Annotated in this window: 101 protein-coding genes and 5 pseudogenes; 46 read left to right on the top strand and 60 right to left on the bottom strand. The window is 58.5% G+C overall.

The genetic code is table 11. The annotated features are described in order from the left end of the window. Positions 1–621, top strand: a pseudogene (locus QSK43_RS20095) (membrane-bound PQQ-dependent dehydrogenase, glucose/quinate/shikimate family); the annotation flags it as partial. A gap of 380 nt (positions 622–1,001) precedes the next feature. Further along, entirely contained in the window at positions 1,002–1,565 is a 564-nt protein-coding gene (locus QSK43_RS20090; RefSeq protein WP_332304939.1) for a DUF3391 domain-containing protein, read from the top strand. 220 nt (positions 1,566–1,785) lie between these two features. Here QSK43_RS20090 and QSK43_RS20085 read toward each other — a convergent pair whose 3' ends face one another. Then, the gene (locus QSK43_RS20085; protein ID WP_332304938.1) at positions 1,786–2,154 is read right to left on the bottom strand and encodes a transcriptional regulator; all 369 of its coding nucleotides are present in this window, start codon (positions 2,152–2,154) and stop codon (positions 1,786–1,788) included. A gap of 93 nt (positions 2,155–2,247) precedes the next feature. Between QSK43_RS20085 and QSK43_RS20080 the strand changes: the two genes are divergently transcribed. From QSK43_RS20080 to QSK43_RS20005, 16 genes and pseudogenes are all read left to right on the top strand, one after another. After that, positions 2,248–2,787 carry a hypothetical protein gene (locus tag QSK43_RS20080; protein WP_332304937.1) on the top strand — a complete coding sequence of 180 codons (540 nt, stop codon included), beginning with the start codon at positions 2,248–2,250 and terminating at the stop codon, positions 2,785–2,787. 1 nt (position 2,788) lies between these two features. Then, a complete protein-coding gene (locus QSK43_RS20075; RefSeq protein ID WP_332304936.1) occupies positions 2,789–3,463 on the top strand; it encodes a lytic transglycosylase domain-containing protein in 675 nt (224 codons plus the stop codon). Next, on the top strand, positions 3,460–3,759 hold the full coding sequence (locus QSK43_RS20070; RefSeq protein WP_332304935.1) for a TrbC/VirB2 family protein: 300 nt from the start codon (positions 3,460–3,462) through the stop codon (positions 3,757–3,759). The genes QSK43_RS20075 and QSK43_RS20070 overlap by 4 nt, the downstream gene beginning before the upstream one ends. 2 nt (positions 3,760–3,761) lie before the next feature. After that, complete coding sequence (locus QSK43_RS20065) at positions 3,762–4,103, top strand: type IV secretion system protein VirB3 (RefSeq protein WP_332304934.1); 342 nt, start codon at positions 3,762–3,764, stop codon at positions 4,101–4,103. Beyond that, positions 4,096–6,477 (top strand): VirB4 family type IV secretion/conjugal transfer ATPase, encoded by a 2,382-nt coding sequence (locus QSK43_RS20060; protein ID WP_332304933.1) that lies wholly within the window; start codon positions 4,096–4,098, stop codon positions 6,475–6,477. The genes QSK43_RS20065 and QSK43_RS20060 overlap by 8 nt, the downstream gene beginning before the upstream one ends. Further along, the gene (gene virB5, locus QSK43_RS20055; RefSeq protein WP_332304932.1) at positions 6,477–7,175 is read left to right on the top strand and encodes a P-type DNA transfer protein VirB5; all 699 of its coding nucleotides are present in this window, start codon (positions 6,477–6,479) and stop codon (positions 7,173–7,175) included. The genes QSK43_RS20060 and virB5 overlap by 1 nt, the downstream gene beginning before the upstream one ends. Beyond that, on the top strand, positions 7,172–7,405 hold the full coding sequence (locus QSK43_RS20050; protein WP_332304931.1) for an EexN family lipoprotein: 234 nt from the start codon (positions 7,172–7,174) through the stop codon (positions 7,403–7,405). The genes virB5 and QSK43_RS20050 overlap by 4 nt, the downstream gene beginning before the upstream one ends. A gap of 3 nt (positions 7,406–7,408) precedes the next feature. Next, positions 7,409–8,344, top strand: a complete 936-nt coding sequence (locus QSK43_RS20045) for a type IV secretion system protein (RefSeq protein ID WP_332304930.1) — start codon at positions 7,409–7,411, stop codon at positions 8,342–8,344. 34 nt (positions 8,345–8,378) lie between these two features. Then, positions 8,379–8,645: a hypothetical protein gene (locus QSK43_RS20040; protein WP_332304929.1), complete on the top strand. Its 267-nt coding sequence runs from the start codon at positions 8,379–8,381 to the stop codon at positions 8,643–8,645. Between the two features lie 3 nt (positions 8,646–8,648). Next, positions 8,649–9,320: a virB8 family protein gene (locus tag QSK43_RS20035; protein ID WP_332304928.1), complete on the top strand. Its 672-nt coding sequence runs from the start codon at positions 8,649–8,651 to the stop codon at positions 9,318–9,320. Continuing rightward, on the top strand, positions 9,317–10,171 hold the full coding sequence (gene virB9 / locus QSK43_RS20030) for a P-type conjugative transfer protein VirB9 (protein ID WP_442967863.1): 855 nt from the start codon (positions 9,317–9,319) through the stop codon (positions 10,169–10,171). Before QSK43_RS20035 ends, virB9 begins: the two co-directional genes overlap by 4 nt. A gap of 14 nt (positions 10,172–10,185) precedes the next feature. Beyond that, positions 10,186–11,358 (top strand): type IV secretion system protein VirB10, encoded by a 1,173-nt coding sequence (gene virB10, locus QSK43_RS20025; RefSeq protein WP_332304926.1) that lies wholly within the window; start codon positions 10,186–10,188, stop codon positions 11,356–11,358. 8 nt (positions 11,359–11,366) lie between these two features. Then, positions 11,367–12,362: a P-type DNA transfer ATPase VirB11 gene (gene virB11 / locus QSK43_RS20020; RefSeq protein ID WP_332304925.1), complete on the top strand. Its 996-nt coding sequence runs from the start codon at positions 11,367–11,369 to the stop codon at positions 12,360–12,362. 690 nt (positions 12,363–13,052) lie between these two features. Then, a pseudogene (locus QSK43_RS20015) lies at positions 13,053–13,241 on the top strand (zincin-like metallopeptidase domain-containing protein); the annotation flags it as partial. 842 nt (positions 13,242–14,083) lie between these two features. Then, on the top strand, positions 14,084–14,395 hold the full coding sequence (locus QSK43_RS20010) for a DUF736 domain-containing protein (protein WP_332304924.1): 312 nt from the start codon (positions 14,084–14,086) through the stop codon (positions 14,393–14,395). A 318-nt stretch (positions 14,396–14,713) separates the two neighbouring features. After that, complete coding sequence (locus tag QSK43_RS20005; RefSeq protein WP_332304923.1) at positions 14,714–14,887, top strand: hypothetical protein; 174 nt, start codon at positions 14,714–14,716, stop codon at positions 14,885–14,887. Positions 14,888–14,937: 50 nt separating this feature from the next. Here QSK43_RS20005 and arsK read toward each other — a convergent pair whose 3' ends face one another. The 7 genes and pseudogenes from arsK to QSK43_RS19970 all read right to left on the bottom strand — a co-directional run bounded on the left by arsK (position 14,938) and on the right by QSK43_RS19970 (position 19,644). Next, positions 14,938–16,149: an arsenite efflux MFS transporter ArsK gene (gene arsK / locus QSK43_RS20000; RefSeq protein WP_332304922.1), complete on the bottom strand. Its 1,212-nt coding sequence runs from the start codon at positions 16,147–16,149 to the stop codon at positions 14,938–14,940. Next, positions 16,146–16,889 carry an arsenical resistance protein ArsH gene (arsH, locus tag QSK43_RS19995; RefSeq protein WP_332304921.1) on the bottom strand — a complete coding sequence of 248 codons (744 nt, stop codon included), beginning with the start codon at positions 16,887–16,889 and terminating at the stop codon, positions 16,146–16,148. The genes arsK and arsH overlap by 4 nt, the downstream gene beginning before the upstream one ends. Next, the gene (arsC, locus tag QSK43_RS19990) at positions 16,846–17,274 is read right to left on the bottom strand and encodes an arsenate reductase (glutaredoxin) (RefSeq protein WP_332304949.1); all 429 of its coding nucleotides are present in this window, start codon (positions 17,272–17,274) and stop codon (positions 16,846–16,848) included. The genes arsH and arsC overlap by 44 nt, the downstream gene beginning before the upstream one ends. Next, the gene (arsB, locus tag QSK43_RS19985) at positions 17,271–18,344 is read right to left on the bottom strand and encodes an ACR3 family arsenite efflux transporter (protein ID WP_332304920.1); all 1,074 of its coding nucleotides are present in this window, start codon (positions 18,342–18,344) and stop codon (positions 17,271–17,273) included. Before arsB ends, arsC begins: the two co-directional genes overlap by 4 nt. A 5-nt stretch (positions 18,345–18,349) precedes the next feature. Further along, positions 18,350–18,739 (bottom strand): annotated as a pseudogene (arsN2, locus tag QSK43_RS19980) (arsenic resistance N-acetyltransferase ArsN2); the annotation flags it as partial. 42 nt (positions 18,740–18,781) lie between these two features. Further along, positions 18,782–19,291: pseudogene (locus QSK43_RS19975) on the bottom strand (arsenate reductase ArsC); the annotation flags it as partial. Continuing rightward, entirely contained in the window at positions 19,288–19,644 is a 357-nt protein-coding gene (locus tag QSK43_RS19970) for an ArsR/SmtB family transcription factor (RefSeq protein WP_332304919.1), read from the bottom strand. The gene QSK43_RS19970 and the pseudogene QSK43_RS19975, both read right to left, overlap by 4 nt. Positions 19,645–19,686: 42 nt before the next feature. Here QSK43_RS19970 and QSK43_RS19965 point away from each other — a divergent pair, with 42 nt between their 5' ends. Next, positions 19,687–20,205 (top strand): DUF6428 family protein, encoded by a 519-nt coding sequence (locus QSK43_RS19965; protein WP_332304918.1) that lies wholly within the window; start codon positions 19,687–19,689, stop codon positions 20,203–20,205. A 223-nt stretch (positions 20,206–20,428) separates the two neighbouring features. On the opposite strand, the gene QSK43_RS19960 is transcribed toward QSK43_RS19965, so the two are convergent. Continuing rightward, complete coding sequence (locus tag QSK43_RS19960) at positions 20,429–21,055, bottom strand: TetR/AcrR family transcriptional regulator (protein ID WP_332304917.1); 627 nt, start codon at positions 21,053–21,055, stop codon at positions 20,429–20,431. Positions 21,056–21,223: 168 nt separating this feature from the next. On the opposite strand from QSK43_RS19960, the gene QSK43_RS19955 reads away from it, so the two are divergent. Genes QSK43_RS19955 through QSK43_RS19945 form a run of 3 tightly spaced genes read left to right on the top strand, consistent with a single transcriptional unit; the run spans position 21,224 to position 23,952 of the window. Continuing rightward, entirely contained in the window at positions 21,224–23,362 is a 2,139-nt protein-coding gene (locus QSK43_RS19955) for a prolyl oligopeptidase family serine peptidase (RefSeq protein ID WP_332304916.1), read from the top strand. Between the two features lie 22 nt (positions 23,363–23,384). Beyond that, positions 23,385–23,669, top strand: coding sequence for a hypothetical protein (locus QSK43_RS19950; RefSeq protein WP_332304915.1), 285 nt, complete (start codon positions 23,385–23,387; stop codon positions 23,667–23,669). 37 nt (positions 23,670–23,706) lie between these two features. Continuing rightward, positions 23,707–23,952: a hypothetical protein gene (locus tag QSK43_RS19945; RefSeq protein WP_332304914.1), complete on the top strand. Its 246-nt coding sequence runs from the start codon at positions 23,707–23,709 to the stop codon at positions 23,950–23,952. 427 nt (positions 23,953–24,379) lie between these two features. On the opposite strand, the gene QSK43_RS19940 is transcribed toward QSK43_RS19945, so the two are convergent. Beyond that, positions 24,380–24,799 (bottom strand): SMI1/KNR4 family protein, encoded by a 420-nt coding sequence (locus QSK43_RS19940; RefSeq protein ID WP_332304913.1) that lies wholly within the window; start codon positions 24,797–24,799, stop codon positions 24,380–24,382. 371 nt (positions 24,800–25,170) lie between these two features. Then, complete coding sequence (locus QSK43_RS19935; protein ID WP_332304912.1) at positions 25,171–26,073, bottom strand: DMT family transporter; 903 nt, start codon at positions 26,071–26,073, stop codon at positions 25,171–25,173. A gap of 97 nt (positions 26,074–26,170) precedes the next feature. On the opposite strand from QSK43_RS19935, the gene QSK43_RS19930 reads away from it, so the two are divergent. Further along, complete coding sequence (locus tag QSK43_RS19930) at positions 26,171–26,959, top strand: AraC family transcriptional regulator (RefSeq protein WP_332304911.1); 789 nt, start codon at positions 26,171–26,173, stop codon at positions 26,957–26,959. Here the strand turns inward: QSK43_RS19930 and QSK43_RS19925 are convergent. The 6 genes from QSK43_RS19925 to QSK43_RS19900 form a co-directional block, all read right to left on the bottom strand. After that, the gene (locus tag QSK43_RS19925) at positions 26,946–27,392 is read right to left on the bottom strand and encodes a hypothetical protein (RefSeq protein WP_332304952.1); all 447 of its coding nucleotides are present in this window, start codon (positions 27,390–27,392) and stop codon (positions 26,946–26,948) included. The genes QSK43_RS19930 and QSK43_RS19925 overlap by 14 nt on opposite strands. A gap of 255 nt (positions 27,393–27,647) precedes the next feature. Next, entirely contained in the window at positions 27,648–27,926 is a 279-nt protein-coding gene (locus tag QSK43_RS19920) for an HU family DNA-binding protein (protein ID WP_332304910.1), read from the bottom strand. A gap of 32 nt (positions 27,927–27,958) precedes the next feature. Continuing rightward, complete coding sequence (locus QSK43_RS19915; protein WP_332304909.1) at positions 27,959–28,270, bottom strand: WGR domain-containing protein; 312 nt, start codon at positions 28,268–28,270, stop codon at positions 27,959–27,961. Positions 28,271–29,084: 814 nt separating this feature from the next. Further along, positions 29,085–31,004 carry a Ti-type conjugative transfer system protein TraG gene (gene traG / locus QSK43_RS19910; RefSeq protein WP_332304908.1) on the bottom strand — a complete coding sequence of 640 codons (1,920 nt, stop codon included), beginning with the start codon at positions 31,002–31,004 and terminating at the stop codon, positions 29,085–29,087. Then, a complete protein-coding gene (locus QSK43_RS19905; protein WP_332304907.1) occupies positions 31,001–31,234 on the bottom strand; it encodes a conjugal transfer protein TraD in 234 nt (77 codons plus the stop codon). The genes traG and QSK43_RS19905 overlap by 4 nt, the downstream gene beginning before the upstream one ends. After that, positions 31,224–31,511 carry a TraC family protein gene (locus tag QSK43_RS19900; protein WP_332304906.1) on the bottom strand — a complete coding sequence of 96 codons (288 nt, stop codon included), beginning with the start codon at positions 31,509–31,511 and terminating at the stop codon, positions 31,224–31,226. Before QSK43_RS19900 ends, QSK43_RS19905 begins: the two co-directional genes overlap by 11 nt. 221 nt (positions 31,512–31,732) lie before the next feature. On the opposite strand from QSK43_RS19900, the gene traA reads away from it, so the two are divergent. Beyond that, positions 31,733–36,349 (top strand): Ti-type conjugative transfer relaxase TraA, encoded by a 4,617-nt coding sequence (gene traA, locus QSK43_RS19895; protein ID WP_332304905.1) that lies wholly within the window; start codon positions 31,733–31,735, stop codon positions 36,347–36,349. 191 nt (positions 36,350–36,540) lie between these two features. Here the strand turns inward: traA and rctB are convergent, their stop codons facing one another. Together rctB and QSK43_RS19890 are read right to left on the bottom strand one after the other, a co-directional pair. After that, on the bottom strand, positions 36,541–36,891 hold the full coding sequence (rctB, locus tag QSK43_RS27210; RefSeq protein ID WP_442967862.1) for an SMa0974 family conjugal transfer regulator: 351 nt from the start codon (positions 36,889–36,891) through the stop codon (positions 36,541–36,543). 557 nt (positions 36,892–37,448) lie between these two features. Then, positions 37,449–38,378 carry a LysR family transcriptional regulator gene (locus QSK43_RS19890; protein ID WP_332304904.1) on the bottom strand — a complete coding sequence of 310 codons (930 nt, stop codon included), beginning with the start codon at positions 38,376–38,378 and terminating at the stop codon, positions 37,449–37,451. Between the two features lie 243 nt (positions 38,379–38,621). Between QSK43_RS19890 and QSK43_RS19885 the strand changes: the two genes are divergently transcribed. After that, positions 38,622–39,536 carry a nucleotidyltransferase and HEPN domain-containing protein gene (locus QSK43_RS19885; RefSeq protein ID WP_332304903.1) on the top strand — a complete coding sequence of 305 codons (915 nt, stop codon included), beginning with the start codon at positions 38,622–38,624 and terminating at the stop codon, positions 39,534–39,536. 436 nt (positions 39,537–39,972) lie between these two features. On the opposite strand, the pseudogene QSK43_RS19880 reads toward QSK43_RS19885, so the two are convergent. The 5 genes and pseudogenes from QSK43_RS19880 to QSK43_RS19860 all read right to left on the bottom strand — a co-directional run. Further along, a pseudogene (locus QSK43_RS19880) lies at positions 39,973–40,509 on the bottom strand (IS5 family transposase); the annotation flags it as partial. Positions 40,510–40,529: 20 nt separating this feature from the next. After that, positions 40,530–41,018 (bottom strand): hypothetical protein, encoded by a 489-nt coding sequence (locus QSK43_RS19875; protein ID WP_332304902.1) that lies wholly within the window; start codon positions 41,016–41,018, stop codon positions 40,530–40,532. A gap of 119 nt (positions 41,019–41,137) precedes the next feature. Beyond that, on the bottom strand, positions 41,138–41,848 hold the full coding sequence (locus tag QSK43_RS19870; protein WP_332304901.1) for an autoinducer binding domain-containing protein: 711 nt from the start codon (positions 41,846–41,848) through the stop codon (positions 41,138–41,140). A 7-nt stretch (positions 41,849–41,855) separates the two neighbouring features. Further along, a complete protein-coding gene (locus QSK43_RS19865) occupies positions 41,856–42,608 on the bottom strand; it encodes an acyl-homoserine-lactone synthase (RefSeq protein WP_332304900.1) in 753 nt (250 codons plus the stop codon). A 156-nt stretch (positions 42,609–42,764) separates the two neighbouring features. Next, positions 42,765–43,484 carry a helix-turn-helix transcriptional regulator gene (locus QSK43_RS19860; RefSeq protein WP_332304899.1) on the bottom strand — a complete coding sequence of 240 codons (720 nt, stop codon included), beginning with the start codon at positions 43,482–43,484 and terminating at the stop codon, positions 42,765–42,767. An 811-nt stretch (positions 43,485–44,295) separates the two neighbouring features. Between QSK43_RS19860 and QSK43_RS19855 the strand changes: the two genes are divergently transcribed. Together QSK43_RS19855 and QSK43_RS19850 are read left to right on the top strand one after the other, a co-directional pair. Beyond that, positions 44,296–45,030: a response regulator transcription factor gene (locus tag QSK43_RS19855; RefSeq protein ID WP_332304898.1), complete on the top strand. Its 735-nt coding sequence runs from the start codon at positions 44,296–44,298 to the stop codon at positions 45,028–45,030. Continuing rightward, positions 45,020–46,417: an amidohydrolase family protein gene (locus QSK43_RS19850; RefSeq protein ID WP_332304897.1), complete on the top strand. Its 1,398-nt coding sequence runs from the start codon at positions 45,020–45,022 to the stop codon at positions 46,415–46,417. The genes QSK43_RS19855 and QSK43_RS19850 overlap by 11 nt, the downstream gene beginning before the upstream one ends. Positions 46,418–46,420: 3 nt before the next feature. Here QSK43_RS19850 and QSK43_RS19845 read toward each other — a convergent pair whose 3' ends face one another. From QSK43_RS19845 to QSK43_RS19790, 12 genes are all read right to left on the bottom strand, one after another. Next, complete coding sequence (locus tag QSK43_RS19845; RefSeq protein ID WP_332304947.1) at positions 46,421–47,755, bottom strand: MmgE/PrpD family protein; 1,335 nt, start codon at positions 47,753–47,755, stop codon at positions 46,421–46,423. Beyond that, on the bottom strand, positions 47,752–48,870 hold the full coding sequence (locus tag QSK43_RS19840; RefSeq protein WP_332304896.1) for an ornithine cyclodeaminase: 1,119 nt from the start codon (positions 48,868–48,870) through the stop codon (positions 47,752–47,754). Before QSK43_RS19840 ends, QSK43_RS19845 begins: the two co-directional genes overlap by 4 nt. Positions 48,871–48,971: 101 nt before the next feature. Next, on the bottom strand, positions 48,972–50,369 hold the full coding sequence (locus QSK43_RS19835; RefSeq protein ID WP_332304895.1) for an MmgE/PrpD family protein: 1,398 nt from the start codon (positions 50,367–50,369) through the stop codon (positions 48,972–48,974). Positions 50,370–50,382: 13 nt separating this feature from the next. Further along, positions 50,383–51,339 carry a carbon-nitrogen hydrolase family protein gene (locus QSK43_RS19830; protein WP_332304894.1) on the bottom strand — a complete coding sequence of 319 codons (957 nt, stop codon included), beginning with the start codon at positions 51,337–51,339 and terminating at the stop codon, positions 50,383–50,385. Next, entirely contained in the window at positions 51,336–51,986 is a 651-nt protein-coding gene (locus tag QSK43_RS19825; RefSeq protein WP_332304893.1) for an RraA family protein, read from the bottom strand. Before QSK43_RS19825 ends, QSK43_RS19830 begins: the two co-directional genes overlap by 4 nt. A 32-nt stretch (positions 51,987–52,018) precedes the next feature. Continuing rightward, positions 52,019–52,885, bottom strand: coding sequence for a TauD/TfdA dioxygenase family protein (locus tag QSK43_RS19820; protein ID WP_332304892.1), 867 nt, complete (start codon positions 52,883–52,885; stop codon positions 52,019–52,021). Positions 52,886–52,994: 109 nt separating this feature from the next. Continuing rightward, positions 52,995–54,074, bottom strand: coding sequence for an ABC transporter ATP-binding protein (locus tag QSK43_RS19815; RefSeq protein WP_332304891.1), 1,080 nt, complete (start codon positions 54,072–54,074; stop codon positions 52,995–52,997). Further along, entirely contained in the window at positions 54,071–54,874 is an 804-nt protein-coding gene (locus QSK43_RS19810; protein ID WP_332304890.1) for an ABC transporter permease, read from the bottom strand. The genes QSK43_RS19815 and QSK43_RS19810 overlap by 4 nt, the downstream gene beginning before the upstream one ends. Positions 54,875–54,883: 9 nt before the next feature. Next, entirely contained in the window at positions 54,884–55,768 is an 885-nt protein-coding gene (locus QSK43_RS19805; protein ID WP_332304889.1) for an ABC transporter permease, read from the bottom strand. Between the two features lie 9 nt (positions 55,769–55,777). After that, on the bottom strand, positions 55,778–56,818 hold the full coding sequence (locus QSK43_RS19800; protein ID WP_332304888.1) for an ABC transporter substrate-binding protein: 1,041 nt from the start codon (positions 56,816–56,818) through the stop codon (positions 55,778–55,780). Positions 56,819–56,894: 76 nt separating this feature from the next. Further along, positions 56,895–57,284, bottom strand: a complete 390-nt coding sequence (locus QSK43_RS19795) for a hypothetical protein (protein WP_332304887.1) — start codon at positions 57,282–57,284, stop codon at positions 56,895–56,897. 453 nt (positions 57,285–57,737) lie between these two features. Beyond that, the gene (locus tag QSK43_RS19790; protein WP_332304886.1) at positions 57,738–57,938 is read right to left on the bottom strand and encodes a hypothetical protein; all 201 of its coding nucleotides are present in this window, start codon (positions 57,936–57,938) and stop codon (positions 57,738–57,740) included. A gap of 364 nt (positions 57,939–58,302) precedes the next feature. On the opposite strand from QSK43_RS19790, the gene QSK43_RS19785 reads away from it, so the two are divergent. Together QSK43_RS19785 and QSK43_RS19780 are read left to right on the top strand one after the other, a co-directional pair. Beyond that, a complete protein-coding gene (locus QSK43_RS19785) occupies positions 58,303–59,439 on the top strand; it encodes a GGDEF domain-containing protein (protein WP_332304885.1) in 1,137 nt (378 codons plus the stop codon). A 116-nt stretch (positions 59,440–59,555) separates the two neighbouring features. Beyond that, positions 59,556–60,590 (top strand): IS110 family transposase, encoded by a 1,035-nt coding sequence (locus QSK43_RS19780; protein WP_332304884.1) that lies wholly within the window; start codon positions 59,556–59,558, stop codon positions 60,588–60,590. Between the two features lie 361 nt (positions 60,591–60,951). Here the strand turns inward: QSK43_RS19780 and QSK43_RS19775 are convergent, their stop codons facing one another. The 11 genes from QSK43_RS19775 to QSK43_RS19725 all read right to left on the bottom strand — a co-directional run bounded on the left by QSK43_RS19775 (position 60,952) and on the right by QSK43_RS19725 (position 70,697). Further along, entirely contained in the window at positions 60,952–61,164 is a 213-nt protein-coding gene (locus QSK43_RS19775; RefSeq protein WP_332304951.1) for a hypothetical protein, read from the bottom strand. A gap of 147 nt (positions 61,165–61,311) precedes the next feature. Further along, positions 61,312–62,223, bottom strand: a complete 912-nt coding sequence (locus tag QSK43_RS19770; RefSeq protein WP_332304883.1) for an ABC transporter permease — start codon at positions 62,221–62,223, stop codon at positions 61,312–61,314. Next, the gene (locus tag QSK43_RS19765) at positions 62,220–63,332 is read right to left on the bottom strand and encodes an ABC transporter permease (protein WP_332304882.1); all 1,113 of its coding nucleotides are present in this window, start codon (positions 63,330–63,332) and stop codon (positions 62,220–62,222) included. The genes QSK43_RS19770 and QSK43_RS19765 overlap by 4 nt, the downstream gene beginning before the upstream one ends. Next, positions 63,329–64,852, bottom strand: a complete 1,524-nt coding sequence (locus QSK43_RS19760) for an ABC transporter ATP-binding protein (protein WP_332304881.1) — start codon at positions 64,850–64,852, stop codon at positions 63,329–63,331. The genes QSK43_RS19765 and QSK43_RS19760 overlap by 4 nt, the downstream gene beginning before the upstream one ends. Before the next feature lie 3 nt (positions 64,853–64,855). Beyond that, the gene (locus QSK43_RS19755; RefSeq protein WP_332304880.1) at positions 64,856–65,953 is read right to left on the bottom strand and encodes a BMP family ABC transporter substrate-binding protein; all 1,098 of its coding nucleotides are present in this window, start codon (positions 65,951–65,953) and stop codon (positions 64,856–64,858) included. Positions 65,954–65,976: 23 nt separating this feature from the next. Continuing rightward, on the bottom strand, positions 65,977–67,356 hold the full coding sequence (locus QSK43_RS19750; RefSeq protein ID WP_332304879.1) for an amidohydrolase: 1,380 nt from the start codon (positions 67,354–67,356) through the stop codon (positions 65,977–65,979). A gap of 1 nt (position 67,357) precedes the next feature. Next, positions 67,358–68,011, bottom strand: coding sequence for a glutathione S-transferase family protein (locus QSK43_RS19745; protein WP_332304878.1), 654 nt, complete (start codon positions 68,009–68,011; stop codon positions 67,358–67,360). After that, positions 68,008–68,853 carry an aromatic ring-hydroxylating dioxygenase subunit alpha gene (locus QSK43_RS19740; RefSeq protein ID WP_332304877.1) on the bottom strand — a complete coding sequence of 282 codons (846 nt, stop codon included), beginning with the start codon at positions 68,851–68,853 and terminating at the stop codon, positions 68,008–68,010. The genes QSK43_RS19745 and QSK43_RS19740 overlap by 4 nt, the downstream gene beginning before the upstream one ends. After that, entirely contained in the window at positions 68,850–69,503 is a 654-nt protein-coding gene (locus QSK43_RS19735) for a Rieske 2Fe-2S domain-containing protein (RefSeq protein ID WP_332304876.1), read from the bottom strand. Before QSK43_RS19735 ends, QSK43_RS19740 begins: the two co-directional genes overlap by 4 nt. 164 nt (positions 69,504–69,667) lie before the next feature. Beyond that, positions 69,668–69,937 carry an acylphosphatase gene (locus QSK43_RS19730; protein ID WP_332304875.1) on the bottom strand — a complete coding sequence of 90 codons (270 nt, stop codon included), beginning with the start codon at positions 69,935–69,937 and terminating at the stop codon, positions 69,668–69,670. A gap of 454 nt (positions 69,938–70,391) precedes the next feature. After that, positions 70,392–70,697 carry a hypothetical protein gene (locus QSK43_RS19725; protein ID WP_332304946.1) on the bottom strand — a complete coding sequence of 102 codons (306 nt, stop codon included), beginning with the start codon at positions 70,695–70,697 and terminating at the stop codon, positions 70,392–70,394. Positions 70,698–70,996: 299 nt separating this feature from the next. Here QSK43_RS19725 and QSK43_RS19720 point away from each other — a divergent pair, with 299 nt between their 5' ends. Together QSK43_RS19720 and QSK43_RS19715 are read left to right on the top strand one after the other, a co-directional pair. Further along, the gene (locus tag QSK43_RS19720; protein ID WP_332304874.1) at positions 70,997–72,394 is read left to right on the top strand and encodes a cache domain-containing protein; all 1,398 of its coding nucleotides are present in this window, start codon (positions 70,997–70,999) and stop codon (positions 72,392–72,394) included. Next, positions 72,391–73,023, top strand: coding sequence for a response regulator transcription factor (locus QSK43_RS19715; protein ID WP_332304873.1), 633 nt, complete (start codon positions 72,391–72,393; stop codon positions 73,021–73,023). The genes QSK43_RS19720 and QSK43_RS19715 overlap by 4 nt, the downstream gene beginning before the upstream one ends. Before the next feature lie 59 nt (positions 73,024–73,082). Here the strand turns inward: QSK43_RS19715 and QSK43_RS19710 are convergent, their stop codons facing one another. From QSK43_RS19710 to QSK43_RS19700, 3 genes are all read right to left on the bottom strand, one after another. Continuing rightward, a complete protein-coding gene (locus tag QSK43_RS19710) occupies positions 73,083–74,195 on the bottom strand; it encodes a TRAP transporter substrate-binding protein (RefSeq protein WP_332304872.1) in 1,113 nt (370 codons plus the stop codon). Positions 74,196–74,276: 81 nt separating this feature from the next. After that, the gene (locus tag QSK43_RS19705) at positions 74,277–75,782 is read right to left on the bottom strand and encodes a TRAP transporter large permease (protein ID WP_332304871.1); all 1,506 of its coding nucleotides are present in this window, start codon (positions 75,780–75,782) and stop codon (positions 74,277–74,279) included. An 18-nt stretch (positions 75,783–75,800) separates the two neighbouring features. Then, positions 75,801–76,349 (bottom strand): TRAP transporter small permease subunit, encoded by a 549-nt coding sequence (locus QSK43_RS19700; RefSeq protein ID WP_332304870.1) that lies wholly within the window; start codon positions 76,347–76,349, stop codon positions 75,801–75,803. An 891-nt stretch (positions 76,350–77,240) separates the two neighbouring features. Between QSK43_RS19700 and QSK43_RS19695 the strand changes: the two genes are divergently transcribed. From QSK43_RS19695 to vapC, 6 genes are all read left to right on the top strand, one after another. After that, positions 77,241–78,395 carry an efflux RND transporter periplasmic adaptor subunit gene (locus QSK43_RS19695; RefSeq protein WP_332304869.1) on the top strand — a complete coding sequence of 385 codons (1,155 nt, stop codon included), beginning with the start codon at positions 77,241–77,243 and terminating at the stop codon, positions 78,393–78,395. Positions 78,396–78,398: 3 nt separating this feature from the next. Further along, positions 78,399–81,539 carry an efflux RND transporter permease subunit gene (locus QSK43_RS19690; protein ID WP_332304868.1) on the top strand — a complete coding sequence of 1,047 codons (3,141 nt, stop codon included), beginning with the start codon at positions 78,399–78,401 and terminating at the stop codon, positions 81,537–81,539. 150 nt (positions 81,540–81,689) lie between these two features. Then, positions 81,690–82,313, top strand: a complete 624-nt coding sequence (locus QSK43_RS19685) for a TetR/AcrR family transcriptional regulator (protein WP_332304867.1) — start codon at positions 81,690–81,692, stop codon at positions 82,311–82,313. Positions 82,314–82,889: 576 nt separating this feature from the next. Further along, complete coding sequence (locus tag QSK43_RS19680; protein ID WP_332304866.1) at positions 82,890–83,294, top strand: hypothetical protein; 405 nt, start codon at positions 82,890–82,892, stop codon at positions 83,292–83,294. A gap of 694 nt (positions 83,295–83,988) precedes the next feature. Next, positions 83,989–84,219, top strand: a complete 231-nt coding sequence (gene vapB, locus QSK43_RS19675) for a type II toxin-antitoxin system VapB family antitoxin (protein ID WP_332304865.1) — start codon at positions 83,989–83,991, stop codon at positions 84,217–84,219. Further along, positions 84,219–84,620 (top strand): type II toxin-antitoxin system tRNA(fMet)-specific endonuclease VapC, encoded by a 402-nt coding sequence (gene vapC, locus QSK43_RS19670; RefSeq protein ID WP_332304864.1) that lies wholly within the window; start codon positions 84,219–84,221, stop codon positions 84,618–84,620. Before vapB ends, vapC begins: the two co-directional genes overlap by 1 nt. Positions 84,621–85,433: 813 nt before the next feature. Here vapC and QSK43_RS19665 read toward each other — a convergent pair. From QSK43_RS19665 to QSK43_RS19645, 5 genes are all read right to left on the bottom strand, one after another. Next, positions 85,434–86,219, bottom strand: a complete 786-nt coding sequence (locus QSK43_RS19665) for an SDR family oxidoreductase (protein ID WP_332304863.1) — start codon at positions 86,217–86,219, stop codon at positions 85,434–85,436. A gap of 29 nt (positions 86,220–86,248) precedes the next feature. Beyond that, a complete protein-coding gene (locus QSK43_RS19660) occupies positions 86,249–87,202 on the bottom strand; it encodes a sugar-binding transcriptional regulator (protein ID WP_045020319.1) in 954 nt (317 codons plus the stop codon). 20 nt (positions 87,203–87,222) lie between these two features. Beyond that, entirely contained in the window at positions 87,223–88,692 is a 1,470-nt protein-coding gene (locus QSK43_RS19655; RefSeq protein WP_332304862.1) for an FGGY family carbohydrate kinase, read from the bottom strand. 143 nt (positions 88,693–88,835) lie between these two features. Beyond that, positions 88,836–89,792: a transketolase family protein gene (locus QSK43_RS19650; protein WP_332304861.1), complete on the bottom strand. Its 957-nt coding sequence runs from the start codon at positions 89,790–89,792 to the stop codon at positions 88,836–88,838. Next, positions 89,792–90,601 carry a transketolase gene (locus QSK43_RS19645; RefSeq protein WP_332304860.1) on the bottom strand — a complete coding sequence of 270 codons (810 nt, stop codon included), beginning with the start codon at positions 90,599–90,601 and terminating at the stop codon, positions 89,792–89,794. The genes QSK43_RS19650 and QSK43_RS19645 overlap by 1 nt, the downstream gene beginning before the upstream one ends. A 230-nt stretch (positions 90,602–90,831) precedes the next feature. Here QSK43_RS19645 and QSK43_RS19640 point away from each other — a divergent pair, with 230 nt between their 5' ends. The 4 genes from QSK43_RS19640 to QSK43_RS19625 all read left to right on the top strand — a co-directional run bounded on the left by QSK43_RS19640 (position 90,832) and on the right by QSK43_RS19625 (position 95,271). Next, entirely contained in the window at positions 90,832–91,812 is a 981-nt protein-coding gene (locus QSK43_RS19640) for an ABC transporter permease (RefSeq protein WP_332304859.1), read from the top strand. A 127-nt stretch (positions 91,813–91,939) separates the two neighbouring features. Further along, the gene (locus QSK43_RS19635) at positions 91,940–92,869 is read left to right on the top strand and encodes a sugar ABC transporter substrate-binding protein (protein WP_045020314.1); all 930 of its coding nucleotides are present in this window, start codon (positions 91,940–91,942) and stop codon (positions 92,867–92,869) included. Between the two features lie 120 nt (positions 92,870–92,989). Continuing rightward, complete coding sequence (locus tag QSK43_RS19630) at positions 92,990–94,468, top strand: sugar ABC transporter ATP-binding protein (RefSeq protein ID WP_332304858.1); 1,479 nt, start codon at positions 92,990–92,992, stop codon at positions 94,466–94,468. Between the two features lie 14 nt (positions 94,469–94,482). Further along, entirely contained in the window at positions 94,483–95,271 is a 789-nt protein-coding gene (locus QSK43_RS19625) for an SDR family oxidoreductase (RefSeq protein WP_332304857.1), read from the top strand. 274 nt (positions 95,272–95,545) lie between these two features. Here the strand turns inward: QSK43_RS19625 and QSK43_RS19620 are convergent, their stop codons facing one another. Then, on the bottom strand, positions 95,546–96,172 hold the full coding sequence (locus QSK43_RS19620; protein WP_332304856.1) for a hypothetical protein: 627 nt from the start codon (positions 96,170–96,172) through the stop codon (positions 95,546–95,548). Positions 96,173–96,442: 270 nt separating this feature from the next. Here QSK43_RS19620 and QSK43_RS19615 point away from each other — a divergent pair, with 270 nt between their 5' ends. The 3 genes from QSK43_RS19615 to QSK43_RS19605 all read left to right on the top strand — a co-directional run bounded on the left by QSK43_RS19615 (position 96,443) and on the right by QSK43_RS19605 (position 99,110). Beyond that, positions 96,443–97,831: a sensor histidine kinase gene (locus tag QSK43_RS19615; RefSeq protein ID WP_332304945.1), complete on the top strand. Its 1,389-nt coding sequence runs from the start codon at positions 96,443–96,445 to the stop codon at positions 97,829–97,831. A 1-nt stretch (position 97,832) separates the two neighbouring features. Continuing rightward, entirely contained in the window at positions 97,833–98,474 is a 642-nt protein-coding gene (locus QSK43_RS19610; protein WP_332304855.1) for a response regulator transcription factor, read from the top strand. 123 nt (positions 98,475–98,597) lie between these two features. After that, the gene (locus QSK43_RS19605) at positions 98,598–99,110 is read left to right on the top strand and encodes a hypothetical protein (RefSeq protein WP_332304854.1); all 513 of its coding nucleotides are present in this window, start codon (positions 98,598–98,600) and stop codon (positions 99,108–99,110) included. A gap of 144 nt (positions 99,111–99,254) precedes the next feature. Here the strand turns inward: QSK43_RS19605 and QSK43_RS19600 are convergent, their stop codons facing one another. The 3 genes from QSK43_RS19600 to QSK43_RS19590 form a co-directional block, all read right to left on the bottom strand. Continuing rightward, a complete protein-coding gene (locus tag QSK43_RS19600) occupies positions 99,255–100,292 on the bottom strand; it encodes an aldo/keto reductase (protein WP_332304853.1) in 1,038 nt (345 codons plus the stop codon). A gap of 31 nt (positions 100,293–100,323) precedes the next feature. After that, complete coding sequence (locus QSK43_RS19595; RefSeq protein WP_332304852.1) at positions 100,324–101,466, bottom strand: SGNH/GDSL hydrolase family protein; 1,143 nt, start codon at positions 101,464–101,466, stop codon at positions 100,324–100,326. 142 nt (positions 101,467–101,608) lie between these two features. Then, positions 101,609–101,773 carry a hypothetical protein gene (locus tag QSK43_RS19590; protein WP_332304851.1) on the bottom strand — a complete coding sequence of 55 codons (165 nt, stop codon included), beginning with the start codon at positions 101,771–101,773 and terminating at the stop codon, positions 101,609–101,611. Between the two features lie 291 nt (positions 101,774–102,064). Here QSK43_RS19590 and QSK43_RS19585 point away from each other — a divergent pair, with 291 nt between their 5' ends. Both QSK43_RS19585 and QSK43_RS19580 read left to right on the top strand, forming a co-directional pair. Beyond that, positions 102,065–102,970, top strand: a complete 906-nt coding sequence (locus tag QSK43_RS19585; RefSeq protein WP_332304850.1) for a LysR family transcriptional regulator — start codon at positions 102,065–102,067, stop codon at positions 102,968–102,970. Positions 102,971–103,309: 339 nt separating this feature from the next. After that, entirely contained in the window at positions 103,310–104,221 is a 912-nt protein-coding gene (locus QSK43_RS19580; RefSeq protein ID WP_332304849.1) for an alpha/beta fold hydrolase, read from the top strand. A 392-nt stretch (positions 104,222–104,613) separates the two neighbouring features. Here the strand turns inward: QSK43_RS19580 and QSK43_RS19575 are convergent, their stop codons facing one another. Further along, on the bottom strand, positions 104,614–105,180 hold the full coding sequence (locus QSK43_RS19575; RefSeq protein ID WP_332304848.1) for a DUF1003 domain-containing protein: 567 nt from the start codon (positions 105,178–105,180) through the stop codon (positions 104,614–104,616). Between the last annotated feature and the right edge of the window lie 265 nt (positions 105,181–105,445).

The following is a 105,445-nucleotide window of genomic DNA, read 5'->3' as shown; positions in this document are numbered from 1 at the left end:
GTGTTCAACTGGGGTTCCGTCGCGGTTGATCCGGTCAACAAGTGGCTGATCGGCACGCCGCAATATCTCGCCTATCTATACCAGCTCTATCCGCGTCCAGCCGGTCAGCTCGACAAGCGGATGTTTGGCGGAGACAATTCGGGCGGTGAGTCCAAGCCCGGCAACGAAAATCTCGGCGGCCCCTATGCCGTGTCGATCCAGCACTTCCGTTCGGCACTCAACGCGCCGTGCAACGCTCCCGCCTGGGGCGTTCGCGTCGGCGTCGACCTGACGACCGGCAAGACCGCCTGGAAGTACAGGAACGGTACCGTCGCCGGACAGAAGTTCGCCGGCGTGAAGTTTCCGATCCCGTTCGAAATGGGCATGCTTGCCCATGGCGGCACGCTGACAACCGCTGGCGGCGTGGCGTTTACGGCTGCAGCCCTCGACGACGCGATCCGGGGCTACGACATGCAGACCGGTGAAGTGTTGTGGAAAATGGCGCTTCCGGCCGGTGGCCAGGCAACGCCGATGACCTATCGCGGCAAGGACGGCAAGCAGTATATCGTCGTTGCTGCCGGCGGCCACGGTTCGCTTGGCACAACGCCAGGCGATTCTGTCATCGCCTATACGCTCGACTGAGCGGCAGGATCGAGGGCAGACGAAAGCGTACCGGCTGTCCGGTGCGCTTTCTCTCGATTTGGCTTCGGCTGTTATCTGGAAGCTGGCTTGCTCGCCGGTGATCGCTTTGTTTCAGAGGTTCAGGTGAAGGCCCGGAACCTTTCGTATTTCCCGGCGATGAGGCGACGTCGTCGCGGATTTCGTCCGCCAGGCTTCGACAATCTGGTAGGTCAGCGCCCCCTGCTGAACCGCTTTTCGGGGCCCGGGGCAGGTGACCCGAGTGCCACACGTGCCGTAACCTCGGGCCTTACCTGCTGCAAGTTGCACCCGCGCATTCGGATCTTGATAACACATTCGCGTCACGGTGGGTCCCATCAACGGCTGAAACCTTGGGGGCAAGGATGAAAAAGAGGATATGGCTGCATCAGGTTCGTGTCGGCATGTACGTTGAGGAACTTGAGGGCGCGGTTCTCCCCACCTCCCATTTCGGGCCGGTTGCGTCTCCCGGCGACATCGATCTCCTGATGAACAGCCACGCGATCAGTGTCGTGATCGATACGCAGAAGGGACTGGATGTCGATGGTGATCCCGGGGAGCCCGGCCTTGATCTGGCCGGCTTTGAGGCTGCTCTCTCTTCGAAGTTCAGCGCCAGACAAATCCGGCACGCACGGAAAGCCATCCAGGATGCTCGACCTAGTGTGCGTGATGTTCTTGTGGAGGCTCGGCTACGAGGTACGTTTCATCTGGATGCGGCTGACAAAGCCGTAGAGCGGATCATGCTGGAGGCAATGACCAATTCCGGCGCGATGATCGCAGTGGCAAAACTCAAGAGGAAGGACGAGGCAACGTTCCTGCATTCCCTCGCAGTCAGTGCTCTCATGGTCACCTTCGGACGAAACCTCGGGTTCGACGAGGAGGCCGTACGACTTCTCGGTTTAGGGGATATGGACCTTGGGACTTCATGAGCCTCTCCAATTGAGGCCTGCAGAGTGTAGCAGTTCGTCCGTGGCACGTGATCCCAGCTCGAGGAGTTCCTTCCAAACGTGTGGATGCTCCGTGCTGACTGGTGCATACGAAAACATTGAGGCGAGAGCCTTGCGGCCAACTGCCCAACTGCCAAACGACGTGCGTTAGCAACCAGCCCACGGGAATCCGAATGTCTGAAACATGGGTAAGTTTTTCTGGCTAGCGCTGCCTCTTGTCGCCTGTTGCAGCAACGTGAAGCGCATCAAACACCTGTGAAGAAAACTCAAACTGTCGGGCTGTCCCTCGCCCCATTGAGTTCCTTCCAAGCGTCTCCGTAAGGATTCCACGCTGGACCAGGAGATCAATGGTTTCGACCACCCCACCACGCGTCATTCCGGTGATCTCGATTATATTTGAAAGGGTTAGCTTCTGATGCGCCTGATGCATCAGATAGAGAATATTCACCATCCCGATCTGTTTGATGCGGGACTGCGCTGATTCACCGTCGATCGGCTTCTCCAGGATTTCACGCACCGCGAAAACGGATAACGCCTGGCTTTGCCATCGCTCGCTTAAACTGCTTGCCATCGGTTTAACTATCTATTATTTGAACAGTAAAAGGATTGAAACGAGTCGCCGTTCAGTTGCAGCGGACATTGAGGAAACCGGAGGGTAGGTGGCATGAAGGGCCTTTTCTTTCGAACTATCATGGCAGCGTCAGGGTTCGCGTCACTGTATACCATTTCGGAGCGAAGCGCTCGTGCCGACGACTGGGGGTGCCAGGTTATCCTGTGCTTATCCAATCCGGGCGGTCCGACGCAATATGGTGAATGCAGGCGGCCGGTCGAAAAGCTCTGGAGCTGGCTGGCAAAAGGGCATTCGTTTCCAACCTGCACGGGCGTCGGCTTTCAAAGCTCCCGCCCTCGCTACGAACCATACTACTGCAATGCCGGCTACCGCCTGTCTGCTGGCTATGGTCCAAAGGGACGTGACGCGACGTGCACTTCTACATCGACGCAGGCCGTGAGCGATAGTTTCTGCCAGCGAGATAGAGACGGTGGCGGTTCAAACTACGGCTCGGTTACATCGCCCCGCTGGGAAAAGGAAAACGGTCGCTATCGGTGCATGGCCTACACCGTGGCCCGTCCCTTGGTGCGCGTAAAACCTCGGTACATCGATGTGACGATCGACGGGGTCGGTCAGCAAAGGGTGTGGTTCTGACATGCCCGTTGCCTTCCTCGATCTCGCGCAAGCCTGCGCACCCGTCATCGCCTCCGATACTCTTGCAGGCGTCGTCAGCCTCGAAAGTCGATTCGCATCATTCAACATCCGGATCAACAGCGGCGCGCCCCTGGAGCGGCAGCCAGCCACGAAGGCCGAGGCAATCAAAGTCGCCACATCATTGGCGGCTGAACGGCAAGACATCCAGATGGGCCTTGGTGGAATCGGAACCGAAGAACTTCGCAGATTCAAACTCTCGATATCCGACGCATTCGATCCGTGCCTCAACCTTAAGGCTACAGCGACGCTACTCGACGGCTACTATCGCCTTGCTCTGAAAGAATGGGCCGATTCTGGAAGGGACGAACAGGGCGTGTTGCGATCTTATTACGGACGTGATGATCCGTCTGTCGGCGCCATGGTCAACTATGACGATCAGGTTCGGCGCGAAATGAATCGGCTTAGGCCCATTCTGGCGCGATTAACGATTGGCGACGCGGGGGAGGGGCGGCGGTCCGACGTTTCCCAGGCAGACGTCGTTGCGGAAGTGGTGGCGGAGAACTCCCCAGAGAAAACAGCCTCTGTTTCTGTCGCACCAGGATGGGACGTCTTCAAGACCCGACGCGGTTCATCCCTCCTTGTGTTTCAGGGCAATCAAATGGAGCAAAGTGAATGACCGTGAATTCCCGTATCCGACCTATCGTTGTCTCCTCCCTGATGGCCGCTGCGATTGTGATGACTATGGTTGAGCCAGCTTTTGCGCAAGCCGCCGGCATCGAAACCGTCCTGCAGAACATCGTCGACATGTTGACGGGAAACATTGCCAAGCTGCTGGCTGTAATTGCGGTGATCGTCATCTGCATCGCCTGGATGTTTGGCTACATGGACCTGAGGCGGGCCGGCTTCTGGATCATCGGCATTGGCGGCATCTTCGGCGCCACTGAACTCGTCAACACCATCGTCGGGAGCTGAAGATGGCGGGGGAGCGAGCGGTTCTGGAAGAAGACACGCTTTTCATCGCGTGCACGCGTCCGGCAATGATCGCTGGCGTGACGATGGAGGCGATGGGCTTCAACATCATGCTTACGACGGTCCTCTACATCGTTGCCGGGTCGATCGCCTATGCGCTGGTTGGCGTCGTCTTCCATCTCATCTTCCGCGCCCTGGTGAAGCACGATCACAACATGTTCCGCATCCTGCTGGCCTGGGTCGAAACCCGCGGCCGCTCGCGCAACAGTGCCTATTGGGGCGGGGCAACACTTTCACCTCTGAGACTGGCACGCCGCTTCGACGAAAGGGATATTGGAATTGCCTGACATCGCCACCCTTAGATCACGCGAACTCACGCCAGAGGCTTTTATTCCTTACGTGCGGCACATCGACGAGACGACAATCGCGCTCGACTCCCGGACACTGATGGTCATGCTCGCGCTCGGGGGCGTGTCTTTCGAAACCGCTAATCTGCTCGACCTCAACGCGCTCCATCGCGACCTCAACACGCTTTATCGAAATGTAGCCGATGAGCGGCTGGCGCTCTGGACACATCTCATTCGCCGCAGGGACAGCGACTATCCGGGCGGAACGTTTGCAACGCCATTCTCTGCCTCGCTCAACGAGAAATACCGGGAACGCATGGTCCGGGAAGACCTTTTCCGCAACGATCTCTATCTGACTGTTCTTTGGTCGCCAGCGCGTGACCCGGCGAACAAGGCAGGGAAGCTGCTGTCGCGCCTCCGGCGCGCCAAGCGAGCCGGTCTGGAGCTTGATGAGGAGGCCCTGAAGCAGCTTCAGGACAAGGTCGTTGATGTGGTCGCCGGCCTGAAGCGGTTCGAACCGCGTGTGCTCTCCCTTTACGAGCAGGACGGCATGCTTTTCTCGGAACCAAGTGAGGTGCTGCACCAGATCGTCGGCGGCAGGCGCGAAAGGGTGCCGCTCACGGAAGGCCTTATCGCGTCGACGATCTACTCGGACCGCGTTATCATCGGTCGTGAGGCGATCGAGATCCGGCATGAGGCGGAAAGCCGGTTTGCCGGCATGCTGAGCTTCAAGGAATATCCAGCCCGCACCAGGACCGGCATGTTGGACGGCATCCTGACCAGTTCCTTTGAACTCATCCTCTCGCAATCCTTCTGCTTTGTGTCCAAGGCGGACGCCCGCGTCATCATGGGGCGTAAGCAAAACCAGCTGGTGAGCAGCGGCGACAAGGCGGCTTCGCAGATCGATGAACTCGATGATGCGATGGACGACCTGGAGTCCAGCCGCTTCGTGATCGGCGAGCATCACCTGACGCTATCCGTTTTCGCCGGAACAATGAAAGAGCTGACCGACAATCTCGCGAAGGCGCGCGCCAGCCTGACCAACGGCGGTGCTGTTGTTGCGCGGGAGGATCTTGGCCTCGAAGCGGCCTGGTGGGCGCAACTTCCGGGCAATTTTCGCTATCGGGCGCGATCGGGTGCGATCACCTCCAGGAATTTCGCGGGATTGTCACCATTCCACTCCTATCCGATCGGACAGAAGGACGGGAATGAATGGGGACAGGCTGTTGCTCTGCTCAAGACGGCTTCGGGGTCGCCCTATTACTTCAACCTCCACTATGGTGATCTCGGCAACACATTCATGTGCGGTCCATCGGGAGCCGGCAAGACCGTCATCGTCAATTTTATGCTGTCACAGCTGGAAAAGCATGATCCGCACGTTGTTTTCTTCGACAAGGATCGCGGCGCAGATCTCTATGTCCGCGCCACCGGCGGCTGCTATCTGCCGCTGAAGAACGGCGTCCCCACCGGCTGCGCCCCCTTAAAGGCTCTCGACCTGACGCCGGAGAACAAGGTGTTCCTGGCGCGCTGGGTCGGCGGGCTCGTAGGTTCAGTGTCGCGGGAACTGACCGTCACAGAGCTTCACGACATATCTGGCGCGATCGATGGACTTGCCGACCTGCCCGTTGACAGGCGGACGATAGGGGCGTTGCGGACTTTCCTCAACAACACGGATCCGGAAGGGATCGCAGCCAGGCTCCGCCGGTGGGAGAGGGGAGGGCCACTCGGCTGGGTATTCGACAATGTCGTCGAGGATATCGGCTTTGGCGATTTTGGCGGGTCAGGCAAGCTCATCGGCTACGACATGACCGACTTCCTCGACAACGAGGAAATTCGCACGCCGCTGATGGCGTACCTTTTCCACCGTGTCGAGCAACTGATCGACGGCCGCCGGATCATCATCGTCATCGATGAATTCTGGAAGGCGCTCCAGGACGAGGGGTTCCGTGATCTTGCGCAGAACAAGCTGAAGACCATCCGCAAACAGAATGGATTGATGCTGTTTGCGACGCAAAGCCCACGCGACGCGCTGAATTCGCCGATCGCGCACACAATCATCGAGCAGTGCCCAACACAGATCTTCCTGCCCAACTCGCGCGGCAACCATGCCGACTATGTCGAAGGTTTCAAGCTCACCGAGCGCGAATACGAGCTCATCGCTCGCGAGCTTTCCGTCGAGAGCCGGCGGTTCGTATTGAAGCAGGGACACAACAGCGTCGTCGCTGAGCTCGATCTCAACGGCTTCGATGACGAACTCGCCATCCTCTCCGGCCGGACCGCCAATGTCGAACTTCTCGACGCAATCCGCGCGGAGGTTGGAGATGATGCCGAGAACTGGTTTCCCATTTTCCAACAGCGAAGGAGTGCAAGCTGATGACTTCCTATCGACTTCATGGCGTATTGCTCACTGCAGTGCTCATACTTTCCACCGAAGGCGCGGCAGGGCAGGGGATTCCGGTCAACGATCAGGCCGCTATCGCCAAACAGATCGAGAGCATCGCGCAGCTCAAGTCGCAACTCGATGCGCTGAACACTCAGATCGGGAAGGCAGAGCAGCTTTACGGCTCCCTCAACAAGCTGACCGATATGGCGGATGTCGCCAGCGTTCTCAACGATCCGGCGATCCGCAAGGCCCTCCCGTCCGATTTCGCCGCCGTCGAGGGTCTGCTTAAAGGCAATGGCACCGGAGTGTCTGGCGCTTCCGCCTCGAAATTTCTGGAAGGAAACTCAACCTACCGCACTGACGCCGATGATTTCTACGCGAAAGAACTGTCGCGGATCCAGGACAGGAATGCCGGGCAAATGAGCCTTGGCCAGCAGATCTTTGACGCCGCCACTAAGCGCATAGACGGGATCGATCAGCTCCGTGAAAAAATATCCACTGCGGGCGATGCCAAGGAGGTCGCCGATTTGCAGGCCCGACTGCAGGCCGAACAGGCATTCCTCCAGACTGACGCCCTGCGGATGGAGGGGTTAAGGATGGTCCAGCAAGCGCAGAATCAGGTTGACGAACAGCGCAAGGCGGAAGATTGGCGCCAACGCATGGACGCTATGAAGGCGGCGCTGCAGTGAGGCGGATCCCAATCCTCGTTGTCCTGATGCTGCTGGCCGCATGTTCGCAGGAGTCCGAGCGGACATACACTGTCGATGAATTCGTCGCTGACGAAGCGCTGCTGAGCCGTACTATCTCCGAGTGCCGTAACAATCCGGGTGAGCTGCGCAACACGCCCAACTGCCGGAACGCAGAAGCGGCTGACGGAAAGCTACGCCTCCAGAATATGCGCAAAGCGCTGGGAGGCTGATCCATGTATCAGGTGTTTGAGTTTATCGACGGGCAGTTCAAGCAGCCACTGGAGACGTTTGTCTCCGACGGAACCTCGAACGTCGCCGAGTGGGTCACCGGCCCGTTGACGGCGGCTGTTACTCTCTACGTGGTTCTCTATGGCTATCTGGTCCTGCGCGGATCCGTGCAGGAGCCCGTTCTCGACTTCGCCTTTCGTGCGATAAAGCTCGCGATCATCGTCATGCTGGTCCGGAACGCAGGCGACTATCAAACCTATGTCACCAACATCTTCTTCGACGTGTTGCCGCGCGAGATCGCGCAGGCGCTGAATTCGGGTACGGCGCCGAGCGCCAGCACCTTCGACAGTCTGCTCGACAGGGGTCAGTCTTCCGCGACCGATATCTGGACTCGCGCGTCCTGGCCGATCGATATCGTCACAGGTGTTGGTGGCATGATGGTGATCGGCGTCAGCTTCCTCGTCGCGGGGATCGGTTATGTGGTTTCCCTCTATGCGCGGCTGGCGCTGGCGATCGTCCTGGCGATCGGGCCGATTTTCATCGCCCTCGCCATGTTCCAGTCGACGCGGCGTTTTACCGAGTCCTGGATCGGGCAGCTCGTGAACTTCGTCATCCTGCAGGTGCTCGTTGTTGCCGTCGGCTCACTGCTGATCTCCTGCATCGACTCGACTTTCACCGCGATAGACAGCTACAGCGACATTCTCATGCGTCCGATCGCTCTTTGCGCCATCGGGGTTGCTGCCCTTTACGTTTTTTACCAGTTGCCCGGTATCGCGTCAGCTCTGGCGTCTGGCGGTGCGTCGCTGGTCTACGGTTATACGACCGCACGCGATGCACATGAAGGCATGCTGGCCCGGGGAGCCTCCTACACCGGCCGGATGATTGGTCGCGGTGCTGGGTTTGCCCGCCGCGCCTTCGGATCAAGAAATGCCGGCGTATGACACCCAGTCCAGAACAATAAGTAAGATCTGCTGAATGATTAAGCCTGCCCTGTTGCTCGTCTTCTCAGCCACACTTGTCGGCTGCGCTTCGATGACCTACCCATTGCCGGAATGCGACGGCTATTCGCGCCGCCCGTTGAACCGCTCGATGTGGGACTGGGAGGGCGACAGCAAACTGAAACAGCTGCAATCCAGCGCGAGTTCGTCGACGTCCGTCACACCCTTCGCCGAAGAGGCCAGCAAGACCGCCGCTTTTACGCATCTGGACATCGACGGTTCCTACCGCCGCTGTGAGGGATGAGACATGGTGACGACAGATAATCTCAAGAGCTACTTCGACAAAGCACGTCGTTTTGAGCAGGACCGGTTGATCCAGGTCGAACGTTCGAACAGGATTGCCTGGTCGATCGCCATCGCCTCAGGCATTGTCGCCGGTGTAGCCGTCTTCGCGGTCGCTGGCCTCACTCCCCTCAAGACGGTTGAGCCCTTTGTGGTGCGCGTCGACAATTCGACCGGCATCGTCGATGTCGTGTCGGCGCTGAAATCGACGGCTGGCACCTACGATGAGGCGGTGACGAAATATTTCGCAGCAAAATACGTCCGGGCCCGCGAGGGCTACGTCTGGAGCGAAGCACAGGAGAATTTCCGCACCATCGCCCTCCTGTCGACCCAACCAGAACAGACGCGGTTCGCGGGAATGTACCGGGGCAGCAACCCCGAATCGCCGCAGAACATCTACGGGCGCGCCGCTACGGCGAGAATTGAGATCGCTTCGATTTCAATCATAAATCAGAATGTCGTCTCCGTGCGCTACATGCGCACCATCACGCGCGGCGAGGAAGTGCGGACAACCCACTGGGTTGCGACCCTGACCTATTCCTACGTCAACGCGCCCATGTCCTCGACGGACCGGCTCGTGAACCCACTCGGTTTTGCCGTCAGCGAGTATCGTGCAGATCCGGAGGAGGTGAGATGATGCGCACCTCGCCAATTCTTGCGCTCATCCTGATTGTTTCAATGTCGCCAGCGCTTGCGCTTGAGATTCCAAGAGGTGCCAGCCAGGACAGTCGTGTCCGGTTTGTGAACTACCAGCCATACAACATCACGAAGGTCGTCGGCACATTACGGTCGTCTGTACAGATCGAATTCGCAGCGGACGAAGAAATCGCCCATGTTGCGCTCGGCAACAGCGTTGCCTGGGAAGTTGCGCCAGCCGGCAACATCCTGTTCCTGAAGCCGCGCGAGAACCAGCCGGTGACGAATGTATCCGTGGTGACGACGCGCAGGGATGGATCGACCCGTAGCTACCAGATGGAACTGACGGTGCGCGACGGCTCTGTGGAGGCTGGTCAAAACACCTACTTCTACGTGAAGTTCAGATATCCAGGAGATGAAGCCGAGCTTCGCCGCCAGCAGGCAGCGTCGAGGGCTCTCGCGACCCAGGCGAAGGACGCCGATAATGTGCTGGCGCTCCACGAAGCGTATGGCCCTCGAAACTGGCGCTATTCGGCTCAGGGCTCGCAGGCACTGGAGCCGCATAGCGTTTACGACAATGGCAGGATCACGACGTTCGCCTTTGTGGGCAACCAGGAAATGCCAGCGATTTACATGGAGAACTCTGACGGCTCGGAAAGTCTTGTTCCGAAATCCGTCGATGGAAATCTGGTGATGGCGCATGCAATCAGCCGCAAGTTCATCCTGCGCCGGGGCGAGGATGTACTCTGTGTCTTCAACGAAGCTTACGACCGCGTCGGCATCGATCCTGACACCAACACGACGTCTCCTTCGGTGGAACGCGTCGTGAAGATCGACGTCACCAGGCAATAGGGAAGGGAACAGTCATGGCTCAGGAAGACGAGACGCGTATCCCCGGAGAGCGTGCGGAAACGGTCACCGGCCGCCGGATCGACAACAATCCGATTTTGAAACGTGGCGCGATAGCCGTTGCGATCGTCGCATTCGTCGGATTTGCCTTTTGGTCGACAACGGGGAACAAAGCGAAGGATGAAAATGTTCAGCCTGAGCGCGTGGTCATTCGCCAGACAAATCCGTTTGAAGCAGCTAAGGAAAAGAACGAGCCAGCACAGGCGGTCCCGGAAGTGAGGTTGCCGCCCCCCGTTGTTGAACCGGTCGTGGAAGAGAATGACAAACTCCTCGATTCCGCCCGCCGCGCGCCCGTGATGGCCTTCAGCGGTGGGAAGAAAAATGCGAACGAGCGTCGGGAGACCGATAATCCGGACAATTCAGACAGCAGCAATTTCGTACCGCTCGACAACAATATGATGGCTCAGAACCAACAGGCCAGCGATCAACAGCGCTTCGATGGTCTGCTGCGGCCGACCCGACTTGAGGGCTCCCGCGCTGGCACGCTTGGAAATCGCAACTTCATCGTTGCGATGGGAACATCGATCCCCTGCGTGCTGGAAACGGCGCTGGCATCCGACCAGCCAGGTTTTGCCAGTTGCGTGATCAATCGCGACGTTCTTTCGGATAACGGTCGGGTCGTGCTGATGGAAAAAGGCACTCAGATTGTCGGCGAATATCGCGGCGGTCTTCAGCGCGGACAAAAACGGCTCTTCGTCCTCTGGAATCGGGCGAAAACTCCAATGGGCGTTATCGTGACGCTCGCCTCTCCGGCGACCGACGCGCTTGGTCGTGCTGGTGTCGATGGCCATGTCGACACTCATTGGTGGGAGCGTTTTGGAAGCGCGCTTCTGCTTTCTGTTGTTGGGGACGCAACCAGCTATGCCACCAGTCAGCTGCAGGATGGCGATGTTGAGGCGCAGAATACCACAAGCGCTGGCCAGCAGGCAGCCGCAATCGCGGTCGAGCAGTCCATCAACATCCCGCCGACTCTAAACAAGCATCAGGGTGAACTGGTATCGATCTTTGTTGCCCGCGATCTCGACTTTTCCGGAATCTACCGTCTTCGGGTGACGGAACCCAGAAACCGTATTTTCGATCGCACCGTGCTGGAGGATTTCTCGCCGCGTTCGACGCTCGTAACGAAGTAGGAGAGGAAATGGCGGAGGGGCAGGATTCGGCTGTTGTCAGAGAGCTGTTGAAGCCGTTTTGGACATATCTCCAGGACCCGTCTCTCTTTGAAGTAATTGTGAATCGGCCTGGGCAGGTGCTGACGGAAGGTTCGGGCGGCTGGCGGACCCATGATACGCCGGAACTGACCTTCGAAAAGCTCATGCGCCTCGCCCGGGCCATCGCGAGTTTTTCGCATCAGTCGATCGATGAGACCCGTCCGGTCTTGTCAGCAACGCTTCCTGGCGACGAGCGGATCCAGATCGTCATCCCTCCGGCTACTGCGAAGGAGACAGTCAGCATAACGATCCGAAAGCCGTCTTCCGTAGATTTCAGCCTCGATGAGCTTGAGAGAAAAGGATTCTTCACGGCGACGCGTGCTGCTACTGACACCTCGTCCCGGCAGGAGGATGAACTGAGCGAAAGCTATCGTGCTGGCCGATTCAAGGATTTCCTGCGGCAAGCAGTCATTGCGCGTAAGAACATTGTCATTTCGGGTGCAACAGGTTCGGCCAAAACCACGCTTTCGAAAGCGTTGATCAAACATATCCCAGAGAATGAGAGGATCATCTCGATTGAGGACACTCCGGAACTTGTCATCCCACAGCCCAATCACGTGCGTTTGTTCTATTCGAAGGGAGAGCAGGGGCTATCAAGGGCGGGACCGAAAGATCTGCTGGAGTCCTGCGTTCGGATGAGGCCCGACCGAATCCTGCTCCAGGAGCTTCGAGACGGAACTGCCTTTTACTTCATTCGTAACGTCAATTCGGGCCATCCCGGTTCAATAACCACCGTTCACGCCAATTCCGCAGCACTTGCCTTCGAGCAACTGGCGTTGTTGGTGAAAGAATCTGAAGGCGGAAAGGGTCTTGATCGCGCCGATATTCTGGTTCTCCTCAAAACGGCCGTCGATGTCATAGCACAGTGCAAACGTCATAATGGAGCATTTCGCCTGGCAGAAGTATATTTCAAAGTGCCGGCTTAAGCTCTGGTTCAGGCAGAACCGAGCGGGTTTAAGCGACATGTTTTTGGCTGTCTTCAGGCCCGGGGCTGACTGCTGGTTCCACGATGATGATCGGGAGGCTGCCAGTGGGAGCAGCATGCGCGCGCGTTGTTCCCGAGAGCGCTCGAAACCGGAAGCATGTACTACACGGTGGCGGCGAGCCACCGGTGATGTCCTGCCCCTGCAATGGCTGGGAAAGCTGCGGCAGGAATGGCGGATCGGCGGGGCTGGCGCGGGTCTTGCATAGTCTCCTCTCCACTTCGGCATCCGAGGTTTGCCCCCTGGCCGTTCCGTCCTTCGGTTTCATTGCGGTCTGAACCGGCGCCGTTCGGTTCAAGGCCGCTGTCGCGCCGCGGGGCGGCCGGTCATGCCCCTCTCGACAAAGCAGGCATGCGGGCTTCGCAAGAGCTTGTCACCCCTGCATGACCGCACGCCTGCTTCGCTCGATCTGGCTTGTCCGGACCCTGAACCGCCCGGATTGCGCCGGTTCCTTTCGACCGCACCGAAGGACGGAACGGCCAAGGGGCCGACGCTTCGGCGAAGAGACAAGGAAACACCATGGCAAAGCCCGCAACCCAGTCCCGCCAATCAACCCGCCCATCCGCCCGCGTCGTGCCGCTGTGCAAAGGCGCCACTCTCGAAAATGGTCCGCCTCACATGCCCCGATGAGCGGCGGACCTCGGGATTGTCCCCGAACTGGAGCCACGTCCTGATCATGAAGGTTACCTGGCCTCCTGGCTGTCACTGCTCGCCAACGACAAGCGGGTGATCTTTCAGGCTGCCGCCCATGCGCAGCGTGCCGTCAATTATCTGCACAGCCTGCAGCCGGTAGCAGCTGAACACAGGAAGGCTGAGCGATGAGCCCGAATTCTCCCTACCGGTTGCTCCGATCACCGTTACGCGTCATTTGACCGCTTGGCGGCAGGCGGAAACGCCTGCCGCCGCTTATCAAGCGGCGGCGCTTCCCGCCGGTTCAGGTAAAGCACCTCTTTTGTGATGGTCGATCTGATCTCTTGGGTGGGTTCGCGACCGGACGGCCGGGAAGCTCCGCCTACCGATGGAGCAGCGATCATTGATCTGGCATCGCGCGTGTGTAATTCCAAACAGCATTTATGGCTCTCGGGTCCGGTTGGAGCGGTTCCACATTGAACGAGGCAGGAAGCAGGGTGGCTGGTAGCAACGCAATGTCCTGCACTTCGGTATCGCCGGGATCGGCTTAGTTGGCAGATCAGCCTGCAGTTTGCCGACGAACGGTGCGAGACAGCGACGACGCGATGCTGCATCTGCCCGGAAGGCGGCAGGCCATCGGTCGACCGCAAGAGTGGGCAGGTCGAAGCTTTGTCGTTACCAGTGGTGAAATCTGCCGATAACGATCAGCGCCACTACGCGGTCCATCGAGGTTTAGAGATCCGGCGCGGCCAACGCGACCTCGATTTGACATGTCTGATCGAGAACCGGCTGCGCCTCGACCGTTTTCCCGCAACGGCCGTTCCCAGCCTTTTTCCGCCGCGCGCCAGCGCGCTTTGCATCGCGAAGCAAAAAACCTGTGACCGTCCGCCCTCCACTGTGTTCCGGCCCTTGCCCACCCCGTTGCGCTCACGCAACGGGGACCCCGGAGGGTGCGGTCCGATCGTCCCCGATCAATTCGACAGTCATCGAGGACGCGATGGTCGCGGCCCGATCAACCCGAAAGGATCACGACAATGGCAGTCATCGGCGAATTCACCACCAACGGCAACACCATCCTCGGCCACGTACGCACTCTGACGGTCTCCATGAAGGCCCTCCTGAACCCGATCGAACGCACCTCCCGCGACGCCCCCGACTTCCGTATCATGTCCGGAGCGGCCGAAGTCGGCGCCGCCTGGAGCCAGCTTTCCGGCGACGGAGAGCCCTACATCTCGGTCAAGCTCGACGACCCGAGCTTTCCGGCCCCGATCAACGCGGCACTTTGGCCGACCGAGAAGGAAGGCGACTATACGCTGGTCTGGAACCGCCCGAAGCGCGACGCCTGATCCAGGACGGAGCCCCGCCGGAAACGGCGGGGATTTTCCTTGCTGAAATCAAGAAGGAGCCGGGCATCGAGCCCGCTTCCTTCTTCCGGTCACGATACGGAGAGGTGGGGTCTGCTCAGAGTGACCAATCGTGCCGTGAGCAAATGCCGGCCTCAAGGACTTCGCGTGGCCCCCCCCGATTTTGCTTCCGCTCCGGTTCCCTTCGCTCCAACAAACCGGCACCACTTGCCGCCTCTGGCGGTCGCGGGCGCGATCCTTGACCCCGTCATTTCCTCACGCCCCGCAGCGTCATCTTTCTCAAACGTCAAGAAGATGACGATGCTGCTGGAACAACACATCGAAGAACTGCCCGCCGAGCTTCGGAGCTGCTATTTCACGAAGACCGAACGCGCTATGGCTGAGGCCGAGCTTGCCGCCCTCGTCGCCAAGGCCCAGGCCGAGAACGATCAGTTCGCGAGCGACATCGCACTCTATCTCGCTGACCTCGAATGAGGTCGCGATGATCCGGGAGGGCCAACCCTCCCAATTTCAAACTTCTCAGGCTACGCCTCAACCAAGCTGTCAGCTCGCTGGTGATGCGTCAGCCGACCGATTCCAAGGAACGCCAGAACCGCGAGCGCGCCGAGCCCCGTCGTGATCGCGAGCGACCAGGTCGCACCGATATTGGCCATGGCAAACGCTAGGGCGAACGGTGCGGTCGCAGAGACGATCAGCCTCGCGGCCATGACCTTGCCCTGAAGCTTGCCGTATCCCTCGCTGCCAAACAGCATCAAGGGCAAAGTGCCGGTGACAATGCTGAACAGGCCGTTGCCCAGACCGAACACGATGGCAAAAGCCATCGCTCCAATCACAGAAGGCGCCGTGACGATCAAGATCAACACGCCGCCGGGGATCAGCGCGGCGGCGATCGTCGCCAGAACCAGTGGCGGCAGATTGCCGCCGAGCACCATATTGGTGAAGCGGCTTAACACCTGCGACGGACCGAACAGCGTGCCGACGATGGCGGCCGTGGCGCCCAGACCGAGGCCCGACAACAGCGGCACCATATGGACCAAAACTGCTGCGCTGACGAGCGACTGCAACGAGAAGCCAGCGACCATCAGTATGAAGCCAACGCGCCTGCCGTTCGGGCCGAGAACCCCTTCGACAACGTGCACTGATCCGCTCTGTTCCCGGCGACGTCCCTTGGCAAGACCGTGGGATAGCCAGGCATGAAGAGGCAGACAGATCAGGAGATTGAGCCCGGCGAACACAAGATAGATGTTCTGCCACGAGAGGTGGGCATGCAGCGCCGTGGTAATCGGCCAGAAGATTGTCGAAGCGAACCCCGCAATCAGCGTCAGATAGGTGATGCTGCGTTGAGCGGTCTGCGGCCGGATTTGCACCAGCAGCGCGAAGGCTGCGCCATACTGCACCAGGTTCGCGGCTATCTCGATCACGATCAACGCTATGACGAACGCAATCTTGCCGGGAGCAAAGGCGCAAGCAACAAGCGCTGCGGCGGCGATCGCCGAGCCGGCTGTCATGACGCGGCCCGCGCCAAAGTGGTCGATTGCCCTTCCGAGCCATGGTGCGCTCAGTCCGCCCAGGAGAAGTGCCGCCGAAAGCGCGCCGAAGATCCATTCCGACGACCAGTTCAGATCCCGCGCCATGTCTGGCGCGAGAATGCTGAAGCTATAATACAGGGTCCCGTAGCCGACGATCTGCGTGAGGCCCAGGGCAAGAATGGCGGCAATTGGAGGACGTTCGGTCATATGGATTTGAGGCTCACGCGCTGTTCGAGTTTTTCGGCCTCCTCCTTCCGCTCACTGTAGCGATCGGTGAGATAGGAAGACGCATCCCTTGTCAGAAGGGTGAACTTCACCAGTTCCTCGCAGACATCGACGACGCGATCGTAATAGGAAGATGGCTTCATCCGCCCGTCCGCATCGAACTCCTGGAAGGCTTTGGCCACCGACGACTGGTTCGGAATGGTGATCATCCGCATCCAGCGGCCGAGAACGCGAAGCTGATTGATGGCATTGAACGATTGCGATCCGCCAGACACCTGCATGACCGCCAAAGTCTTGCCCTGCGTCGGCCGGACCGATCCGACCGACAGGGGAATCCAATCGATCTGCGCCTTCATGATCCCGGTCATCGCCCCATGACGTTCCGGGCTCACCCACGCCCGGCCTTCCGACCAGGCCGATAGCTCGCGCAATTCCTGCACCTTCGGATGGCTCACCGGCTCGGCGTCAGGCAGAGGCAGATCGTCCGGATTGAAGATCCGAACCTCGCAGCCGAAGTGCTCGAGCAGCCGACCAGCCTCGAACGCCAGGAACCGGCTATAGGAGATGGTCCGCAGGGAGCCGTAGAGGATCAGGATACGCGGCTTGTGGGTCGAGAACGCTGGATGCAGCGCGTTCATGTCGGGCTGGCGCAGATGCTCCAGCGATGCTGCGGGCAGATCAGGCAATGCGCTTGCCCTCGCTGTCGAGTACCTGTTCACCATCCTCCTTGGTGAAGGCGCCTTTGTGTGTCTCGGGAAGGATTTCCAGGACAACCTCCGACGGACGCGCGAGCCTTGTGCCAAGCGGCGTAACGACGAACGGCCGGTTGATCAGGATCGGGTCCTTCAGCATGGCGTCGAGCAGCTGATCGTCGGACAAGGACATGTCGTCCAGGCCCAGTTCGGCATAGGGCGTGCCCTTCTCGCGGATCGCCTCGCGGACTGTCAGGCCGGCGTCTGTAATCAGCTTCACAAGCTGGTCGCGTGAGGGCGGGTTCTTCAGGTACTCAATCACCGTGGGTTCGATACCGGCGTTCTGGATCATCGCCAGCGTGTTGCGCGACGTGCCGCAATCCGGATTGTGATAGATGGTGGCGTCCATGGTCAGACCCTTTCAATGGCTGCGGGTTTGGAATGGGAGGCTGCCTGCACGGCGGCGCCGCGTTCGTACCAACCCTTGCTGCGGTTGACGATCCAGACGACTGACAGCATCACCGGAACCTCGATTAGGACGCCGACGACGGTCGCGAGTGCGGCGCCGGAGTTGAAGCCGAACAGGCTGATTGCTGCGGCGACCGCCAGTTCGAAGAAGTTGGAAGCGCCGATCAAGGCCGACGGGCCGGCGACGCAATGTTGCTCACCCGATATCCGGTTGAGCAGATAGGCGAGACCGGAGTTGAAGTAGACCTGGATCAGGATTGGCACCGCCAGCAAGGCGATGATGGTCGGCTGGGCGATGATCTGCTCGCCCTGGAAGCCAAACAGCAGCACCAGCGTGGCGAGGAGTGCGACCAAAGACAGAGGTTGCAAGGTCTTCAACAGACGGTCGAGGGATGCCGATGATCCCGACGCGAGCAGGCTGCGGCGCAGGATCTGCGCGGCAATCACCGGCAAAATGATGTAGAGCACGACCGAGAACACCAAAGTCGCCCACGGCACGGTGATTGCGGATAGGCCCAGCAGCAGGCCGACGATCGGCGCGAATGCGACCACCATGATGGCGTCATTCAGTGCGACCTGGGACAGCGTGAAGAGAGGCTCGCCCTTGGTCAGGTTAGACCAGACGAACACCATCGCCGTGCAAGGTGCCGCGGCAAGGATGATCAGTCCGGCGATATAGGAATCGATCTGCACCTCCGGCAGCATCGGCCGAAACAGATAGCCGATGAACAGCCAACCGAGCAGCGCCATCGAGAAGGGCTTGATCGCCCAGTTGATGAACAGGGTAACGCCAATACCGCGCCAATGCCTGCCGACCTGGCTCAGAGCCGCAAAGTCGATCTTGATCAGCATCGGGATGATCATCAGCCAGATCAGCACCGCCACGGGAATGTTGAGCTTGGCGATTTCAGCCGCGCCGATCACCTGGAAGACATCCGGCATCAGGTGGCCGAGGGCAATGCCGGCGAGGATGCACAAAAACACCCACACGGTCAGATAGCGTTCAAAAGCGGACATCGTTGTTATCCCTGCAGTGGTTTGGCGAGCAGTGCTGCCGAAGCCGGACAGAGACTGGCCGCCTGACGGGTCTGCAAGATCGCGGCCGGCGCCGTCGTACGGTCTATCGGCCTGAAGCCGAGGGTTTCGAAGAAGGGAGCGGCGTTCGTGGTTAGAAGGTAGCCGGTGCGTGCGCCCTCCGAATAAGCCCGTCGCAGGAGGAGGTCGGTAGCCCGGCGGCCAAGGCCCTTGTGACGGTTGGCAGGCGTGATCACTACAGACCGCAGCAGCGCATTGTCGCCATACAGCTCATATCCACCGTAGCCCACCGTGTCGACGCCACGGGCAATCCGGAAGAATGTTCGCCCTGCGTCATCAAGATCATCCGTTGGAAGGTCGGCGTTTTCGAGCGCGCTGCGGAGCTCGTCTTCATGGCCGGTGATCGGGAGGAGCGCCAGCGAGGTAGCGCCTTCCGTCGCGCCGATCTCACGAAGCTTGGTTTCGAGCGCCAGCTTGTTGATCGAGGTGATCGGCAAATTGATGAAGAGCATGATGCGGTTCTTGAGGTAGCGTGCGGCCAAGGCGAAGGCGCGGCCAACGTCTACGTCGGAACCGTCGACGGCAGCAGGATCCTCGACGCCCCAATGAGCGGTCATCGGATGGCCGAGCCAGACCGGGCACGCTTCGCCGGCCGCGTTGTCGCAAACAGTGAAGATGAAGTCCATCTGCGGAGCGCCGGCCTCGGCGAAGGCGTCCCAGCTTTTCGAGCTGAACCCTGTCGCGGGATAGCCGAGCGCCTCCAAAGTTTTCAGCGCCCAGGGATGGACCTGTCCCTTGGGGTGACTGCCAGCCGAGAAAGCACGGAACCGGCCTTTTCCCTCGGCGTTGAGGATGGATTCCGCCAGGATCGAGCGTGCGGAATTGCCCGTGCAGAGAAAGAGCACATTATAAACGCGGTCAGCAGTCATTGCAGGTTCTCCTTGGCTGTCGGAGCGCAGCAGGCGGCAACCTCGGCGGCCGGCGAGCAGATTTCAGGATGTCCGGAGCAGCAGTCTTCCATCAGGAAGCGCACCAGTCCGCCCAGAGCTTCATAATTGGCGGTGTAGATGATCGAGCGGGATTGTCGCTGCGCGGCGATCAGCCCGGAATGCTCGAGCTCCTTCAGATGGAAGGAGATATTCGATGGTGAGACCTCGACTTTCTCGGCCAACGCACCGGCGGCCATCCCATCAGGGCCAGCGACCACGAGGATGCGCACGATCTGCAGACGGGTCTCCTGAGAGAGAGCGGCGAAGGCGCCGAGGGCTTGACGTTGGTCCATACTTCAATCATCCTTGAATCATTGAAACGAGGGTTACCGCAAATGAACGCCATCGACAACAGCAAAATGCAGACGAACGATATCAGCCTCGGCGAACTCATGAGCATTCTCTCAGGCACCACAGACTCTCCATTGATCTTTTACTATGACGGTCAGCCAGTGAAGCCCGGCTACCATGTTACCGAGGTCAAGGCCGGGCAGTTTTCTGCTCTCGACTGCGGTGCCAATCCCGAAGCTTGGGCGGAGATCTTCATCCAGCTATGGGATATCGAAGAGGGTGATCGCACCCACATGCCAGCGGGCAAATTCCACGCGATCATCCGCAAGGTCACGGAGCATGTGAAGCTTGATGATACGGCTAAACTGACCTTCGAGGTCAGCGACGGCATTCGGCCTATGCAGCTCTATTGCGCCGCCATGCCAACGCTTGGTGCCGGCGCTGTCCATGTCGAGCTCTCGCCGCGACCCGCCAGTTGCAAGCCGCGCGATCGCTGGCTGGCCGAGCAGGAGACTTCATCATGCTGCGGTCCCTCGACGACAAAGAGCGCCTGCTGCGGCTGATGCCGCCAATTTTTCGTTGACTGTCAGGATAACGCGCGGAGCTGCGTAACGCCGTCTACCAGGACGAGCGCCAGTGGATCCTCAACGAGCTTGCAGCGGCGGAAGCGCAGCTTGCGGAGGAAGAGGCCGCATACAACGCGCAGCTGAAGGCCGAGCGGCCCCAGTAGGGCGGTCATCGCCGTTTTACCGGTCTAAGCCGCCTCTCGATTGCAGGCTGACCCGTTTACTTCGGCCTAAGCGTAACGGGATCACAGAACGGCAGGGTGCTTGCACGTCGTATCGCCTGGGCTAGTCGGTCGTTCGTCTCCGCGACGGTCGGCGTCTGTCCGTATCTCACCGCGCCACGGCTGACGGTCTCGTCAACGACCCGCATCGCCGCGGCGACCGTTGCGGCACATAGCATTACGTCGAAATCATGCGGCGAGAGATTGAGCCGGCTGGCAATCACCTCAGCCATCGTGTCTTCGGTGTTCCGCGTCGACATGTGCCAGGGGCCGAGAAGCGCTGGTTCCTCGTCTAGGCGAGCGATGAGATGGATGAGAAGACCGGTATCTATCAGTTCCTGGCTGTCGATCTTGCTCATATCGTAGGTGATCTCAAGGAACCGTTCCACCGAGATGTCGCTCGGCCAGCTGCGAAATCGGGCCGCGAGGCGTTGCGACGCGAGCGCAAAGAGTGGCTCAACGCAGCTTTCCTTGGTGCGGAAGTAGCGCCAAAGCGTCCGCTTTGAGATGCCTGCCGCATTGGCGATCTCGTCGCCAGTCGTGTCCGCGACGCCTTTTTGCAGGAACAAGTGGGCGGCACATCTCGCCACTTCGATATGCGCGTCTTCCGGGATCGTCCTGCTCATCCATGCTCCTAAGGGACTCGTTCGTGGCGAATGTAAACGACATTCAGTGCCGCATCCATATCGCTAACTGTCTAACTGCTTTCATTTAGCAAGCCATAATAATGACACTTAGTGCCATTATCCGTTTTTCGCCCGAGGATAACCGTCACTTTTTAACCGGAGTCACCAATGCGAACACCCGTCGCTTTCGTCGCCCTCTTGCTCACGTGTCTAGACGGCAATTCTGCTGATCAGCTGGAGGGAAACGTGCCGAAAATGATCTATCCGGAGACAAAGCGCATCGACGTGACCGAGCAGTATTTTGGTCAGACGATCGTGGATCTGTATCGCTGGTTGGAAAACAGCAACCCTGAAGACGGCGCAGTTCGGTCATGGATTGAGGCGCAGAACGCCGTTACGCGATCCTATCTCGACGCGCTTCCCGGACGCGACCACTTCCACAAGCGGATGACGGAACTGCTCGATTATGATCGCTACACCGTCCCGCGAAAGCGTGGAGACCGCTATTTCTTTAATGTCATCAAGGGGAATGAGAACCAGCCGTCCGTATATGTCCGGGAAGGCGTCTTTGGTGACAGTCGCGTGCTCATCGATCCCAATAGCTGGTCGGAGGACGGCGCCGACGCGGTGGGAATATGGAACGCGTCCGATGACGGGCGCCTGCTGGCCTTTGGCACGCAGACGGATGGCAGCGACTGGCGGACCATCAGGGTGCTTAACGTCGACAACGGCCAGGTACTGGACGACGTCGTTGAGTGGGCGCGCTTCACGCGCATTGCCTGGGCGCCCGATGGATCAGGCTTCTTTTATTCACGGGTTCCGAAGCCGGTGGATGGAACGCCCGCTGCGGTCGTTGCCAACCACGCCGTCTATTTCCACAGGCTGGGGACGGAGCAAGCAGAAGATCGTCTCATCTACGCCACCCCTGAACGCCCTGACCTGTTAAACGGCGCCGACAGGATTTCGGGCGGACGCTACCTCACCATCTCTTCGACGCCCGGTACGAACGAAAGCTCCCTGACCGTCATCGATCTCGCGTCTGAGGACTGGGAGCCGCGCACGGTCGTCGCCGACATGGATTCCGCGTGGTACGTCATCGGCAATGATGAACAAACCCTGTTCCTCGCCACTACACAAGAGGCCGGGCGCGCGCGCATCGTCTCGCTCGATCTCACCGACAAGAATCCGAAGCCAAAGGAGATCATAGCCGAGGCTGCCGATGGCGCAGTCCTGGACAGCGCTGTTCTTGCAGGTGGCAAACTGCTCGTGAACTACCAGATCGACGTCAAGGCGGAGCTGCGACGCTTCACGCTCGATGGAAAGCCAGACGGCACTGTGAAGCTGCCGGGGGTCGGAAGCGCCCGATTTCTGGAAGGTGATGCCCGGGAGGCCTTCTTCGTCTTTACCAGCTACAACGCACCGATAGCTATCTATCACTACGATACCGCCTCTGGGGTGGTGACCCCCTGGGCGGAGCCGAATGCACCGGTCGACCTGGACAAGATCCTTGTTGAGCAACGCTTCTATCGTTCGAAGGACAACACCGAAGTGCCGATGTTCATCATCCGGCGCAAGGATGTCACCGCGCCGGCTCCGACACTGCTCTACGGTTATGGCGGGTTCGGCATCAGCCAGATTCCCATCTACAATCCCATGCAAATTGCCTGGGTGGAACAGGGCGGCGTGCTGGCGGTCGCCAACATTCGCGGGGGCGGAGAATATGGCCGGACCTGGCATCGCGCTGCCCAGCTCGACAAAAAGCAGAACTCGTTCGACGACTTCATCGCCGCCGCCGAATTCTTGAAGCACGAGGGCATCACAACGCCAAAGGGGCTTGCCATCCAGGGCGAATCCGCCGGCGGCATGCTTGTCGGCGCTGTTACGAACCAGCGCCCCGACCTTTTCGACGTCGCGCTGCCAGGTGTCGGGGTCATGGACATGCTGCGCTACGAAAAATTCACCGGTGGTGCGCTCTGGACAGGCGAATACGGGAAACCTGCCGACGAGAAGTCCTTGCGCAACCTCCTGACCTACTCGCCTTATCACACGATTAGACATGGCAAGGAGTATCCCGCGATCCTTGCCACCACGGCGGACGCGGACGACCGCGTTGTTCCCGCTCACACCTTCAAATACATCGCGGCCCTGCAGGCCGCCGACGTCGGCCGCAAACCGCGGCTGGTGCGCATCGAAACCCGTGCTGGCCACGGCAGCGGCCTGCCGATCGACAAGGCCGTCACGCAGAACGCCGACATATTTTCATTCGCCGCCTACTGGACGGGACTGAAAATCACAGCGGGGAAGTGACCGATTAACAGGAGAATGAACGATGACGAAATCCCAGACGCCGATGTTTAAAGCCGTGACAACAATCTGCGGAGGCGGCCTCATAGCCCTGATGCTGGCTGGATGCACATCCGCTCAGGATCAACATTACGAAGACAGGCAAGCATGCTACGGGTCGCGGCACTATAGCGGGTGTATGAACCAGCAACAGTACCATCGCGATCGCGAACAACTGATGAACCAGGAAAGAGCCCTGATCAGTGCGCAGCAGGCCCGTGAAAACCTCAGGATGCTCCGTGAGATCAGACGGAAGCGCGGGGAATACTGAGCGCACCGAATTGCGATAAACGACGAGGAAACATCACGTGCCGATCAATCAACTGCCGGACAAGTACGGCACGACCGAGGGTGCGCGTCGGCTTGCGCTCGAAACGGTGATCCGGGCGCTGGTGGACAACGCGAGCGTAGCCGATCCGGGCCTGAGGAAACGCATCACCACGGATGTCGAGGCCTACATAGTGCGCCTCGATCCACAATCGGAGCTGGAATTCGACTTTGCCGAACGGGCAAGAAGCTTCGCTGCGAACCTTTTAAAACCGTCCGACTCGTGATCAAGCGACTAAGAGAGCTGGCAGGCTCTCTTAGAGTTCAGGTGCGGCGAAATGCATCACATCTGAGAGGAGGGCTTCCCGTTCCGTTATACGTGGGTCCTTCTCGCCCCAATCTCAATGCCAGAGGGGAAAGCGAGCCTCGCGTTCCGCCGGTTTCAGCCCACGCATGGTGCTGGAAACGGCGGTCCCAGGATGTTGATCGCCTGCCGGGCGTGAGCCGCATCGGCGATTGGGCCAGAAGCGGCCTTGATCCTTGACTGTCAGGATAGCGGGCCGAATTGCGAAATGCCGTGCACCAAGACGAGTGCCACGAGATTTCGGCCGAGCTGGCAAGCGCCGAGGCGAGCCTTGCCGAGGAGGAGGCAGCGTTTGAAGCGCTGATGGCCGTGGAGCCGCCGCATTGAGGGCGGCTTAGCGCCAGAGGCGGTCAGTTGCCGCCAATGAAGCTATCCACGACCCAATCTGCCAGATCAAGCCAGCGGCCTTCGAACATCCCATCATGCGACCAGAGCTGCACGGAGCCGTCCGGCAACAGACAGTAGTAGTCGCCGTTGTCATGACAGATAGGCAACCAATCAGCCGCGACACCAGCTTGGCGAGCAGAATGGATGGCGACCAGAAGATTGCCGCGTCCGATCTCGTCATCACGTAGATAGAGTAATTCCTTGCTAAGCGCGATGTTTCCGGCGTTCTGGACAAGGTATTTGTAGTCGGGAGGCAGAACGAGGCCCCTTTTGGCTTCCACATACCGTATGGCGTCGTCGTCCGGGAGAGGAATGAGTGTCTTGTATCCATCCGCCTGCGCCTGAAGTAATTGAACGACGTCCTCAATCTTGCTTGTTGGCATTGAAGCTCCACGGTGTTGCGATACGTACGACACATCTAGGGAGTTTCTTGTCCCGAGCAATAGATCGGGCTTGGGACGTCCCCCTTTGGCTGGAAGCCGTCATTGCGCTTGACTGTCAGGATAACGCGCCGAGCTGCGTAATGCCGTCTATAACGACGAACGCGAATGGATCCTTAGCTTGCTGATGCCGAGCGTCGGTTGCCGAGGAGGAGGCTGCAAACGATGCGATGGTTTCTGCAGAGGCGTCCTTATGGGGCGGCTTCCGCTTTGCACCAAAGGAGACGTGCGCTTGTCGTTGGCAATTTCGATAAAGCGAACGTTGGGTGCCGAAAAGATACCGCATGTCTCCATTGAAAGAACTTGGTTGGCTTCTATTCAGCCAATGCCTTCACGCTCAACTGCGTCCTCGTCGCTTTCCGTTGGACGAGGATGATCCCCACGATGGTCATACCACCGCCAACGAGATGGTAGACATGCAAGGTCTCTCCGAGAAAGACAGCGGCGACGATGGCGGTCAAGATAGGGATGAGGTTCATGAAGATTGCCGTCCGGGCTGCCCCCAAATGCTTAACCGCTGACATCCATACGAATGGGGCAAGGATGGAGCCAGGAATCGCCGCATAAAGGACCATGGCCGTGTTTGACACGTTAAAAGTCGACGGTGCTGACATTAGGTAGGTTGGAATAAGGAACACCAGCGCAGCGCAGATCTGGACGTAGATGGACGTCCACATGGCCAGCGGAATAGCCCAGCGCTTGAGAAGAATTCCATAACAGGCATAAGCCAGCACTGCGATCAGCATGATCGCATCTCCACGGCCCGCGCCTTGCGATAGGAGGCGCGATGGATCGCCCTGACCCAGCACAACGAAGATTCCGAAAAGGGAAACAAGGCCGCCAAGCATCGCAAGGCTGGATGGTTTGTCACCCAGGAAGACGATGCTTAGGATCAGGGTCAGCAGTGGAACAAGCGACAGCATGATCGCTATGTTAGTTGCCGAGGTGAACGCAGCCGCATAATAGCCGAGCCCCTGACATGCGGCCATGCCGAGCAGGCCCAGAACGATCAGTTTCGGAAGGTAGGCCGCAACGGTTCTGCGGTGACGCCAAAAATCTCGCCCGACGATAGGCGTCAAGATGAGCAGGGCAATAAACCAGCGCTCGAAGGCGATGGCGCCTGGCGCAATCGCGCCTGCTGCGAGTTTGCTGACGATCGTGTTTCCAACCCAGATTAACACCGCGAGCAGAGCGAATAGGAGATATTTGATAGGCACAAGAAGCCTCCTTGTTGAGAAAGGCTTTTGCTACCAAATGTCCGATTATCAATATATAGCAATAAAAGGACATCCAACAGTCGCGATAGGACGGTTCATGAAAACTGAAATCCAGCCCGGAGAGACACCGGCACCGCTCTCATTCAGGACGGAAAACTACGGGGCCGGATCTGTCCTTAAAGAAAGACGACAGCCTTGGTGCAAGGTGGGTTACGCAGTGAAGGGCGTGGTTGAAGCGAAAGTGGAGGGTAGACGGTTTCTCTGTCCGCCGCACTATGCCACGTGGATTCCTGCCGATGCCTTGCACGCATGCCATAATCGCGAGAACGTTAAATTCGTGTCGATCTATATCGACCGCGTTCTTTGCATCAATATGCCGGAAAGACCCTGCACGCTTGCGCTCAGCCCTTTAATCAAGGCTATCCTCGCCGACTTCGCCGATCGTGGGATCACGGTACCCGAGACTGATGCCGATCGGCGACTTGCCTTCGTTCTGGTCGACCAGTTGCTTAAGGCTCCAAGGCGGGAGAGCTTTCTACCCATATCGGACGATGAACTGCTCCGTCCCGTCATCGATGCACTTCGGGCAAATGCCAGCGATCGGAAGTCTCTCGCAGAATGGGCGCGGTCGCTCGGCACTACGGAAAAAACCTTGTCGAGGCGGTTTCAGGGACAGCTTGGGATATCGTTCAACGAATGGCGGCAGAGGTTGAAGCTGGTCGCTTCACTTTCGCTTATCGAAGATGGTAAATCGGTTCAATCGATCGCGAACGAACTGGGCTACAGCAGCGCGTCGGCGTTTATTGCCATGTTCAGAAGACAGACGGGAACGAGCCCGACGCATTTGGCGTCCATGGCGACCAGCCAGAGTGTCATCCAATCCTGAAGGTTGACGCAAAGTAGTTGTCCGCTTCGAGCCCAGAAGCGGCCTTGATCCTTGACCGTCTGGATAACGCGCCGAGATGAACCATTGCCATCCAGATGAGCTCCGCCAGATTGCCGCGGAGCCGGAGCTGGCTCTGGCCGAACTGGCGGTCATCATGGCTGAGCAGGACGGTTCCATCGGCGCCGTGCCGCCCTTCTGAGGGCGGCATCCAGCCTTCATGCAGGCACCATCGTCCGATTGCCATGAATCGCAACGCTTTCGCCGTCTCCTTATCGAGGACAGTCATCGACCATCCGGGATCGTGCATCCCGTGCAGCCACGCTGCAACCTTTCGCCGCCGCGGGCGGCTCCTCGCGGTCCAAAATCCCGGTATCGAAAAGGTCCCCCACTGCCATTCCGGCCAGCCGGTGCAGCCTGCCTTTCCGGTCTGCATCTTCTCCCTGCGATAACAGCAAATCGACAAGGAGAAACCGCATGAAACGTCTCCCACAACTCCTCACCGCCACCGGTCGTCGGCTCCGAATCTTCGCCAAGGTGATCTGTCATTTCTTCCAGGGCGGTAAGCTCGCCCTGAAGCTCGCGATCAAAATCCCGTTCATCGAGATCGGGATCAGCTTCGAGCTGGGCAGGCCGCGCCGGGAGCCGCTTCGGCGGCTCCCCTTGATCATGCCGCTTGCGTTGGTGCGGCTTACTTGTTCAGGGTATCTTTCAGAGCCTTCGCGGGCTGGAACGTCAGCTTCTTCGCAGCGGCAACCTTGATGGTGGCGCCAGTGGCCGGATTGCGAGCCTCACGCTCCGGTGTATCCTTGATCTTGAACTTGCCGAATCCGGGGATCGACGTTTCCGCGCCGGACGCGGCTGCCGCCGTGATCGATGCGAAGACGGTTTCGACGATCGTTTTCGCCTGAGCCTTGGTCAGGTTCTGTTCGGTTGCGATCTTGTCGGCGATTTCATTGGTCGTGGTCATTATGATTTCCTCGTTAAAGACGGAAAACCTTTTCAGCCGATCCGGACATTGTCATGCGGCGATGTTGGCCCAATGGCGCTTCTGCCGGAGTTTCCACAGCTTCTTGCCGGTTGATAGCCTCTTTTTCGTTTCTGCAGCACAAGTTCGAGAAAGCGCGATATCGCATCCTTCTCCGTGCCGAAAACCTCGGTCATCTCCCCGCCCGCCTTCCCGATCCGTCCCCAGTTTCGCACCACGGCTGTTTCTCCAAACAGGGTTGGCCGGATCGCAAGCGTGTAATATCGGGCCAGGTTCCTGCTGGCGTCGATCCTTTGACAATGGATTTGGTAGTGGTGAATGCCCATGCCGCATGATCGGTGATGTTCACGCTGCGGTCCAACGACACTTATGAATCGAAGAACCGCTTCCGATTCATTTCGGTGATGGATGCCAGGTACCGATCCGGCAGTGTCGGGGCGAACCGGCATTCGCCGGCCGGGTGCTACTCGCTTGGCCTCACGGAGCCCGTAGCCTGTCTCCGCCTGCGGTGACACCCTCCTTTCGCAGGCCGGTTCCTCCCGCACACGGTCGCGCCACTGGCGCGGGTCTTTTCTTCTCTCTGCCTCTCAATTCTGTACCCGCCGCTCCGGCGTCGAGGACATTGCGGCACCTCCAATTTGCTGCCGCCGTCTGCGACGGCTCTCCCAAATCAGTTCCTCCGTTCGCCGCCTCCGGCGGTCGCGATGCGATCCTGGACCCCTCGCGCCTACGGTGCGGCCTCCTTGCGTCAGAAACGAAGGAGACATGTCCATGACTGAGCGCAAGATTAAATACATCGATGGTGGCAGCCCGGAATACTGGCGTCAGCGCAGCGAAGGATTTCGACTGATACGCGAAGCCGAGCTCGCCCGTGAGCGGATCAAACGGGCTTCGACCGATATTTCCGGCGCCCGTGACGAGGATGGTGATGTCATCCCCCTCGATAACCTCGGTCCCTCGTCTTCCATCCATGATCGTCCTCGGCTTGGCGAAGGTTGCGCTTTACACCGCGTGGTGTCTTTGCTTTTACATCCTCCGATGATTGAGGCGCGAAAGGCGGCCGACGCGGCACTGGCGCTCATAGAGCAACGAAATGGCCGACAGAAGCCGAATACGACCCGCAAGAAAACGCGTGAGCCGTCAAGGTCTCGGCTTGGCAAACCTGTTAGGTTTGGCCTGCGTGTCCATGTCCTTTCGCCTGAAATAGATTGCCCGTCCGCAACGGATCGGACTGTGCCCCTGGACGATGATGATCTGCTCATCCTTTCGCATCGACTGCGTGATCTCGTGCGGCATAATCAGCGGGCGGCGCTGGAAATTGATGCTTTCGGATTTCCGCGATGCGCTGTTCTTCATACCCCACCCGAGATTGCGAGAACTGCCTTTCACTTCGACAGTCATTTCTCCGCATTGGGCTGAGACATTGCGGGCCGTGTCGAGCGCCTTGATCGCAGCGTAGCTCGCGAAGGCGCAGCCGTCGATCCACGATACCGCACCATCTTTTCCGAAATGCCGTTCCAACTGCCCGACGGACTGATACATCAGCATCATGCTGACGCCGTACTTGCGACCGCGGTCGCGCGCCTCTTCCAGCACGCGCATGTAGCCAAGCAGATCGACCTCGTCCAATACGAACAGCGCCCGACGCTTAAATGCACCATCGGCCTCGATCATCGCATTGATCAGCGAGCCGATGATCACCCGGCCGATACCGGGATAGGATCGCAGGATCGACGCCGGAATGTTGAGGAATACATCTTTCTTTCCGCCAGCGATCTCGCTCGATTTGAACGTGTTGCCGCAAACGAGCGCCGCGTAATTGTCGAGCGACAGCCATTGCGTATCCTTTGAGGCTGTCGAATAGACGCCTGAGAACGTCTGCTCGGTCATATTAACGAAGACGCCGAGCGTTTCGCGGATAAAGGCGGACGCTGAGTGTTCCTGTACGTCGCGCAGCATGGCGAGCACTGATGTCTCAGGCTCGGAAACGATCTGGCGCAGGCTACGCAAATTCCGCCGGCCGGCGAACTCCGGCGACAGCATGACATGGGCCAACAGCCCGGTCAGGAGGTTGTGCGCCTGGTTCTGGAAATAGGAGCCGGTTGAGCTCTCGAAGCGCACGCTTTCCGAGAGCAACATGTGCGCGATGCCGACGATGTCCTCTTCCTTTTTTAGCGAATGCTCGATGCCGTCGAGTACGTTGAATCCCATGACCGGATTTGTCGGATCGAGCACAACGACCTCCCGGTCGAGCTTCTCTCCGCGGTGGTCAACGACCATCGGGGCCACCTCGGTGGACGGATCGAGGCAGATCAGCGGGCCTGTATATCTGAGCGCCGTCGGCACGACATTGCTTGTGGTCTTGAAGCCACCGGAGCCCGCGAAGAAGAGCATGTGGGTCGAATCGAAGTCCTGGGCGTAAGTAAGCAGAGGCGCTTTGCCGCCGCGTCCCCAGGTGGCCGGATCGTTCGGATCGAACGGCAGCTCATGAACGAGTTCCTTGTCAACCCTATACCGCTCACCGACGACGATTTCGCCGTCATCGGGAAACAGCCGTGCCGCCGCCGACATCGACAGCCAGTCGGCATCTCCGAATGTTCCGCGCTTGGCGCGTGTCACCTGTTCGGGCACGACGCTGGAGATGCGGGCCGCAACCGCGACCGCCGTGAAACCCACCGCTGCGCCAATGACCGCAATCATATCGACGAAGGATAGTGCCTGATCCCAGGTCAACACGCCGTGCTCCACGGACGGCTCAAGGCGCCCGAACTCCCGCAGTCCATAAAAGCCGGCCACCAGGAGAAAGCAGAGAAAGCTTACCAACGCCACCAGCCTTCGCCGATGGAGGGGCAGCGCCCAGACCGCCAGCAGTCCGGCCAGAGGCCCGAACAAAAGGACCGGCAAAGGTGACGCCCGCAGGAACCAGTATTGCGTTTTGCCGGTCATGCCGGCGGCCAGTTCAGGCCAACGCCAGTTGGCGACATAAAAGGTAAAACCGGTGACGACGATTGGCACGATGATAAGCAGCTGGCTCGGATGCGGTTTCGCCTTTCCCGTCATTCAGCCGCCTCTGCAAAGCCTTCGAACCCGCCGTTGGGCGCCGCAACTCTGAAGGCGAGCTCCCCGATATCGCACAGGCGCCGATGCTCCGCCGTCCCGGGCACGACCCGCGTCATTTCGAGAAGTCCGCCAAGCAGGAAAGCCCGATCCGCGTTCGACAGGCCCGCGCGGACGACGATGCCGCCGAGCAAGAACTTCTCTCTTGCTTCCTTCTTTCGATCAGCCGTCATGAGGAACCTCCGTTTCCGCTCCAGTCCCACCATTTGCCTGTCCACGCGACGAAGCAGGTGAGCCACCAGATCCTTTCTTCCCGCCTTTGCGAAATCGCGCCGCGATCTCTTCGAAGATGCGATCCACCTCCTCGTCAGCGATCTCCATCTCCGCCAATCCCGACTTCGTCGCCGCGCGCGCGAAGCGATCGGCTGATTTTACTATTAAAGTTTTCCTGCGTTCGCGAAGCTTCTCGATTTGAGCATCAATATCCACTAACGCTGTCCTGCTGGCCATGGTGACGTCCTTTCATTCAGTGAGAAATTTCTATTCCGTCATTTAACTGACTAGAAAACAGTAGTCAAACACGCTACCGTGCACAAGCCCCCAAGCGTCGATATTGGAAATCCCAGCTGGGCCGTCTTCAGGAAAAGCGGCATCGGTCCTTCGGTCCGATCGGTTTGAGGGCGCAATATACGTCGCTGATGCGACGTGCCTGAGGGAAGCGGAGACCAGTCGTGGCGATCATGTTCGTCAGAGCGCAGGTGATCGGAAGGGGAGGGGGACGGAGCATCGTCTCGGCCGCCGCCTATCGCCACCGCGCCCGGATGATGGACGAACAGGCGGAAACCTCCTTCAGCTATCGCGGCGGCGCGGCCGAGCTGGTGCATGAGGAACTGGCGGTGCCGGATAAGATTCCCCCTTGGCTGAAGACGGCCATTGACGGCAAGTCGGTTTCCGCTGCCAGCGAGGTGCTGTGGAATGCGGTTGACGTCTTCGAGACTCGGGCGGACGCCCAGCTGGCGCGCGAACTCATCATCGCCCTGCCGGAAGAACTGACGCGGGCCGAGAACATCGCTCTGGTCCGTGAGTTCGTCGCGGACAATTTCACCTCAAAGGGCATGGTCGCCGACTGGGTGTTTCATGACAAGGACGGCAATCCGCACATCCATTTGATGAAGACACTGAGGCCGCTGACGGAGGAAGGGTTCGGGCCGAAGAAGGTGGCTGTGATGGGCGAGGATGGCGAGCCCTTGCGTGTCGTTACTCCGGACCGGCCGAACGGAAAGATCGTCTACAAGCTTTGGGCCGGTGACAGGGAAACGATGAAGTCATGGAAGATCGCCTGGGCGGAGACAGTCAACCGGCATCTGGCGCTTGCCGGCCATGAGATCCGTCTCGATGGCCGCTCCTATGCCGAGCAGGGCCTCGACGGCATCGCGCAGAAACATCTTGGGCCGGAAAAGGCCGCGCTCGCCCGCAAGGGTGTCGAGATGTATTTCGCGCCGGCCGATCTCGCGCGTCGGCAGGAGATGGCCGACCGGCTGCTTGCAGATCCGGATCTACTTCTGAAGCAACTCGGCAACGAGCGCGCCACCTTCGACGAGCGTGACATCGCCAAGGCGCTGCACCGCTATGTCGACGATCCCGCCGATTTCGCCAACATACGCGCCAGGCTGATGGCCTCCAATGATCTCGTGCTGTTGAAGCCGCAGCAGCCTGAGCTGCAGACCGGCAAGATGGCCGAACCTGCGGTCTTCACCACACGCGATATCTTGCGCACCGAATACGACATGGCGCAGTCGGCTGAAATCCTCTCCCGGCGCAAGGGCTTCGGCATCGCCGCGGCAAAGATTGCTGCGGCTGTCCAATCCATAGAAAGCGCTAATCCGGAAAATCCGCTCAAGCTCGATCGCGAACAGGTGGAGGCCGTTCATCACATCGCTGGCGACAATGGTATCGCGGCTGTGGTCGGGCTGGCTGGTGCAGGCAAGTCGACGCTGCTTGCCGCGGCGCGGGTCGCCTGGGAAAGTCAAAACCACCGCGTCCTCGGGGCAGCGCTTGCCGGCAAGGCCGCCGAAGGGCTGGAGGACAGTTCCGGCATCAGATCGCGCACGCTCGCCTCCTGGGAACTGGCCTGGGAGAACGGACGCGATCTGCTCGACCGGCGGGATATCATTGTCATCGATGAAGCCGGCATGGTCTCGTCGCAGCAGATGGCGCGTGTGCTCAGGCGCGCCGAGGAGGCCGGAGCCAAGGTGGTTCTGGTCGGCGATGCAATGCAGCTTCAGCCGATCCAGGCTGGCGCAGCTTTCCGGGCAATTTCCGAACGGATCGGTTCTGCGGAACTTGCCGGTGTCCGGCGCCAGCGTGAAGAGTGGGCGCGAGAGGCATCCCGTCTTTTCGCCCGGGGCAAGGTCGAGGAGGGACTGGATGCCTATGCGCAGCGGGGGCGTATTGTCGAGGCGGAGAGCCGGGCTGAAGCTGTGGAGCGCATCGTTGCCGACTGGACGAGCGCTCGCCGCGACCTCATCCAGCAAGATGCCGATAAAGAACACCCGGTCCGCTTGCGTGGTGACGAACTGCTCGTTCTCGCCCATACCAATGACGACGTGAGGCGGCTCAATGAAGCGCTGCGCAACGTCATGAAAGATGAAGGCGCGCTGACCATCTCTCGTGAATTCCAGACGGAGCGAGGCGTGCGGGAGTTCGCCGTCGGCGACCGGATCATCCTCCTCGAAAACGCCCGGTTCATCGAACCACGTGCGCGGAAGATTGGACCCCAATATGTCAAGAACGGCATGCTCGGCACGGTCGTCTCCACCGGTGATACGCGTGGCCCGCTGCTGTCGGTCCGTCTCGATAATGGCCGCGATGTCGTCATCAGCGAAGACAGCTATCGCAATGTCGATCACGGTTATGCCGCGACCATCCACAAGTCCCAAGGCGCGACAGTCGACAGGACCTTCGTGCTCGCGACCGGCATGATGGATCAGCATCTGACCTATGTGTCGATGACCCGCCATCGCGACCGGGCCGATCTCTATGCCGCTCGCGAGGACTTTGAGCCGAAGCCGGAATGGGGAAACAGATTCCGGGCCGATCATGCCGCTGGCGTCACAGGCGAGCTGGTCGGAACCGGCAATGCGAAGTTCCGGCCGCAGGATGAGGATGCCGATAAAAGCCCCTATGCCGATGTGAAGACCGAGGACGGAACCGTGCTTCGGCTCTGGGGCGTGAGCCTGCCGAAGGCCCTGGAGGAGGGCGGCGTGTCGAAAGGCGACACGGTGACGCTGCGCAAGGACGGCGTCGAACGGGTGACGGTGACGGTGCCCGTCATCGACGAGAAAACCCGAGAGAAGAGGTTCGAGGAACGGACAGTCGATCGAAACGTCTGGACTGCCAAACAGATCGAAATGGCAGAGGTTCGCCAGCAGCGCATCGCGCAGGAGAGCCATCGGCCGGAACTGTTCAAGCAGTTGGTGGAGCGTCTTGGCCGCTCCGGCGCCAAAACGACGACGCTCGATTTCGAGAGCGAGGCCGGCTACCAGGCGCACGCCCGCGATTTTGCCCGACGCCGCGGTATCGACTTGGCTGCCGGGATCGCGGCCGGAATGGAGGAGGGGGCGGGGCGGCGGTTGGCGTGGCTGGCGCAGAAGCGCGAGCAAGTGGCGAAGTTGTGGGAGCGGGCGAGCGTGGCGCTCGGCTTCGCGATCGAGAGCGAGAAGCGTGTTTCCTATAGTGAGGAACGCGCCGAAACCCGGACGGCAAAAATTCCGACGGATCGACAATATCTGATCCCGCCGACAACATTGTTTTCCCGCAGCGTCGAAGAGGATGCCCGCCGCGCGCAGCTTCGCTCAGATCGATGGAAGGAACGAGATGCCATCCTTCGGCCAGTGTTGCAAAAGATCTATCGCGATCCTGAAGGCGCGCTTGCCAGACTGAACGCGCTTGCGTCTGACACTCGGATCGAGCCCCGCAAGCTTGCCGACGATCTTGCGGCCGCGCCGCGGCGTCTCGGCCGCCTGCGTGGATCGGAGCTTTTGGTCGGCGGCCGTGCGTCCCGTACCGAGCGCGACGCGGCGGTATCGGCATTGTCCGAATTGCTGCCGCTGGCCCGCGCCCATGCCACAGAATTCCGCCGCCAGGTCGAACGCTTCGGCATCCGCGAGGAACAACGGCGCGCCCACATGTCGCTCTCGGTTCCTGCGTTGTCCAAGCCGACAATGGCACGGCTTGTCGAAATCGAAGCCGTACGCGAGTGCGGTGGCAAGGATGCCTACAAGACGGCCTTCGCCTACGCGGCGGAGGATCGCCTTCTGGTTCAGGAGGTGAGGGCGACCAACGACGCTCTCACCGCTCGCTTCGGCTGGTCTGCCTTCACCGACAAGGCCGACACTATTGCCGAGCGCAACATGATCGAGCGCATGCCGGAAGACCTCGACCTTGATCGGCGCGAAAAGCTCACGCGTCTTTTTGCCGTCGTACGCCGCTTTGCAGAAGAACAGCATCTTGCCGAAAGGAAAGATCGCTCCAGGATCGTTGCCGGTGCCAGCGTCGAGCCGGGGAAAGAGACGGTGCCGGTGTTGCCAATGCTTGCAGCTGTAACGGAGTTTGAAACCCCGATCGACCAGGAGGCGCGGGAGAGGGCGCGCGCGGTTCCTCACTACGGTCAGAATCGCGCCGCCCTTGCTGGCGCTGCGGCGCGTATCTGGTGCGATCCGGCAGGTGCTGTTGGAAAGATCGAGGAGCTTGTCCAAAAAGGCTTTGCCGGTGAGCGGATCGCTGCGGCCATCAGCAATGATCCCGCAGCATATGGTGCGTTGCGAGGCTCTGGCCGTATCATGGACAAATTGCTCGCTGTCGGCCGGGAGCGGAAGGAGGCCCTGCAAGCCGTCGCGGAGGCGGCAAGCCGCGTTCGGTCGTTGGGGACCTCATTTAGCACGGCGCTTGATGCAGAGAGGGGGGCGATCACTGAGGAGCGCCGGCGCATGAGCATCGCCATCCCGGGATTGTCGCCTTCCGCCGAAGTTGCGCTGAGAGATCTATCGGCGGCGATGAAGAAAAAGAAGGGCTCGCTCGATGTCGCTATGGGCTCGCTCGATCCCGCCATTCGTAAGGAGTTTGCAGAGGTCAGTCGGGCGCTCGACGAGCGTTTTGGCAGGAACGCGATCCTTCGTGGAGAGAAGGACGTCGCCAATCGCGTCTCACGGGCGCAGCGTCGCGCTTTCGAGGCGATGCAGGAGCGCCTTAAGGTTCTGCAACGGGCGGTACGGACAGAGAGCAGCGAGAAGATTATTGCTGAACGTCAGCGTCACACGATCGAGCGAGGCCGAATTTTTACTCGATAAAAAACGGCATGGCGGAACGGACCCGTTGAGGGAAAAAATGAAACGTCGGTTGATGGCATCAGGATTGGGGCGGCCCGCAGGGGCGCACGACGAGGTGTGGGCCAATGCAATATTGCGTGGTGCTGGCCCATTTGGTTTCGATCGCTACGTTCTGCAAATCTCCTGTATTGATCCGTAGGAGCCAGTGGCCTTCATTCTCTCATGTGCGTTGTAGCGGTTCGAGGGAATTGCCCGAAGCGGGGCTCTCGTGCTGGTAGCCATGTCATTGATCTTGCAGCGCCGGGTGCTATCTCCCACAAGCGACCCTCGATCAACGTTTGAATGCCGTAGAACGTGAGCAGTTCTCCGGCGGAGACCCTTACGATGAGACCATCGTCAGCGACTGTGATGATTGCACACCCATTTTCGAAATTCAGTTGCCTGCCGTTGTCCCTGTCGATGATCGACAAGCAGAGATCTATGCTCTGCGTGCAGATTTTATTCGCTACGGTCGGCGCAGCTTCTAGCTCAATGAAGGCCTCTGAGACATTTTGATACCTCATTCATCATCCCTCAGAAGTGTCTTCCTTCCGCATTGTCCAGTATACAGCATACGCGACGACCAGCGGTGGTATGGAGGACAGCATGCAGTTGGTCCTGATGATGGGAAATACCCACAACGGCACTCCCTCATATGAGGGATATTCACGTGATCGGCATGCCCCGCAGCTACAACGGGCGGCGGGCGGCATAGGATTTATCAGGATCGCTGGGAACGGGAGTTTCTGCCGACTTTTCAGAACGGGTTCTTGCTTCGGCCTCAATACTTCGCAGACCTGTGTCCAGTTCATGGCCGGGCAAAAAGTAGACAGGAAGTGCGTATAGGCCGGTGGGTGGTAACATCGCTGCCACCGCGGTTGCGCGGGGCTTGACGGTCAACACCCGCGTCACAAGCTCTTCGATGTCGCCGGTCTGGAGGTCACCGATCCCTGCAATGTCGCGCGATGAGTTACGACAACAGACCTGCTGTTTGCTGTATTGCACAGGACTAAGAGGCATGTACCAGGGTGTGCTCGACGATTCGGCAAACGGGGAACCCCGCGAGCCTGCCCATGCTGTGTCAGGACGTCCAATTGCGGTATTGCTTACGAGCGGGCGCTTTCGCAATAGTGGATGCGAGCTGGCGGCCGATCTCGATGATGTCATCACGATTGGCGGTCGGGTCCTGGTTGCTCCAGGCCAACCCAAGGCCGATGCGCAGATCGATCTCCTCCACTGCCTTCAAACGGAAGTTCCTGTTCGGCAGGTTTGCCGCCCATTCCGGTACGAAGCCGACACCGACGCCTGCGGAAACGAGCGCTATCAGTGAAAGTGTGTCGTCGCAGGTATAGACGATCCGGTCGGAAAGTTCATGCTCGCGGAATGTCTTCAGAAAATACCGCTCCGTGTAGGACAGGTTCGAACGCGAGAAGGAAATGATCTTCTGGCGCTGCAGGTCATCCAAGGTGACGGTCTCTGCCTCAGCCAGAATATTGTCTCGGGAGACGGCGAGTAAATACCGCTCCTCTGTTATCGCCTGCCATCGCAATGCGCCGTTGTTGTCCAGCGGCCGGACGAAACCGATATTGACCTGGCCCCGCTCGATATCTCGTACGATGGATTCGGTTGTGCCGTTGCGGATATGAATGCGGATATCTGGATAACGTCGGCCAATTCGGGCAAGAAAATCAGGCAGAACACCGAAGGTTGCCGGGTGGATTGTGCCGATGGTGATCTTGCTGGCAGCTTTGCCGGCAACCGCCTGTGTGATCGCACAACTTTCGTCGACATCGCGAAGCAGTTGAACGCAACGCTCGTAAAAAACCGATCCTGCGGGAGTAAGCTGAACCCGGCGGGTGGAACGAATGAGAAGGGGAACGCCAAGTTCCTTCTCGATCGCCTGGACCTGGGCAGTAACCGCAGGCTGGGCGAGATTGAGCCGGATTGAGGCGCGCCCGAAATGCAGTTCTTCTGCGACGGCAACGAATGTGCTCATTTGACGCAGATCCATTTCAGTTCCTTCCGCCGGAGGCGCGATCAAGGTCGAGACAGGCCTCAAATTACGAAGAGGATAGAGTGGTCGGTCCCGTCGGTCCAGATGAAACATTGATAGGGCGTGGCGATTAATGGTTGATGAGGGCGGTCGCGCCCCGCATAATGTCGAGTAGATCGATTGGGGCTACAACAATGTGGAGTAGCAATAGCGAGCCGATCACGGCTAGAATATCTGCCCAGAAGAAGCGATGGTGAGGCCATGAAAACGGATATCGGACATCTTCCGCAGGCAAAGCAGCTCGAACTGGAAAGGGTCGTCCGGATCATCCACGAAGAGTTTGCCGGCATTGTCGATCGTTCGAAGTCGGATGCCAAGAAGGACGGGCGGATTTACAAGATCATCCTGTTCGGTTCCTACGCCCGCGGCACATGGGTCGACGAGCCGCACACGTCAAAGGGTTATCGCTCGGATTTCGATATTCTCGTCATCGTCAGCAACAAGGAACTGGCCGACCCCAAATACTGGGACAAGGCGACCGACCGACTGATGTGGGACAGGGAGATCGAGACACCTGTCGGTCTGATCGTGCATGGCGCCCGCGAGATCAGCAACTTCCTGCATGACGGGCAATACTTCTTCGTCGATCTCGCCCGCGAAGGTGTTGTCCTTTACGAATTCGATGACCGGCCTTTGGCCGAACCGAAACAACTCAGCCCTGCCGATGCACTCAGGGTGGCGGAGGAGCATTTTGAGAGGCATTTCCCGGATGCTCGCGATTTTGCTGATGTCGCAAAGTTCCTCATCGCAAAAGGTAACCTCCATCTGGCCGCCTTCCAACTTCATCAGGCAGTTGAAACAGCATACTCTTGCTACCTCCTGACGCTGACCAACTACAGCCCGCCCTCGCACAATCTGAAATTCCTGCGCGGGCTTTCCGAGGATCGCGACCGTCGGCTGGTCGATATCTGGCCGCGCGACCAGCAGCGTTTCACCGCCTGGTACAACATTCTCAACGAGGCCTATGTCAAGGCGCGTTATTCGAAGCAGTTCGAGATCAGCGAAGAGGCACTTGCCTGGCTTCAAGAGCGGACCGCGGAACTTCACGGCCTGATCGAGACGCTCTGCCGCGAGCATATCGAAAGGCTGCACCAGACCGTGGAAAACGGGAGTTGAAGGCTGGGCTGTTTCGTCTGAACATCATGGGAATGTCCGGATTAGTGTGCGAGCGACCTGATCAGTACGCTGGCTGGCGTATTTCTTGCGAAGAATACAGCCCGGAGCCGCGCTTGCTTGCGCAGTGTGGCTGATTTAGGGCCGTCCTCTGACTGTCCGGCCTCCGGCACAAAAGCGAAGAAGCTGATGTTCGCAGAAGCCCATCGACCGTGATGATTGAGATGGAGCTGCCATCCAGACACCAAGGCAAGTAATACGCTACACTCAGACGTAGGGGCTGGCATCTGCTTGCAGTTGCATGCGATGCCTAGCTAGATTACGTCTTCAACGCTGTAGCTTTTACTTCGCGACTTACATTGAGTGGGTGAGTTGGACGCGGCCCTCAATTTTGACCCAACGATTTCAACTCGCAGCAGTGCAGGGGCCGTCAAAAGCGACGGATCGCGTCGGTGTCATAAGCCTTGTCCGCAAGAAGCGTCGCACCGGGCCGCAATCCGCTCAGCAACTTTTCCGCCATGGGGGCGTCGGCAGCTTGGCCTGCAGTCAACTCCAGACGAACTGGCCGCCCGTCGGCATCCACGAGCGCATGGATTTTGGTGGTCAGGCCGCCACGGGAACGTCCCATGCCAGGATCGGCAGAGCCCCCCTTTTTAGCGGTGGCACCGTGCTGGTGAACGCGAACGCAGGAGCTGTCGATCATCACGATGTCACCCGCATAACGCTTTGACACGGCATCAAGAAGTTGATCCCCGACACCTGCCTTTCGCCAGCGAGAGAAGCGATTGTAGAGCGTCGTTTGCGGACCATAGCGCTCCGGCACATCGCGCCAGGACGAACCCGTCCTAAACCGCCAAAGGATACCATTGATCACCCGGCGGTCATCAACGCGTTTCACTCCACGGCTGTTGGTTGGAAGCAGCGGCTCGATGACGGCCCATTCTTCGTCGCTCAGTTCGTGACGGCGCACGACGATCTCCCTTCAATGGGAGTGAATCATAATCCGCTCGCACATGAACCCTGCTTACGGGGACAAGTCACGCGAAGCGGCCACACATGAAAGGCTGGCGCATCGTGCCGGCAATAAGTCATTAAGTTTTCGTCCGTGCGCCCCAGCCGGGGCGTCAGGAAGTGTGCCGGCGTTGCGGGTGTACCAGGTGCGCTATTTAGCGCAACCTTGCCGGCAATGTCGGTGGTCAAGGTGCCTTTCGTGACATATTTGTGCGTGGCCGTGTCGATGATGTAGGGTACGCCATCAAGGCCCGATCGAATGTCGGCGTAGAGCAGGGGAGCGCCGGCGCAGATCGAGGTATCAACGACGACCGTGACCAGTGTGCTACCCTCGCCAAGCTTGAGGCTTTTGGCTTTCGCCTGCGCCGCCTTGTCCGCTTCATCCGGCGAGGAAAACGGAAGTGACGCGCCCTTAGAGCAAGAGCGCTGTACGAATGTCTGTGTTCTGCGAGACGCCACCGACTGAATTACCATGAATTAGGGGCAAGTCGTCCTACTCTTCATTGCCCACGCCAGCGACAGCTATTTCCCATAAATGCGATGCCTTCCACTATTGAAGATTTTATCTCAGTGGTTTGCCTGAAGCCCAAACCTTAGATCAATCCCAATTTTGTGGCCAATGCGGTCGTCTGCGGGAGGGTGACGGTCTTAAGTTTCCGTCGAACGTTTTTCATATGAAAATTGACCGTATGGTGCGTCATGTTCTCGATCAGCGCTATCTCTTGGGTCGTTTTCCCTTCGGCGGCCCATTTGAGCACCATTGACTGCCGCGCCGTCAGTTCGATGGCCGGTGCTCCGCTCGATGCCGCCTCGGTTGCCTCCATGCACATGCGGAGTAACGCCAAAGCGTTTGCAGTCAAAACAGGATGCAGTTGGTATTTGCGGGGCAACGTTACGTCGCCGGTGAAAAGTGAGAGGGTGAACAAATCGCTGAATGGCGCCATCACGGGCATACATATGCCGGCCCTGATGCCCGCATCGTCGGCACTGGAATAGAATGTCTGGTGGGGTCCGCGTGCGACTTTTCCCTCATGCTCAAAATCAAAGACGAATGGCGCCATTATTTCACGGGCACGGGTTAGGATTGGGTCGTTCCTGTCGAAACGCTCCTGCCGATATTTGCCCAACCACCCCTCGGGAGCATTGGACAAGATGGCGTTTCCCAACCCGGGGTGACGGACAATCACCACATGGTAAAAGTCAAACCCGAGCTCGCGGGTCAGATGATCAAGCAGTTCGGCTGTCGCCCGACTGGTTTTCATCATGGACGTCGTGTCAATCAATTTGCGTAGCCAGATTTTCATCCACGTCTTATCCCACCGTTCTTAAGCAGCACCTCTGCCATCGGACATCATTGCAGGTCGCGAAGTCCTCGGTTTTCCTAAGTCTGTTGATTTGGCCTACGCCGTGGGACACTTGTACTGCAGCCGCTCCCGCAGCCTCGGGCAAAAACCGCGTGTACAAGGGCTGTGCAACTCTAAGGACTGATCGCATTTGCTTAAGAGTTTCGTCTGAAACGGCGAACACTCCGCAACACACCGGGAGTCGGCCGTAACCGTCGGCACGTCCAACCTCTTCTACGATCAATCCCGCTCGCCGGTATACTCTTTCCATTGGCGGCTCGTAGTTTGACACGAGGGTTTCGATGCCATGCGCGAAGGCGCATTCGAACAAGGCCAGCAAAAGCAGCCCAAACGCCTTTGATCGGCTGAGCGTCGGTTGAGACTTTCTGAGAAGATCGACATCAAGGCACATTCGTGTGCCTTCCCATGTGCCTGGAGAGATCAGATCCTTTGCCGGCAATGTTCGCCTGAACACATCACGCAGCAATGTCGGCCCCGTCGTCGGCATGAGCCGTACCGTACCATAGAGATGGTGCGCGTCCTTGTCGCACCAGACCAGGTAGACGGCGCCTAACACGTCATAAGCGTCCCGTTCAAGACCGTGATGCACATCGACCTGCCAGCCAAGACAATCGTGAAAAACCCGTTTCCGCAATCGGAACGACTGTTCCAGCAGGCCTGCGTACCGATAATATTGATAGGGCTGGATAAGAAGGAACACGAGCCAATCTCCGATCATCTGCCGGAACAGGATGCACGTAAATCCCGGGTTGCCCATTGCTACAGATGGGCACAATCAATTGAGGTATTGCGTCGAAAGTTGAAGGTCTTAGGCTGTTGTGCCACGAGGGTGAAAGGCCGGATCCGTGCTGCTACATCAGATGTTGATCAGCCTGAACTTCATCGCCTGGACCGCGGCGGATGAAATAGTTGCGCATCCGAGCTTTAACCGGCCCGACTTGAGGTAGCTCCTTGCCGTATGCTCGGAAATACCAAGAATGAGTGCAATATCCTTGTGGTCTTTTCCGCGTGCCACCCACGACAGGCACTCCCGCTCACGTGCGCTGAGGCCTGGAACAGGGTCTTCTCCTCCATGAATCTCTGTGATCGCTTTCATATGGATCTGATATGCGAGTTCGATCCAGTCTGACCGGTTGTCTGCTACAACTCTGTCCCAGTATTTCGCGGTGCGTGCCGCGCTGACAGACAAAATCGCGCGCCGGCCGACCCTGTCGGTAATGGGAATCGAATAACCGAACTCTCCGACGCCATGTTGCCAGGCGTCATCAAAGAACGCTGCAATTTCGGGCGTCATTTCGAATTCCCGCCAGTCGAACGGGAGCTGCCGCAAAAAGCCCTGTTGCACAACAGGATCGACCTGGACATATCGCTTCAGGAAATACCGTGCGATCCATTCCGGACTGTAAGTTGATTGAACAAACGGTGCATCAAGGTCGCTGATCACAGTTGCTGTGAGATGGTAGGTGACGAAATCTACGTCGTAAATTTCCTGAACAGATACAAGAGCCTCATAGACTGTGGCGGCATCTGTGATTGTCCCGATAGCTTTAGCGAGATTCGCAGATACTGTTTTCATGCGGTTACCCTTTCCGATGTGTGGGGAGGTTTCACAGCGCAGACGAGAAGCACCACGTCCCCCGTCGGCGCTCAACGACAACGTGCCAGCGTTTCAGACGGCCGGACCTGCTCATTATTTTCCCGCTCGTCTTTCGGTTGAAGCTGGGGCAGGCTGTACCGTGTCTAGACTTATTGTTCGGCTATAGGCTCGACGTACGGGGAACGATCGCTTCAAAACCGACACCTTGCCAACATTTTTCTAGCTTTGGTCAGCTTCCGCTCGGTCCCGATAGCATGCCCGTCAGGAGTCACGCCGAGCGACCGTCTTGGTCTGGCAGCAGCATTTTTCCGTTGCGGGCTATGTAGCTTCCAACCAGACCGCAGCGATGGCGTGGTAGCCAAGATGCCTGTTGCCCGTTGGTGGGGGCATCTACTTCGGCAACACAAATAGCCGTTGCGCACGGGCGTCTATCGCTGTTTGGATGATGCGGTGATAATTCAAAGATAACGACGCCACGCTTCCGATCTCGCTGCCAAGCGTCGGATACCAAGCCGTCCCTAGTCTTTTCGCTCTTCGATTTGGTCAAATGTCCGTCCCTGCAATGATCGTCCTGCGAGTAGCCAATCTGTGTCGGCGGCCACCGTCTCCCCTGATAACAAAGATAAATTTTGAACACGCCACAACGCGTCACTTTTGGCGACTACTACTTCTAGTAGTCGATTTCACAGCGAAATTGAGGGAAATTGATATATCGGTCGTAGGGAATATGGTTCAACGCATGTGACAATTGCCCGCGTCCAGGGGCTGCTGCCGACGCAAAGGAAATTTAATGAAAAAACTGATCCTGATCGGTTCGGTTGATGCGGACTTCTTCCTCCTCCTTTCACATATTCTCGAAGTTGAGGGTTATGAGGTTCGGATGGCCAGAGGTGTCGAAGAAATATCCCATCTGGCCGACGATCACCAGGTCATGGCTATACTGCTTGACTGCCGACCGGATCCCTTTCCTGCGGTGGAGGTGTGTGCCAGGATCAAGGGAAATCATCGCACGGCGGGCGTTCCCGTGCTCGCAATCATTGGTGCGGGTGCCGAGGGGCAATATGTCGATATGCAGCGCGCCGGCGCCGAAGAATGTTTCGTCCGGCCGTTTGCACCGGTCAAGCTGCTTGAATACCTGCGCAAGTCTGCGCTCAGCCGGACACCTACTCGAGCGCAAACAGGTCAGTTATCCTATGGCGGAATCGAGATTGATTTCGAGCATCATCGCGTTTCAAGAAACGGTCAAACCTTTCATCTGGGACCACTGGAATTTGCTGTCTTGTCCTGCCTGATGGAGCGACCGACCGAGATTTGCCGGCGTGCAGAACTGATAACTGCAGTGTGGCCCGGCCGGCATCATGTCGAAGAGCGCACCCTGAACGTTCATATAGGCCGATTGCGAAAGAGACTGAATCAGAACGGGCAACCTGATCTTATCCGCACCGTCCGGGGTGTCGGCTACATTCTGGAATCGACTGCGCGTGACGCTTCAGACGGTTCTGGAGACGATAGCAATGCCTCATAATCGGCTCGACAGGATCATACGCGGCGCTTCCGTGATAACGGGAGATGGGACCACATTTCATGAAAATGCATCCATCGGTATCGGAGACGGCAGAATTGTTTTCGTCCAGCCGGGAAATATATCCGTCGATCCTGATGGGGTCGACGTCATCGACGCTCACGGCCACACAATTATCCCGGGCGCTATCAATGCGCATGCCCATGGCTGCGTCTGCGGGCCATCCATGCCGAGCGGGTCGTCTTCTGTCGATAGGGACGTGATCGTCTGGAACAGGAACAGGCATCTCCTCGAGGGGACCACGACATTATTGAATGTATGCGGTTTGGCCTTGCCTGATGAGGCGTTTGCGGGCGATCCACATCCGCTTGATGTCCATATTTCCACAGCGCACACCCCTTCCAATATCGAAGCGGCACTGGCAATCGATGGCGCCGGTCTTTCCGAACGGCATCGCAACGCATTCATCGATGATGCTTTGTCTCAAGGAGCAAAAGCCCTTGGCGAGGTTGGCGGGGGCCAGACACTGGGAGGCGGTGCACAGGAATATCGGTTCATTCCCGAGGCGATGAAACGGGTGACGGGCCGGGACGTATCACCTCTGGTTTCACGCCAGTTGCGAAATGCCGTGGTTGGCCGATACCTCAAAGTCGAGGATGGAGTTTCCGATCGCGAACTGCAGTTGATACTCAACGAATGCGGTCTGTCCGATGTCTGCAGCGCGCGAACCGTCCGTCAGGTCATTCTCGCTTCCGTAATGCCACCGGTCGATCTCGCACTAAAAGGCTTTGAGGAAGTGGCGCGAGAAGCCGCGCGTGTGGGCTTCCCGGCGATTTTTCACAATTCTGCGCCGTCGGCCCAACGTTTGATCGAAGTCGCTGAGAAATACCCACACGCAAACATTGTCGCGGGTCATTCGAATCATCCGATGTTTCTGCCGGATGAATCGGTATCGTTCGCGCGCGAGCTGCGAAGTCGTGGCGTCACCATCGATGTCTCAACGCTCGACAGCATCCAGACCCGTTGGCGGAATAATCCGGCGAATTTCGACGCTCTGATCGAGGCCGGATGCGTCGATACAATCTCGACTGACTATGCCGGCGGCCATTGGGACAGCATCCTCGTGGCAATCCATCGCATTGTTCACAAAAAGCAGATGTCACCGGCTGCAGCTGTTGCATTGGCGACCGGGAACGTCGCACGCGCCTTTCCTCAATTGGCAAGCGATCGCGGTTTGATCGAGAAGGGCAGGCGCGCGGATCTCGTGATCGTCGATCGCGCCAATCTGGGTCGCGTCCGTCACGTCATCATCCATGGCAAGGTGGTGGTCTGGAATGGAACGATCAAAAGCAATGGTTCGGGCGCTTCTACGGCGAAGCGAAGCGATTAACAATCACAGGTCGCCCGAAATCTCTCGCAGGAACGGCAGAGGATCACCATACTTGAGCTGGTCAATCGCCCTGTCGAAAACCTCCTCACGCGCTGCACTCATTTTGCCCCTGCACACCTGATGGAACTTCTCCTTAAGGTCGTCCCAAAGCATCGGTCTGCCCGCGTCGCCAAGTGGCATCACGGTGGTGGACGTTATTTCGCCCGAACGAGTGGTCAATGCCACTCGCGCCAACGTTTCTGCCGGAAATTTTTCGTCGATCTGTTCATCGACCGCCAGGGTAACGGCGCCGGCAAGGGAACAGATTTCCCGGTCATCGAGAAGTCGCTCATCGATGGGCGCGAGCGCAGAGGCGCCACGGCGGACGGCCGCTGCCAGACAAAAAGGCAAACTGTATTGAGCCTCCACGAGAGTTTTCGGTATGACTTTGTTTTGCAGCCGCTGAGCCCACTGGAATGTGTGGACCTCGATTGACAGCACGTCTTTCGGCTGGAGTCTTCGGCTTTGCATGAGGTCCAGCGTTGCATCGATGGCGGGATGGATATAGCGGCAACAGGAATACGGCTTGAAATAGGTCCCCAGGATTTCCCAGGTCAGACCAAGCCCGTTCTCGATACGATCCCTGTCAAAATGGGAAGCGTGATCGAGAATATCTTCTGGACCTGTAAACCCCGTTTCGGCCAATTCGAGTGCGGTGAGGCCAGTGAGGACGCTCCATGGGATTCCTTCTTTCGCATGATTCCCGGTGAGCTTCGAATAGCCGGAACTTCCGTTTGCCGCCTGATTGGGGGCCCATACACCGTTGATCGCCAAGGCTTGGGCGAGATGATCACTGCGTGAGCGATTGATACTGCCGGCTGCAACGACAGCGCCGTAGCCGGCCCAGAGACCGCTTTGGCGACTTTTTATATTTTCAGGATTTTGTGCGGCGGCGATCCGGATAGCGATCTCGTAGCCGGCGACGATCGCAGCGACGAATTCTTCTGGGTCGATTGCACTGTCCGCGGAGGCGGCCAGAACAGCAGGGATCACCGCAGCACCTGGATGTCCTCGCGCTGCACGATGACCGTCATCGAAATCAAGGGCGCACACAGAAGCCGAGTTGGCAAAGGCGGCGCCGATGGTCGATAACCGGTGGCCCGAAAACAAGATAGGGGCGTGTCCGGGACCAAAAATTCGGGTTGCAACCAGTCTGGCGCTGATCGACCCGGTGGCATATTTGCCGGCGAGTGCGCAGGTCGTTGCGTCGAACAGGCAGGACAGTGCCTTGTTCCTCACCGCCACAGGCACGGCATGGAAAACACGGTCGGAAATGCATTCGGCGAGAAGCGTCGTCATATACACGGGGGCATCTCTCCGTTGGTCGCTTCTGCAACCGTCGCTCCGCCGGCGTTATCATTTGTGACGCCCGACAGAGCCTCATAGACATGGGCGGCCACATAAAGGTCCAGCATAGGCAAACCGACACAGGTGATATGGACAGGTTTTTCCTGTCCGATTTCCGAAGGATCCAGAATCGCCGTAATTGAACGGATGCCGAGCAGGGATCCCAATTGCTCCAGCGTCGTCCCTTTTCGTGAGAAGTGAAGCGCAAGACTTTGCGAGCCGCGACGCGACACCATCTCCACGTCGTCACACAGAACGCTACCGCACCGCAGCGCCCGTTTCAGATGTCCCGCGGGTGTTTCATCTCCACCCAGATGAAGCACGGGAGCGTCGCCTATCTCACTGGCCTCGAAGACCGGAGCTTTCGCGTTTGATGCAGTAATCACAAAATCGCATCGACGGAGATCGCTGTTGTCCTGAACAGGTATGATGTCGAAGGTTGCCGTTTCTCCCAGCGATCTTGCGAGCCGTATGGCTGAGTCAACTGTTCGGCTACGGACGAAGACCTCGCGGATCTTCTCCCCGTGGCATCTGTCGAGCGCCACAACGATTTTCTCGGCAATTGGTCCGGCGCCGAACAGGAAGACAGACATATCTCGACGGGGCGCGAGCAGTCGCTCAACAACAAGCGTCGCATAACTCGCCGTCCGGGCGGCGGAGATGTCGGTTCCATCGAGCAGGCAAAGAGGAAGTAGGGTAAATTTGTCCATGAGGACAATCGTGGACCGTGACCGTGGAAGACCGAGCTGGCGATTGAGGGCGTTTGCGCCGACGATTTTCACTGCCCCGTAGCGGCTGTTGACGCTTGAAAGGCAGGACAACTTCCAGCCAAGGCGCTCCTCCAGCGATACTGCGTCCTTGATCATGGGATGCCTGTCAATCTCCCCGGGAGTGATGGAGAGCACGGATTTCGTGCCGTACGCGGAACCGCGCGCAATGTCGTCCCATGCTTTGCCGGCGACCTCATGGACGATCTTGCCATCGAGGAAAGCCTCGTTTCCGGCGATCTCTGTCGCGGAGTAACACGGTATGTCTGACAGGCTTGGACTGATAATTCCTCCACTCATGCGAGCTCCTCCTCGAACATCCGAACGAGATGATTTCAGCAGGAATCGGCGGGAAATAAAGCCAAGATTAGCTATCTTTTATGCAACAATATTCATTCCGGTTACATAGGACTGTCCACGGACTGAGGCACGCCTCCTGATGCGCGGATCGTATCCAGCAGAAACCCCAGGTCGTCTTTCAACTCAAGCTGCCTGAGGAACTGCAGCATTTCCAGTTTTCCGTTCCCACGCAAACGCCCCGCTGACAGGCGCAAAAACTTCTTCTCCAGGAACGAAGGCGCGAGGGGATTGGCAGCATCGCCCTTTGCAACCTCGACATTGGCCTCCACGACGCGGCCGTCGAGCAGGTGAAGACGAACCTTTGCCCCGTGATGGTGGCTCAATCGATCCGTGGATCCGAGAGGAAAGAGCCGGATTTTTGCCGTCAGCTCGCGCACTGTTTGATCCAGAAAACGGGAAGGCTTGAACCATTCCGGACCGGCCGCATGCCCGAGCACGCCCATGGCGATTGAAAAAGGTGCGCTGAACTGGGCCGCCCAGATGTCGCGGGGTTGGGGATCATTGAACGGGGGACTACACACGATCTCTGGAGCGAAGACCTCGATTTGCCCGACGTCATGACCGGTTGTCCCGTCAACGGCCCCTAGGGCGAATGCCTCAACAGCAGCTTCGACGCTGCTTTGGATGATCCTGCAGCAGCTGAACGCCTTGAAGCCGACGTCTTGTATTTCGTAACGAATACCGGGCCCGATTTTCAGCTGCGACAGGTCGACGCCGTCGGCTCCCGCCATCCGCCAGAAACCGGTGTCTCCTTCGAAAACGTCAAGTGGCCCTTCAAATCCGGCACGAGCAAGTAGGGCTGCGTTGACGCCGCCCATTGCTGCGGTCGCAAAATTGTTTTTCGCCATTGTCGGTGTGGCCCCATAAACGGTCTTCATGACCGACGCCACAGGTGCATTGACAGCCGCGATTGCCAGGGCTTGGGCCGCTTGCTTATGATCGAGTTTCAGCAGTTTCGCCGACGCGGCGGCTGCGCCGAATATTTGCCAGGTGCCATGGCCATGGACGGTCTTGCGCGGTGTGTTGTGGCGGAGCGACATGCCGATGCGGCATCCCACCTCGTATCCGGCGACGATTGCAGCAATCAGGTCGCGCCCTGTGGAGCGCGACCGGTTAGCAACCGCGAGAGCGGCAGCAACCACTGTCGCCCCAGGATGCCCCTTCCAGTAGATGTCATCGAGGTCAAGGGCGTTGGCCAGAGTCGCGTACTGAAATGCGTGCCAGGAGGGATTCGGTCGGGGAGGGTTAGCGGAGCCTCCAGCCATATCCGCCGAAAGCCGTTCCAGACCCGGAGCGACCGGAGTTTGGTGACCGCCGAAAAAGCACCCGACCGAGTCCATCAGGCAGAGCTTTGCTTTCTCTACCACGTCCGGCGGAAGATTCTCAAAACACGTATTCACGAGGCATTCGGCAAGCGTCTGCGTTGCGGGGGTAGTCATGGCGCCCTCTCGACTATTCACAGGAGGCAGGCAGGTCTGTCCTGCTGCGGCAAGTCGAACATAACCCGTCGCAGGCAGCATTTTCGACTACTAGATGTTGAGCTGTTGGTGCCAGCGTTTCAGCAAGACCTGCCCGGGATGCTGCGCTTGGAAACTGCTGACGATGGCGCTCCATCGGAATAAGCCGGCGCACATCATTTATTCGTTGGCTGTCCAGCCGTGCCGTCGCAATGCCCGTTCCATCCGAGGCGCGGGCGATGACCTGTCCCCACGGATCGCAAACCAGCGAGTTGCCGAAACACTGCCGGGTCTCGCCGCCGGCGGCAACGTAACTGCCCCATTGGCCGCACGCGGCGAAATAGACCTGGAACTCGATGGCGCGCGCCCTGCACAGGACCTCCCAATGATCCTTTCCGGTCTGCATCGTGAAGGCAGCCGGCAGAATGACCAGGTCGACTTTGTTCTCGGCAAGTTGATCGAACAGGCGGGAAAACCGGAGATCGTAGCAGATGGCGGCTCCGATCCGGAAGCCGCCAGCCTCGTAGACAAACAGGTCGTGCCCCGGTGCGACTGTGGCCGACTCGCGATAGGCCTTGCCGTCGGGAGCCACGATGTCGAAAAGATGAATCTTGCGATAGCGGCCGACTTCCCTGCCTTCGGGATCGAATACAACGGTGGTGTTGTATATTCGCTCTTCCCCGTGAACACGCTCGAGCATGCTGCCAGCATGGAGCCATAATCCGTGCCGGCAAGCAAATTCCTGCGCAATCCGGTAAGCTGCACCACCGGGCATGTAGTCTGCCGCCGCCAGCTTTTCCACGGCGGTGCCGCCTGACCAATCGAAATGTTCGGGCAGGACGATCAGGTCTGGTGCATCCTCCCTTACGGCTTTCAGCATGAGTGCCTCCGCCTGACGAAGATTGGCTTCGCGATCCGGCTGCGAGTTCATTTGAATGAGGGAAATTTTCATTGGGAATGCCCTTCTTTGAAATCGAAGATTGAATGCCCGGTTTCCAGATGTGCGCGCACTCGGACCGATCGTTGCTGGCGCTTTAGCGCCATCTCTCCAAGACTGCGCATTCGCTCACGTTCTGCGACAAAGATTCCGGAGTTGTCGGCGAGAACCGCGAAACCCGGCAGAACAGCCGTACCTCCACAGGCGACAGGCACATTTATTGATCCTCCTGTCTGCAATGTGCGGCTTGTCGTCTTTGCAGAAACTCCGCGGCACCAGACAGGCAGGCCCAACGCCAGAATTTCCTCGACGTCCGTGCATGGTCCGTCCACAACGATCGCGGCAGCACCACGTGCCTTTGCCGCTGTCGCGACGCCGCCGCCGACACAGGCGATATCGTCACCGTCGATCCTTGCGATGACGAGAACATCTCCCGGCCGGACAAGATCGATCGCCTTGTAAATGACGACGCCGTCGCGGCCGGGCGCCGCGACGGTCAATGCCTGCCCAATGACCTTCGCAGGAAGGACCGGACGAATGCCTGTGTTGAGAAAGCCGAAATGCTCGGTATGTCCGATCGTTGCAGTTTCAACATCCTGCAGCAGGACACAAAGGTCCGTTGGAAGGGGAACCCCTCCCTTTTCTATCCGGTACTCTTGCATGATTAAGGTCGCTTTTCTGGAGTCTGAGAGGATCAGACCGGACGTTCGCCGGAGGTCGTGGTCCGGTGCATGATCCGGATCGAATTGGGATCAAAGGAATCGCGGCGATGCATTGTGCAGCGATTGTCCCACATCATGATATCGCCTTTCGTCCATTTCTGGACAAATACCTCGCTTGTTTCGGTCGTGTGCTGCCAAAGACGCTTCAGCAGTTCATCGCTTTCATCCAAGGGCATTCCGACGATCCATGCACCTTCTGCCGTTCCGCCAAGATAAAGCGCCTTTCGACCGGTCTCTGCGTGGGTACGCACCAACGGGTGGGCAATACCGTCCCACTCCCGAAAGTCTTTGCTGGCCGGCGCCACTTTGCCAAGCCGCAGCTTCCCGGTTTTGTCATAGACATTCTGAAAGAATATCTGCCGGCCGTTGATTGCTTTGCGAACGTCTTCCGGCAAGGCGTCATAGGCCCGATAGGTAGAAAGAAAATAGGTATCTCCTCCTTCGGCTGGCACCTCGACAGCACGCAGAATTGCACCTGCCGGCGGCCGCTCGTAAAACCATGTATCCGTATGCCAGGTCGCCTCGCTGTTGCCCATCGCGCCTGACGGCTTTCCGTCCTTCATTGTATTGGCGATGACAAGGATCTCCTTGTGCGTCGGGTGCCCGCCCTCCTGCAACTGTTTGGGATGGATGACAAACTCGCCGAAATGACGGGAGAAAGCGACCTGCTGCTCGTCGCTGATGTTAGCGGCCTTGAAACGAAGAACGCCGTAGTGCAACCAGTATTTGCGAACTTCCTCGATGTCCCTGTCATCATAGTTGTTGAAGTCGAAGCCGACGATGTCGGCACAAACGTTGCTGCCGTCCTGTACGGCCGATATTCTTTGAGTGTTGAGCATTTCCTGTTCCTTCCTTGGAAATTTCCATCTCTGCAAGGGAAGAGTAGCGTTACTGACCTTCGTATCTCCAATATCAATTTCAGTTCATTGATACGAATACGCGATCAATTTAATCTTCAAGCAGCTGTACAGCCTTGGGATCAATTGAGAGACGGACTGGTTGACCGACCTTCAGATCAGGCAGTCGTGTTGATCGTACAAGTGATTTGAGAACGGCCCCGTTTGCGAGGGTGACAAAGCAATCGCGATATGCTCCGAGGTTGACGATCCTCGTCACGGTTCCAGCTAGCGCATTGACCGGGGAGGACAACTCCTTTCCCTCGGGCGCGAGGCGGACGGCTTCTGGTCGCAGGCAACAGTACCGGGCCGCGCTAGGGTTTTCTGGTGGCTCGACGACCAGTTCAAGACCGCCCTCGACAACAGCGGTCATCGATCCCTCCTCCCGTCTCAGGGATACAATTGGAAGCAGATTTGATTTCCCGATGAAGTCCGCTACAAAACGCGACCGCGGATTATCATAAATGTCGTCCGGCTTGCCTTCCTGCGCCACGAAACCACCATGCATCACCACGATGCGATCCGACATCGCCATCGCCTCGTCCTGATCATGCGTGACATAGATGAAGGTCATTCCAAGCTCTTCCTGTATTTCTTTGAGCTCGATGCGCATTGCCTCCCGCAATTTGAGATCGAGATTGGACAGAGGCTCATCCAGAAGAAGGAGTGACGGCTTCGGCGCGATCGCTCGGGCGAGCGCTGTCCGTTGCTGCTGACCGCCGGACAACTCCTTGGGATAACGATGTTCAAAGCCCTCAAGATGCACGCGTCTCAATGCGGACCGTACTTCAGTCTCGGTTTTGGTGCGCGGGCAGCCCTTCATTTTGAGGCCGAAGGCAACGTTTTCGGCAACCGTCATGTGAGGGAACAAGGCATAATTCTGAAAAACCAGCCCGATCCCACGCTTTTCCGGAGGAACGCCCAGCTGGCTTCGCCCTCTGATGCGTATGTCTCCGCTGGAGGGATCGGAGAAGCCGGCGATCATGTTCAGGGTCGTTGTCTTACCACAGCCGGACGGGCCCAGAATGCTGACGAATTCACCCGCTGGGATGGAAAGATCGATGTTATCAACAACGCGATTGGTACCATAATCCTTGCTAATCGCGATCAGTTCGATGTCCATTGTGCTCATTTGCTTCCACCGTGTATCTGTGTCGAGAACCCGCCAATCCGTTCGAAAAGGAATACGGCGGCGAGAATGAAGAGAAGAGAGGTGACGTTGACTGCCGCCAGAACCGGATCGAGACTGTATTCGAGGTGATTGATCACGGTGATAGGAAGTGTCGTTTCACCCGGCCGGACAAGAAAGACCGAGAGGGGAATATTGTTGAAAGAGAGAATGAACGCGAAGGTCATTCCAGAGAACAGGCCAGGCTTGATCAAGGGAAGCAGGATGTAGCGAACTCTTTGCATCTTGGTTGCGCCCAGGATGCGTGCCGCTAGGTCCAGCCGCTTGTCGAAATTGAACATTGCTCCTGCGATCATCCGCACGACAAAAGGCAGCGTGAGGATGACGTGGGCCATGATCAGGCCGGGCGTCCCGAGAAGGCTATAAAAACCGGTTGACGAAAGAAAGAGAACGATTGCGACCCCTTTGACGATCTGCGGAACAGAAAGCGGAGACAGCAAAAAAGACATGATCACGGCATGGCCCGGGCATTTTTCATAAGCGACCGCAAAGGCTGCCAGGAGACCGAACAATCCACTGAGAACCGTCACGACAAGCGCGAGTTCGGCGCTTAACAAAAATGGATCAATCCAGCGACTGGTCATGAGTGCGCCATACCATTTCGTCGTCCAGAGCGTTGGCGAGAAAACAATCTTCGCCGTCGGGCTGACAGACGCCACGAGAACCACCAATAGCGGCAGGGTGATAAACGTGAGGATGAGGGCCAGCGAAGCTTTGAACGTAATCGACAAAAACCTGTTCACGAGTATCTCCTATAGATGCAGCTTGTTATGGAGACGCGCTTCAATGCGCGAGCCGATGAAGACGGCGACAAGCATTACAAGCAGCAGCACATTTGCCATCACCGCGGCGAACGGCCAGTCGATGTAGAAGAGGACCTGTTCGTAGACCATCGTAGCGAGTACCTTGAAACCCGCCCCGCCGAGGAGCGCCGGAGTGGCATAGGCACTGGCCGCCATCGTAAACGCGATGAGCAGAGAACTGACGATGCCCGGGACGGAAAGCGGCAAAACGATATGCCGGAGCACGGCAAGACGGGACGCCCCTAGGACTTGTGCAGCCTTCTCAAGGTTGGGATTGATACCCTGCAGGCTCGTCAACAGGGAAAGTACCCCGAAAGGAAGGACGACGTGCGTGAGACCGGCGACGACTCCGAACATATTTTTCGATAGCGGCAAAGGTTCGGCGATTAAACCTGCCCAAATCAATGCCGAGTTTATAAAGCCGTGATCATCGAGGATCACCAACCAGCCGTAGGTGCGCAGGACCACTCCGGCAAGCTCCGGCGCGATAGCAAGCGCAAATACGATTGTGCGCCAGCGAGACGTCGCGCGCGCCAGATAATATGCGAGTGGATATGCCATCACGGTCACGCAAACAGCGACCAGTCCCGACATCAGCATTGTCCGGCCGAGACCGGTCAGCATCAGTTCATCGGAAAAAAAACGCTGATAGTTGGCAGTCGTCCATGCTTCATCATCGGCACCTTGAAAACTCATTCCGATCATCATGCCCATTGGTAAGGCAAAGAAGAGCAAAAGAACGGTGGAAGGAGGTATCAGCGAAAAATAGGGCCGAAGCGTAAAGGCTCGGCGAGGCGACGGTTCAATTGGAGACAGGATTTCGATCGTTGTCATCATTCCCCCCTATCGCGCGCCTGCGATCACTTCGCGCTCCCAACGCGCTCCCCATTCCGGCAGCTTGGCTGCGACGGTGGAGAGGTCGGGGAGGAGAAGTGTCTTCAGATCGGCTTCGGCGGTGATCTGGCGTGCGCGAACGTCATCAGGGACGTCAATATCAGTGCGGGCGCTACCGACATTGTAGCCAGTGACCCAGGCTTCCTGGCTGGATTTTTCGAGAAAGAAATCAACGAACTTATTCGCCATTTCCTTGTTGCGGGCACCAATTGGCACGTTCAAGGTTGCGACAAGGGGGATCGTTCCTTCCTCGGGTCTCACGTAATCGACTGGCAAACCGCTATCGACAAGCAGTTGTGCGCGCCCGTTCCAGAATGGCATGGCCCAGACTTGCCCGTCTTTCAGGAAGGTTTCCATGATCGAAGAAGACTGTTCGAAACCGATTGATTGCCTGGCGAGCTTGCCAATCGCTTCGAAACCGGGATCAACGTTGTCGGTGAGATCGCCACCGTTGGTGACGGACATGATCTGCATGAGATAAGCCGCCATGGTGTTCTGGAACGTCGGGAGAATAACCTTCCCTTTCAGTTCCTCGCGAAAGAACGCCGACCAAGAGACAGGCGCTGATGCAAGTTTGTCTGTGCGCCACAGAAGCGAGAGATACTGAACCTCGTGGACTGCTCCGCAAGGGCCAGCGATCCTGCTGATTTCGGGGTTGAGTTTTGCAATATTCGGAACTGTTTCCGGTGAAAATTTTTCGAGGAAGCCATCCCGGCATCCGTCGAGCGACTGTGAGGCAGTCATGACGACGACATCGAAACCCGGCCGGCCGCGTGTGGCCTTGATTTTGGCAAAATCTTGCGATGCGGATCCCACCGCATCGTAAATGACCTCCACACCGAACTGTTTTTCGAAGGGTTCGATGATCCGACTGCGGATGATATCCTCGTATGGTCCTCCATAGCTATTGACGATTAACTGCTCTGCAACTGCGGCACTTGCCGTGCCGGTTGTTACAATAAATGTAACAAGCAAAATTCCACGTTTCATCGTTCGCCCTCGTAATTTGCTGATTGTTCGGGATTTCCGGTAGATACTGCCGGCGTTCTCGTGACGAAATCTAATATTAATTTGCGATTATTAATCCTATTCTACGAATAATAGAATTTCGGAGGTTCTGGGAACAAAGCAGGCTGTCAAGATCGTCCCGCAGGTTTTCGTCCTGCGGGAAATGATCGCCTTCAGACATATCCCGATCAATTTTCACGCTCGGGGGCGGAAGGAGAGAAAAGACGGGGGAGGCCTTGCGCAGTTCGCAAAAAAGACCGAACCAAAAACGGTAATGGTCATCGCCACCATCGCCACGCGCTTCAATTGCGCACCACGCTGCTACTGTCGCAGCATGAAGTCCGTAGAGATCACGCATCACCTCAAAGGCGATCGCACTATGTATTCCTTCGCATACCTCAACGGGCGCGAACGGCAAAACTGGTATTGCAGAAGACTGTTCTGACATGACGACTCTCCAGTGAGAGTCCGGCCGAGCTTATAGTGAATTGTGGCCGGACACTGCCTTGGCGACCTTCGCCGTCCGGATGCACACCACCTGTCATGTCCCCGCAATGTAAAACAATTCCTGAGCAGGATGAAGCTTAATATCCTTTTGGACAAGGCAAAGTGATCGGTTGCCTTCGAGGGACACGAATATTCAGGTTTGGCTACGAGGCTTTGAATGCGCGCGGGGTTTCAATCAGCCATTAGCCATGGAATTGGCAGTTGAAGCCGCGAAGCACGGTAAATGCGGAACGGGAGGTGCCGATTCCGAGTGAAAACCGGGACCGTACGCGATCGCGCAGCGCTTAGCCGCAAGCCGCGCCCTCGTGCGTCTGCTGGACGGTGGCGTCGCCCGCGTCATCCCGGATCCGTCGAGCTCGCGATCGTCGTCTCCTTCAAAGGGGGGCTTGCGATACTATCGCGGCTGGCTGAAGGTACCGGCATCCAACACCTCAATTCCGAACTCGCGGCAGATCATCGCCGCATTCAGATCGGGATTGGCGAGGCGCCGGGTTGCCTCGGCTAGCGGTTCAGGCAGCATGCCGAAATCATGGCGCGCGACGTAGATCAGGTAGGCACAGGCCTCAAATCCGTCGTACTGGGTGCCGGAACACAACGGGGCCAGCCGAGTCTTCGGTCCGCGGGTCCAACAGGTCGGCCTCGAATCCCTCTCTCGCCGGTGCGGCGGCTCTCAGCGGGCGCGGTGATCGGGGAAGAAGAGGCCGCCACAGCGCTGGCGCCGGGAAACCCTGTCGGCGCGGGTTGTCCGTTAGTATGCGTTTTCCGGGATGGTCGGGGGCAGGAGCGTCCCCCATCTTGAGAGCGTACGGTTGATAGCGTGCCAGACAACACCAAGGTCGAACAATCGATGACGCTTCGTGGACCCGGCACGGCCGAGTACACCTGATATTTACAGGTGCCGTGCTATCGCGTCTTTCACGAGTGGAGGCTGGTGCAGAGGTCGGCATATGCAGTCAGGTATGAACTACTACAACGTCATCGGTTTGCTGAATACGAGCATGTCCGCAATATTCTGCGCGTCCCTCTTCGTGCTTTGGCGCCATCACCACCAATTCAGATATATTGGCATATTGAGTATTTCATACGGAATAAGATCCCTGTGTTTTGGGCTTTTCTATTTTGCTTTTGTTCTCGAGAATCCGATTCTGCGCCTTCTGGCCAACACATTCTTGATGATGTCAATGCTGTTCCTGTCCATTGGGTTGTCTAACCGGCGCGGACAACAGCCGCGCTATGGCGTCCTCTTGATCATCTCGTTTATTGCTTTGGGATCGCTCTATTACAATCAGTTCATAGAACCAAGCCTGCTGGCACGAGTGATCACCTTCAATTTCGCTCTTGCTGCCGTCGGTTTCCTGATGCTGCCTGATGTTGCAAGGCACTCTGATCGCACTCCCGTCGAGCAAGTGCTTCTTGGCCTGATAGTCGTCTCGTGTGTGGGATTCCTTCTTCGTCCCTTGTTCTTGCTCGCGTCCGGCCTCCCAAACGAACAGTTTGAAGGAGCTTACTGGCTGGTTGTCTCTATCTCGGATGCTCTTATTTGCGCGATGACGGCCGTAGGGATATTTGCGGTGATCGCGAGCGACGTGATGGACGGGATCAAATCAGATGCCCAAATCGACGTGTTGTCGGGATTATTCAATCGTCGAGGCTTTGAACCCCGAGCACTCGATACGCTGACGCGGCAGACCTCTGCTGCGCCGGTAGCAATGATTCTGAGTGACCTCGATCACTTCAAATCGATCAACGACCGCTTCGGACATAGCGGTGGCGATAGAATTATTCGACGATTTTCCGAGATTCTCAAAGAAAAAACTCTCCGTGACGCGATCGTGGCCCGCCTTGGCGGCGAAGAATTCGCGGTGTTGCTTCCACCGGGAAAGGCCGGCGCTGCCTACCTATTTGCCGAAGAGGTTCGGGCAGCGTTCAAAGAGGTGGCGCCCGGTATCGTCTCGGGCGAAGCCTATCCAACGGTGAGCTTCGGGATCGCAATTGCGCGTGAGAAGGAAGACCTCCATGCGTTGATGGAACGGGCTGATCGCGCACTCTATCAAGCAAAAAGCGACGGGCGCGATTGCGTTCGAATAGACGAATGAGCAGCGTTCAAAGCCGCCGCTGCATTCTCCCTACTACGGTGTTGATTATGGGATGGCCCGCCCTTCCGAGAACATCGAGTATGATGTCTCTCTTTTGAAGGGAAAGGAGCCGAGCCATGCAGATTTCCATATTGGGTGTCGACATTGGGAAGAACAGCTTCAGTGTCGTTGGTGTTGACGGCCAGGGTGCCGTGATTTTGCGTCGAACAATGCGGCGACAGACATTGATTGATTTTGTCGAGAAGCTGCCACGCTGCGTCATCGCGATGGAAGCATGCTGCGGCGCACATCATCTTGGTCGGCTCTTTGCCGCTGCTGGTCATGACGTGCGGCTTATGTCGCCGGAATATGTCAGGCCTTACGTAAAAGCACAGAAGAATGATGATCGAGATGCAGAGGGAGTTGCCGAGGCGGCGTCTCGCCCGACGATGCGGTTCGTGGACCTGAAGAGCCAAGAGCAACTTGATATCCAGACGCTGCATCGGGTTTGGTCACGCCTGGTTGCTGAGCGCACGACCTTGATCAATCAGCTCCGCGCAATTCTTCTGGAACGAGGTGTGGTGTTCCCTGCCGGGCGCGTGAAGTTCGAAAGTGCTCTTGATGACCTTATTGCCGGAGGCAACGACGTTTTGTCGCCGCGCATCCGAAGCCTGATCCTGGAATTGCGAGACGAATGGCGAAGGCTCGACCAGAAGATTGAGACGTTGAACACGGAGTTCGTAGCGCTCGCCAAGCATAACAGCGCAATGCGTCGTCTGACTTCAATACCTGGGATCGGTGTCTTGAATGCGACCGCGCTCGTTGCAGCGATCGGAGATGCCAGCAGCTTCCAGCTCGCCCGAGATCTTGGAGCATGGTTGGGACTTGTGCCTCGTCAGTTCACGACCGGTGGCAAGGCGCGGCTGCTTGGCATAACCAAGCGCGGCAATACATATCTGCGAACCCTGCTCGTTCATGGTGCTCGAGCGGCGATGCACACGCTCAGTAAGAGCGACACGCCGATCGGCCAATGGCTCAGAGCGATGTTGTCCAGAGGCGTGGCACGTAATGTCGTCATCGTGGCCTTGGCGAACAAACTGGCGCGTATCGCGTGGGCGGTGTTGCGCAAAGGTCTGCCATATGAGCGGTCTTATGGCGTAGCGGTAAATTAGGTAATTGGCTGCTCTGATGCGCAGCCTACGATGTTTGCGAGTGGAATGGAGATGGCCTGACAGTCGATCGGCGTTCAGATAGCCCAGCAGTGGAAATGGTTCTTGGAAACCGTGTTGATTATCGTGGCGCTGAACGTGCGGATATCCATCTTGGCCACGGTATGACCGTGAGACCGAATACGTTGAAGCAGACTGTTCAGGTATCAAAAAATCACTTGCAAGCAGGGCGGGCCATACGTTCCACTGGGAGCTGTCCCGGCGCAGCCGGACATTTCCATTGAGAATTGACCCATGTTTCAAGCAGATGCCGGAAGTCTTGCGTGATCCGACTGGTGATATGAAGTCCGCTCTTGCTCAGGTTTTATGTTAGCCCTTCCACATCTCCGCTGAGGGTCTCGATGCAAACCGGACGAAAAACCAGGCCAGCGGGGATCTGATACGGAGACACGATCGTTCGGCCCAGGAAATCGGTCGCCACCATGAGTGTTCCGCCAATAATCGCTACGCCGAGGATATCAAACCTGTCCCCGAGAGGAGCATCATTGGAAATCAGGACCATGATGGCTTCGTCCACGGCCCTCATCTGGCGCTCGATCTACCTGAGCCTGCCGGCGTTCTGCTTCCCGAGGAGCGGTTTTGTGAGGAACTTGCCCCTGTTTCTCGCGGGGGTCTGTCCTTGACGAGGGCCACCTACGCTTGCGTTACGAATACACTGCCATTTCTAACGCTCAAAATTCTCTCCCAGAGAGGCCACGCCATTCAGTTTCAGCAGCCGTCTGTTTGCAGAAATGATGCCAAGCACGATGATCGTGACGAGGTATGGCAGGCTGGACAATAATTGCGACGGAACATTCATCCCTGTCGCCTGTGCTGCCAGTCCCATCAGGGAAACAGCCCCGAAAAGGCAGGCGCCGAGGAAGATGCGTCCGGTCATCCAGGTGCCGAAGACGACGAGAGCGATGGCGATCCAGCCACGACCGGCAATCATTCCGTCGGCCCACAGCGGTGTATAGATCACCGCAGCATAGGCACCGGCAAACCCCGCCATCGCGCCACCGAATATGACGGCCAGAACGCGAATGGAAATGACAGGATATCCGATGGCATGGGCCGCCTTGGGATTTTCGCCGACGGCGCGGATAACGAGGCCAAGCTTTGCGTAGCTGAATGTCGCCCATATGACGAGCGTTGTCACAAGCGAAATCCACACCACGATGTCCTGAGTAAACAGTCCACCGATCACAGGACTGTCGGAAAGCCATGGCACGGACAGTTTGGGCAGGGGCCTGACCGTCATGCTCTCATAGGTTTTGCCAAATAGGGCCGATAGGCCCTGTCCAAGAATACCGATCGCAAGGCCGGTGGCCACCTGATTTGCCCTAAACCCCAGCGCAACGATGGCAAACACCAGCGATAGGGCCGCGCCGCCAAGGCCTGCTGCAATAAAACCCAGGATATGGCCGCCTCCGTGGTAAACAACGATAAAGGCGAGCACGGCGCCAAGCGCCATTAGTCCTTCGACCCCAAGATTGAGAACGCCGGCGCGTTCCACAACCAGTTCACCAAGTGCTGCCAGCAGAAACGGCGTAGCGGCGGCAAGCATGCCCGATATGATGAATTCGATGGCGTTCATGGCAAGCTCCTGGATCGGGTATTCCCTGGGGCCCGAGACCACGCGAGACGGTATCGCACGAAGGTGACGGAGACGAGGTACGCCAGCAGCAAACTGCCCTGAAAGACACGCACGGCGGCGATCGGCAGGTTGGCCGAAACCATGGCGTTGTCACCGCCAATGTAGATGACTGCCATGACAAGTGCGGACACGATAATGCCGATGGGGTGCAGGCCTCCGAGATATGCAACGATAATGGCTGCATAGCCGTAGCCGGTGGAAATCGAGCGCTGTAACTGGCCAAGCGGCCCGGCAACCTCTGCGGCGCCTGCAAGACCTGCAGCAAAACCGCCGATTAGCAACGAAAACCAGATCGCCCGATTTTGGCTAAAGCCTGCATAGCTTGCGGCTCCTGGTGCCAGCCCGCCAACCTGAAGCTTATAGCCTGAAAAGCTCTTCTGCATGAAAACCCACGCTGCAACCGAGAGCGCCAGCGCGATGAGAATCGAAACATTGACGCGTGTGCCTGAAATCAATGTCGGCACCATCGCGTCATACTGGAACATGACCGATTGCGGAAAATTGAAGCCGTGCGGGTCTTTCCAGGGGCCAAGCAACAGGTAGTTGAGAACCTGTGCGGCAACAAGACTGAGCATCAGTGACACCAGGATTTCGTTGGCGTTCAGCCGGACACGCCAGAAAGCGGTGAGCGATGCCCAAAGCGCGCCTCCGATCGCTCCCAGGATCAGCATCAATGGCCATATCCACTGGCCTGATGCCTGCGGAAACCAGACGGGTATGGCGGAGGCGAATATGGCACCGAGAATGAACTGTCCTTCAGCCCCGATGTTGAATATCCTGGCGCGGAAACCGATTGCCAGACCCTGGGCGATCAAGAGCAACGGCCCCGCTTTCAACAGCACTTCTGAAAACGAAGCCCAGGAGAGAAACGGCTCCAGAAGCATCGCATGGACCACCGCAACCGGGTCGCGGCCCATCAACACATAGAGGCCGAGATTGAGAATGATGGCGAGGGCCAGGGCAACAACGGGCGCAATCAGGGTTGCGGCCAGTGATGCGCGCTCGCGGCGTACGAGGCCAGGGAGAAAAGCCAGCGACCAGAAACTCATGCTTGCACCTTTTCGGGCGTGTGCTGCGCCCCGATCATATACCGGCCGATTTCCTCGGGCCTGGTGTCACGTGTCACGAGCGGTCTGCTCAGGGTTCCGTGGTGCAACACCTGGATGGAATCGCAAAGTGCGAACAATTCCTCCAGTTCTTCGGATATCACAAGGATCGCCATGCCTTCATTGCGCAAAGTGACAAGACGGCTTCGTATGGCCGATGCGGCCCCGATATCGACGCCCCAGGTCGGCTGAGCCACAAACAGCAGCCTGGGCGACAACATGATCTCGCGACCGACGATGAATTTCTGCAGGTTCCCGCCGGACAAGCTGCCCGCCTCCACCTGTGGGCCTGGCGTGCGGACATCGTATTGGCGAATGCAGTCTTCGGTGAACGCGACTGCTTGCGCCTTGTCAATGAGACCGCGTTTGAGAAGCTGGAGCGGATGGGCCGTGAGCAGGCCGTTGAGAACAAGCGACATTTCAGGCACGGCACCTCGCCCCAGGCGGTCTTCCGGTACAAAGGCGAACCCGAGCTTGCGGCGGGCGGCGGCGTCAAACCTGCCGACATCTTGCCCCATCATGTAAATTCGGTCGCGCTGTTCACGTCCAAGCAAAGTCTCACCGGAGATCAGCTCCGCAAGCTCGCTTTGGCCATTACCCGAGATACCGGCGATGCCGAGAATTTCACCGGCTTTTACCTCAAGGGTGATGCTGGACAGCGAAACACCGAAAGGATCGGCAGGGGTGTAGTCCAGGCCGGCGATCTCCAGTTGTTTTTCCCCCCCGGATATCGCCTGCGCCGGTATAGGCGCCGGCATGTCGCGGCCGATCATCATGCTGGCGAGATCATGGGCATCATGTTCGCGTGGATCGATATCGCCGGTGACACGCCCGCCGCGCAGGATTGTTGCCCGGTCGCATATGGCCCGGATTTCCTCCAGCTTGTGGGAGATGAACAGGATGGACACCCCGACGTCGCGCAAACGGCGCAGGGTATCGAACAGCTTCTCCACCATTTGCGGTGGCAGGACCGAGGTGGGTTCGTCGAGGATGAGCAGTTTCGGATTGGTCATCAGGCAGCGAATGATCTCAACCCGCTGCCGTTCACCCACGGATAGCGCATGGACGTGGGCGAGAGGATCAACGTCGAGGCCAAACTCGCGCCCGAGCGTCTGGATCTTTTCCTTGAGATCCGCCGTGCGGCCGGGAACGACCAGCCTGATGTTTTCCAGAACCGTCAGGGTCTCGAATAAAGAGAAGTGCTGAAACACCATTCCAATGCCGTGGCGTCTGGCACTTGCTGGCGAGGCCAGGTGTAAACGTTGTCCTTCCCAGGTGACGATGCCGTCATCCGGTTGCTCCACGCCGTAGATCAGTTTCATCAGCGTGGACTTCCCCGCCCCGTTTTCTCCGAGAATCGCGTGGATAGAGTTCGGAGCCACATCCAGATCGATTGCCTGATTGGCACGGGTCTGGCCGTAGCTCTTTGAAATGCCGCGGAGTGACAGGAGCGGGGTAGTCATGGCTTATTTCGGCAGTGGCGTAGTTACGCCTTTGACGTGCCAGTCCAGTGCGACGATCTCGGAATCAGGCATGCTCGTTCCCGCGGCTACGCCTGCGCTGCCATCGGCCCTGGTAATCGGCCCGGTGAAAGGCGAGAAGCTGCCGTCGGCGATTTTGGCCTCGACGTCCTTGATCTTTGTCATCACGGTGGCCGGCACATCCGGGCTCCAGTCGACTACCTCGACGACTTTCTCCTTGACGCCGAGGAAGGTGTTGGCACCCGTGAATGTGCCTGCAAGATGCGCATCGACAGATGCCCTGAAGAACGGCGACCAATCTGTGGAAACGCAACCGAGATACGTTTTGGGAGCATATTTCTTCATGGAAGAGTTAAGGTTGAAAGCATAAACACCTGCTTCTTCACAGGCGGCGATGACTGACGGCGTGTCCTGAGCGTTTGAAAAGATCACGTCGCATTTCTGCGCAATCAGAGCTTTTGCTGCTTCCTGCTCCTTGGCTGGGTCAAACCACGAATTGACCCACACGACAGAGACGTCAATGTCGGGTCGGACTGCTTGTGCACCCAGCGTGAAGGCGTTGATGGTGGTTATGAGTTCGGGGATGGCAAAGGCAGATACGGAGCCAAGCTTGCCTGTCTTGCTCAGGGCTGCGGCTGCCATGCCGAGGAGGTAGGAACCCTGGAAATATTTGGCTGCAAAAGGTGAAAAATTTGGAGTGACCTGAAAGCCCGATGCGTGCAGAACCGTGACGCCTGGGTCACGACGGGCGATTTGCAAGGCGCCGTTCTGATACCCGAACGAGCCGGCGATCAGGAACTTGTTTCCATCAGCAACCGTCTTGGTCATGATACGGTCTGCATCAGGGCCTTCGGCAATGTTCTCAAGAATCGTAACCTTCACTTTGTCCCCATAGACCGCCCTGATAGGATCAAGACCGGCAGACAGCGCATGGCCCCAGCCAACATCGCCAATGGGCGAGGGAATGACGAGTGTGATACCGAGCGGCTTGTCTGCAGAAAAGGCAAGGCTGCTGCCGAATGTGCTGGCAAGGCCGGTTGCTGCTGCAGCCTTCATCAGGTTTCTGCGGGTCAGGTTGGTCATTTTATCAGTTCCCTCTTTTGTTTTTAAAATTTGACGCTTGTGAGTGCTGCTTCGGCATCGGCAAACAGCTTGCCTTCGTCCAGACCCGGGAACTCACCCTTTTGCCAGACGATGCGCCCGTTGATCATGGTCATGTCCGTGGCCATGCCGATGCCGACGCGGGGGATCAGGCTCAAGGGATCGTGCCGCGTGCCGACGTAATCCATGCGACGGGTATCGATTGCAAACAGATCGGCTGCCATGCCCGGCGCAAGCCGGCCAATATCTTTGCGCCCCAGCAGGCTGGCACCGCCCTCTGTGGCATAATGCAGGAAATTCACTGGCGGCGGTACCGGGTGGGTGCGGTTGGACGACACCAGGCATTGCAACATGTAGGCCGAATGCAGGCAGTGCATCAGGTTGGAATTGTCGTTGGACGCGGCACCATCACACCCAAGGCCTATGCGCAGGCCGTAGTTGGCCATGGCCGGGATATCTGTGACTTCGGCACCAACAAGGTAGACAGGCTCCGGGCAATGGGAAATGCCGGTGCCGCTCGCGGCCATTTTGCTCAATTCGCCATGCGTCAATTCCCAGCAATGGGCATAAAATGCATCCGGTCCGGCAAAGCCTATTTCGTCCAGGTAGTCTATGGTGCGCATGCCGTGGCGGGCCTGGATGACCGGGCTTTCGCCTTCTCCTGCATGCGTGTGCATCATAACGCCCCGGTCTCTTGCCAGAGCCACGGATTCCACAAAAGTCTCGCGGTAGCAATTGACCGGCTGGCATGGCGCGACCACCACCTGTCGCATGCTGAAATCACTGCCATCATGATAGGTGTCTATCAAACGCGTACAATCGTCGATGAATTCATCCGTCGTCTCCAGCATTTCGTCAGGAATGGTGGAGCCTTCGGATCGGGGCAGGGTGTTGCCGCCACGACCGGCATGAAAACGCATGCCAAGCAGTTCAGCTGCCTCGAATTGCCGGTCGATCAACAGCTTTCCGGCGTGGCGGGGGAAATTATACTGGTGGTCGAGGGCCGTCGTACAGCCGTGTTTGATAAGTTCGGCGATGGCGGTGACCGAGGAATGGTAGAAGCATGCCTCATTGAGTTGCGAAAACACCGGATAGATACGGTCCAGCCATTCAAGGACCGATAAGCTGGTCCAGTCCAGCTCAGCGCGGTTGCGCACGAAGCACTGGAAAAAATGGTGATGCGTATTGACGAGGCCCGGATATACGAACCAGCCGGTGGCGTCTTGCACAGATGTTCCGTGCGCCAATGTGCCCGCTTCGAGGTTTTCGCCGATGGCTTGAATGGCTGGTCCACTGGTCAACACGTCGACATTGCGGCGGACGGCCATTCCCTTGCCGTCGTTGCAGATCACAGCTGCGCAATTCCTGAGAAGATAACCGGTCATATTACGGCTCACCTGCTTCCGGCTCAGGCTTTAATTCGTGCAGCCGGTGAATGCCCGGCATTTCGATGAATTTGTCGAGGCTGCGAACAGCTCGCGACCAGAGCCGGATTGCCGGATAAGGATCAAGCGAAACTCCCCCATCTGGTGCTAACGCCACATAAGGGAAGCAGGCAATATCAGCAACCGTTGGCCGGTCTGCAGCAAGAAAGCGCATGCCACGAAGGTTCTGCTCGACAAGGCCGGCTTCCAGCTCGCGCAGGGCTGTAACACCCTGAAGCTGCAGCGCGCAGATATCGCCAGGGCGCAGCAGCATTTCGGTCAGACGCGCGCCTCCCAGACCTGCAGTCAGCCGGCCGGAAAAAGACAGCCATTGCTGCACGCGAGCGGTTTCTTCGGCACCTGTAACGGCCAACCACTCGGGCGCTGCCTTGGCCGCAAGATAAACGAGAATTGCCGAGGATTCCGTCAGAACCAGATCGTTATCTTCGAGAATGGGGATAGAACCTGCCGGGTTCAGCGCCATTAGCTCCTGGCCCTTATGTTCCGCTCCAGGATGAAAATCCACGGGGCGGATGTCGAGCTTGACGCCGGCAAGGGCGGCCATCAGGCGCACTTTGTAGCAACTGGGTGAGAGAATGTAGTCGTAGAGCTTCATTGTGCCACCAGCTGCGCACCATAGGTGTAATTGTGTCGTTTAAGCCAGCGGCGATACGCTACCGAGGTCAGATCGGCCCGCGTTGGAATTTCCATGCCAGGATCCAGCGGCAGAAGACGCGGGATCTGGTTTTCAAGAATGGACCTGTCCTGCAGGAAGATCGTCTGCTGAAAATGAATGAGATCGGTCATGCTGGTCGTGTCGTCGAAAAGTGCCATCCAGGGCCAGACGTCGCAGAGGTCCTCCGCCAGCGGCTGGACGAACAGGGTAATGACGTCCCATTCGCTGGGGCGCGGCGGGCACGTCTTGTAAAGCACCGAACAGGTCGGCGCTGGAACGCGGTACATATATTCGGTCGTGATGCCGCCACTTGCGGATTTGGAAGCCTGCGGCTGGTAGAATTTCACCTGCGTAGCCCAGACCTCATCGACATCCTCACGGATTTCGACCCTGTAATTCTGGACTTCGGTGTGCGGTTCCGCACCGAGAATATCTGTATGAACAAAGGGAAAATGAGCAATGTCGAGGAAGTTTTCGACTGCGCGCAATGGCGAGCAACGCACCCTTACCACCCCAACGTCCACAAACCGTCGACCGGGCTGATCCGCTTCGGGTATGGCAAAAAGCCCGTCTCTGGGTTGACCGAGGGACGTCCACACATGGCCATAACGCACCAGCACTGGCAAAACTCTTCCACTTGCCGTCGTCACACGAGCGTCGCCATTTTCATTGCATGCCACGGTGATTGGCTCACCCATCAAGGCGGTATCTTGCCCGGCCTTGTCGAGGCGGCTGAAAAGACCGACAGGGTACCACTCATCGACCATCGCCTGTGCTGTCATGGTGTGACCTCCTCAAGCTGAAATTTCTCCGCCTCACGCCGCAGACGCTCCATCGCCCGGGAAGCGGCAATGCCCGCACCCGCATCGGCTGAGGTCTCGAGCAGAACATGGATCAGCGTGCTGTCCTGGCCCTGTGCGCACAACAGCAGAAAGGCCGTACCGAGGTCGTGACTGAATTCCAGGAGGCCTTCCGCATCCGCTGTCTTTCCGGTGGCGGCTTCGATTGCGCCGATACTGGCGTTTGCCGTCAGCGATCTCAATGGCGCCAGACCTTCAAACAGAGGCGGTTCGCCATGCGGCTCGCCCGAAGCGATCCAGATGATGCCGCCACGCTCGTTGACTGCATACGTCGCCACACGGATGGTTTCCGGCGGCACCAACCCCGGATGCGCCGGTATTCGAAGACAGTGTCCTGCCTGTGCGTAGCTCCAGCCATGATAAATGCACGAGAGCGCTTCGCCACGTACGAACCCATGGGAGAGGCGCATGCCGCGGTGCGGACATCGATCCACAGATGCAGCCGCTTGCCCCGAACCGTTTCGCCAGAGCGCAATGGGGCCTGCTGTTATCTGCGCTGGCATCACTGTACGGTTGGGCAAATCTTTGGAGAAGGCGACTGGAGTCCAGGGACCAGTCGTATCGGGTTGCATGGCTGAACTTCCCCCATAAAACGAAATATTGCGAGGCGAATTCAGCGCTGCCCGTCGCGCATGTTGACCAAGCGAAAGCTACGGTTGCATAATTTTTCTGCATTGGCAAGAATGGTCAATTAAAGTGCAATGGTTGTGCTAAACATCGAAACTCGCGTTTTTATTCAGGCTGTTTCGCGGTCGATCGTCCGGCGTTCGATCGTCTCCACCCACACGTCGATTGGTCCGAGCGAACAGCCCATCTCCATCATGTCAATCAGTTCGTCTGGACCTTCCAGCAAAAGTTCGATCCGGTCTTTACCAGCGTGGGATACCGTCTGCGAAAGTCCCAACTTGGCGGCGTGGCGCCTGACCCACGGCTCGAACGAGCCGGCATCAAAATCCCCCATGATCGTCATTTGCTGCCGGAGATGATTGTTATGCCACTCTGTCATCACGCGCTCCGTATTGCCTTCACCTGTCGCAAATCATGGAAGCGAAGATGCGCTTCACCTCCAGGAGCTCCTTGCACGTTTTCGCGTGTAGAGCTCTCTGTTCAAGTCTGGCCTGGCCGGTCCGGCCCGCGTCTGGAATTATCACCCCTCGCAATATGATCTGGGCAATAGTCTCAGCTGCGGCTTGCTGGCGTTGTGCGGTTCCCGATACTTCTTCGAGGTCAGCCATTCCCCTTGGTCGTATTTACGCCCGACAGGGCCAGACATCATCACAGCCGATCTGTCAGCGATAGACAACAGCTTGGTCAACAAATGCTCACATCAACCTTGCATTCCTTTACTTCGAAAGCGAGCTCTCCGCCGGGAGCTTTATCAGTAACAAGGTAGTTGACATCCCGCCAAGACGCATGACGGGCGGGAACTGGAACGTGCTCCGAAAGGTCTCGGACTCGCGTCATATCCCGGATCCGTCGAGTTCGCGATCGTCGTCTCCTTCCCAGGGGGCGGGCCTTGCGAAACTATCGACGTTGGCCGAAGGTACAGGCATCCAACACTTCAATTCTGGCTCAGCGTATTCAATGATCCGCCCCGGCGTCGAGTCGGAGGCGCGCCATCCTTCTGGTCCGAACCGGTCGCCATTCGACCAGTATGCGAGGTCTACCTGGGCTGGTCCTTGTTCTGACGAACGGATCGTTACGAGGATCCGGTTTCCGTTTTTCGGCGCGCTTGCCATGTGGCGCCATCGGTTTTGCCCGTCCATCATCTTCATCCCTCCCAGTGGCTGCAAGTGCCACCTCGCCATGAAAAATGTGGCGAGTCAAACTTTGCGGAACCCTGTATTGGTTCTCCCGGCTTTCGACGGGATGTGCCGATCGGCTACTAGAGGGCATACTCGGGGGGAGCTGGAACGCGATGCAGATATCAGGCTGGATGATGTCCGTGCCACGGGGCCGCCTCCTGAATAGCCTCCTGCCGATAGCTTCGCGACATGCTCGACTTGCCGCATGAAGTATTGTTAGGTGAGGCATTGTGAGGGGTTAATGTGCCGGAGGGGGCCGCATGAGACTCAGAAGCCAGATTGTCGCGTTGGCCATCGGACCGCTTGTTCTTGCCATTATTGTCATCACCGCACTCATCACCTGGCAGTCAATGACACTGGCGCGGACCAGCATCGACGCTTTCGAACGGAACATGCTCGCGGCAAAGGAAGCAGAGCTACTCAACCTCACCAATCTTGCGCTTTCCGCGATCCGCTCGGTTTATGACAGGGCAGGGCCTGATGACGAAGCTGCAAAGGAGGAAGTCAAGCGCATCCTGACCGGCCTGGACTACGGCACGGACGGTTATTTTTTCGTCTATGACTATGACGGACTGAACGTGGTCCATCCCCGCCAGGATTTTCGCCCGGGCAATAACTGGCTGGATCTTCACGACCCCGATGGCAATCGTGTGATCTACGATCTGATAGTCAAGGCAAAAGAGGGAGGAGGTCTCGTCCAGTATAAGTGGGAGAAGCCTTCCACCAGAAAAATGGCCGACAAGCTTTCCTTTGCAGCGGGACTCGACAAATGGCGCTGGATGATCGGCACCGGCGTTTATCTGGATGATGTTTTTACTGCTACGGCAGCTGCCAAAGAGGAATTACGCCACTCTATCACATGGAATTTCCTGATCGTCGCGCTGTTTGCTGTTCCTGCCGTATTGCTGGTGTTTGCCACCTGTATGCTGCTCAATCTGCGCCAGCAACGGCTGGCCGACGGGCGACTTAAGGAATTGATGCAGAGGATCATCGACACTCAGGAGGAAGAGCGCCTGCGTATTGCCCGGGAATTGCATGACGGCATTTCCCAGAACCTCGTTGGCGTGCGCTTTGCAATCGATCTTGCGCGACGCAAGGTGACGCCGGACAATATTGGCGCTGTCGAGGCGATCGGCAAAGGTGCTGCGGCATTGAACGAAGCGATCAAGGAGGTACGTCGTATCTCCCATGATCTCCGTCCCCGCGTTCTCGACGACCTTGGACTGACGGCCGCTCTGGAATCGCTGATTTCGAGTTTTTCCGAACGGACCGGCATCGCGGCGACACTCGAATCCGTTGCGTTCAAGAATATGCTCGTTCCCGAGGCACGCGTTGCCCTTTATCGTGTTGCACAGGAGGCGCTGACCAATATCGAGCGCCATGCGGATGCCACGCAGGTTACCATCAGGTTTTCCAGCCGCGATGAGCGGGTGCAGATGGATGTTACCGACAACGGCCGTGGATTTCCAGCCGTTCGGTCGGAGACCGGGGCACCGGCCAACAAGGGGCTGGGCTTGAGAAACATGCAGGAGCGCATGACCCATTTCGGTGGCAGGCTGGACGTCGAGAGCTCCGTCAAGGGGACTGTTCTGCGCGCGGTCCTGCCCATTACCGCCATGAAGGACCACGAGAACGGAATACGGGAGGCTGCCGAGTGATCCCTCATCCGATCCGTGTCCTGCTGATCGACAATCACCCCCTGGTCCTGGAAGGGCTGAAGGCTGTGCTGGAGACTTATGACCATATCGCCGTCGTAGGAACCGCGGTATCAGCCATGGCCGGTCTCGATGCGGCCGTCACCACGCGGCCCCATGTGGTGCTGATGGATATCAACATGCCACAGATTAACGGCATCGATGCGCTGGAACTGTTCAAGGAAAAACAGCTTTCCAGCCGGGTGCTGATGCTGTCGATGCATGATAGCCGGGAATATATATCGACATCGGTAATGTATGGTGCGGCGGGCTATGTCCTCAAGGACGTAGAGACGGAAGAAATAGTTGCCGCAATCGATGCCGTAGCTGGCGGTGGAACCTATTTTTCCTCAGGCGTTCGTGACGTGCTGATGGAGGGCTCGTCCGGCAGGCTCAAGGCGCTGACGACACGTGAGCAGGAGGTGCTGCTGCTGATCGCACGGGGAAAAAGCAATCGCGATGCCGCTGCGACGCTGGACATTGCCGAGCGGACAATGGAAACCCATCGCAAGAACATCAAGAGAAAACTGGATATAGCGACCACTGCCGGTCTCATCCGCTACGCGATAGATAACGGGCTGATCAAGGAATAGTCAGCTTTGAAGCACCCCGGAGGTCGCCATCCGAGGTGCCGCGATATTACAAAGCCGGCTTATTTTCCAGTGCTCTGCATTGCGTAGCCGTAACTGTCATAGGTATATTCGGCGACACGGAACCATTCGTAGCTCTCGTCGCGGAATTTCTTCCAGCCGGGATAGATCTTGGCCCATGCCGGATGCTTCTGGGTATATTCATCATAGAGCTCGAAAGTCGCCTTGTAGGCGGCATCGAGCACGTCGCGGGGCAACGGACGAAGTTGCGTGCCCTTGGAAACCAGCGAGCGGATCGCATCCTTGTTCTTTACATCGTAGAGCGCCTGCATGTTGATGTTGGCGGCCTTGCAGGCGGTGTCGAGCGCTGCCTTGTATTCGTCCGGCAGCGCCGCGTATTGATCCCTGTTGATGAAGAAGTGGATCGTCAGGCCGCCTTCCCAGAAGGCCGGATAGTAATAGTAGGGTGCGATCTGGTAGAAGCCGAGCTTCTCGTCGTCGTAGGGGCCGACCCACTCTGCCGCATCTATGGTGCCACGCTCAAGGGCCGGGTAGATGTCGCCGCCGGGAAGCTGCTGTGGCACGGCGCCAAGCTTGGCAAGCACCTGTCCGGCAACGCCGGCGATGCGCATCTTGAGGCCCTTGATGTCCTCGATGCTCTTGATTTCCTTGCGATACCAGCCGCCCATCTGGGCGCCCGTGGCTCCACCGGGAATGCCGATGACACCGTAGTCGGAAAGGAATTCATTGTAGGCTTCGTTGCCGCCGCCGTGATAAAGCCAGGCATTCTGCTGGCGGGCGTTCAGGCCGAACGGGATGGTGGAGCCAATGGCGAACGTCGGATCTTTTCCCGTGAAATAATAGCCGCAGGTATGGGAAATTTCGACGGTATTGGCTTTTACGGCGTCGATGGCCTGGGCTCCGGGAACGATTTCGCCGGCCTGAAAGACCTGGATTTCGAATTTGCCGCCCGTAATTGCCTTCAGTGCATTAGCCATGACCACGGCGCCGCCGTAGATTGTGTCGAGATTGTTGGGAAAGCCCGACGTGAGACGCCAGCGAACGTTTGGCAAGGACTGGGCTATGGCTGGCGTGGCGAGCGTTGAAGCGGCTGCAGCCGCCCCGGCAAGCACGCCGCCAGACAAGAAGTGTCTGCGGTCCAGATTGTTTTTCATTAGATTACCTCCTCCTATGAAGTGACCGACGCCTGGCGCGTCGACGGGTTGCGGCGGGCACTTGTGGCACCCGTCCGATTGTCAGGGCTTGCCCGGCTGGCCGAAGCCTGGTGCGTTGCCGCCGGGGGCGAGGAACGGATTGGCGAAAGGATCGGCATCGCTTCCTGCGCCGGGCATCGGTACATTGATATGAACGGCCGAGGGATCGACCACCTTGGCGCCCGACTTGTAGTGCATCACTATTCCGGGGAAGACGATGATGATGATGACCATGGCGAGCTGGATGAAAAGATACGGAATGGCGCCGAGATAAATCTGGGTCGAGGTGACCGGCTGGATCGTCTGGCCTGTGATCCGGTCCTTGTAGGCGCGTGTTGGCGCCACCGAGCGCAGGAAGAACAGCGAAAAACCGAACGGCGGATGCATGAACGATGTCTGCATATTGACCGCCAGCATGACGCCGAACCAGATCAGGTCGATGCCGAGAGCATCGGCGACCGGGGCCAGGAGAGGGATGATGATGAAGGCCAATTCGAAATAGTCGAGGAAAAACGCCAGGAAGAAGACCAGCAGGTTGGCGACAATCAGGAAGCCGATTTCGCCGCCGGGGATCGATGTCATCAGATGCTCGACCCAGACATGGCCGTTCACACCGTAAAAGGTCAAAGAGAACACGCGGGCGCCAAGCAGGATCAGCAGCACGAAAGACGAGAGTTTTGCCGTTGCATGGAGCGACTGCTGGATCAGGCCGAAATTCAATCTGCGGTTTGCGAGCGCGAGTGCAAGTGCGCCCACCGCACCCATGGCGCCGCCTTCCGTTGGTGTCGCGATCCCGAGAAAGATCGTGCCGAGTACGAGGAATATCAGCACGAGTGGTGGCACAAGAGAGGTGATGACCTTGAACAGAAGCCTGGTGCCACGCAGGGTGCGTGCTTCCAAAGGTAACGCCGGGACTTTCGTCGGGCTGATGATCGAGGTTATGATGATGTAGAGCGTATAAGCCGTTACCAGCATGAGACCCGGAACAAGCGCACCCTTGTACATGTCGCCCACCGAGCGGCCGAGCTGGTCGGCCAGCACGATCAACACGAGGCTGGGGGGAATGATCTGCGCCAGCGTGCCTGAGGCGGCGATCGTCCCTGCGGCGATTTTACGGTCGTAACCATAGCGCAGCATGATTGGCAGCGAGATGAGGCCCATCGAGATAACAGAGGCGGCGACGACACCCGTGGTTGCGGCCAGAATGGCCCCGACAAAAACGACGGCGAAGGCGATACCGCCGCGGACCGGTCCGAAGAGCTGACCGATCGTATCCAGCAGATCTTCCGCCATGCCGCTCTTTTCAAGGATCAACCCCATGAAAGTGAAGAACGGTATGGCCAGAAGTGTTTCATTGGACATCTGGCCGAATATACGATCGGGAATGGCCTGGAACAGCGTTACCGGCAGCAGGCCGAGCTCAATTCCGATGAAACCGAAGACAAAGCCGACAAAAGCCAGCGCGAAGGCCACGGGATAGCCGAACAGCAGTACGATAATGAGCGCCGCGAACATGATGGGCGCGAGATTTTCCGCAAGGAATGCCATATTTGTTTCTTCCTTCGATCAGAGCATTGCTGCTGCGGCATCAGCCGCTGCAACCGGATCGGGGATATCGCCGCGAAGGATTGCGACGCGTTTGATGAGTTCCGACACGCCCTGGATGGCGAGTAAGCTGAAGCCGATCGGTATCAGCGCCCAGACCGGCCATTGAATGAGGCCGCCCGTATTGTTTGAAACTTCACCCGAGGCAAATTTCTGCAGGAACACCGGCCAGGAGAGATAAACCGTGATGAGGCAGAAAGGCATGAGAAATAAGATGGTCCCGAGGATATCGACCCACAATTGCCCCTTGCGCGGCAGGCTTCCGTAGATCAAATCGACCTTCACGTGCTCGTTGTTGAGGAGCGTGTAGGCGGCAGCGATCAAAAACACGGCAGAGAACAGATACCACTGGGATTCAAGCCAGGCGTTGGAACTCATTGAGAACGCCTTGCGCATGGCGGCATTGATGGCGCTGATGAGAATGGCTGCGAGCAGCAGCCATGAAATACCTTTGCCAATAGCAGAATTGGCAGCATCAATGGCGCGCGAAAGCGCCAGCAAAAACTTCATGATGTCCTCCCCGGGCGCGGCCGCGTACTCCTCAATACACGTGTGGTCGCGCTAATCCGGGCAGAATATCAGTGGTGGATCTACGCTCAAGGGAGCGCAGGGGCCAATTTCTTCAGGAGTACCAAGAACTGGGTATGCTGTTTCCAGTTGAGGAAAGGGCTGTGGCGCAGCCAGGCGTCGCATTCAGGGTCGGGCAGCCCAAATATAAGTGTTCGTGAGATCTGCCCGGCGCTCAAACGAATTCACATGGCAAAATCATCTATTTTAGCGCGCCCGGATTAATGCGTGCATTGGTTGTCGGCGGTTCATCCCAAGGCGATGACGGGCGCACTTCATGCTGTCGTCAGAGCAATCATCGCTCCAGGCGCGGGTGCCGACCGCCTACGGCTCAGATGGTAGAATGGAAGCCGGCTCAGCAGCCCTCGTCTCCCATCAGCTATCGCTGGTTGAGGCTCTGCGACTGCGGCGAGGCGCGATGTCAGGCGACGCAGCTGACGAGTGTCTTTCCTTGATTGGATAACGCCGCACGTTCTCCCTGAACGACAACAGGGGATGCTCCTTGGCCGGACGTCAGGCGATGAACCAGTCATCCGGCGAGGGCTCGGCGGGTCCGCGTCGACCTCGGTCCTGGCGCGGTTGAAGTCCGCCTGATGGCGCACCACCAGGGTCTGCTCAAAGGCCAGCCGCATCTGTCAGGTGCATGAAAACGAGGTGCTCCAGGTGCTTCGCAAAAGGCGATTTGGCAAAGAGCTGCGGAATTAACCGGATCGAAAATTATCTAGCCCGTTTAATTTGCTCTTGATATTTACATTCAGAATGTATGTATAAGGACAGAATGATCGGACGTTTGTGATCTGTCCGACAGCACACGGTTGCATCAAAGGTGAAAAAATGGTCGAGAAAAGTCAGTGGCGGCGCGGGCGAACCGTGGTCCTCGCGTTGATTCTATCCTGCATCCTCTATCCCGGGAGAGTGCTCGCACAGCAACAACCAACCCCGTCGGTCACGGTCGAAACCGTAAAAACTGAGGATTTCACGCTGACTGCGCGTTTGCCCGGACGTATCAAACCATCCACGATTTCGGAGGTGCGACCGCAGGTCTCAGGCATCATCCGGGAACGGCTGTTTGAGGAAGGCGCACGCGTCGAGGCCGGTCAGGTTCTCTACAAGATCGAGGATGACACCTACGTCGCGGCACTGGAATCGGCGAAGGCCAATGTCGCCCAGGCCCAGGCCAGCTACGATTTCGCCGTGGTCGATGCACGTCGCGCGGAGGAAACCTTCGCCAACAATGTCAGCTCGGCGTCGAACCGCGACAACAAGATCGCCGAGAGGAACAAGGCGCGGGCCGCACTGCAAGTGGCGCAGGCGCAACTGACGACGGCAGAGATCGACCTTGAGAGAACCACGATCCGCGCCCCGATCTCCGGCGTCATCGGTTTTTCCGAGACCACGGCCGGTGCTCTCGTCGCTGCCCAGCAGACCACGGCCCTGACGACCATCCGCGCGCTCGATACGATCTACGTTGACGTCACGCAGTCCGTAAACGACCTGTTGCGATGGAATGCCGACAGGCGGGTTGGCACCAGCCAATCGCTTTCCGTGGCGACCATGATCCTGCCGAACGGACAGATCTATCCGATCAAGGGCGACCTGAAGGCGGCCGAACCGAGGGTCGAACCGACGACGGGCATGGTCACACTTCGAATTTCATTTTCCAATCCAGAGAACAGGCTTCTGCCGGGCCTCTATGTCGAGGTTGAATTGCCGCAGGCCGTCACCAGGGACGCGATCCTCGTGCCGCAAAGTGCCGTCATGCGCAATGCCAAAGGTGAGGCATCCGTCTGGATCGTGGAAGGCGGCAAGATCGCTCTTCGTCGGGTGACCATCGTCACCGGCGCGGGCAACCGCTGGGTGACCAGCAGCGGTCTGAAACCGGGGGACCAGATTGTCTTGTCCGGATTCCAGAAGGTGGCACCGGGTGCGGCGGTGGAAATAGAGCAACAGCCGGCGGGCCAGCAGGCTGCCCGGGTCGGGAGCAACTGATCCATGGCACGGTTTTTCATAGACAGACCCATTTTCGCATGGGTCATTGCGATCATCATCATGGGTCTCGGTGTCTTGTCGATCATGAGGCTGCCGATCTCGCAATATCCCGCGATAGCCGGTCCCTCCGTGGTCATCGGCGCGACCTACCCCGGCGCGTCTGCCGAGACGGTTGCCGATACCGTGGTGCAGATCATCGAGAAGGAAATGACGGGTCTCGACGGGCTGCGTTATATCGATTCCTCGACGACATCGACCGGTCGCGCCACCGTCACGCTCACCTTCAATCTGGGCACGGATCCCGACATCGCGCAGGTTCAGGTCCAGAACAAGCTCAGTCAGGCCGAAGCGAGCCTGCCGTCTGAGGTGACACGTCAGGGCCTGACCGTCGAGAAATCGACGACCGGCTTCCTGATGGTGGTCGCGCTGATTTCCGATGATGGAGCCCGAAGCGCCATCGATCTGTCCGACTATCTGAACTCCTATATGGTCGAACCGATCTCGAGGCTGAAAGGTGTCGGCAAGGTCGAAGTGTTCGGGTCGGAATACGCAATGCGGATCTGGCTCGACCCGCAGAAGCTGAAATATTACGGCCTATCTCCAACCACAGTCATCAACGCGATCAGCGCCCAGAATGCGCAGATATCCGCTGGTTCTTTTGGTGCGATGCCGGCACCGGATGGTCAGCAGCTCAATGCCACCGTCACGGCCCAGTCGCTTTTAAAGACGCCGCAGGATTTCGAACGCGTTGTCCTGCGCGCCGATACCGACGGTGGTCTGGTGCTGCTACGCGATGTGGCGCGGGCGGAACTGGGAACGGAAAACTACGAAATCACCAGTTTCTACAACGGTAAGCCCTCCTCGGGCATGGCGATCCAGCTGGCATCCGGCGCCAATGCGCTGGAAACGGCGGAACTGGTCAAGGCCAGGGTGGCAGATCTCGGCGCATTCCTTCCTGCCGGCGTGAGCTACGTCATTCCCTATGACACGACGCCGTTCGTTTCGCTTTCCATCGAGGCGGTCATTCACACGCTCATTGAAGCGATCGTGCTGGTCGTGTTCGTGATGCTGATCTTCCTGCATAATTTCCGCGCAACGCTGATACCGACGCTGGCCGTACCGGTGGTTCTGCTCGGGACCTTCGGCATCATGGCGGCGCTCGGATTTTCGATCAACACGCTCACCATGCTCGCCATGGTTCTGGCGATCGGGCTTTTGGTCGATGATGCGATCGTGGTGGTGGAGAATGTCGAGCGTATCATGCGCGACGAGCATCTCGATCCCGTCGCCGCGACCAAAAAATCGATGGGAGAAATCCAGGGCGCTCTTGTAGGCATCGCCATGGTGGTCTCCGCCGTCTTCGTGCCGATGGCGTTTTTCGGCGGCGCAACGGGTGAAATGTACAAGCAGTTCTCGGTGACGATCGTCGCGGCCATGGCGCTTTCGGTGCTGGTGGCTCTGGTATTCACGCCCGCGCTCTGCGCCACGATGCTGAAGGCCCATGACCACAATGCAAAGCCCGGACTGGCCAGCCGTTTCAGCAACTGGTTCGAGCGCAATTTCTCCTGGCTGACGACACGATACGGCAATATCGTCAGGGCTTCCGCGAAAAGGCCGGTCAGGATGTTCCTCGTCTATCTGCTTCTGGTCGGTGCCATGGTCTTTCTTTATCAGAAGACGCCCACTTCGTTCCTTCCCGATGAGGATCAGGGGACATTGCTCACCATCATCCAGACGCCGCCCGGATCGACCGCACAAAACACCGAGGCCGTTCTGGGCAAGGTGGAAAATTACTACATGAATGCCGAGGGCAAGAATGTCGAGGCGGTCTTCTCTGTTCGCGGCTTCTCCTTTGCCGGCCAGGGCCAGAACATGGGCATGATGTTCGTCAAGCTGAAGGACTGGGAAGAGCGCAAGGGTAAGGAGAACTCAGCCCAGGCCATCGCCGCGCGTGCCTTCGGGCCATTGATGGGTGGCATCAAGGAGGCGATCGTGGTTCCCCTGGTGCCACCGGCGGTGACGGAACTTGGCAATTCCAACGGCTTTACTGCTTTCCTTCAGGCGCGCTCCGGTCAGAGTCACGAGCAGCTTCTGGAAGCGCGTAACATGCTGCTGGGTCTCGCTGCCCAAAACCCGAAGCTCATGGCCGTCAGGCCGAACGGCGTGGAGGATGCCTCCCAGTTCGAACTCAATATCGACTGGGGCAAGGCCGGGGCCGTGGGCCTCAGCGCCGCGGATGTAGGGTCGTTCCTGACCACCGTCTGGTCGAGTTCCTATGTGAATGACTTCCTTTACGAGGGACGCATGAAGCGCGTTTATGTGCAGGGCGAACCGCTTGCCCGAACCGGGCCGGAAGATCTTGCTCTCTGGCGGGTGCCAAACGCCAACGGCGATTTTGTCGATCTGTCGACCATCGCCAGCCAGAACTGGGTCTTCGGGCCTCAGCAGGTCAGCCGATATGATGCTCTGCCGGCGATGGCAATCGAAGGGTCCGCAGCCCCGGGATTCTCCTCGGGCGAGGCGCTGGCGGAAATGGAGGCGCTCGCCACCAGATTACCGCCAGGCTTCAGCCTGCAATGGACAGGAATGTCGCTTGAGGAAAAAGACGCCGGTGCTGGCGCCCTTCCTCTCTACGGGTTGGCATTGGCGACCATGTTCCTCTGCCTTGCGGCGCTTTATGAAAGCTGGACCATTCCTGTTGCGGTTCTGCTTGCCATGCCGGTCGGTATTCTTGGCGCGCTTCTGGGTGCCTGGATCGGCGGTCAGTCGAATGGCGTCTATTTCCAGGTGGGTCTCCTGACAGTGGTCGGTCTGACGGGCAAGAATGGCATCATGATCGTCGAATTCGCACGTGAGCGAATGGCACAACTCGGCGAAACTGCGTTCGAGGCGGTTTGCGAGGCAGCGAAACTCCGCTTCCGGCCGATTCTGATGACGTCGCTTGCCTTCGGTCTGGGCGTCATTCCGCTGGTCATATCGACGGGCGCAGGTGCCGGTGCTCGGCAGGCAATAGGCTTTGCTACCTTCTTCGGCACCGTGACCGGGACCTTGCTGGCGATTGTTTTCGTACCGGTCTTCTTCGTCCTGATATCGGGGATGTTTCGCCGCAAGACCGAAAAGCTGGCGAAACCGAAAACCGCCTGAGCCTGGTGCATTGCCGCCCCGCCGTGACGAGTTGCGGCGGGGCCAGCCATTCTGGCTGCGGAATTGCCCTGGCTTTGCCGGCGATTTGCTTTTCCCGAGTTGGTCCATGTAGAAAAGCAACGGCGCAATTCAGTCAGGGAGTTTGCATACGTGAGGAGAACCAAGGAGCAGGCGGCGGAAACCGGTCGCCAGATCTTGCAGGCGGCGGAGACCCTGTTTCTGGACAAGGGCTACGACAATGTCAGCCTGGAGGAAATCGCTGCTCTTTCCGGCGTGACCCGCGGTGCGATCCATTGGCATTTCAAGAACAAGCACGGGCTTCTGCTCGCCCTCAGGAACGAGGCGCAGGAACCGTTCAGGCGATTTGCCGACGAGCTTTCCGAGGACAGCCGTTCCGCTTCCATTGAAAAACTCGGTGACATCATTACCGATACCTTCAGGCAGCTCGAGCAGGATCCCCGTCAGCGAGGTCTGCTGCGGGTGATGATGCGGCTTGATATCGTTCTGGCGGAAAAAGATGAGACCGCACAGAATGCGTTTGCCGAAGAAATGCACGAGCTGCTCGTGCGCATATTCACGGCGGTCGAGCGAAATCCCGGGATGGTAAAGCCATGGACACCGGAGAAGGCGGCGTCCATGCTTTATGCGGCCATGGGCGGGCTCGTAACAGAATGGGCTCTGAGGAAGGGGGTCTTTACACTTTCCCAGGATGGAAGCCTCCTGGTCACCACCCTGCTGGCCGGACTTCAGCAAAAACCCTCAGGTCGAAACTGAATCATTCCTGAAACATCACGGACCACGCATGGGGTGCGCTGATAAGGAAAGATAACAGTTCAAATTTACAAACGTTTTGTATGTATGTATAAAGGTCATGCAGCAGCGATCCGGTCGGGATGACCGGTACAATCCCGAATGCAGGCCGGTTACCACTGGAGGAGGCGTCTGCCGAAAATGATGCAGGATGGGGAATATGTTTCGTGCCAGTCGCTTCCAATCCACCGCGATCCGGCCCTTTCCACAGGTCACGGAGACCTCGCGCCCGATGCGCCTTCGATAGAAATGGTTCTGACGTGTCGTCCCCCACAGTCAGGGCCTGTGATGTCCGCAGTGCTCATTGCCGGACATCCGACGGGGCACGTTCTTCCCCACCAGCGTGCCCCGTCGTTCTTTTCGCAACTTCGCCGTTTAATCCGCAGGGGAGGGGAGACCGGTCCGAACCGTTTCAAAAAACCGTCGGATTGGCTAAGGGTAGTCGCTCTTGGCGTCATTCTCGTTGATTTTGCCCTGTTATGCTTCGCCAACAGGTTCCTGGGCCGAAATTTCGAGGGTTATCTTCCAGGCATCGGGCCAATGCTGGGCGGTCTGCTCTTCGCGATCATCATCATGCGGCTTGCGCGCCCCGCATCTTATCCAGACTGGATTGTTATCGGCGCCCTGCAGGCGGTGATGGGATCTATGGTCTGTGTCGACGAAGGCCTGCAGTCGCCCGTCGGTTTCCTGCTTTTCTGCTGTCTTTTTTTCGGTCTTTCGCTGTTGCGGCTCTGGGTAGGGGAAACGATCCGTCCCCGCCGGGGGGCTGCATCGCTGCTTGCGGGCGGCTTGACCAGCCTGTTCTTTGTCGCGTGGCTGGTCACCGACCGCGGCCTTGGTCTTGGAGCCGGGCCGGACATCATTCTGGCGGCGGATCTCCTGGTGGCGGGTTTCACGATGGTGTCGTTCGGATTTTCCCTGCGCTCTGAAAAGGATCCTTCCTAGAGGTTCACTCTGCCCAGCCGAAGCGGCTGCGTGTCAGAAGTTGCTCGAAACAAGACCCGGTTTGCCTGAGAATATGGTTGCTGGAATGTCTCGTAGATTGTGTGGTCCGTGCAGCAGCAAAGCCCTTGATGCACCCCGGCCAGTGTAAGGATTATAGATCCCGTACCGCTGGATGACCGTCCGCCAATTAAGCGCGCTGACTTAAGCTGGAAGTTTATTTAAATAAAGTGATCCTTGTTTAAATAGCGGAAAGACCCCGTATTCAGGCTAGGCCTGATTCCGCTTCAGATTTGTGCGGCGGGCGGCTCGTCGAATCTCCGCTAATGTGCGGATATTATCGAACTTAATCTCCGCGTCAGTTCCACATATCCATTGCGACAGAGACCCGATGCATTTTCCCGTACGGCATTTTGTGGGCAGAGAAAACAAAATGTCTTTGGTTCATTCCTTCAACTGCGTGAAGCAAGACGTCTACTGGCGCAGGAGTGGCGCCTCAAGTTGTCTATCAAATTAACGAGCTCACATGGGACCCGCTGAGAACGTCAGCGTCTGGAACAACGGTTCACATCTCATCAAGGCGAAGACGACTGATCGCATGTGCTTAAGTATGTCTGTGTTGTATATCCCATTGACATATCCCGCACGAGGAGCTACATAGGCTACGTCGTTATCGATGTAATTGGGAGGTATGCAGATGGAGCAGGGCGCAGTATTCCAGAGCAACCGGAGCCAGGCAATACGTTTGCCAAAGGCGGTTGCTTTGCCCGATGACGTAAAGCGTGTCGATATCGTTGCGGTGGGACGCACTCGCATCATTGCACCAGCTGGTGAGATCTGGGACAGTTGGTTTGAAGGGGCGGAGGCGACGTCCGATTTTATGATTGAGCGTGACCAGGCTGCTTCGCAGGAGCGCGAGGCATTCTGATGCTGAAGTACATGCTGGATACCAACATCTGCATTTTTACGATCAAGAATCGACCTCAGCAAGTGCGCGATGCGTTCAATCGCTCACATGATCAGCTTTGCATCAGTTCGGTCAGCCTGATGGAATTGATTTACGGAGCGGAAAAGTCAGCCAGTCCAGAAAAGAACCTTTCCGTTGTGGAGGGCTTCGCGGCGCGCCTCGAGGTGCTCCCATACGATGAATTCGCAGCAAGCCATACGGGTCAATTGCGAGCCGAACTGGCGCGCAGTGGAACTCCGATCGGTCCATATGATCAGTTGATTGCTGGACACGCGCGCTCGCGCGGACTGATTATGGTTACCAATAATCGCCGTGAATTTGACCGCGTACCCGGATTACGAGTGGAAGACTGGGCTGCTTAGTTTCAAATATTGATCACCTGCCGGATTTCCGTAAGCATCCAACCACCGGGTCGTCGCACCGTACCCCATCAACTGCGCCGTCTGCGGCTTCGTCGATTCAACGAAATGAACGTTCAAAAATTCAAACCCGATCAAGGCCACGCTCCGCGATGCGAACATGCGGAGATGCGGAAATGCTGCGTCCCGTTTCCATTTCGCGTTGTGCCACTCAATCTCATCTTGGTGTTGACTGAAAACCTCTTGTGGCGGTGTGGAGCGGATCGCTCCGAAATGAAAAAGTGGGCAAATTCGCGCGATAATCAACATAGCTGCACGACATGAAGAAGCACGAGTAGCCTCGACGAACACCCAGACCGCGCAGCCGACTCGTCCCCACCGTCAGGTCCGCAGTTTGGGGCCTTTCGGCGGAGAAAAGTGCGACATCACGGCTTCCTTATATAGCAAGAGTCCGCCGTGGGCGTTGGGTGCCCACCAGATCCCGCGCGACCCGAACCACAGAAATGGAGGAACCTTACGAGCATTCAAGACAACGTCCAGATCGTGAAGGACGTCTTTGCCGCAATGGGCAATGACGATCAGCAAGGGCTGCCGGTGCTGTCTGCCGAAGATAGCGAGCGAATCATCCCGGTTAACTCGCCGCTGGCATGAACGCACCGCGGCGGGCATCCGGGATTGCAATACCTGCTTCAGACGGCCTTTGCGGAGATGGAAACTTCGTTTCCTGAGCGCGAGCCGCTGCCACCGTCCGCGTTACAAGCGCAGCGTTGAAAAACGCAGGGACCACCGAACCCTGTTGCCTGACCAACAGACACTTCACGACATAATCAAACCGCCATCGACATTGATCGTCTGTCCGGTGATATAGGCGGCGTCTTCGGATGCCAGGAACGCCACGAGTGCCGCGACTTCGGCGGGCGTGCCGGCGCGGCGCATCGGAATGTTGCGCACCCACTCGGCCATCAGCTCGCCGGGCTTGTAATCGCCGAGCATCTGGCCCCAGACGCGGTCGTTGTAATCCCACATTTCGGTATGAATGATGCCGGGGCAAATGGCGTTGACGGTGATGCCTTCCGGTGCGAGTTCCTTGGCAAGGCTCTGGGTGAGGCCGACAACGCCGAATTTGGACGCGGCGTAATGCGGCGTGTAGATGAACCCCTGTCGGGCCTGGCCGGAAGCTGTGTTGACAAGGCGGCCTTTGATGCCGCTTGCACGGAAGCGGCGGATCGCCTCCTGACAGCAGAGGAACGCCCCCTTGGTGTTGACGTCAAGATTTAGATCCCATTGCTCCTGCGTCAGATCTTCGATCCTGGAAATGGTGATGACGCCAGCATTCTGAATGGAGACGGAAAGTGCCCCGACGGCATCTTCAGCAGCACCATAGGCGTCACGAACGGCTGCCGCATCCCGCACATCGAGTATGACGCCATGGGTGATCGATCCGGTCTCATCGGCCAGTTTCTTCGCGGTATCCTGTGTGTCCTTGTCGACAGAGGCGATGGCGACTTTCGCACCTTCCTCGGCAAAACGGCGGGCGATGCCGTAACCGATGCCCTTATTGCCTCCAGTCACGAATACGGATTGACCCTCAAAACGCCTCATATCTTCTCCTTACGGGATAATGGCCATGTTTATGTGCCGACCAGTCGTTCGGCGGTGAATTTGTCGGTGACGAGCACGTCGATCACGCCGGTTCTGAGCGCACCGGCGATCGCTTCGGTCTTTTTCGAGCCCCCCGCGAGCGCGATGACGCGGTCGACATTCGAGAGGTTCTCCAGCGGCAATCCGATGACCCGGTCGTCCAGCGGCGTCTTGACCGGCTTGCCTTGCCTGTCGAAGAACCTCAGCGATATGTCGCCGACCGCGCCCGCCTGTGCGAGATCGGCAAGCTCCTTGGCGGAGAAGATATTGCCGGAGCGGGCGAGAAGCTCCGACGGCTCGACAGCGCCGACGCCAACGATGGCGAGTGTGATTGAACCGAAAAGATCGATGGTTTCGCGTACAAAAGGATCAGCCAGCATCAAAAGCTTCGCCTCGCGCGAGGTGGCGACGCCCGGCACGAGCAGCAGTTTCGGTTCGGCCTCCGTCAGTCGCGCGAGACGGGTAGTGATCTGGGTGGCGTGCGTCTGCACGGAGGGATCACCCATGCCCCCCAGGGTCTGGACGATATAACGCGCTTTTGCACCTTTCAGAGGGTGGATGTTTTCCACCATCTTAAAGATTGTCTGGCTCCAGCTGGAAACACCGATGATCTCGTTCTGCGATAGCGTCACCTCGAGAAAATGCGCCGCCGCCTCACCGATACGGGCCATGATGGCGCCGTCGCGATCCTCGCTGCAATCTACGACGATGGCTTCCGGAAGATCGAAACGCTCGCGTAGCTGCGCTTCCAGATCGCCATAGGTGCCGGGCGGCGGAATGATGCTGGTGCGGACGATGCCTTCCGCTTCGGCACGCTTCAACATGCGCGACACGGTTGCCTGCGACAGATTGAGATGCTGCGCGATTTCCGCCTGTCGCTTGTGCTCGCTGAAATACATCTGCGCCACGCGGGATATCATCCGAAGTTCGTTTAGCCTGCCCATAAGCCCTCCATGGTGAATTTTTATTCACCATTACCCGAGGTTACAGGCAAGGTCGAGCGTGCAATCGCGTCGCGCCAGATCCCGAGCCCCCGCCTGCTGTCACCGCCTGACGGCGCTATGACGTTGCCCTGGTTGTTCAGCGCCGCGATTGCATCGAGATCGCTCCAGACACCGAGTTCGAGACCCGCGAGATAGGCGGCGCCGAGCGCCGATGCTTCCGGCGCGTCGTGCTGGATGACAGGATGTTCCAGCATGTCTGCGACGCATTGCATCAGGAAGCGGTTCTGGCTTGGACCACCATCCACGAACAGTCGCCCAAAACCGGTTGGCGATTGCGCGCGCATGGTCGCGAAGACGTCACGAACCTGGAGGGCGATGGAATCGGTAACGGCGCGGGCCATCTGCGCGCGGGTGGTGCTGAAATTGATCTGTGAAAACAGCGCCCGTGCGTCCGAATCCCAATAGGGCGCACCAAGGCCGACAAAGGCCGGCACGAAACCGGGGCCGTCTGGCTCGGCAGTGGCGGCAAGTTCGACAAGCGCGGCGACATCAGGCAGGCCGAGGATTTCCGTCATCCATGGCAGCGAGGCGGCGGATACGAGAATATTGCCTTCGAAAGCGAAAGTCGGCCTTCCGCCAAGCCGCCAGGCGACCGTGGTCGTGATACCGCGTTCAGGCGCGATGAAATGGGGCAGGGTCGTCATGACCGAGGAGCCGGTGCCGAAGGTCACCTTGCCGTCGCCGGGATAAAAAGCGCCGTGGCCGAAGAGAGCCGCATGGCTGTCGCCGATGGCTGCGAGAAGCGGTGTGCCGTCCTTGATGCCGGGAACGCCAAGCGTCACGCCGAAATCGCCACTGCTGTCGCGCAGTTCCGGTAATGCGTCGATATCGACGCCGAAGAGTTCGCAAAGCTCCTCGCTCCAGACCTGTCGGTTGAGATCGAGCACCTGGCTGCGGGCGGCATTGGAGGCATCGCAGGCATGCACTTTGCCGCCTGTGAAACAATGGATGAGCCAGCTATCGATCGTGCCGAGGCGGAGCTTGCGGCCCTTTGGCGCGCGCTCCAGCAGCCAGCGCATCTTCGCACCGGGAAACATCGGGTCGATCGGCAGACCGGTCAATGCCATGACGCGGTCGGAATGTCCCCTGCCGATCAGGTCGGCGCAGTCCTGCGCCGTGCGACGGCATTGCCAGCTTAGGACCGGGCCGAGCGGCTCGCCTGTTTCGCCGTCCCAGATCGTCACGGATTCGCGCTGATTGGAAATGGCGACGGCCTCGACATTGACGTCAGAGGGCGCGGCCAGAAGGCAGGCGGAAATCGCTTCACGAACCGAGGCCCAGATGCGGTTCGGGTCCTGTTCCACCCATCCGGGCTGCGGATAGGCGATCCCGACAGGTGACGAACCGCGCGCCAGCAACTCCCCGGTTTCCGCGACGAGAATGGCCTTGGAATTGGTGGTGCCCTGATCGATGGACAGAATTGCGCGCATCACTTGAGTTCTTTCGTCGGCGGCGGTCATTTTCGCACAATTTCTTTGCCCCAGCCTTAGGCGGTTCAAAGAAAAAACGTCTGCTTTACTGAAAAAGGGTGTCGCCGCGCATCCGAAGACACGCGACGACCCTGGGAGGAGACTTATTTTCGCTTGATCAGCGCTTCAGCCGCGTCAGCGATGGCGGCGGGCGCCATGCCGAATTCGTCGAGCAGCCATTCGGCTGAACCGGTTTGAGCGAAGACGCCGGGAACGCCGAGCCGCTTCATCGGCACGGGCGCCTGATCGACCACGACTTCGGCGATGGCTGAACCGAGACCACCGAAGATTGAATGTTCCTCGGCCGTCAGGATCGCGCCGGTTTCATTGGCCGCCGCGACAATGGCCGCCTCGTCGATTGGGCGAACGGTGGCCATGTTCAGCACGCGTGCCTTGACGCCACGGCTCGCGAGAATATCGGCGGCCTTGACGATACGGTGCGTCAGCGTGCCGTTGGCGATCAGCGTCAGGTCGGAGCCCTCGCGCAGCAGATTGGCGCGGCCTGGTATGAAAACGTGGTCTTCCGGCAGAAGGTCCGGCACGCCGATGCGCGACAGGCGCAGGAAGCACGGGCCGGCATACTCTGCCGCCCACTTGACGGCGGCAGCCGTTTCGACGCGATCGCAGGGGGCGATGACAGGCAGGTTCGGCAGAACGCGGGTCCAGGCGAAGTCCTCGATGGAATGATGCGTCGGCCCGAGTTCACCATAGGCCATGCCCGAGGAGATGCCGATGAGTTTCACATTGGCATTCGAATAGGCAAGGTCGGCCTTGATCTGCTCCAGCGCGCGGCCGGTGAGGAAGCAGGATGCGCCACAGACGAAGGGCAACTGGCCGCCATTCGCAAGGCCAGCGCCGACGCCGACCATGTTCTGTTCGGCAATACCGACATTGACGAGGCGCTCGGGGAATTTCGACTTGAAGCCGCCGAGTTTCGAAGAGCCGACCGAATCGTTGCAGACAGCAACTACTTTGTCGTTGACGGCTGCCAGCGCCTCCAGCGTTTCCGCGAAGGCGTCGCGGCAATCATGGAGTTTGGCGACGGTTACGGGCGCGTTCATCACAATGCCTCCGAAAGTTCTTTGACGGCGATTTCGTATTGTTCCCTGCTTGGGACCCTATGGTGCCAGTCGACGCGGTCCTGCATGAAGGAGATGCCATGACCCTTGTTGGTATGGGCGACGATGCAATGCGGACGATCGCCGCGATGCTCCAGCGCCGGGACCACTTCTGCCATGACGTTGCCGTTGATTTCGCTCACCTCCCAGCCGAAAGCCTCAAGCTTGGGGCGCAACGGCGCGACATCGTTGGTGTCGGCAATGGCAGCGCCCTGCTGGAAACGGTTATGATCGATGATCAGCGTCAGATTGGTGAGACCAAATTGCGCCGCCGCCATGATGGCTTCCCAGTTGGAGCCTTCCTGCATCTCGCCGTCGCCAGTCATCACATAGGTATGATAATCCGCGCCGGAAAGCTTGGCCGCTTTCGCCATACCGACGGCAACGGGAAGCCCGTGGCCGAGGGGACCGGTGTTGGTTTCGACACCTGGAACCTTGTTACAGTTCGGATGGCCGTTAAGGCGGGAATTCGGCTGCAGGAAGGTCGAGATTTCTTCCTCCGGAATGAAGCCGCGCTTGGCCAAGGTCACATAAAGCGCGCAGGCCGTGTGTCCCTTCGAAAGCACGAAACGGTCGCGGGCCGGGTTCTTCGGCTCGTCTGGCCAGATGCGCAGAACGCGGAAATAGAGGGCGGTCATGATGTCGATGGCGGACATTTCGCCGCCGATGTGGCCCGCGCCCGCTTCAAAAACAGCCTGGACGTCGCGCAGGCGGATCTGGCGCGCAATGCGCTCTAGCTCTTTGGGCTGCATGGAATCCTCTTCAAAACATGCGTGTGAATATTTATGCATATGTTTATATAATTGCAGATATGGGGTTTCTGTCAAGCCGGAATTGCTGATTGTTGATGGCCATGGCGGGAGCGTCTCACTGTAAACGCCCTATTGACAAGCTTCTCTCAGGTGGATTATGCATGTTTCACCGTATATGAATAATTATTCTAATCGGTTTAAAAAATGCAAGACAGTCATCGGGAGGAGCCATGTCCGCGCTAGAACGCAATGAGGGGGTCAATCACGCCAGGAGCCCCCTTGCCTGGCTGAGCGGCGCGACGGGGCCTCTTTTGGGCCTGATGCTGCTGTGCGTGTTTTTGACTTTCGCCAGCGAGAACTTCCTGTCACTCAGGAACGGGCTGAACATTCTCGACCAGATTACCGTTCTCGGGATTATGGCCGTCGGAATGACCTTTGTGATCCTGCTCGGCGGCATCGATTTGTCTGTCGGCTCGGTTCTGGCGCTTTCAATGATGATCATGGGCTGGACGGCCAACGTTGCCGGGATGCCTATGGGCATGGCGATTGCGCTGGCGCTCGTCGCTTCGGCGGCCTGTGGCCTCGTCGTCGGCATTCTCGTCACCGCCTTCCGGGTGCCGGCCTTTATCGCCACGCTTGCCATGATGTCGGTGGCGCGCGGCCTTGCCAATATGATTACCGACGGCCAGCAGATCGTCGGTTTTCCCGACTGGTTCATGATGCTGGCGATCGACCGCCATTTCGGCGTCCTGACGGCCACAGTGCTTCTGATGCTGGTCGTCGTGCTGATTTCCTGGGCGTTCCTGCGGTTCCGTTCGGAAGGCCGTACGGTCTATGCCGTGGGCGGTAACCCGGAGGTTTCGCGTCTCGCCGGCATCAACGTGCCGCTGGTCACGATATGTGTTTACGTCGCCTGCGCGGTTCTTGCGGGCCTGGCCGGCATCGTGCTGGCGGCGCGTCTCGACTCGGTGCAGCCGTCGAGCGGTTTCGGTTACGAGCTGGATACGATTGCGGCCGTCGTGATTGGCGGGACATCACTGTCGGGCGGTGCGGGTGGTATCGGCGGAACCCTGATCGGCGTGCTGATCATCGGCGTGCTGCGTAACGGCCTCAATCTCCTGAACGTCTCTCCCTTTCTGCAGCAGGTCATCATCGGTGTGGTCATCGTGCTGGCCGTGGGCGCCGAAACCCTGCGTCGCCGCAGAAGCTGAGTTTGCCTGCAGACGGCGATCCGCCGCCCGCGCAATAAACGATCCTCCCGACACGGGAGGCGTGAAAAACGGCCGGAGGGGAGGAGGTCTGCCCGAAGGTCAAAAATCAACAAATGGAGGAATAATCATGAAACTTTCGCGCATTCTGCTGACATCCGCCGCCCTTCTCGCCATGTCGCTCGGCTCGGCCAACGCCGCCGAAGTCAAGAAGATCGGTCTCGCCGTCGCCAATCTGCAGGCGAACTTCTTCAACCAGATCAAGCAGGCCGTCGAAGCCGAAGCCAAGACGCGCGGCATTGCCGTCGTCACCGTCGACGCCAAGGGCGACGGCCCGACTCAGGTGAACCAGATTCAGGATCTGCTGACCCAGAACATCGACGCGCTGATTTATATCCCGGCCGGGGCTGCTGCCGCGACCGTTCCGGTGAAGCTTGCCAAGGCCGCCGGCGTGCCGGTCATCAACATTGACCGCAATGCCGACGGCGCGCCTGGTGACACCTTCCTCGCTACCGATTCCGTCGCATCGGCCAGGTCGGTGTGCGACTACATCATCAAGCAGGCAGGCGGCGCAGGCAAGATGGTTATCATCCATGGCCAGAAGGGTACGACGCCGGAAGTCGATCGCACCAAGGGCTGCATGGAATCGGTCAAGGCCAATTCGGGCGTGAAGATCGTCGCTGAACAATGGTCCAGCATGTGGAGCCAGGACGAAGGCTTCCAGATCATGCAGAACATGCTGCAGGCCAATCCCGATGTCTCCATCGTCTTCGCGCAGGCCGATGGTCTGGCGCTTGGCGCGGCCCAGGCGATCAAGGTCGCCAACCCCTCGCAGAAGATCGTCGTCGGCGGCTTCGATGGTGATACGGCGGCCCTTGAAGCACTCAAGAACGGCGTCTTCGACGTGACCGCGACGCAGCAGACCCAGAAGATGGGCCGCACGGCTGTCGAGATGGCTGTCAAGATTGTTGGAGGCGAGAAGGTTCCGGCCGTGCAACTGAGCGATGCGACGCTGACGACCAAGGAAAATGTCGCAGGCTTTATCGCCAACCATCCGTAATCCGACGCCCCCGCGCATCCGGCCGGAGGCGCGGGGGCCTTTCTGATTTATCATTACGCAATTTCGGACGCAAAGCCGTGGCCTATGTCCGCTGCGACTGCTTCCCCAGGAGGTCCCGTCATGCGCGAGCCGGTTCTTTCGCTCCGTGGCATCAGCAAACGTTACGGTCCGCTAGAGGTTCTGAAAAACGTCGATCTCGACGTCTATCCAGGCGAGGTGGTGGCGTTGCTAGGCGAGAACGGCGCGGGCAAATCCACGCTTTCCGGTATCATCGCCGGTTCCCGCGAGCCGTCCGAAGGCTGGATGACATGGCTTGGTCAACCTTATGCACCGACATCTCCGCGCGAGGCGATCGACAAGGGCATCGTGCTCATCCATCAGGAACTGAAGCTTTTGCCGGAACTTTCGATCGCCGAAAACGTGTTCATCGGTCGCTGGCTGATGAAAAACGGCGTTGTCGACCGCGCCGAGATGGTGCGAAGGGCCCAGCAGCAGCTGGCGCGGCTCAACCTGCATATTCCCGCCACCCGGAAAGTGGCGGGCCTTTCAACTGCGAACCAGCAGTTGATCGAGATCGCCAAGGCGCTGGCGCTGGACGCGAAGCTTCTTATCCTCGACGAGCCGACTGCTGCATTGGGTGGCGCGGAAACGCAGGCGCTGTTCGAGCAGGTGCGCAAACTGCGCGCCGAGGGCGTGGGCATCGTCTATATTTCCCACCGTATGGAAGAAATCAGACAGATTACTGACCGCATCGTCGTGCTGCGCGACGGCGAGCGCGTGCATGAGTTTGCCGACAGCGCGACGCCGGTACGCACCATCGTCGAAAGCATGGTCGGCCGCTCGCTGGAGCGCCTGTTCCCGGCATTGCCCGAACCTCAGGAAAAAACGGTGCTTGAGGTCAAGGGGCTGACTGGCACGGGCAATTCTTTCCGAGACATCAGCTTCGGCGTCCGTGCCGGTGAAATCCTCGGCATTGCCGGTCTGATCGGCGCCGGCCGCACCGAACTGGTGCGCGCGATCGCAGGCGCCGACCCAACGAGCGCTGGTGAGATTCTGCTCGACGGCAAGATCCTGACGCTGAAAAGCCCGGCGGACGCCATCGCGAAAGGCATCGTCATGGTGCCGGAAGACCGCAAGCTGCAGGGGCTGGTGGTGGAGCACGAGATCGGTGAAAACCTGATCTACGCCAATCTCGACCGTCTCGGCACCGGCTGGATCACACCCGGCATCAAGCGCGCTTTCACAAGGGAGGCAATCGCCAGATTCGGGGTGAAGGGCCGCAGCGAACAGGCTGCATCCGATCTTTCCGGCGGCAACCAGCAAAAGGTGGTCATCGCCAAATGGCTTGCCCGCAGCCCGCGGGTGGTGGTGCTGGACGAGCCGACGCGCGGCATCGATGTCGGCGCGCGGGCTGGCATCTACGATATCATCGTCGGTCTGGCGAAAGACGGTGTGGCCGTCATCGTCGTCAGTTCCGATCTCGAAGAGGTACTGGGCGTCTCCAACCGTATCCTCGTGCTTGCGCAGGGAAAACAGGCCGGCATCCTCAACCGTGACGAAGCAAACGACGTGTCGGTCATGGAACTGGCAACCATCTGAAGAAGGAAATACCGATGTCCACCATCACGCTCAACGCGCCGAAACTGTTCGATCTCTCCGGCCAGGTGGCGCTTGTCACCGGCGCCGGCTCCGGTATCGGCCAGCGGATCGCCATGGGGCTTGCCCAGTCCGGCGCCGATGTCGCGCTTCTCGACCGTCGCACCGATGACGGTCTGGCGCAGACAGCCGACTTCATTGCCAGGGCAGGGCGCAAGTCGATTCAGATCGCCGCCGACGTTACCAGCAAGCAGGCGTTGACCGACGCGGTTGCCCGCACTGAGGCCGAGCTGGGAGCGCTTTCTCTCGCCGTCAATGCGGCCGGCATTGCCAATGCAAATCCGGCGGAGGAGATGGAGGAAAGCCAGTTCCAGACGATGATGGACATCAACCTGAAGGGCGTTTTCCTGTCGTGCCAGGCGGAAGCCAACGCCATGTTGAAAAACGGACGTGGCGCGATCGTCAACATCGCCTCCATGTCCGGTGTCATCGTCAACCGCGGTCTGATGCAGTGCCATTACAATGCTTCGAAGGCGGGCGTCATCCACATGTCCAAATCCATGGCGATGGAATGGGTAGGCCGCGGTATCCGCGTCAACACCATCTCGCCGGGTTATACGGCGACGCCGATGAATACGCGGCCGGAAATGGTGCACCAGACCAAGCTCTTCGAAGAGCAGACACCGATGCAGCGTATGGCGGGTGTCAACGAGATGGTCGGCCCGGCGATCTTCCTGCTGTCCGATGCTGCGAGCTTCGTGACGGGCGTCGACCTGTTGGTCGACGGTGGTTTCTGCTGCTGGTAGGGTTTGCGGTCCTGGCGCGGGACCGTCGAGATTCATTGTTGCATCGACCAAACGGTCGGGATCAGCCAGCGTTTCATCATCCTCGGACTTGATCCGGGGATCCATGGTCACCCCGCATTGTGGGTCTTCGGGTCAGGCCGGATGATAAGGTCGAGTTTGTGGCTTACGCCCGGCTTGCACCGAGCGCTTTTGGTCGCGTCGTCGGCCTCATGCATGCACCACCGCCCATTAAACGGCTTCGGCAACCGCCGGCCGGCGGCTGCCGAAATATGGCTTACTCAAGATCGGTATCGTCGGACGGCAGCGACTCGCGGATCTGATCGATCTTTCCGACTTCGGTTCCCACGCCGAGGATGGACTTGGCCTCGTCGAGCGTCGCATCCGTCACGACACCGCTTTTGCTAAAACCTGCAAGCGCTTCCCGCAGAGCTTCGTCACTCAGTTGCGGATCGGTCGGGACCGCATCGACACCGTATTCCGCCTCGAACTGAGCGTAGGCCAGCGCATACGCAGCAACTGCCGTCATGCGGGGATCACTCGTATTGAGGTAGGCGCGATAGTTGCGGTTGAGAGAGCGCAGGCCGGGTGAAACCGCCCTGGTCTTGTCAACGGACGCTTTAGACGCCTTGGCGCTGGAGGCTTTCCCACGTGGGGCTTCCCGCGATGATCTGCCGCGTTCTTCCGCTTTGCCGGACGTGGATTTGCCGGAGGAGGATTTACCGTTGTCGCCGCCATGATTTCCTCCGCCACCATTGCCGCCGCCATTACCGCCACCGCCACCATTGCCTTCGCCACCCTTCGCAAAAGCAGGGGCTGCAAACCCGGTAATGCCGGCAGTTGCGGGTATGACCGCCAGGCTCAGTGCCAGAACGCTCCGGACGATGGTGTTGTTCATAGCCATTTGAATCTCCTTGATTTCCTCGCCGGCTCGTCTTGCATTGGGCGCACGAACCGTTCCCGCGAAATTAGCCGCCGCCCGGTTGTGGCGCTACCGTCCCCCGTCCGATTCCGCCTCTGTACGGACCTAAGTCCGAGGTTTGGCCCGTTCAAAGGTCCGGAAGTGCCGGTGCTTCGTGCTAAAACACGGGGGCCGTCTTGCCACGCCTGTCCTGCTCCCCTAGAATCTAAAGATAATTTCGCCGCATCTTCCGGCAACCCACTCGAGTCTCCGGTGCGCATCAGCAATCTCATCTTCCGCTGGAACTCCCAATCGCTTGCCGTGCAGTTCGTCAGCATTGGGGGCGCTGTTTCGGTGTGTGCAATGGCGCTGGTCGGCGCCTTCGTTTCAGACCGCGTCGAGGATACTGTAACCAGCAACGCAGCCGCGACGACGGCACTCTACGTTGACAGCGTGGTTGCGCCTCTGCTGCCGGACATGCAGAGCAGTGAAGTGCTTGACGATGCTTCGGCGCGCGCGCTGGACGAGACGCTGGGGCAAGGGGCGCTTGGCAACCGCCTCCTGGTGTTCCGCCTCTGGCGCTCTGACGGGAAGGTACTGTACGCGAACGATCACGCCGTCACAGGAACCAGACACCCCCTCAACGAGATGCTCAAGACGGCCTTCTCCGGCCAGATGGCTGCGCAGTTCGTGGCCACGGGTGACGAAAGTGTGCAAACTGAGCCGGCGCGGCCTGTTCTGAAAATTTATAATCCCGTTCTGCAACCGTGGTCCGGACAGGTTGTGGCAGTTTCGGAATTCCATGAGGACGCCGGTGAATTCCAGCAGAGTCTCCTCCGAACGAGGCTGCACACGTGGTTCGCCGTTGCCGCCTTTACATTCACCTTCTTCATTCTGTTGTCCGCGATCGTTCTTCGCGGCAGCAGGACGATCGAACGCCAGCGTCACGCCGAGAAGCAACGTGTGGAGCAACTTTCGGAATCGTTATCGCAGAACGAGGCGCTGCGGGGCCGCGTACAGCGTGCCACACGGCGCGCGACGGCGCTAAATGAGGGATATCTGCGCCGGATCGGCGCAGATCTGCATGATGGCCCAGCCCAGCTTCTCGCTTATGCTGCGTTGCGTCTCGACAGCGAAGCCCTGCGAAAATCATCCACTCCTGAGGCGACGCGGGAAAACGAAATCGCCGCGATCAAAACCAGTCTCGACGAAGCCATGCAGGAAATCCGGACAATCTGCAGCGGCCTCGTCCTGCCACAGATTGAGGGCGCAAGCCTGCCGGATATTCTCCAGCAGAGCATCCGTGCCCACCAATTGCGGACTGGAACGACCGTGGAGCTGTCGCTGTCGGCACCGCCCGAACATCTTTCGCCTGCCGCCAAGATCTGTATCTATCGCTTTGTGCAGGAAGGCCTGAACAATGCCTGCCGCCATGCCGGGGGAGCCGGACAGGCGGTTTCCCAACGCGCTGAGGACGGCCTCATCATCGTCGAAGTGGCCGACCGCGGGACTGGCTTCGACCCCTCACGCGTAGGCCCGGCCAGCCTCGGTCTTGCAGGATTGCGTGAACGGGTTGAGAGTCTGGGCGGAACGTTCGAAATCATGTCGTCGCGAACCGGCACTGTCCTGCGCATGACGACAAGCATCGAGGAAACGAAATAGGATGAGTACGAAGATACGGGTCGCGGTCGTGGACGACCATCCTCTGTTCCGGAATGGGGTGACAAAGAGCCTGTCGGAAATCGACGGATTCGAGATCGCAGCCGAAGGCAGTTCCGGCGAAGATGCGGTCCGCATTGCAGCAACACTGCGACCGGACGTATTGTTGATGGATATTTCAATGCCGGGCGGTGGCCTCGACTCCATCCCAGCCATTCTGAACGTTGCACCTTCGCAGAAGATCGTCATGCTGACGGTCTCGGAGACGAGCGAAGACGTCGTTACGGCGCTCGAACGCGGCGCCGTGGGCTATGTTCTGAAGGGAGTGGGCGCACGAACACTTGCCGATGCCATCCGCACGGTCGCTGCGGGGGAAGGCTATGTTGCACCGACCCTGTCGGCGCGACTGATTTCCGCAGGCACCCAGAGGACGCCCGGCAAGCCGGCGCTCATCGCAAGCCTGACGCCGCGGGAAATGCAGGTTCTGGAACTGGTTGCTGTAGGCATGAGCAACAAGCATGTGGCAATCGAGCTCGATCTGCAGGAGAAGACCGTCAAGCATCATATGACGCAAATCCTCACCAAACTCGGCGTGACCAACCGCACGGAAGCCGCGATGACGCTGCGCGATGCACGTAAAACCTGAAGGCTACTGCAACAGTGCCTCGATCCTGCGTCGATCGGAGGCCGTCGCTGCCCGGTTGACGATTGTGCGACCGCGTCCGTCCCTCATTATGTAGCGCCCCCCCAGAACGGTTTCCGTAATCCCGTGTTTGTGGCGGACACCGATTGCCGGAAGAGAGGGATCATCATCGATGGCGTTCTTTTTTGTCGTGGTTCCCGACGGCTGGTTTTCTTTGCCATTGGAACGGGACTCGCCACCTTTTCCGCTGTTACCTCCCCCATTCCCACCGCCGTTTCCGCCACCGCCACCGTTTCCACCGCCATTGCCGCCGCCATTCTTGGCATTCGCTTCAGCCAGAAAGACAGCAATACCAGAGGAGGAGGCATCGAATTTAACAGGAGCAACGACAGCTGCGAGCGTAACGATCATCCCGCAAGAGAGAGCAAAAGACATTCGGCGCATGATGACGAGGGTATCTTTCAATGTGATATGTCCAGGGTCCGGCTCTTGCGCATTTTCCGTGCCACAAGCTTATACAACCAGTTTTACATGAGTGGTCACCGCATGTCTTCCGTCATGTCCCTCGCAGGACGTTTCTCTGCCGTTCTTCAGACATTCGTCCAGTCGATGCCAGCCTATGGTCTGCACGCGCAATAACCACCGCAACCGGCGCGCTGCATACTGCAGCCGCGCAATCCGATGCCTGGAATCGTCAGCGGGCGACTCCAGGGTTGATCGGGAGCCTCACGTACATTGTCTTTCTAATTTCCGCACGGCTCCAGGCAACGCGTGCCATCGACCTTAGCCCGCTATCGGCGGACTGAGCCGCGCGAAGCCCTCTTGCCTCCGGTAAGGGAAGTGAGGATACGGTGCGGTGACGGCGCTGGCCTCATCCAGCTTTGCTACCTGTTCGGGCGTCAGGTTCCAGCCGACAGCATCGAGATTCTGGCGAAGCTGTTCCTCGTTGCGTGCGCCGATGATGACAGACGAAACGGTCGGGCGTTGCAGCAGCCAGTTGAGCGCGACCTGGGGGACCGTCTTGCCGGTTTCTTGTGCCACGGCATCGAGCGCATCGACAACACGATAAAGATGTTCGTCCTCTACTGGCGGACCGAAGCTGGCGGTTTCGTGTAGACGGCTGCCTTCGGGCAGTGGCATGCCGCGTCGGATTTTTCCGGTCAGGCGTCCCCAGCCGAGCGGGCTCCACACCATTGCGCCAACGCCTTGATCCTCACCAAACGGCATGAGGTCCCATTCGTAGTCGCGCCCGACCAGCGAGTAATAAACCTGATTGACGACATAGCGCGGCCAGCCGTAGCGGTCGGCGACGGCCAGCGACTTCATGATCTGCCAGCCGGAGAAGTTGGACACGCCAGTATAGCGAACCTTGCCGGCGCGAACGAGCGTGTCGAGTGTCGAAAGCACTTCCTCGACTGGCGTACCGGCATCGAAGGCGTGAAGTTGCAGGACATCGATGTAGTCCGTCTGAAGGCGGCGCAACGCATCCTCGACGGCCCGGATCAACCGGAAGCGCGATGAACCCCCGTCGTTCGGGCCGTCGCCCATCTGCAGACTGGTCTTGGTCGAGATCAGCACCGCGCCTCGCCGCCCCTTGATCGCCTCGCCAAGCACTTCCTCCGAAGCGCCGTCAGAATAGACGTCTGCTGTGTCGAACAGGTTGACACCGGCCTCAAGGCAGATGTCCACGAGGCGTCTTGCTTCCGTAGCGTCCGAAGTGCCCCAATTGCTGAACAGCGGGCCGGAGCCGCCGAAGGTGCCTGCGCCGAAGCTGAGAACCGGCACTTTGAGGCCTGATTTGCCGAGCGGTCGATAATCCATGATATGTTCCTGTCGTTTGTTCGAGGCTGGATCAGCGACCGAGGAGTGCATCGAGATCAATGGCTTCCGCCATCGCCTGATTGCCCTCGTCGCCGGGGTGAAGGTGGTCGCCGGAATCGAATATCGGCGTAAGGCGTGCGGGGTGCGCGGGATCGCGGAGCACCGCGTCGAAATCCACGATGGCGTCGAAAGCGGCCCTTTCTCTGATCCAGCGATTGATTTCGTGGCGCAGTGCGTCCTTGTCGGGATGGTAGTAGTTTCCGAGCGGCGTTCCGCTGAGCGCCCCTTCAAACGGCGGCAGCGTTGCACCGATGATCCGAACACCGTTCGTATGCGCGAGGGCTATAAGTTGCTGGTAGCCAGCGATCATCTCGTCGGCAGTCGGGCGCACCTGATCCGGGGCGAAATCAGTTCCCGGCCAGGAAATGTCGTTGATGCCGATGAGGACGACGACCACCTTCACGTTTGGCTGCGAGAACACATCCCGCTGCAAGCGTGCCGCGACGTTTACGCCCATCTTGTCCTGAAGCAGCCTGCCGCCTGAAATGCCGCCGTTCACCACCGCGATCCGATGCGGAGCGAGCCGTCTCGCAAGGAAATCCGGCCAGCGGGTATCGGCATCAACCGTCGCTCCGTTACCGTCGGTGATCGAATCCCCGACGACGACAATCGCGCCATCGTTCGTCGTATTGACCAACACTCCGCTCAAAAAGACGCGGGCATCCGTGGCGCCGCTTGCCGGAAAATCGCCCGAGCCTGAGAGATCGCCCCGTGCGAACCATGCCGTTTGACGACCATCCCAATGAAAGGTTGTCAGCGGCGTTTCGTCGGGCAGGTACATCGAGATGGCGAGCCGGGCGTGCGCATCGACGCTCAGTTCCACCGGATCGCTGATGGCTGGAGCACCGGGCGGAACGACAATGCCATCCTTGCCGCTAAAAGTGATCTTGCGGATCGTGTCCGGTTCAGTTCCTCCACCTTGGCCGGCGAGCCCCACGCTCGCGCCGCCGATCCTCAGCGGATGCTCGCCATAGGCGTTGGAGAAGACGAGGCGCACGCGAGAACCGCCAAGGCTGATCCGCACGACCTGTCGGATGGTCTGATCCTGAACGGATGCGGGAATTTTGGTCGGAAAGGCAAAGTCCGTGTCCCAGATCGGTTGCGGGCTCGCCATCCATGATCCAACCCAGCTTTCCTCATCGGCCAGCGCTGGCGACTGCCCAGGAAGGACAGATACGAGGGCAATCGCACCAACAAGGATTTGGGAACGGATCGTTTTTCTACACGGTTGACGGCTGACAGTCGCCGTTCGGGGTTCATTCGGCATGATTGTTTGGTCCTATAGGTTGACCTTCGAAGGCTGATTGCGTGGAACGCCGATCAGTAGTCGCGGCGAAGGCGGCAACCGCAATGGCTGCGGCCGGGAAAAGCGCGGCAACGAACGGCGCGAAGGCAAGGCCCCGTCCGTGGTCGATGACCATGCCGCCTGCCCATGCACCGATGGCGTTGCCGGGATTGAAGGCCCCGATGTTGATGCTCGATGCGAGGTCCGCGGCAGCAATGGTGACGTTCAGTTCACGGCTGACCTCCGGCAGGAGGCCATGATGACAAATTCGGTGACGCCGATGCCGAGGCTCCGGCCGTCAGGGCGTAGAGCGCCAGAGGCATGATGCAGTCCGATCTTCTTTCGCAGCAATTTATAGAAAGATAGACCTTTCGCGTTTGATGAGATAGAATGCGTAAAAGAATATCACTTGTGAGATGAATTCATCATGGCGCGACTGGAAGTCAACCGATCGGGGGAGATGGACGTGTTCGTGCGCGTGGTCGAACTCGGCGGCTTCTCGCCTGCCGCGCGCGCGTCCCGCATGACGCCTTCGGCGGTCAGCAAGCTCATTGCACGGCTGGAAGCGCGGCTTGGTGCAAGGCTTCTCAACCGCTCGACACGGCAGCTCCAGCTCACGCCCGAAGGCTGCGCCTTCTACGAGCGGGCGACGCGCATCCTCGCCGATCTGGAAGACGCCGAGCGGGCGGCGAGCCTGGGCGAACAGCCAGTTGGCCGCGTTCGCATCAACACCAGCGCCTCCTATGCCGCCCATATCCTCGCGCCGGCACTGCCGAAGTTCCTCGCCCTTCATCCGGGCGTCACGCTCGACATCATTCAGACCGACGCCGTTGTCGATCTTCTGGCCGAGCGCATGGATGTTGCGATCCGGGCGGGACCGCTGAAAAGCTCCAGCCTGGTGGCGCGCAAGCTCGGTGAGGCGGCGCTGACCATCGTTGCCGCTCCGTCCTATCTCGACCGTTGCGGCGAACCGCGCACAATTGCCGATCTCGAACGACACAATTGCCTCAGCTTCGGCTATGTGCGTGCCGTTGATGGCTGGACGCTGCGGGAAAATGATGAAACCAGCGTTGTGCCCGTCACGGGCCGCGTGCAGGCGAGTGATGGCGAGGGGCTGCGCCATCTTGCCCTGGCTGGCGTCGGCCTTGCCCGCCTCACCGCCTTCACCGTGCGCGAGGATGTTGCTGCCGGTCGACTTGTGTCGTTGTTTGGGCATCTCGATGCCGGTGACAGGGAAGCATTCCACGCCGTCTATGTCGGCCAGGGTGGCCCGCTGCCCTCGCGCGTCAGGGCGCTGCTAGACTTCCTCGCAGAACATGGAAGGGTGTGCTGACGCCAGATGAATTCCCAGAATTCCCACAGACTGTCCCAAAACACTGACCATGCACATACGCAGTAACGAGCACATAGAAGTCTAAACCAAAAATCAGAGCGAGTGTTGCAGACGACAACCGCAGGACGTCTGACATCAGTAACGCAGAGGCAGACTGATCTATGTCTACGAGGGTTGTCGACTGATGATCACGAAACCGATACGCGGAGCGTCGGTAACCGTGACCAGATAAACTGATTGTCATGCCGACAAGACGAAGCTGATCAGAACCGCTCAGGACGCACTGGATGCGCCCTTGATGCCAAGAGGTTTTGGCGCTGAGCGCCGGGGAGCTTGATTATGTCACCAGAAACTCTTTTGAAACACACTTCCGCAGGCGTGCTCGACGTTGCCTATTACGAAGCAGGGCCTGCCAACGGCGTTCCGACCATTCTTCTTCATGGCTTTCCCTACGATGCGCATGCCTATGACGAGGTGACGCCTTACCTCGCCGCCGCTGGTCACCGTTGCTTCGTTCCATTTTTGCGAGGCTATGGCCCGACCCGGTTCCTGTCGCCGGAAACGCCGCGCTCCGGGGAGCAGGCGGCGCTGGGCGCGGATCTGCTGGCATTGATGGACAGCCTCGACATCGAAAAGGCGATTCTGGGGGGCTACGACTGGGGTGGCCGAGCCGCCTGCATCGTCGCGGCGCTTTGGCCCGAAAGAGTAGTCGGCCTTGTCAGTGCCGGTGCGGGCTACAACATTCAGGACATTGCTGGAGCCGCCAGGCCGGGTGCGCCGGATCAGGAGGCCCGCGACTGGTATCAGTACTACTTTCATACAGCGCGAGGCCGCAAAGGTCTGGAGGAGAAGAGGGGCGAGATCGCTCGTTTTCTATGGAAGACCTGGTCACCATCCTGGTGCTTCGACAACCACACATTCGAGCAAAGCGCGGCATCTTTCGACAATCCCGACTTCATCGATGTCGTGATTCATTCCTACCGGCATCGCTATGGCGTCATTGCAGGAGATCCGGCCTATGCGGAAATCGAGGCGAGACTGGCGCGCCAACCCGATATTTCCGTTCCAGGCATCGTGGTTCTGGGCGCGGACGATGGCGTAGATCCACCTCCCCCAGAGGACGAAGAAGGCGTAAAATTCATCGGGTTCTACAACCGTCGCGTACTTCCAGGTGTCGGACACAACGTGCCGCAGGAAGCGCCGGCCAATTTCGCCGATGCAGTCCTGGAACTGCGCGCGGCTTTCATTTGAGAGGCGAGCGCGACCCCGTGGAAGTGGCGAAGATTCAAAGCCCGCCCATGTCGGCCAACGGCGGGTTGTCGAGCAGGCCCAGAAATCAGTATTGATCATGGCTCCATCGTCGTCGAGCCAGAGTAGCAGTCCTTCCGGTTCGTCGGTCATCGTGCTCCAAAGGCTGATATAGCCCTGGTCTTCTTCCCCGCTGTTGAAGATGTGACGGCAATCCTTCGATTTGACCTCTTCAAACAGGGACGAAGACGGTTCGGTCCGGGCGCCTCATACGTTACACGACCACCTGAATGGGGAAGGAAGCCCGGAGCCGGCCACATGATCAATGGCAAAATGAAGAATGAGATGATCCAGCAGGCCATACTACAGAAGCCATCGCAATTCCGTATTTTTCCCTAGGTGTTATCCGGTGGTTTACTTCCATCAGACTGCCTACCCGTTCCACTTGAAATCTCTTCAATGGTGTCTAGAACGCCCTCCGGTGTAACGTCCTCTTCAAGCTCTACAATTTCCTGCTTCTGATCAAGATCGAGGCTGAGCTTTTCCGCTATAGCAGTGACAATCGATAAAAGCTGCGTGGTTTCGTGCTCTGCAAGAAGCGATATCTGAAGATTGAGGTCGGCGCGCTTGTCGTCGGCCTCCGCCATTCTGTTCTGACTGATCAGAACAAATGTTGAGATGAAAATTGCTTCGACCGAAGCGACCATTGCCAAAACGACCAGCGACGGGTCGAAAGCCGGCAGGATGGGAAGGATACCAATGTTGACCATGATCCACCCTCCAAACACAATGGCATGAATATAGACAAACATCATTGATCCAGCGAAACGGGTTATAGCTGCCGCTGCTTTCTCCTGAAGCGATGCTTTCGCCGCCTCTTGTCGTCGCCGTTCCAGCAGGGCCTCGATGTTACGGTCGAGCCGACTGGAGATGGACCGCTGCTTTGTTGCTGGCTTCGACATGTGACCCTCCGAAGCGGGCCCAACCATTTTGATTGGGGCCGGTTCCGGTCCCGTGCGCCTGACAGACAAGGGCCGAAGAAACGATCCGCAAAGATTCGCCGGCCAGTGGAGTCTGCCATCATTGGAAAAAGTGGGCGACGGCGAAGAAATTATCGACGATTGCAGGATGGCCCAGCCCTTGACGCTGGACCCATCGCTACCCAGGCGGTCGAACATTATGAAGTGGTTGATACGGGACGCTGATTGAATGGGTAAACCAGCCTGG

It is taken from the genome of Rhizobium sp. GR12 (genome assembly GCF_036596185.1).
Taxonomy (GTDB): Bacteria; Pseudomonadota; Alphaproteobacteria; order Rhizobiales; family Rhizobiaceae; genus Agrobacterium; species Agrobacterium nepotum.
This window is presented reverse-complemented; position numbering and strand designations above follow the sequence as displayed.

Coding starts and splice junctions, on each gene's coding strand:
- QSK43_RS19585 (WP_332304850.1), top strand. CDS start 102,065: ATGGCGCGACTGGAAGTCAACCGATCGGGGGAGATGGACGTGTTCGTG.
- virB10 (WP_332304926.1), top strand. CDS start 10,186: ATGGCTCAGGAAGACGAGACGCGTATCCCCGGAGAGCGTGCGGAAACG.
- QSK43_RS19960 (WP_332304917.1), bottom strand. CDS start 21,055: ATGAGCAGGACGATCCCGGAAGACGCGCATATCGAAGTGGCGAGATGT.
- QSK43_RS19665 (WP_332304863.1), bottom strand. CDS start 86,219: ATGAGGCGTTTTGAGGGTCAATCCGTATTCGTGACTGGAGGCAATAAG.
- QSK43_RS20010 (WP_332304924.1), top strand. CDS start 14,084: ATGGCAGTCATCGGCGAATTCACCACCAACGGCAACACCATCCTCGGC.
- QSK43_RS19660 (WP_045020319.1), bottom strand. CDS start 87,202: ATGGGCAGGCTAAACGAACTTCGGATGATATCCCGCGTGGCGCAGATG.
- QSK43_RS19735 (WP_332304876.1), bottom strand. CDS start 69,503: ATGCAACCCGATACGACTGGTCCCTGGACTCCAGTCGCCTTCTCCAAA.
- QSK43_RS20080 (WP_332304937.1), top strand. CDS start 2,248: ATGAAGGGCCTTTTCTTTCGAACTATCATGGCAGCGTCAGGGTTCGCG.
- QSK43_RS19620 (WP_332304856.1), bottom strand. CDS start 96,172: ATGGCTATGAACAACACCATCGTCCGGAGCGTTCTGGCACTGAGCCTG.
- QSK43_RS20040 (WP_332304929.1), top strand. CDS start 8,379: ATGATTAAGCCTGCCCTGTTGCTCGTCTTCTCAGCCACACTTGTCGGC.
- QSK43_RS19765 (WP_332304882.1), bottom strand. CDS start 63,332: ATGAGTTTCTGGTCGCTGGCTTTTCTCCCTGGCCTCGTACGCCGCGAG.
- QSK43_RS19580 (WP_332304849.1), top strand. CDS start 103,310: ATGTCACCAGAAACTCTTTTGAAACACACTTCCGCAGGCGTGCTCGAC.
- QSK43_RS19830 (WP_332304894.1), bottom strand. CDS start 51,339: ATGAAAATTTCCCTCATTCAAATGAACTCGCAGCCGGATCGCGAAGCC.
- QSK43_RS19630 (WP_332304858.1), top strand. CDS start 92,990: ATGCGCGAGCCGGTTCTTTCGCTCCGTGGCATCAGCAAACGTTACGGT.
- QSK43_RS20075 (WP_332304936.1), top strand. CDS start 2,789: ATGCCCGTTGCCTTCCTCGATCTCGCGCAAGCCTGCGCACCCGTCATC.
- QSK43_RS19610 (WP_332304855.1), top strand. CDS start 97,833: ATGAGTACGAAGATACGGGTCGCGGTCGTGGACGACCATCCTCTGTTC.
- QSK43_RS19590 (WP_332304851.1), bottom strand. CDS start 101,773: ATGGTCATCGACCACGGACGGGGCCTTGCCTTCGCGCCGTTCGTTGCC.
- QSK43_RS19875 (WP_332304902.1), bottom strand. CDS start 41,018: ATGGTAATTCAGTCGGTGGCGTCTCGCAGAACACAGACATTCGTACAG.
- QSK43_RS19650 (WP_332304861.1), bottom strand. CDS start 89,792: ATGAACGCGCCCGTAACCGTCGCCAAACTCCATGATTGCCGCGACGCC.
- QSK43_RS20005 (WP_332304923.1), top strand. CDS start 14,714: ATGCTGCTGGAACAACACATCGAAGAACTGCCCGCCGAGCTTCGGAGC.
- QSK43_RS19845 (WP_332304947.1), bottom strand. CDS start 47,755: ATGACGACGCTTCTCGCCGAATGCATTTCCGACCGTGTTTTCCATGCC.
- QSK43_RS19970 (WP_332304919.1), bottom strand. CDS start 19,644: ATGGACCAACGTCAAGCCCTCGGCGCCTTCGCCGCTCTCTCTCAGGAG.
- QSK43_RS19920 (WP_332304910.1), bottom strand. CDS start 27,926: ATGACCACGACCAATGAAATCGCCGACAAGATCGCAACCGAACAGAAC.
- QSK43_RS20045 (WP_332304930.1), top strand. CDS start 7,409: ATGTATCAGGTGTTTGAGTTTATCGACGGGCAGTTCAAGCAGCCACTG.
- QSK43_RS19625 (WP_332304857.1), top strand. CDS start 94,483: ATGTCCACCATCACGCTCAACGCGCCGAAACTGTTCGATCTCTCCGGC.
- QSK43_RS20070 (WP_332304935.1), top strand. CDS start 3,460: ATGACCGTGAATTCCCGTATCCGACCTATCGTTGTCTCCTCCCTGATG.
- QSK43_RS19955 (WP_332304916.1), top strand. CDS start 21,224: ATGCGAACACCCGTCGCTTTCGTCGCCCTCTTGCTCACGTGTCTAGAC.
- QSK43_RS19925 (WP_332304952.1), bottom strand. CDS start 27,392: ATGCAGACCGGAAAGGCAGGCTGCACCGGCTGGCCGGAATGGCAGTGG.
- arsH (WP_332304921.1), bottom strand. CDS start 16,889: ATGGTGAACAGGTACTCGACAGCGAGGGCAAGCGCATTGCCTGATCTG.
- QSK43_RS19760 (WP_332304881.1), bottom strand. CDS start 64,852: ATGACTACCCCGCTCCTGTCACTCCGCGGCATTTCAAAGAGCTACGGC.
- QSK43_RS19840 (WP_332304896.1), bottom strand. CDS start 48,870: ATGAGTGGAGGAATTATCAGTCCAAGCCTGTCAGACATACCGTGTTAC.
- QSK43_RS19680 (WP_332304866.1), top strand. CDS start 82,890: ATGCTGGGCGGTCTGCTCTTCGCGATCATCATCATGCGGCTTGCGCGC.
- QSK43_RS19915 (WP_332304909.1), bottom strand. CDS start 28,270: ATGGGCATTCACCACTACCAAATCCATTGTCAAAGGATCGACGCCAGC.
- QSK43_RS19940 (WP_332304913.1), bottom strand. CDS start 24,799: ATGCCAACAAGCAAGATTGAGGACGTCGTTCAATTACTTCAGGCGCAG.
- QSK43_RS19785 (WP_332304885.1), top strand. CDS start 58,303: ATGAACTACTACAACGTCATCGGTTTGCTGAATACGAGCATGTCCGCA.
- QSK43_RS19710 (WP_332304872.1), bottom strand. CDS start 74,195: ATGAAAAACAATCTGGACCGCAGACACTTCTTGTCTGGCGGCGTGCTT.
- vapB (WP_332304865.1), top strand. CDS start 83,989: ATGGAGCAGGGCGCAGTATTCCAGAGCAACCGGAGCCAGGCAATACGT.
- QSK43_RS19755 (WP_332304880.1), bottom strand. CDS start 65,953: ATGACCAACCTGACCCGCAGAAACCTGATGAAGGCTGCAGCAGCAACC.
- QSK43_RS19835 (WP_332304895.1), bottom strand. CDS start 50,369: ATGACTACCCCCGCAACGCAGACGCTTGCCGAATGCCTCGTGAATACG.
- QSK43_RS19575 (WP_332304848.1), bottom strand. CDS start 105,180: ATGTCGAAGCCAGCAACAAAGCAGCGGTCCATCTCCAGTCGGCTCGAC.
- QSK43_RS19740 (WP_332304877.1), bottom strand. CDS start 68,853: ATGACAGCACAGGCGATGGTCGATGAGTGGTACCCTGTCGGTCTTTTC.
- vapC (WP_332304864.1), top strand. CDS start 84,219: ATGCTGAAGTACATGCTGGATACCAACATCTGCATTTTTACGATCAAG.
- QSK43_RS19900 (WP_332304906.1), bottom strand. CDS start 31,511: ATGGCCAGCAGGACAGCGTTAGTGGATATTGATGCTCAAATCGAGAAG.
- virB5 (WP_332304932.1), top strand. CDS start 6,477: ATGACTTCCTATCGACTTCATGGCGTATTGCTCACTGCAGTGCTCATA.
- QSK43_RS19730 (WP_332304875.1), bottom strand. CDS start 69,937: ATGACAGAGTGGCATAACAATCATCTCCGGCAGCAAATGACGATCATG.
- QSK43_RS19725 (WP_332304946.1), bottom strand. CDS start 70,697: ATGGACGGGCAAAACCGATGGCGCCACATGGCAAGCGCGCCGAAAAAC.
- QSK43_RS19870 (WP_332304901.1), bottom strand. CDS start 41,848: ATGAAAATCTGGCTACGCAAATTGATTGACACGACGTCCATGATGAAA.
- QSK43_RS19795 (WP_332304887.1), bottom strand. CDS start 57,284: ATGTCAGAACAGTCTTCTGCAATACCAGTTTTGCCGTTCGCGCCCGTT.
- QSK43_RS19780 (WP_332304884.1), top strand. CDS start 59,556: ATGCAGATTTCCATATTGGGTGTCGACATTGGGAAGAACAGCTTCAGT.
- QSK43_RS19750 (WP_332304879.1), bottom strand. CDS start 67,356: ATGACCGGTTATCTTCTCAGGAATTGCGCAGCTGTGATCTGCAACGAC.
- QSK43_RS19905 (WP_332304907.1), bottom strand. CDS start 31,234: ATGACGGCTGATCGAAAGAAGGAAGCAAGAGAGAAGTTCTTGCTCGGC.
- arsB (WP_332304920.1), bottom strand. CDS start 18,344: ATGTCCGCTTTTGAACGCTATCTGACCGTGTGGGTGTTTTTGTGCATC.
- arsK (WP_332304922.1), bottom strand. CDS start 16,149: ATGACCGAACGTCCTCCAATTGCCGCCATTCTTGCCCTGGGCCTCACG.
- QSK43_RS19950 (WP_332304915.1), top strand. CDS start 23,385: ATGACGAAATCCCAGACGCCGATGTTTAAAGCCGTGACAACAATCTGC.
- virB11 (WP_332304925.1), top strand. CDS start 11,367: ATGGCGGAGGGGCAGGATTCGGCTGTTGTCAGAGAGCTGTTGAAGCCG.
- QSK43_RS19700 (WP_332304870.1), bottom strand. CDS start 76,349: ATGAAGTTTTTGCTGGCGCTTTCGCGCGCCATTGATGCTGCCAATTCT.
- QSK43_RS19745 (WP_332304878.1), bottom strand. CDS start 68,011: ATGAAGCTCTACGACTACATTCTCTCACCCAGTTGCTACAAAGTGCGC.
- virB9 (WP_442967863.1), top strand. CDS start 9,317: ATGATGCGCACCTCGCCAATTCTTGCGCTCATCCTGATTGTTTCAATG.
- QSK43_RS19965 (WP_332304918.1), top strand. CDS start 19,687: ATGAACGCCATCGACAACAGCAAAATGCAGACGAACGATATCAGCCTC.
- QSK43_RS19770 (WP_332304883.1), bottom strand. CDS start 62,223: ATGAACGCCATCGAATTCATCATATCGGGCATGCTTGCCGCCGCTACG.
- QSK43_RS19705 (WP_332304871.1), bottom strand. CDS start 75,782: ATGGCATTCCTTGCGGAAAATCTCGCGCCCATCATGTTCGCGGCGCTC.
- QSK43_RS19695 (WP_332304869.1), top strand. CDS start 77,241: ATGGTCGAGAAAAGTCAGTGGCGGCGCGGGCGAACCGTGGTCCTCGCG.
- QSK43_RS19595 (WP_332304852.1), bottom strand. CDS start 101,466: ATGGCGAGCCCGCAACCGATCTGGGACACGGACTTTGCCTTTCCGACC.
- QSK43_RS19655 (WP_332304862.1), bottom strand. CDS start 88,692: ATGCGCGCAATTCTGTCCATCGATCAGGGCACCACCAATTCCAAGGCC.
- QSK43_RS19890 (WP_332304904.1), bottom strand. CDS start 38,378: ATGGATCTGCGTCAAATGAGCACATTCGTTGCCGTCGCAGAAGAACTG.
- QSK43_RS19600 (WP_332304853.1), bottom strand. CDS start 100,292: ATGGATTATCGACCGCTCGGCAAATCAGGCCTCAAAGTGCCGGTTCTC.
- QSK43_RS20065 (WP_332304934.1), top strand. CDS start 3,762: ATGGCGGGGGAGCGAGCGGTTCTGGAAGAAGACACGCTTTTCATCGCG.
- QSK43_RS19930 (WP_332304911.1), top strand. CDS start 26,171: ATGAAAACTGAAATCCAGCCCGGAGAGACACCGGCACCGCTCTCATTC.
- QSK43_RS19850 (WP_332304897.1), top strand. CDS start 45,020: ATGCCTCATAATCGGCTCGACAGGATCATACGCGGCGCTTCCGTGATA.
- QSK43_RS19690 (WP_332304868.1), top strand. CDS start 78,399: ATGGCACGGTTTTTCATAGACAGACCCATTTTCGCATGGGTCATTGCG.
- rctB (WP_442967862.1), bottom strand. CDS start 36,891: ATGAGGTATCAAAATGTCTCAGAGGCCTTCATTGAGCTAGAAGCTGCG.
- QSK43_RS19825 (WP_332304893.1), bottom strand. CDS start 51,986: ATGCAAGAGTACCGGATAGAAAAGGGAGGGGTTCCCCTTCCAACGGAC.
- QSK43_RS19805 (WP_332304889.1), bottom strand. CDS start 55,768: ATGACAACGATCGAAATCCTGTCTCCAATTGAACCGTCGCCTCGCCGA.
- QSK43_RS19815 (WP_332304891.1), bottom strand. CDS start 54,074: ATGAGCACAATGGACATCGAACTGATCGCGATTAGCAAGGATTATGGT.
- QSK43_RS19885 (WP_332304903.1), top strand. CDS start 38,622: ATGAAAACGGATATCGGACATCTTCCGCAGGCAAAGCAGCTCGAACTG.
- QSK43_RS19640 (WP_332304859.1), top strand. CDS start 90,832: ATGTCCGCGCTAGAACGCAATGAGGGGGTCAATCACGCCAGGAGCCCC.
- QSK43_RS20035 (WP_332304928.1), top strand. CDS start 8,649: ATGGTGACGACAGATAATCTCAAGAGCTACTTCGACAAAGCACGTCGT.
- QSK43_RS19800 (WP_332304888.1), bottom strand. CDS start 56,818: ATGAAACGTGGAATTTTGCTTGTTACATTTATTGTAACAACCGGCACG.
- traG (WP_332304908.1), bottom strand. CDS start 31,004: ATGACGGGAAAGGCGAAACCGCATCCGAGCCAGCTGCTTATCATCGTG.
- QSK43_RS20085 (WP_332304938.1), bottom strand. CDS start 2,154: ATGGCAAGCAGTTTAAGCGAGCGATGGCAAAGCCAGGCGTTATCCGTT.
- QSK43_RS19635 (WP_045020314.1), top strand. CDS start 91,940: ATGAAACTTTCGCGCATTCTGCTGACATCCGCCGCCCTTCTCGCCATG.
- QSK43_RS19860 (WP_332304899.1), bottom strand. CDS start 43,484: ATGAAAACAGTATCTGCGAATCTCGCTAAAGCTATCGGGACAATCACA.
- QSK43_RS19645 (WP_332304860.1), bottom strand. CDS start 90,601: ATGCAGCCCAAAGAGCTAGAGCGCATTGCGCGCCAGATCCGCCTGCGC.
- QSK43_RS19820 (WP_332304892.1), bottom strand. CDS start 52,885: ATGCTCAACACTCAAAGAATATCGGCCGTACAGGACGGCAGCAACGTT.
- QSK43_RS19720 (WP_332304874.1), top strand. CDS start 70,997: ATGAGACTCAGAAGCCAGATTGTCGCGTTGGCCATCGGACCGCTTGTT.
- QSK43_RS20090 (WP_332304939.1), top strand. CDS start 1,002: ATGAAAAAGAGGATATGGCTGCATCAGGTTCGTGTCGGCATGTACGTT.
- QSK43_RS19855 (WP_332304898.1), top strand. CDS start 44,296: ATGAAAAAACTGATCCTGATCGGTTCGGTTGATGCGGACTTCTTCCTC.